The organism is Dyella sp. CR10, from assembly GCF_055814425.1.
Window position 1 is genome coordinate 5,055,776 of record NZ_CP185986.1, and the last position, 111,612, is coordinate 5,167,387.

At 67.5% G+C, this 111,612-nt stretch carries 102 protein-coding genes and 1 riboswitch (2 of these 103 only partly in view); of the genes, 39 read left to right on the top strand and 63 right to left on the bottom strand.

What is annotated here, in order from left to right; all coding sequences use genetic code 11:
* From ACNR9O_RS22600 to ACNR9O_RS22610, 3 genes are all read left to right on the top strand, one after another.
* Positions 1–400: the 3' portion of a TonB-dependent receptor plug domain-containing protein gene (locus ACNR9O_RS22600; protein WP_473684485.1), read on the top strand. The gene continues 2,375 nt to the left of window position 1, outside the view; 400 of the gene's 2,775 nt are visible here — the last part of the coding sequence; its start codon lies beyond the left edge, outside the window; its stop codon occupies positions 398–400.
* A gap of 120 nt (positions 401–520) precedes the next feature.
* Positions 521–1,399, top strand: a complete 879-nt coding sequence (locus tag ACNR9O_RS22605) for a methylglyoxal synthase (protein WP_473700687.1) — start codon at positions 521–523, stop codon at positions 1,397–1,399.
* On the top strand, positions 1,390–2,154 hold the full coding sequence (locus tag ACNR9O_RS22610) for an NRDE family protein (RefSeq protein WP_473684481.1): 765 nt from the start codon (positions 1,390–1,392) through the stop codon (positions 2,152–2,154). The genes ACNR9O_RS22605 and ACNR9O_RS22610 overlap by 10 nt, the downstream gene beginning before the upstream one ends.
* Before the next feature lie 8 nt (positions 2,155–2,162).
* Here ACNR9O_RS22610 and ACNR9O_RS22615 read toward each other — a convergent pair whose 3' ends face one another.
* From ACNR9O_RS22615 to ACNR9O_RS22675, 13 genes are all read right to left on the bottom strand, one after another.
* Positions 2,163–2,573 (bottom strand): YchJ family protein, encoded by a 411-nt coding sequence (locus tag ACNR9O_RS22615; protein ID WP_473700837.1) that lies wholly within the window; start codon positions 2,571–2,573, stop codon positions 2,163–2,165.
* A gap of 82 nt (positions 2,574–2,655) precedes the next feature.
* On the bottom strand, positions 2,656–3,246 hold the full coding sequence (locus tag ACNR9O_RS22620; protein ID WP_473684477.1) for a DUF938 domain-containing protein: 591 nt from the start codon (positions 3,244–3,246) through the stop codon (positions 2,656–2,658).
* A 3-nt stretch (positions 3,247–3,249) separates the two neighbouring features.
* The gene (locus ACNR9O_RS22625; RefSeq protein ID WP_473684475.1) at positions 3,250–3,447 is read right to left on the bottom strand and encodes a hypothetical protein; all 198 of its coding nucleotides are present in this window, start codon (positions 3,445–3,447) and stop codon (positions 3,250–3,252) included.
* A gap of 113 nt (positions 3,448–3,560) precedes the next feature.
* Positions 3,561–4,139: an NnrU family protein gene (locus ACNR9O_RS22630; protein WP_473684473.1), complete on the bottom strand. Its 579-nt coding sequence runs from the start codon at positions 4,137–4,139 to the stop codon at positions 3,561–3,563.
* A gap of 45 nt (positions 4,140–4,184) precedes the next feature.
* Positions 4,185–4,742 (bottom strand): HutD/Ves family protein, encoded by a 558-nt coding sequence (locus ACNR9O_RS22635; RefSeq protein WP_473684471.1) that lies wholly within the window; start codon positions 4,740–4,742, stop codon positions 4,185–4,187.
* Positions 4,739–6,841 carry an ATP-dependent DNA helicase DinG gene (gene dinG / locus ACNR9O_RS22640; protein WP_473684469.1) on the bottom strand — a complete coding sequence of 701 codons (2,103 nt, stop codon included), beginning with the start codon at positions 6,839–6,841 and terminating at the stop codon, positions 4,739–4,741. Before dinG ends, ACNR9O_RS22635 begins: the two co-directional genes overlap by 4 nt.
* 114 nt (positions 6,842–6,955) lie before the next feature.
* On the bottom strand, positions 6,956–7,612 hold the full coding sequence (locus ACNR9O_RS22645) for a DsbA family oxidoreductase (RefSeq protein ID WP_473684467.1): 657 nt from the start codon (positions 7,610–7,612) through the stop codon (positions 6,956–6,958).
* 133 nt (positions 7,613–7,745) lie between these two features.
* Positions 7,746–10,841 carry a TonB-dependent receptor gene (locus ACNR9O_RS22650; protein ID WP_473684466.1) on the bottom strand — a complete coding sequence of 1,032 codons (3,096 nt, stop codon included), beginning with the start codon at positions 10,839–10,841 and terminating at the stop codon, positions 7,746–7,748.
* Positions 10,842–11,176: 335 nt separating this feature from the next.
* A complete protein-coding gene (locus tag ACNR9O_RS22655) occupies positions 11,177–11,683 on the bottom strand; it encodes a DUF1993 domain-containing protein (protein ID WP_473684464.1) in 507 nt (168 codons plus the stop codon).
* Complete coding sequence (locus ACNR9O_RS22660) at positions 11,680–13,059, bottom strand: TCR/Tet family MFS transporter (RefSeq protein ID WP_473684462.1); 1,380 nt, start codon at positions 13,057–13,059, stop codon at positions 11,680–11,682. Before ACNR9O_RS22660 ends, ACNR9O_RS22655 begins: the two co-directional genes overlap by 4 nt.
* A 92-nt stretch (positions 13,060–13,151) precedes the next feature.
* Positions 13,152–13,487, bottom strand: a complete 336-nt coding sequence (locus ACNR9O_RS22665) for an EF-hand domain-containing protein (protein ID WP_473684460.1) — start codon at positions 13,485–13,487, stop codon at positions 13,152–13,154.
* Positions 13,487–14,086, bottom strand: coding sequence for a GTP cyclohydrolase I FolE (gene folE / locus ACNR9O_RS22670; RefSeq protein ID WP_473684458.1), 600 nt, complete (start codon positions 14,084–14,086; stop codon positions 13,487–13,489). Before folE ends, ACNR9O_RS22665 begins: the two co-directional genes overlap by 1 nt.
* Positions 14,087–14,156: 70 nt before the next feature.
* A complete protein-coding gene (locus ACNR9O_RS22675; RefSeq protein ID WP_473684456.1) occupies positions 14,157–14,930 on the bottom strand; it encodes a hypothetical protein in 774 nt (257 codons plus the stop codon).
* Between the two features lie 125 nt (positions 14,931–15,055).
* Between ACNR9O_RS22675 and ACNR9O_RS22680 the strand changes: the two genes are divergently transcribed.
* Positions 15,056–15,871 (top strand): shikimate 5-dehydrogenase, encoded by an 816-nt coding sequence (locus ACNR9O_RS22680; protein WP_473684454.1) that lies wholly within the window; start codon positions 15,056–15,058, stop codon positions 15,869–15,871.
* 176 nt (positions 15,872–16,047) lie between these two features.
* Here the strand turns inward: ACNR9O_RS22680 and ACNR9O_RS22685 are convergent, their stop codons facing one another.
* From ACNR9O_RS22685 to ACNR9O_RS22705, 5 genes are all read right to left on the bottom strand, one after another.
* On the bottom strand, positions 16,048–17,490 hold the full coding sequence (locus ACNR9O_RS22685; RefSeq protein WP_473684452.1) for a DNA recombination protein RmuC: 1,443 nt from the start codon (positions 17,488–17,490) through the stop codon (positions 16,048–16,050).
* Between the two features lie 75 nt (positions 17,491–17,565).
* A complete protein-coding gene (locus tag ACNR9O_RS22690; RefSeq protein ID WP_473684450.1) occupies positions 17,566–18,741 on the bottom strand; it encodes a class I SAM-dependent rRNA methyltransferase in 1,176 nt (391 codons plus the stop codon).
* A gap of 54 nt (positions 18,742–18,795) precedes the next feature.
* On the bottom strand, positions 18,796–19,233 hold the full coding sequence (locus ACNR9O_RS22695) for a hypothetical protein (protein ID WP_473684448.1): 438 nt from the start codon (positions 19,231–19,233) through the stop codon (positions 18,796–18,798).
* Positions 19,234–19,310: 77 nt separating this feature from the next.
* Positions 19,311–20,489, bottom strand: coding sequence for a glutathionylspermidine synthase family protein (locus ACNR9O_RS22700; protein ID WP_473684446.1), 1,179 nt, complete (start codon positions 20,487–20,489; stop codon positions 19,311–19,313).
* The gene (locus ACNR9O_RS22705) at positions 20,489–21,049 is read right to left on the bottom strand and encodes a DUF1190 domain-containing protein (RefSeq protein ID WP_473684444.1); all 561 of its coding nucleotides are present in this window, start codon (positions 21,047–21,049) and stop codon (positions 20,489–20,491) included. The genes ACNR9O_RS22700 and ACNR9O_RS22705 overlap by 1 nt, the downstream gene beginning before the upstream one ends.
* Positions 21,050–21,288: 239 nt before the next feature.
* Here ACNR9O_RS22705 and ACNR9O_RS22710 point away from each other — a divergent pair, with 239 nt between their 5' ends.
* Positions 21,289–24,252: a LysM peptidoglycan-binding domain-containing protein gene (locus tag ACNR9O_RS22710; protein WP_473684442.1), complete on the top strand. Its 2,964-nt coding sequence runs from the start codon at positions 21,289–21,291 to the stop codon at positions 24,250–24,252.
* A 19-nt stretch (positions 24,253–24,271) separates the two neighbouring features.
* On the opposite strand, the gene ACNR9O_RS22715 is transcribed toward ACNR9O_RS22710, so the two are convergent.
* Both ACNR9O_RS22715 and ACNR9O_RS22720 read right to left on the bottom strand, forming a co-directional pair.
* Positions 24,272–25,225: a serine/threonine protein kinase gene (locus ACNR9O_RS22715; protein ID WP_473684440.1), complete on the bottom strand. Its 954-nt coding sequence runs from the start codon at positions 25,223–25,225 to the stop codon at positions 24,272–24,274.
* A 199-nt stretch (positions 25,226–25,424) separates the two neighbouring features.
* Positions 25,425–25,865, bottom strand: coding sequence for a hotdog fold thioesterase (locus tag ACNR9O_RS22720; protein WP_473684438.1), 441 nt, complete (start codon positions 25,863–25,865; stop codon positions 25,425–25,427).
* A gap of 64 nt (positions 25,866–25,929) precedes the next feature.
* Here ACNR9O_RS22720 and ACNR9O_RS22725 point away from each other — a divergent pair, with 64 nt between their 5' ends.
* Complete coding sequence (locus ACNR9O_RS22725) at positions 25,930–26,988, top strand: 2Fe-2S iron-sulfur cluster-binding protein (RefSeq protein ID WP_473684436.1); 1,059 nt, start codon at positions 25,930–25,932, stop codon at positions 26,986–26,988.
* Between the two features lie 92 nt (positions 26,989–27,080).
* Here the strand turns inward: ACNR9O_RS22725 and ACNR9O_RS22730 are convergent, their stop codons facing one another.
* The 3 genes from ACNR9O_RS22730 to ACNR9O_RS22740 form a co-directional block, all read right to left on the bottom strand.
* Complete coding sequence (locus ACNR9O_RS22730; protein WP_473684434.1) at positions 27,081–27,527, bottom strand: rhodanese-like domain-containing protein; 447 nt, start codon at positions 27,525–27,527, stop codon at positions 27,081–27,083.
* Between the two features lie 87 nt (positions 27,528–27,614).
* Positions 27,615–28,037, bottom strand: a complete 423-nt coding sequence (locus tag ACNR9O_RS22735; protein ID WP_473684432.1) for a hypothetical protein — start codon at positions 28,035–28,037, stop codon at positions 27,615–27,617.
* Positions 28,038–28,107: 70 nt separating this feature from the next.
* Positions 28,108–28,575 carry a YiiD C-terminal domain-containing protein gene (locus ACNR9O_RS22740; protein WP_473684430.1) on the bottom strand — a complete coding sequence of 156 codons (468 nt, stop codon included), beginning with the start codon at positions 28,573–28,575 and terminating at the stop codon, positions 28,108–28,110.
* A 153-nt stretch (positions 28,576–28,728) separates the two neighbouring features.
* Here ACNR9O_RS22740 and ACNR9O_RS22745 point away from each other — a divergent pair, with 153 nt between their 5' ends.
* From ACNR9O_RS22745 to ACNR9O_RS22755, 3 genes are all read left to right on the top strand, one after another.
* Positions 28,729–29,490 (top strand): uroporphyrinogen-III synthase, encoded by a 762-nt coding sequence (locus tag ACNR9O_RS22745; RefSeq protein ID WP_473684428.1) that lies wholly within the window; start codon positions 28,729–28,731, stop codon positions 29,488–29,490.
* An 80-nt stretch (positions 29,491–29,570) separates the two neighbouring features.
* A complete protein-coding gene (locus ACNR9O_RS22750) occupies positions 29,571–30,659 on the top strand; it encodes a uroporphyrinogen-III C-methyltransferase (protein ID WP_473684426.1) in 1,089 nt (362 codons plus the stop codon).
* Positions 30,656–31,915 (top strand): heme biosynthesis HemY N-terminal domain-containing protein, encoded by a 1,260-nt coding sequence (locus ACNR9O_RS22755; RefSeq protein ID WP_473684424.1) that lies wholly within the window; start codon positions 30,656–30,658, stop codon positions 31,913–31,915. The genes ACNR9O_RS22750 and ACNR9O_RS22755 overlap by 4 nt, the downstream gene beginning before the upstream one ends.
* 9 nt (positions 31,916–31,924) lie before the next feature.
* Here ACNR9O_RS22755 and ACNR9O_RS22760 read toward each other — a convergent pair whose 3' ends face one another.
* Positions 31,925–32,260: a hypothetical protein gene (locus ACNR9O_RS22760; RefSeq protein WP_473684422.1), complete on the bottom strand. Its 336-nt coding sequence runs from the start codon at positions 32,258–32,260 to the stop codon at positions 31,925–31,927.
* A 192-nt stretch (positions 32,261–32,452) separates the two neighbouring features.
* Between ACNR9O_RS22760 and uvrD the strand changes: the two genes are divergently transcribed.
* Complete coding sequence (gene uvrD, locus ACNR9O_RS22765; protein WP_473684419.1) at positions 32,453–34,660, top strand: DNA helicase II; 2,208 nt, start codon at positions 32,453–32,455, stop codon at positions 34,658–34,660.
* Positions 34,661–34,891: 231 nt separating this feature from the next.
* Here the strand turns inward: uvrD and ACNR9O_RS22770 are convergent, their stop codons facing one another.
* Entirely contained in the window at positions 34,892–35,110 is a 219-nt protein-coding gene (locus ACNR9O_RS22770; RefSeq protein ID WP_473684417.1) for a hypothetical protein, read from the bottom strand.
* Positions 35,111–35,188: 78 nt separating this feature from the next.
* The gene (locus ACNR9O_RS22775; RefSeq protein ID WP_473684415.1) at positions 35,189–36,808 is read right to left on the bottom strand and encodes an alpha-glucosidase family protein; all 1,620 of its coding nucleotides are present in this window, start codon (positions 36,806–36,808) and stop codon (positions 35,189–35,191) included.
* Between the two features lie 348 nt (positions 36,809–37,156).
* Here ACNR9O_RS22775 and ACNR9O_RS22780 point away from each other — a divergent pair, with 348 nt between their 5' ends.
* The 6 genes from ACNR9O_RS22780 to ACNR9O_RS22805 all read left to right on the top strand — a co-directional run bounded on the left by ACNR9O_RS22780 (position 37,157) and on the right by ACNR9O_RS22805 (position 50,127).
* A complete protein-coding gene (locus tag ACNR9O_RS22780) occupies positions 37,157–40,150 on the top strand; it encodes a TonB-dependent receptor (protein WP_473684413.1) in 2,994 nt (997 codons plus the stop codon).
* A 169-nt stretch (positions 40,151–40,319) separates the two neighbouring features.
* Positions 40,320–41,894 carry an alpha-amylase family glycosyl hydrolase gene (locus ACNR9O_RS22785; RefSeq protein ID WP_473684411.1) on the top strand — a complete coding sequence of 525 codons (1,575 nt, stop codon included), beginning with the start codon at positions 40,320–40,322 and terminating at the stop codon, positions 41,892–41,894.
* Positions 41,895–41,911: 17 nt separating this feature from the next.
* Positions 41,912–44,239, top strand: a complete 2,328-nt coding sequence (locus ACNR9O_RS22790) for a TIM-barrel domain-containing protein (protein WP_473684409.1) — start codon at positions 41,912–41,914, stop codon at positions 44,237–44,239.
* A gap of 142 nt (positions 44,240–44,381) precedes the next feature.
* A complete protein-coding gene (locus ACNR9O_RS22795) occupies positions 44,382–46,403 on the top strand; it encodes a glycoside hydrolase family 13 protein (protein ID WP_473684407.1) in 2,022 nt (673 codons plus the stop codon).
* Positions 46,404–46,450: 47 nt separating this feature from the next.
* On the top strand, positions 46,451–48,646 hold the full coding sequence (locus tag ACNR9O_RS22800) for a glucosidase family protein (protein WP_473684405.1): 2,196 nt from the start codon (positions 46,451–46,453) through the stop codon (positions 48,644–48,646).
* A complete protein-coding gene (locus ACNR9O_RS22805; protein WP_473700838.1) occupies positions 48,646–50,127 on the top strand; it encodes an MFS transporter in 1,482 nt (493 codons plus the stop codon). Before ACNR9O_RS22800 ends, ACNR9O_RS22805 begins: the two co-directional genes overlap by 1 nt.
* A 34-nt stretch (positions 50,128–50,161) precedes the next feature.
* On the opposite strand, the gene ACNR9O_RS22810 is transcribed toward ACNR9O_RS22805, so the two are convergent.
* Together ACNR9O_RS22810 and polA are read right to left on the bottom strand one after the other, a co-directional pair.
* On the bottom strand, positions 50,162–51,202 hold the full coding sequence (locus ACNR9O_RS22810; RefSeq protein ID WP_473684401.1) for a LacI family DNA-binding transcriptional regulator: 1,041 nt from the start codon (positions 51,200–51,202) through the stop codon (positions 50,162–50,164).
* Positions 51,203–51,551: 349 nt separating this feature from the next.
* The gene (gene polA / locus ACNR9O_RS22815) at positions 51,552–54,278 is read right to left on the bottom strand and encodes a DNA polymerase I (protein WP_473684399.1); all 2,727 of its coding nucleotides are present in this window, start codon (positions 54,276–54,278) and stop codon (positions 51,552–51,554) included.
* A 146-nt stretch (positions 54,279–54,424) separates the two neighbouring features.
* Here polA and ACNR9O_RS22820 point away from each other — a divergent pair, with 146 nt between their 5' ends.
* Complete coding sequence (locus ACNR9O_RS22820) at positions 54,425–54,883, top strand: DUF2782 domain-containing protein (RefSeq protein ID WP_473684398.1); 459 nt, start codon at positions 54,425–54,427, stop codon at positions 54,881–54,883.
* 7 nt (positions 54,884–54,890) lie between these two features.
* Positions 54,891–55,322 carry an EamA family transporter gene (locus ACNR9O_RS22825; RefSeq protein ID WP_473684396.1) on the top strand — a complete coding sequence of 144 codons (432 nt, stop codon included), beginning with the start codon at positions 54,891–54,893 and terminating at the stop codon, positions 55,320–55,322.
* 30 nt (positions 55,323–55,352) lie between these two features.
* Here the strand turns inward: ACNR9O_RS22825 and ACNR9O_RS22830 are convergent, their stop codons facing one another.
* Positions 55,353–56,057 carry a glutathione S-transferase gene (locus tag ACNR9O_RS22830; protein ID WP_473684394.1) on the bottom strand — a complete coding sequence of 235 codons (705 nt, stop codon included), beginning with the start codon at positions 56,055–56,057 and terminating at the stop codon, positions 55,353–55,355.
* Between the two features lie 43 nt (positions 56,058–56,100).
* Positions 56,101–57,027 (bottom strand): LysR family transcriptional regulator, encoded by a 927-nt coding sequence (locus ACNR9O_RS22835; RefSeq protein ID WP_473684392.1) that lies wholly within the window; start codon positions 57,025–57,027, stop codon positions 56,101–56,103.
* Between the two features lie 98 nt (positions 57,028–57,125).
* On the opposite strand from ACNR9O_RS22835, the gene ACNR9O_RS22840 reads away from it, so the two are divergent.
* Positions 57,126–58,133 (top strand): bile acid:sodium symporter family protein, encoded by a 1,008-nt coding sequence (locus ACNR9O_RS22840; protein ID WP_473684390.1) that lies wholly within the window; start codon positions 57,126–57,128, stop codon positions 58,131–58,133.
* On the opposite strand, the gene ACNR9O_RS22845 is transcribed toward ACNR9O_RS22840, so the two are convergent.
* The 7 genes from ACNR9O_RS22845 to ACNR9O_RS22875 all read right to left on the bottom strand — a co-directional run bounded on the left by ACNR9O_RS22845 (position 58,134) and on the right by ACNR9O_RS22875 (position 65,452).
* Complete coding sequence (locus ACNR9O_RS22845; protein ID WP_473684388.1) at positions 58,134–59,219, bottom strand: dienelactone hydrolase family protein; 1,086 nt, start codon at positions 59,217–59,219, stop codon at positions 58,134–58,136.
* Entirely contained in the window at positions 59,216–60,349 is a 1,134-nt protein-coding gene (locus tag ACNR9O_RS22850; protein ID WP_473684386.1) for an SGNH/GDSL hydrolase family protein, read from the bottom strand. The genes ACNR9O_RS22845 and ACNR9O_RS22850 overlap by 4 nt, the downstream gene beginning before the upstream one ends.
* A gap of 2 nt (positions 60,350–60,351) precedes the next feature.
* Positions 60,352–61,767, bottom strand: coding sequence for an MBOAT family O-acyltransferase (locus ACNR9O_RS22855; protein ID WP_473684384.1), 1,416 nt, complete (start codon positions 61,765–61,767; stop codon positions 60,352–60,354).
* A 279-nt stretch (positions 61,768–62,046) separates the two neighbouring features.
* Positions 62,047–63,657 carry a bifunctional phosphoribosylaminoimidazolecarboxamide formyltransferase/IMP cyclohydrolase gene (purH, locus tag ACNR9O_RS22860; RefSeq protein ID WP_473684382.1) on the bottom strand — a complete coding sequence of 537 codons (1,611 nt, stop codon included), beginning with the start codon at positions 63,655–63,657 and terminating at the stop codon, positions 62,047–62,049.
* Between the two features lie 59 nt (positions 63,658–63,716).
* Complete coding sequence (locus ACNR9O_RS22865) at positions 63,717–64,163, bottom strand: GNAT family N-acetyltransferase (RefSeq protein WP_473684380.1); 447 nt, start codon at positions 64,161–64,163, stop codon at positions 63,717–63,719.
* A 45-nt stretch (positions 64,164–64,208) separates the two neighbouring features.
* A complete protein-coding gene (locus ACNR9O_RS22870) occupies positions 64,209–64,496 on the bottom strand; it encodes a helix-turn-helix domain-containing protein (RefSeq protein ID WP_473700839.1) in 288 nt (95 codons plus the stop codon).
* Positions 64,497–64,663: 167 nt separating this feature from the next.
* The gene (locus tag ACNR9O_RS22875; RefSeq protein ID WP_473684376.1) at positions 64,664–65,452 is read right to left on the bottom strand and encodes a zinc-ribbon and DUF3426 domain-containing protein; all 789 of its coding nucleotides are present in this window, start codon (positions 65,450–65,452) and stop codon (positions 64,664–64,666) included.
* Positions 65,453–65,653: 201 nt separating this feature from the next.
* On the opposite strand from ACNR9O_RS22875, the gene ACNR9O_RS22880 reads away from it, so the two are divergent.
* Complete coding sequence (locus ACNR9O_RS22880) at positions 65,654–66,190, top strand: hypothetical protein (protein ID WP_473684374.1); 537 nt, start codon at positions 65,654–65,656, stop codon at positions 66,188–66,190.
* A gap of 27 nt (positions 66,191–66,217) precedes the next feature.
* On the opposite strand, the gene prmA is transcribed toward ACNR9O_RS22880, so the two are convergent.
* The 10 genes from prmA to ACNR9O_RS22930 form a co-directional block, all read right to left on the bottom strand.
* Positions 66,218–67,120 (bottom strand): 50S ribosomal protein L11 methyltransferase, encoded by a 903-nt coding sequence (prmA, locus tag ACNR9O_RS22885; protein ID WP_473684372.1) that lies wholly within the window; start codon positions 67,118–67,120, stop codon positions 66,218–66,220.
* 63 nt (positions 67,121–67,183) lie between these two features.
* Positions 67,184–67,819, bottom strand: a complete 636-nt coding sequence (locus ACNR9O_RS22890) for a DUF7716 domain-containing protein (protein WP_473684370.1) — start codon at positions 67,817–67,819, stop codon at positions 67,184–67,186.
* 54 nt (positions 67,820–67,873) lie between these two features.
* Positions 67,874–68,311, bottom strand: a complete 438-nt coding sequence (locus ACNR9O_RS22895; protein ID WP_473684367.1) for a DUF7832 domain-containing protein — start codon at positions 68,309–68,311, stop codon at positions 67,874–67,876.
* 69 nt (positions 68,312–68,380) lie between these two features.
* Positions 68,381–69,748 (bottom strand): acetyl-CoA carboxylase biotin carboxylase subunit, encoded by a 1,368-nt coding sequence (accC, locus tag ACNR9O_RS22900; protein ID WP_473684365.1) that lies wholly within the window; start codon positions 69,746–69,748, stop codon positions 68,381–68,383.
* A 19-nt stretch (positions 69,749–69,767) separates the two neighbouring features.
* Positions 69,768–70,226 (bottom strand): acetyl-CoA carboxylase biotin carboxyl carrier protein, encoded by a 459-nt coding sequence (gene accB / locus ACNR9O_RS22905; RefSeq protein ID WP_473684363.1) that lies wholly within the window; start codon positions 70,224–70,226, stop codon positions 69,768–69,770.
* Positions 70,227–70,293: 67 nt separating this feature from the next.
* Positions 70,294–70,755, bottom strand: a complete 462-nt coding sequence (aroQ, locus tag ACNR9O_RS22910) for a type II 3-dehydroquinate dehydratase (RefSeq protein ID WP_473684361.1) — start codon at positions 70,753–70,755, stop codon at positions 70,294–70,296.
* A gap of 152 nt (positions 70,756–70,907) precedes the next feature.
* Positions 70,908–71,453 carry a peroxiredoxin family protein gene (locus ACNR9O_RS22915; protein WP_473684357.1) on the bottom strand — a complete coding sequence of 182 codons (546 nt, stop codon included), beginning with the start codon at positions 71,451–71,453 and terminating at the stop codon, positions 70,908–70,910.
* Positions 71,454–71,466: 13 nt separating this feature from the next.
* Entirely contained in the window at positions 71,467–73,674 is a 2,208-nt protein-coding gene (locus tag ACNR9O_RS22920; RefSeq protein WP_473684355.1) for a protein-disulfide reductase DsbD family protein, read from the bottom strand.
* Between the two features lie 97 nt (positions 73,675–73,771).
* The gene (locus tag ACNR9O_RS22925) at positions 73,772–74,674 is read right to left on the bottom strand and encodes a DMT family transporter (RefSeq protein ID WP_473684353.1); all 903 of its coding nucleotides are present in this window, start codon (positions 74,672–74,674) and stop codon (positions 73,772–73,774) included.
* Between the two features lie 78 nt (positions 74,675–74,752).
* Positions 74,753–75,454, bottom strand: a complete 702-nt coding sequence (locus ACNR9O_RS22930; RefSeq protein ID WP_473684351.1) for a glutathione S-transferase N-terminal domain-containing protein — start codon at positions 75,452–75,454, stop codon at positions 74,753–74,755.
* 132 nt (positions 75,455–75,586) lie between these two features.
* Between ACNR9O_RS22930 and pdxR the strand changes: the two genes are divergently transcribed.
* The 3 genes from pdxR to ACNR9O_RS22945 all read left to right on the top strand — a co-directional run bounded on the left by pdxR (position 75,587) and on the right by ACNR9O_RS22945 (position 78,569).
* Positions 75,587–77,020 carry a MocR-like pyridoxine biosynthesis transcription factor PdxR gene (gene pdxR / locus ACNR9O_RS22935; protein ID WP_473684349.1) on the top strand — a complete coding sequence of 478 codons (1,434 nt, stop codon included), beginning with the start codon at positions 75,587–75,589 and terminating at the stop codon, positions 77,018–77,020.
* 94 nt (positions 77,021–77,114) lie between these two features.
* On the top strand, positions 77,115–78,128 hold the full coding sequence (locus ACNR9O_RS22940; RefSeq protein ID WP_473684347.1) for a TlpA family protein disulfide reductase: 1,014 nt from the start codon (positions 77,115–77,117) through the stop codon (positions 78,126–78,128).
* Between the two features lie 21 nt (positions 78,129–78,149).
* Positions 78,150–78,569: a cupin domain-containing protein gene (locus ACNR9O_RS22945; RefSeq protein ID WP_473684345.1), complete on the top strand. Its 420-nt coding sequence runs from the start codon at positions 78,150–78,152 to the stop codon at positions 78,567–78,569.
* On the opposite strand, the gene cutA is transcribed toward ACNR9O_RS22945, so the two are convergent.
* Positions 78,533–78,856: a divalent-cation tolerance protein CutA gene (gene cutA, locus ACNR9O_RS22950; RefSeq protein WP_473684343.1), complete on the bottom strand. Its 324-nt coding sequence runs from the start codon at positions 78,854–78,856 to the stop codon at positions 78,533–78,535. The genes ACNR9O_RS22945 and cutA overlap by 37 nt on opposite strands.
* A gap of 232 nt (positions 78,857–79,088) precedes the next feature.
* Between cutA and groES the strand changes: the two genes are divergently transcribed.
* Together groES and groL are read left to right on the top strand one after the other, a co-directional pair.
* Entirely contained in the window at positions 79,089–79,382 is a 294-nt protein-coding gene (gene groES, locus ACNR9O_RS22955; protein ID WP_311840050.1) for a co-chaperone GroES, read from the top strand.
* A 54-nt stretch (positions 79,383–79,436) separates the two neighbouring features.
* The gene (gene groL, locus ACNR9O_RS22960) at positions 79,437–81,080 is read left to right on the top strand and encodes a chaperonin GroEL (RefSeq protein ID WP_473684340.1); all 1,644 of its coding nucleotides are present in this window, start codon (positions 79,437–79,439) and stop codon (positions 81,078–81,080) included.
* A gap of 151 nt (positions 81,081–81,231) precedes the next feature.
* On the opposite strand, the gene ACNR9O_RS22965 is transcribed toward groL, so the two are convergent.
* On the bottom strand, positions 81,232–81,618 hold the full coding sequence (locus ACNR9O_RS22965) for a hypothetical protein (RefSeq protein WP_473684338.1): 387 nt from the start codon (positions 81,616–81,618) through the stop codon (positions 81,232–81,234).
* 208 nt (positions 81,619–81,826) lie between these two features.
* On the bottom strand, positions 81,827–83,722 hold the full coding sequence (locus ACNR9O_RS22970) for an LTA synthase family protein (RefSeq protein ID WP_473684336.1): 1,896 nt from the start codon (positions 83,720–83,722) through the stop codon (positions 81,827–81,829).
* A gap of 213 nt (positions 83,723–83,935) precedes the next feature.
* Here ACNR9O_RS22970 and glnE point away from each other — a divergent pair, with 213 nt between their 5' ends.
* Positions 83,936–86,791 carry a bifunctional [glutamate--ammonia ligase]-adenylyl-L-tyrosine phosphorylase/[glutamate--ammonia-ligase] adenylyltransferase gene (gene glnE / locus ACNR9O_RS22975; RefSeq protein ID WP_473684334.1) on the top strand — a complete coding sequence of 952 codons (2,856 nt, stop codon included), beginning with the start codon at positions 83,936–83,938 and terminating at the stop codon, positions 86,789–86,791.
* Here glnE and ACNR9O_RS22980 read toward each other — a convergent pair.
* Positions 86,788–87,795, bottom strand: a complete 1,008-nt coding sequence (locus ACNR9O_RS22980) for a mitochondrial fission ELM1 family protein (protein WP_473684332.1) — start codon at positions 87,793–87,795, stop codon at positions 86,788–86,790. The genes glnE and ACNR9O_RS22980 overlap by 4 nt on opposite strands.
* A 135-nt stretch (positions 87,796–87,930) precedes the next feature.
* Here ACNR9O_RS22980 and ACNR9O_RS22985 point away from each other — a divergent pair, with 135 nt between their 5' ends.
* The gene (locus tag ACNR9O_RS22985) at positions 87,931–88,527 is read left to right on the top strand and encodes a malonic semialdehyde reductase (RefSeq protein WP_473684330.1); all 597 of its coding nucleotides are present in this window, start codon (positions 87,931–87,933) and stop codon (positions 88,525–88,527) included.
* Between the two features lie 62 nt (positions 88,528–88,589).
* The gene (locus ACNR9O_RS22990; protein ID WP_473684328.1) at positions 88,590–89,174 is read left to right on the top strand and encodes a YceI family protein; all 585 of its coding nucleotides are present in this window, start codon (positions 88,590–88,592) and stop codon (positions 89,172–89,174) included.
* A gap of 88 nt (positions 89,175–89,262) precedes the next feature.
* Here the strand turns inward: ACNR9O_RS22990 and ACNR9O_RS22995 are convergent, their stop codons facing one another.
* A complete protein-coding gene (locus ACNR9O_RS22995; protein WP_473684326.1) occupies positions 89,263–90,462 on the bottom strand; it encodes a Yip1 family protein in 1,200 nt (399 codons plus the stop codon).
* A gap of 193 nt (positions 90,463–90,655) precedes the next feature.
* On the opposite strand from ACNR9O_RS22995, the gene ACNR9O_RS23000 reads away from it, so the two are divergent.
* The 4 genes from ACNR9O_RS23000 (at position 90,656) to ACNR9O_RS23015 (ending at position 94,200) form a co-directional block, all read left to right on the top strand.
* Positions 90,656–90,865 (top strand): zinc-finger domain-containing protein, encoded by a 210-nt coding sequence (locus ACNR9O_RS23000; RefSeq protein ID WP_473684323.1) that lies wholly within the window; start codon positions 90,656–90,658, stop codon positions 90,863–90,865.
* A 96-nt stretch (positions 90,866–90,961) separates the two neighbouring features.
* Entirely contained in the window at positions 90,962–92,089 is a 1,128-nt protein-coding gene (locus ACNR9O_RS23005) for a glycosyltransferase (protein ID WP_473684321.1), read from the top strand.
* 67 nt (positions 92,090–92,156) lie between these two features.
* Complete coding sequence (locus ACNR9O_RS23010; RefSeq protein ID WP_473684319.1) at positions 92,157–93,413, top strand: O-antigen ligase family protein; 1,257 nt, start codon at positions 92,157–92,159, stop codon at positions 93,411–93,413.
* Positions 93,403–94,200, top strand: a complete 798-nt coding sequence (locus ACNR9O_RS23015) for a glycosyltransferase family 2 protein (protein WP_473684317.1) — start codon at positions 93,403–93,405, stop codon at positions 94,198–94,200. The genes ACNR9O_RS23010 and ACNR9O_RS23015 overlap by 11 nt, the downstream gene beginning before the upstream one ends.
* Here ACNR9O_RS23015 and ACNR9O_RS23020 read toward each other — a convergent pair.
* Positions 94,197–95,111: a VirK/YbjX family protein gene (locus ACNR9O_RS23020; protein WP_473684315.1), complete on the bottom strand. Its 915-nt coding sequence runs from the start codon at positions 95,109–95,111 to the stop codon at positions 94,197–94,199. The two genes, ACNR9O_RS23015 and ACNR9O_RS23020, sit on opposite strands and share 4 nt — an antisense overlap.
* Positions 95,112–95,178: 67 nt before the next feature.
* Positions 95,179–96,105 (bottom strand): LpxL/LpxP family Kdo(2)-lipid IV(A) lauroyl/palmitoleoyl acyltransferase, encoded by a 927-nt coding sequence (gene lpxL / locus ACNR9O_RS23025; RefSeq protein ID WP_473684313.1) that lies wholly within the window; start codon positions 96,103–96,105, stop codon positions 95,179–95,181.
* Between the two features lie 91 nt (positions 96,106–96,196).
* On the opposite strand from lpxL, the gene waaA reads away from it, so the two are divergent.
* On the top strand, positions 96,197–97,462 hold the full coding sequence (gene waaA, locus ACNR9O_RS23030) for a lipid IV(A) 3-deoxy-D-manno-octulosonic acid transferase (protein ID WP_473684311.1): 1,266 nt from the start codon (positions 96,197–96,199) through the stop codon (positions 97,460–97,462).
* Positions 97,463–97,535: 73 nt separating this feature from the next.
* Here the strand turns inward: waaA and ACNR9O_RS23035 are convergent, their stop codons facing one another.
* The 3 genes from ACNR9O_RS23035 to ACNR9O_RS23045 form a co-directional block, all read right to left on the bottom strand.
* Positions 97,536–98,852, bottom strand: coding sequence for a TolC family outer membrane protein (locus ACNR9O_RS23035; RefSeq protein ID WP_473684307.1), 1,317 nt, complete (start codon positions 98,850–98,852; stop codon positions 97,536–97,538).
* A gap of 32 nt (positions 98,853–98,884) precedes the next feature.
* On the bottom strand, positions 98,885–99,544 hold the full coding sequence (locus ACNR9O_RS23040; RefSeq protein WP_473684304.1) for a protein-L-isoaspartate O-methyltransferase family protein: 660 nt from the start codon (positions 99,542–99,544) through the stop codon (positions 98,885–98,887).
* 168 nt (positions 99,545–99,712) lie between these two features.
* On the bottom strand, positions 99,713–100,048 hold the full coding sequence (locus ACNR9O_RS23045; protein ID WP_473684302.1) for a hypothetical protein: 336 nt from the start codon (positions 100,046–100,048) through the stop codon (positions 99,713–99,715).
* An 89-nt stretch (positions 100,049–100,137) separates the two neighbouring features.
* Between ACNR9O_RS23045 and ACNR9O_RS23050 the strand changes: the two genes are divergently transcribed.
* The 3 genes from ACNR9O_RS23050 to ACNR9O_RS23060 all read left to right on the top strand — a co-directional run bounded on the left by ACNR9O_RS23050 (position 100,138) and on the right by ACNR9O_RS23060 (position 104,054).
* A complete protein-coding gene (locus tag ACNR9O_RS23050) occupies positions 100,138–100,788 on the top strand; it encodes a TetR/AcrR family transcriptional regulator (RefSeq protein ID WP_473684300.1) in 651 nt (216 codons plus the stop codon).
* Between the two features lie 61 nt (positions 100,789–100,849).
* A riboswitch (TPP riboswitch) is annotated at positions 100,850–100,944 on the top strand.
* Positions 100,945–101,009: 65 nt separating this feature from the next.
* Positions 101,010–102,890 carry a phosphomethylpyrimidine synthase ThiC gene (thiC, locus tag ACNR9O_RS23055; protein WP_473684298.1) on the top strand — a complete coding sequence of 627 codons (1,881 nt, stop codon included), beginning with the start codon at positions 101,010–101,012 and terminating at the stop codon, positions 102,888–102,890.
* 150 nt (positions 102,891–103,040) lie between these two features.
* On the top strand, positions 103,041–104,054 hold the full coding sequence (locus ACNR9O_RS23060; RefSeq protein ID WP_473684297.1) for a DUF2333 family protein: 1,014 nt from the start codon (positions 103,041–103,043) through the stop codon (positions 104,052–104,054).
* Between the two features lie 8 nt (positions 104,055–104,062).
* On the opposite strand, the gene ACNR9O_RS23065 is transcribed toward ACNR9O_RS23060, so the two are convergent.
* The 3 genes from ACNR9O_RS23065 to ACNR9O_RS23075 form a co-directional block, all read right to left on the bottom strand.
* Positions 104,063–104,956, bottom strand: a complete 894-nt coding sequence (locus ACNR9O_RS23065) for a LysR substrate-binding domain-containing protein (RefSeq protein WP_473684296.1) — start codon at positions 104,954–104,956, stop codon at positions 104,063–104,065.
* Between the two features lie 263 nt (positions 104,957–105,219).
* Positions 105,220–106,125, bottom strand: a complete 906-nt coding sequence (locus tag ACNR9O_RS23070) for an SDR family oxidoreductase (protein ID WP_473684294.1) — start codon at positions 106,123–106,125, stop codon at positions 105,220–105,222.
* 26 nt (positions 106,126–106,151) lie between these two features.
* Entirely contained in the window at positions 106,152–106,898 is a 747-nt protein-coding gene (locus tag ACNR9O_RS23075) for an SDR family oxidoreductase (RefSeq protein WP_473684292.1), read from the bottom strand.
* A gap of 133 nt (positions 106,899–107,031) precedes the next feature.
* Here ACNR9O_RS23075 and ACNR9O_RS23080 point away from each other — a divergent pair, with 133 nt between their 5' ends.
* The 3 genes from ACNR9O_RS23080 (at position 107,032) to ACNR9O_RS23090 (ending at position 109,748) form a co-directional block, all read left to right on the top strand.
* Positions 107,032–107,940 carry a LysR family transcriptional regulator gene (locus ACNR9O_RS23080; RefSeq protein WP_473684290.1) on the top strand — a complete coding sequence of 303 codons (909 nt, stop codon included), beginning with the start codon at positions 107,032–107,034 and terminating at the stop codon, positions 107,938–107,940.
* Positions 107,940–108,764 (top strand): hypothetical protein, encoded by an 825-nt coding sequence (locus ACNR9O_RS23085; RefSeq protein WP_473684288.1) that lies wholly within the window; start codon positions 107,940–107,942, stop codon positions 108,762–108,764. The genes ACNR9O_RS23080 and ACNR9O_RS23085 overlap by 1 nt, the downstream gene beginning before the upstream one ends.
* An 87-nt stretch (positions 108,765–108,851) precedes the next feature.
* Positions 108,852–109,748 carry a TolB family protein gene (locus ACNR9O_RS23090; RefSeq protein ID WP_473684286.1) on the top strand — a complete coding sequence of 299 codons (897 nt, stop codon included), beginning with the start codon at positions 108,852–108,854 and terminating at the stop codon, positions 109,746–109,748.
* Between the two features lie 4 nt (positions 109,749–109,752).
* Here ACNR9O_RS23090 and ACNR9O_RS23095 read toward each other — a convergent pair whose 3' ends face one another.
* From ACNR9O_RS23095 to ACNR9O_RS23105, 3 genes are all read right to left on the bottom strand, one after another.
* Entirely contained in the window at positions 109,753–110,340 is a 588-nt protein-coding gene (locus ACNR9O_RS23095) for a DedA family protein (RefSeq protein ID WP_473684283.1), read from the bottom strand.
* A gap of 9 nt (positions 110,341–110,349) precedes the next feature.
* Positions 110,350–110,946, bottom strand: a complete 597-nt coding sequence (locus ACNR9O_RS23100; protein WP_473684281.1) for a class I SAM-dependent methyltransferase — start codon at positions 110,944–110,946, stop codon at positions 110,350–110,352.
* A 76-nt stretch (positions 110,947–111,022) separates the two neighbouring features.
* Positions 111,023–111,612, bottom strand: partial view of a sensor histidine kinase gene (locus tag ACNR9O_RS23105; protein ID WP_473684279.1) — the 3' end only. The gene runs 796 nt beyond the window's last position; 590 of the gene's 1,386 nt are visible here — the last part of the coding sequence; its start codon lies off the right edge, out of view — the gene reads right to left on this strand; its stop codon occupies positions 111,023–111,025.

The following is a 111,612-nucleotide window of genomic DNA, read 5'->3' on the forward strand; positions in this document are numbered from 1 at the left end:
GCATGGTCCGTACCAGCTGTCGTCCGGTGCCGGTACACCGCGCCGGCGCATGTCGTGGGCCAACACCTTCGTGTGGGGCCCGGCCACGATTACCGGCACGCTGTACCACGTGAGCGGTATGGCCAATTACGCGCTGGATGCGGGTACCGATCCGAGCAACTGCCTGAGCGCGATTCCGGTCAGTTGCCACATCGGCTCGTTTACCTACATGGACCTGACCGGCAGTTACCAGATCAACGACCACATCGCGATCACCGGCTCGGTGATGAATCTGTTCGATCGCAAGGCACCGTTCGATCCGTCCAACTACGCCGGCGGCGGCGCCAACTACAACCCGACCTATGCGCAGGCGGGCCTGGTGGGGCGGTTCTACAACCTGGGCGTGAAGCTGAAGCTCTGATCCGCGTCTGAAGGGGAGTCCGGGCGGCGCGCCGGTGTTCCGGCGCGCCGCATTTTTTGGAGCCCCGGGGCGGCGCGCGCTGCGGTAGGCTTCCGTTCCACATCAGGGGAAACGAACGCCATGCGCATGGGCCTCGCCGCTAACCAAGTCCACCACGGCCACGCGGAGGCGGCGCTGTTCCGCTGGCTGCGCGCGAGCGGCGCGGGTATTCGCGAGCTGGGCATCGGCCTGCATGCGGTGGGGCGCACCTATGACGCGATCGTGCGCCAGAACGCGCTGGCCGGTTACGACGGCCTGGTGCGCTATCCCTATGGCCGCGAGGGTGGCCTGATGAAGCTGGTCGCCGAAGTGGTGGGCATGCCCCATCCCGGGCGGGTGCTGGACGGGGCGATCTACCTGATGCATCCGGTCGATCCGTCGTCGATCTTTCCTGAAGCGGTGGCGTTGAAACGCCAGTGCGTGATCCATCAGAAGCCTTTCATCTCCACCGTCGCCTCGGCGCGCGACTGGGTGGAAATGGAGCGCATCCTTGCCGGCCTGGCCCCCGATCCGGGCGCGAACGCGTTCCATGCGCTGGAGGGCCAGGCTCTCGCGTTGATCGCGCACGATGCGATGAAGCCGCAGATGATCGCCTACGCTGCCGAACACTTCGATGTGCTGGCGCGTTTCGCCTACCGCGTCGCCACCGGCACCACCGGCCAGCAGTTGAACGAACTGGCCTGGAGCCGCGGCTGGCCACAAGGCGAGCTGTGGGTACAGCGCTACCAGAGCGGCCCGATGGGTGGCGATGCGCAGATTGCCGACCTGGTGCTGGAGCGCCGCTGCCAGCGCGTGCTGTTCTTCGAGGATCCGCACGTGGCGCGCCAGCACGAGGCGGACATCCAGCTGCTGGAACGGGCGGTCACCACCGTCACCGACGATGCGGTGTGCATGACGTCGCCGGCCGTGGCTCGCCGCTGGGCCGAAGCCGTGCGGCGGCGGGCCGCGTCATGTGCCTGATCGCCTTCGCGTGGCAGGCGCACCCGCGCTGGCGGCTGGTGCTGGCCGGCAACCGCGACGAATTCCACGCGCGAGCGAGCGCGCCGCTGGCGCGCTGGGATGATGGAGCGGTGGTGGGCGGCCGCGACCTGGAAGCGGGCGGCACCTGGCTGGGCGTGACCGACGCGGGGCGTTGTTGCGTGGTCACCAACGTACGCGATCCGCGCGATCCGCAGCTGGGCGCGTCGCGCGGCCTGCTGGCGACGGATTATCTGCGCGGCGAAGCGCACGCCGCCGCGCATGCGCAGACCATGCTGGGCACCGCAGCGGAGTACCGCCCGTTCAACCTGCTCACCTTCGATGCGGCCGATGCGTTCTATCTGGGCAATCGCCCGTCGGCCAAGGCGCAGACGGTCGCGCCCGGTATCCATGGCCTGTCGAACGCGGACTTCAACACGCCCTGGCCCAAGACGCGCGCCTTGATGCAGCGCTTGCAGGCGTGGCTCGACGGTAAGGATAGCGAGGGCGACTTCGCGCCGCTGTTCGCCGCGCTCGCCGACGAACATCGCGCGCCGGACGAGCAGTTGCCCGATACCGGCGTCGGATTGGAACGCGAGCGCTGGTTGTCTTCCGCCTTCATCCGCGGCGACCTCTATGGCACGCGCGCCAGCACGATCGTCGCGCTGGGCCATGACGGGCGCGGGGTGATCGTGGAACGGCGCTTCGGGCCCAACGGGCGCGAGGAAGGCGAGACGGCGATGAGCTTCGGCGGGTAGCCGAGGTATCAGGTGTCGGGAAACGTTCCGTCGACGTAGTACCAGCGGCCGTCTTCGCGCACGAAGCGGCTGATCTCATGCATGCGCTGGGCCTTGCCGCCGCCGTAGCGTAGGCGCGCGACGAACTCGACGATGGCGTTGTCGCCGGTGCTTTCGTGACGCTTCACGGTAAGGCCGAGCCAGGTCGGCTCGGGTTGCTGCGCGCCGAGCTTCAGGGTGGCCGGCCGCGTGCTTGGATGCCATGTGGCGAGCAGGTAATCCTCGCGCTTGAGCACATAGGCGCTGTAGCGCGAACGCATCAGCGCTTCGGCGGTGGCAGCGGCGGCGCCGTCGTGCAGCGGGCCGCAGCAGCGCAGATAGCCGTCGGGATTGCCGCAGGGGCAGGGCGTGAGGGTATCGATGGCTTGCACGGAAGGCATGCGGCGCGTGGCGATGAACGACACGGGCATCATGCCACCCGGGGCGGGCCTTGGCACGGTCCGCGGGGAAAAGGACATCCGCTCAGCGGCGGCGCCAGACCAGGCAGCGATTGTTCGCCGGCATCGTGACGTCGGCCACAGGCTGGAAGCCGGCCCGCGCGGCCAGCGCATGGACCGCTTCGGCATCGCGGATGGCCATGTGCGCGCCGCGCTCTTTCAGCCACAGGTCGAAGGCGGCGTTGCTGTCGCTGGTGTAGCGGCCGCCATCGTTGAAGGGACCATAGATCGCGAGCACGGCGTCGACGGATGTCGCCTGCGGCAGCCGCGCGAACAGCGTTTCCACCTCCGGCCAGCTCATGATGTGCAGCGTGTTGGCGCTGAAGACCGCGTCGTAGCGATGCGGCGGCCACGCGCCGGCGACGTCCAATTCCAGCGGGGCGGCCGTGTTGGGCAGCGCGGTCTCATCCAGCCAGAAGCGGATGCCAGGCAGGTGCTCCGCGCGGTCCGAGCATTGCCAGCGCAGCCACGGCATCGACGCGGCGAAATGCACGGCGTGCTGGCCGGTGCCGCTGCCGATCTCGAGCACCTCGTGCCGGTCGGCGAAGTGTTGGCGCAATACCGCGAGAATCGGCTCGCGGTTGCGTTCGCAGGACGGTGCGTACGGTTTGTCCAATGCTCAGACGGGCCGGCCGCGCAGCACGCGCGCCGGCAGCATCAACAGCGCGCCGAGGAAGGCGAATACGGCGCCCACGGTGATGCCGACCAGCCGCAGCGGCAGGCACAGCAGCCATACGATGGGGTAGAGCACCAGCGCCAGCAGGGCGAGCGGCCAGCAGAACACCAGCAGCAACATCCAAAGCAGGAAAGCGGCCATGAAAAGTCCCTCGGCGGGAACGGAAACGTGTGATCACTCTAACGCGGCGTATCGCGGGCGGGGTAGATGACTCCCTACACCCCGGTCCGCGGCCGGACGCAAGAAAACGCGGCTCAGGACATCGGATTCACGCCGATCAGCCGCGTGTGCAGCGCGAACGCGAATACAGCCCAGCCGACCATGCCGGCGACGATCGTGATCAGGTCGCCGCGCAGGGTGCCGGCGGGATAGGTGACGCCGTTGGCGCGATCGCGACGGCGCGAGACCACGAAATCCAGCACGGCCCACAGCAGGAAGGCGCCGAACAGCACCACGTCGTGCAGCATGCCGGCGGCGAGCAGGTGGCCGAATGCCCAGATCTTCACGCCGGCCAGCATCGGGTGGCCGAGCTTCGCCTTGAAGTGGTTGCCCGGCACATAGGCGGCGGCGACCAGCACGAAGGCGACCAGAGTGAACAGCGCATTGAGATGACGCAGCCACAGCGGCGGCACGTATAGCAGTACCGGTTGCAGCCGGGCCTGGCCGAAACCATAGACCAGCAGTACGAAGCTGGCGATGGAGATCAGCGAATAGAGGCCTTTCCAGCCCTTGTCGCCCAGGCGGGCGATCTGCCGCGTGCGCCAGCCGTCAGCGAAGATGCGCACCGAATGCACACCAAGGAACAGCACCAGACCTACGATGAGCAGCAGCATGGTCACCCCTCCTCGTGGAATGGCGCGAGTATAGGATGCGGAGGCTCAGGCGTCCGTCACCCGGATATGCACGGCCAGTACGACGGTGTCGCCCGACAACACAAGGTGTCCACTTGCCGAGGCAGGTATGTGCCAGCTATCGCCTGGGTGCAGCAGACCTTCCGCCGTGGGCACCTCTCCGCGGGCGCAATACGCGAGCGCGACGCCATCGAGAGCATGCGTGCCGGTGCGCCAGGTTTCGATGCGTCCGGCCGCCGTGCCGCGGCGGAGCATGAGGTTGAAATCGCGTGTCGCGCCACCGGCCAGCATCACATCGACATGTGCTTCGCCTGGAAAGGCGAATGGCGCGAACGGTTCCAGCAGCCGATGCTCGCCACCGTCGCCGAAGCGCATGGTGAAGCCGGCGCCGTCGAGCAGAGCGATCTGCCGGTCCACGCCGGGAAAGGCGGAAAACGGCGCCGCGCTGTCGACCTCGGCGATGCTCACGCGCCACGCGAAATTGGTGAGGCCGGCGCCCGCCGGGTGGATGGCCAGCTCGCGCGTGCGGCCCATGCCGTTCTTCCACGGCATCGCGGGGATCGCCGCGGCGCGGACGATGCTCATGCCGCGCGTTCGATCACGCGCGCGAACGGCGGCAGGGCATTGAGCATGCGCTCGCCGTAGCGCTTGAGTACCACGCGCCGGTCGAGCAGCACGATGCGGCCGCGGTCGGTCTCGGTGCGGATCAGGCGGCCGCAGTACTGCGTGAGCAGGCGTGTCGCGTCCGGCACGGTGACTTCGATGAAGGGATTGCGGCCGCGCGATTCCAGCCATTCGGCGTAGGTGGCCCCGACCGGATCGGTGGGCACGGCAAACGGCAGCTGGGTGATCACCACGGTCTCGCACAGCTTGCCGGGCAGATCGAGGCCTTCGCCGAACGAGGCCAGGCCGAACAGGGTGCTGCCCTTGCCCGCTTCCACGTCGGCGATGTGCTCGGCGACCAATTGCGCCTTGCCGAGCGAGCCCTGCGCGCGCACTTTGCGCACGTGTTCGATCGGCAGTTTCTGCAGCACGCGATCGAGCTTTGCGCGCGAGGTGAACAGCACCAGATTGCCGGCGCCCCAGTCCAGGTTCGCGGCGAGCCAGTCGCTGATTTCCTGCGCGTGTTCTTCCCGTGCGTCGGGCAGCGCGCGCAGCGCGGGTACTTCCAGCCGCGCCTGTTCGGCCAGGTTGAACGGCGAGGGCAGGCTGAGCGTGACCGCGCTGTCGGGCAGGCCTACCGCGTCGGCGAAGCTGCGGAAATTGCCGCCCGCGCTGAGCGTGGCGGAGGTCATCACGGCGGCGCTCGCGTTTTCCCACAGCACGCTGCGCAGCAGCCCGCCGGCGGATACCGACGAGGCATGACACACCAGCTGGCGATCGCCCGTGAGCGTGACCCAGCGCGCCAGTGGCGGCGCGCCCTCGCGATCTTCGCTGGACCACGCGCGCCAGGTGCGCAGCTGGCGATCGATGCGCTCCAGCGCCATGCCCAGCTCGCGCGACAGCGCCTCATGGGTGGGGCCGCTCTCGGTCATCTCCAGTACCGCGCGCCGCACGGCGCCGACCCAGCGTTCGATCTCGCCGGTGAAGACGTAGAGCACGCGGGCGTGTTCCACCCACGATTCCGGCAGCTGGCCGAGCGAGCCGCGGTACATCGGTTCGTCGTCGTCGGGCGAAGGCAGCCAGTTGAGGCGGATGTCCTTCTCGAGCTCTTCGAGTGCGTCGCTGAGTTCCTGCAGCCTCTCGTCGCCGGCGTCGAGCGTGAGCTTGCCGATCACTTCCTTGTCGGCGAGCGAATACGCCGCGTGGATCTGCCGGCCCAGCCGACTGAGCTGGCGCACCGCCGCGTTCATGTACACCTCGGCGGCGCCGCGATCGATCGCCTTCGCCGGCACGTGATGGCCTTCATCGAAGATGTACAGCACCTCGTCGGGCTTCGGCAGGATAACGCCGCCGAAACCGTCTTCCTCGCGCGGCATCGTCAGGTCGGCCAGGACCAGGTCCTGGTTGGCGACGATGATTTCCGCATCGCCCACCGCGCGCCGCGCCGCGAAGAACGGGCAGGCCATGAACTGGCCGCATTTGCGGCCGGTGCAGCCGCCTGCGCTGGTGGTGATCATGGAGCGCAGCAGATCGCCGGGCTGTTCGGGTGCGTTGTCTATGTCGCCGTCCCATTCGTGACGATCGAAGGCGCCGGCGAGCTTGGACAGCACCTGCTTGTCGCGCTCGGCCGGCGGCTTGGACCACAGCGCGAGGTCCGCCTCGAAGCCCAGGCCCATCTGCGCGGTGTCCTGCACGCTGTTGCGCGCCATCGCGAGGTTGCGCGGGCACAGGTAGCGTCCGCGTCCTTTGGCCAGGGCCACCTTGGCCTCGCGGCCGTTGAGCTTGAGATACAGCGGGATGTCGCGCTGGACCAGCTGCTCCTGCAGCGCGACCGTGGCGGTGGCGATCAGCAGCTTCTTCTTCTGCGCGCGCGCCACTTCCACGCCGGCGATGAGGTACGCCATGGATTTGCCGGTACCGGTCGGCGCTTCGATCACCGCCGCGCCGCCCTGCACGGCCAGGGCCTTGGCCACCTCGGCGATCATCTTTCCCTGCGACGCGCGCGCGCGGAAGCCGGGCAGGCCTTCCTTCAGGCGCGCATAGGCGGCGCGGATGGATTCCTTGATGTCGTCGGTGAGCATGCGGCCGGCGGGGGCTGACGAAAGTGGGCGCGCCCGCCGCGTCGGCGGCAGGCAGTCGGGCCATTGTACGGGGAGCTGCTCCCGCGCGCCCGGCCGGCGCGCGGAAAGCGCGGATCAGGCCGAGGTTTCGGCGGCGATCCGGCGCAGGTTCTGCTCGAACACTTCCGGCGGCTGGCCGCCCTGGATCAGGTAGCGGCCGTTGACGATCACCGACGGTACCGCGCGCACGCCCTGACTCTGATAGAAGTGCTCCTGATGGCGAACGTCATCGGCATAGCGGCCTTCGTCCAGGACCTTGCGCGCTTCGCCGCCGTCGAGGCCGACCTGTTCGGCCGCGGCGACCAGCACGTCATGGTTGCTGACATTGCGGCCGTCGGTGAAATAGGCGCCGAGCAGCGCGCGCTTGAGTTCGCCCTGTCGGCCCTGCGTCTGGGCCCAGTGCAACAGGCGGTGCGCGTCGAAGGTGTTGTAGATGCGACTGCGCTTGTCCATGTTGAAGGTGAAGCCCACCTCCGCGCCGCGCTGGCGGATCGCCTCGCGGTTCTGCGCCATCTGCTCCGGCGTGCTGCCGTACTTGCGCGCCAGGTGCTCGCCAACGTCCTCGCCTTCCGGCGCCATCTGCGGATTGAGCTCGAACGGCTGGAAATGAATATCCGCCTCGACCTCGCCCTGCAGGTTGCGTAGCGCCTGTTCCAGCGAACCCAGGCCCACGGCGCACCAGGGGCAGACGACGTCGGAGACGAAATCGATTTGGAGGCGTTTGGCGGGCATGAGGCGGTTCCCCAGGGCAGAGTTCACGGTAAGTGGGGCCGCCGAGGGGAAAAGCAAGCAATCGCGCGGGGACACAAAAAAAGGCCGCTGATTGCGCAGCGGCCTTTGTTCTTGCCGGGTGATTACCTCGCGACTAGAAGTCGTACTGCGCCATCAAACGGAAGTACCGCGGCGTCTGATAGCTGGTCGGGATGCCGTACGTGGTGTTGTAGTAGGTGGTCGGATTGGCGCCCGGCTGGCGTTCGCCGACCTCGTTCACCACGACGGGCTTGGTGTTGTTGAAGGCGTTGATGACATCGAGCTTGAGCGTCAGCCCCTTGGCCCAGATCGGGGTGTAGACGACGTTGGGACTCAAGGTCCAGGTCCATGGCGTACGGCCGCGGCTGCCGCGCGGAGCGACGTCTCCTTCGCACCAGAAGTAGGCCGAGTCGTAGCTGGGGATGCCGTTGGCGATCGGTGCGCCGGCGCCGCCGCCGAAACAGTTCTTCGGCCGTCCCGACTGCACCAGCATGTTCAGGCCGACGGACCACTCGGACGAGAACTTGTAGGCGCCGTAGGCCTTGAAGCTATGACGGCGGTCATTGGGCAGGTAGCCGTTGGAGCCGATGCCGAGTTCCGGATAGTCGAAATCCTGCGTGGTGCCGGTATCGCTCTGGCCGTTGTCGGACTTCACCAGGCCTTCGGTATTCCCGTAGTTCTTCGACCAGGTGTAGGAGACGTTGGCGTACCAGCGGGCGTTGCCTTTCTCGGCGCTCAGCACGATGCCCTGGTAGCTGCGCTTGGCCTTGGTGCCGAACAGGTCGGCCGGGATGGTGACCGGGCGCAGCTGGCCGCTGCCGTCCAGATCGAGGTCCAGGGTCAGCGACTTGCCAGGGTTGTAGATGAAGCAGCCTGGCGTGTTCGGCGGCGGAGTGAACTGATCGCCATGGGCGTCCATGTCCAGGCCGATCGATTTGCCGTACTCGTAGAAGGGACGCCAGTCGCAGGTATCGTCGATTGCGTTGTTGAGCTTGCGATAGATGGCTTTGGCGCCGACGGTCCAGTTGTCGAGGAAGGGATGGTCGCTGCTGATCCTGTGCTGGAAGCCGAGAATGTATTCGTCCTGCGAGTAAGGACGGAGATTGCGGTCGGCTACCGAGCGGGGATCGGGCGTGGCGCCGCTTTCGCCGTTGACGATGACCGGCTCGCCGAGCTTGTCGCCGAGCACCGGCGCGCCGGTGACGGGGTCGACACCGCTATAGGTCCAGTCCTGGATGGTGTAGTAGGACGCGGTGGCGGCTCTGAGCGCGACATTGGCTGCGACGGGCAGGGAGTAGCGGCCGGCGGTACCGAAGACTTTCGTGCTCGAATCGCCGAACACATCCCAGGAGAAGCCCAGGCGCGGCTGCCAGATGTTGCGCTGCTTGACGAAGGTCTCGCCGGCGCCATTCATGTTGTTGAAGGAGTCGTTGCGCACGCCGATATAGGCGAGGAAGCGATCGCTGATCTGCCAGTTGTCCTGCAGGTACCACGATTTCTGGATGATCTTCACCGATCCGCCGGTGCGGAAGTTGTACACCGAGACGTAGTCATTGGCCGGATCCTCGTCCTCGCTCTGGTAGTAATAGAGCGCGCCGCCCGCATAGGTCTGGCCGGCATCCGACTTCCAGTCATCGCGGCTATAGCCGCCGGCGAGGCTGTGGCTTCCCAGCTTCCATTCCAGATCGACGCGCCAGTTCTTGCGCTGATCCTTGCCGCCGAAGATGTCGTTGTTCGTGGAGGTGTAGCAGGAGCGGTAGGGATCGTTCGTCACCGGTGTCCCGTTGGCGCCCGTGACCGACCATCGCCCATCGATGACGTAGGCGCAGCCTTGCGCCGGTGAACCGATGTCGCCGTCATACGTGGTGACCGTGCCATCCGGCGATATGTAGCGCGACGAATTGAGGCTGGTGAGCTTGCCGTACTGTGCGGAGAGCGTGAGGTTGTCGGCCAGGTAGCTGGTGTATTTGACGACATCCGTATTGCCGCCCAGCTTGACTTGCCGCTGGCCGAGATAATCCGTCGTGTAAGGCGTGCGGTCCTTGCCGTAGGCCGCGGTGAAATAGTTGTTGGTGGCGTGCTGGGTGTTGTTGAGGTGCGTGTACTCGATGATGTTGCTGTCGTCGATGTTCCAGTCCAGCTTGATCAGCGAGTACGGATTGTTGAACGTGTTGCGATTGGCGGAGTTGGGGGCGATGCCCTGGCCGGAACCGGAGGCGGCCGGGTACGCCGTCTGGGTCTGCCGCTGCGCCTGGAAGATGCCGAACAGGAACAGCTTGTCCTTGATCAGCGGCCCGCCGATCCACGCCGAGTAGACATTGTCGTTGGTCGCATTGCGCTCGAAGTTGCGGTACAGCGTGCCGTTCTTGCGGTAGGTGGTCGGCGCGCGTTCGCGAGCGAAATCCGGCGTATAGACCCAGCTGAGGCCACCCTTCCATTCGTTGGTGCCGCGCTTGGTCACTACGCTGGTGACGCCGCCGGTGGAGAAGCCGTACTGGGCGCCGTAGCCGCCGGTCTGCACGTCCAGCTGGTCGATGGCCTGGAACGGCACCTCGGTGAACGACAGGTTGTTGAACAGATTGGTGACGTTGAATCCGTTGACGTAATAGCTGTTCTCCGCCACCGACGAACCGCCGAACGAGGGCAGGTTGCCGAAGATCGGATCGCCCTTGATGGTCCCCGGCGTCAGCGCCGCCACATCCACGACATTGCGCGGCACGGGCAGGTTGTCGAGTTCGCTCGCGCTGAACGTGGTGCGGGATTCGACGCTGGCGACGTCGATCGCGGTCAGCGCATTGGCCGAGACGGTGACCGTGTCGAGGTTGCGCGCCGGTCCGGCGCCGCCGCCGTCGGCAAAGTTGAGCTGGGCGGACTGGCCTGCCACCACGTTGATCTCGCGGCTGCCCACGGTCTGTCCGTTGGCCTGGAGATTGACCTTGTAGCGGCCGATCGGCAGCGAACTGATGCGATAGCGGCCGTCCTTGTCGGCTTCGACCTGCCGGCTCGCGCCGGAACCCAGGTTCTGCACCTGGATGACCTGGGATGGCGCGGCGATGCCATAGATGTCGCCTACCGTGCTCTGCGCCGATGCGGCGCCGGCGAAAAGGCCGGCGCAGAGTGCGCAGGTCAGTGCGGTGCGCCGGAGGGCGGACGCACGCGAAAACGATGCTCGGCCATGCAGGGCATGGCCCGGATGTGGGATGGCTTTCAAGATGATTCTCCCCGTAAAGATCTTGGGTGACGCAGGGCGCCGGCGCGAGGCGCTTGGCCTCGATGAACGGGCTCAGTCGTGGCCCTGACGTTCGGTGAGCGAACGCTGAGCGGGTTGATAATCGGAGTGCCGGTACACGAACAATCGGACCGCTCCCAAAAGCGCAGCGTCATGCGCAAACCCGCGTGCGGGCGCCAAGCGCCGACATGCTTTGCGCATGTCGTGTCAGTTTTCCCCTTCAAGGCGGCTGGCGTTGAAGGTCATCCACGCGCGAAAAAAAACGGCGGCGCATGCGCGCCGCCGCCGTGTCGATCACCAAGAGCAGAGAATTTTTCTTAGAACTTGCCCATGAAATCCGCCTTCCCCAGCTCCGCGCCGGCGACGCGAAGAATCGCGTACGCCGTGGTGCAGTGAAAAAACAGATTCGGCAGCAAGTAATGCAGCAGGTAGGCCTGGCCTTCGAAGTGCTGTTCGCCGTTGCGCGTCTTGATGGTCACGGCGCGAGCTTCGCTGCCATCCACCTGCTCGGGCTTGAAGCCCTTGATGTATTCCACCGCGCGCTCGATGCGCGCATGCAACTGGTCGAAGCTGGTTTCGGTGTCTTCGAACTTGAGCGGCTCCACACCCGCCAGGCGGGCGGTGCCGTTCTTGGCCATGTCGGTGGCGATCTGCACTTGCCGCACCAGCGGCAGCATGTCGGGGATCAGGCGGGTCTGCAGCAGCACGTCGAGCGAGACGCCTTTGGCCTGCGCGTGTGCTTCGCCCTTCTTGAGTACATGGGTGAGGTTGCCCAGGGCGCGCAGGAACACGGGGACCGAGGCCTGGTACATGGAAAGCGTCATGGTGATGGCTCCGAGGAAGTGGCGGGACGGGAATCGACAGCATCGATGTCGACCGGCCGCGTGGTGGCGAGCGGCGACAGGTCTTCGGGCACGGCGGCAGCGCAAGGCGCCGGTCCCGCGGCATGCGTGGCGGCCAGGTCGGCGGTTCGGCGCGTGGTACGCGCGGCGATCAGCGTGCCAACCACCATCAGGCCAGCGGCCACGACGAAGGCGAGACCGGGCACGTGCAGCGGCGACGTGGGCGAGATCGAAAACGAAAAGACCTGCGCGAACAGCGTGGGGCCGAAGATGCCGGCGAAACTGCCGAGGCTGGCGATCGCGCCCTGCAGGCGGCCCTGTTCGGTGGGATCTACCTGATGCGTCATCAGCGCCTGGATCGGCGGACCGGACAGGCCCCACAGCGCCATCATCGGGATCCCCAGCAGGAACACCCAGCCCACGTTGGCCAGCCCCATCAGGAGGAAGGCGCCGACGCCGCACAGCATGCCGGCCAGCAGCACGCGGCGTTCGCCAAAGCGCGGCGTGAGCCGGCCGGTGAGAAAGGCCTGCACCGAGCCGTCGCAGGCGCCCACCAGCATCAGCACGAAGCCCACCGCCTGCACGCCCCAGCCATAGCGGTAATCGGCGTACAGCACGAAGGTGGTCTGCAGCACATAGTGCGCCAGATAGACCAGGAACATCACCACGCCCAGCCCGAGCAGCACCGGGTCGCGGCGCAGCAGCTTCAGCGCGCCCAGCGGGTGCGCGCTATGCAGTTCGAAGCGCGGCGTGCGCCGCTCTTTCGGCAGCGATTCGGGCAGCACGAACAGGCCGTAAAGGAAATTGCACATCGCCAGGCCCGCGGCCGCCCAGAACGGCATGCGCAGCGAGATATCGCCCAGCACGCCGCCCAGGCCCGGGCCCAGGATGAAACCCAGGCCGAAGGCGCCGCCCAGCATGCCGAACGCCGCGGCACGCTTCTCCTTGGGAGTGATGTCGGCGATGTAGGCATTGGCGGTGGTGAAGCTGGCCGCGGTCATGCCCAGCACGATGCGCGCGGCGAACAGCAGCCACAGCGTGGGCGCCACCGCGAGCACCACGAAATCCATCGCCAGGCCGAGATTGGAAATCAGGATGACCGGCCGCCGCCCGAACCGATCGGACAGCGCGCCCTGCACCGGCGAGAAGATGAACTGCACGAAGGCGAACACCGTGCTGAAGATGCCGACCCACGATGCCGCTTCGGCCACGCCGCCGCCAGCGAGCTGTTCGATCAGGTGCGGCAGCGTGGGGATCACGATGCCGAACGCCAGCATGTCCAGCAGCACCGTGACGAAGATGAAGGCGACCGCCGCGCGGCGCCGCGGCTCGGAGACTGGCGTGACAGGCTGGTCCATGGTCGGGCGGCAGGGGGAAAGCGCGCACGATAGCGCAATGCGGATGACGCGCGTTGTAGCGGCGCATCATGCGCATCGACCCGGCAGAAACCTCAGGCTGGCGGCGCCGCGAGTTCCTTCGCGTCGAGGTAGCCGTCGTGGTTGCGGTCCAGCTTGTGGAACTGCCGGCGCAGGTTGTCCTGGTGCTGGCGCAAGGTCACGGGCTTCCCGTGGCCGCCTGGCAGTTCCTCCGGCTCGAGCACGCCGTCGCCGTTGGTGTCCATGCGACGGAAGCCGGCGCTGAGATAGTCCACGTACTCCTGCTCGCTGACGCGGCCATCGCCGTCGGCATCCATCAGCTTGAGGTACTCCGCCGGGGTGCGCGGGTAGCCCTGCGCGGCGGCGAGCAGCGGCAACGCCGCGAGGGTTGCCGCCAGGGCGCGACGCATCAGCGCGCGCCGCCGCGGATGCCGATGAATTGCAGGAATTCGGCGCGGGTGCGCGCGTCCTCGCGGAAGGAACCAAGCATCTGGCTGGTGATCATCGATACGCCGCGCTTGTGCACGCCGCGGGTGGTCATGCACTCGTGGCTGGCGTCGATCACCACCGCCACGCCGGCCGGATGCAGGTTTTCCTGGATGCACTGCGCGATCTGCGCGGTGAGCTTTTCCTGCACCTGAAAGCGGCGCGCGTAGGCTTCCACCACGCGCGCCAGCTTGCTGATGCCGACCACGCGGTTGGTCGGCAGATAGCCGACGTGGGCACGGCCCACGATCGGCGCCATATGGTGTTCGCAGTGGCTTTCGAACTCGATGTCGCGCAACACCACCATCTCGTCGTAGCCGGCCACTTCCTCGAAGGTACGGCGCAGGTATTCGCCCGGATCGGTGAGGTAGCCGGAGAACCAGTCGCGATACGCCTTGACCACGCGCTTGGGCGTATCCAGCAGGCCTTCGCGCGACGGATCCTCGCCGGCCCAGCGCAACAGCACGCGTACCGCCTCCTCGGCCTGCTCGGGGGTGACGTCGGTCGGGTGCTGGTCGCTCATGGGGATTCCTTTGGATGTCGCAGGTGGACAAGTGTAGCGCCGGCGTCAAGCCAGGGCCCCGGCGATGCCCTCAGGGGTCGGGAACGAAGCGTCCCGGGAAGGGTTCCGGCTGGGTGGTCCGGGGACGCCCGATCGGCAGGATGCCCCGGGCCAGCAGGTTTTCCCGGGTGTCGTAGTACAGCGTGATCACTTCGTCGGGCGTATCGGAGGCGCGCTCGAACGCCACCTCGGTGACGACGGAGTGCTCGCGCTCCCCGTGGCCCGTGCCCAGCGGCGTGCCGGCTTCGGCCAACCGTTGCATCTTGGCGGCGGCCGGTGCGGGCAGTGCCTGGTTGGCGGCCACGCCGTCGGCGTCGTAGTCAGGCGGTGGCAGCGACTTGCGCCGGAACACGGCCACGCCGATCACGCCCACGTTGTCCGGGCGCCCGGTCTTTGCCGCATAGCTGTCGCCAAGATCGGTGAACACGAAATCGGCGACCTGGGTGAGGCTCTTGCGCCAGCCCAGCACGTCGGTATTTGCGCGCGGGTCGAGCACGTAGCCGGTCTGCGACCAGCCCGCGGTCTGGCCGGATACCGCGTTGACGCCGTCCACCGACAGCACTGCGAGCAGGTCGGCGTCGCTGCGGCTGCGCAAGCGGACCTGGTAGCGGTGGCCTGGTTCGCCGGCGACGTAATAGTGGCCCCGGGAGGCATAGACCGGCAGGCTGCGCCCGCTGGTGCGGTCGTACACGCTCAAGGTCAGCAGGCGGCCCACTGCCGGGTTCGGCAGATAGCCGACGGCGCAGGCGAGGGTGGCGTGCGCGAGGCCGGCGGCCAGCGCCAGCGCGATCATCAGGGTTTTCATGGACGGCTCCGGCGGGCATCGCGATCCGATGCATGGGCTGGAACGCCGCGCGGACGCCGTCGGGGTTGATGGTCATCGTCGGGCTGTCTATGGTCCCGTGTGACGATGGAAAAAAGAGCGAACCCATGACCCTGCGTATTTCCCGCGACACCAAGCTATGCATGTCGCTGTCCGGCCGTCCCGGCAATTTCGGCACGCGTTTCCAGAACTATCTCTACGACGCCCTGGGCCTCGACTACGTCTATAAGGCGTTCACTACGCGCGACCTGCCGGCGGCGATCGGCGGCATCCGCGCGCTGGGCATCCGCGGCTGCGCGATCTCGATGCCGTTCAAGGAGGCGAGTATTCCGCTGGTGGATTCGATGGATCCGTCCGCCGCGGCGATCGACTCGATCAACACCATCGTCAACGACGATGGCCATCTGCGCGGCTACAACACCGATTACATCGCGGTAGCCAGGCTGATCGAACAGCATCGCGTATCGCCCGATACTGCGCTCGCGCTGCGCGGCAGCGGCGGCATGGCCAAGGCAGTGGCGTGCGCCTTGCGCGACGCGGGGTTTCGTCGCGGCCACATCGTGGCGCGCAACGAAGCCACCGGCCGCGCGCTGGCGCAGACCACGGGTTATGACTGGGCGCCGGACATGCGCGGCATCGAGGCGGGATTGCTGGTCAACGTCACGCCGCTGGGCATGGAGGGGCCCGATGCGCAGGCGCTTGCGTTCACCGAGGCGGAGATCGAGCGCGCGTGCGTGATATTCGATGTGGTGGCGTTGCCGCCGGAGACGCCGCTGATCCGCCTGGCGCGCGCGAAGGGCAAGCCGGTGATTACCGGCGCGGAGGTGATCGTGCTGCAGGCGGTGGAGCAGTTCGTGCTCTATACGGGCGTGCGGCCGGAGGATGCGTTGATCGCGGAGGCGGCGGCGCACGCGCTGGCCTAAAGAACTCTTCTCCCTCCGGGGAGATGATGCCAGCAGGCAGATGAGGGGCCACTCTGGCGAGGGTCTTTCTACGGAGCGAAGAAAAGCTCTTAAGTTTTCTCGACCCTCAGCTCACTACTCCGCCCGGCCCCTCACCCCAACCCTCTCCCCGAAGGGGAGAGGGAGCAGGAGGGGGCTCACTCGCCCGCTTCGTCCTCTTCTTCAATCTCTCCGTTAGGCGACTCGCCCAGCAACTGCTGCACCTGTTCGCCCGGCAACGTTTCCACGTGTCGCAGCTTCCGTTCGATCGCGCGCGTACGCACGCCGGCCTGGTCGATCACGTTGCTCGCTTCGGTGAGCTTCTTGCGCGTCTTTTCCAGGACGCCGGCGAACTTGCCGAATTCGGTCTTCACGGCGGCGAGCAGCTGCCATACCTCGCTGCTGCGCTTCTCGATCGCCAGCGTGCGGAAGCCCATCTGCAGGCTGTTGAGCAGGGCCGTGAGCGTGGTGGGGCCGGCCAGGGTGATGCGGTAGTCACGCTGCAACAGGTCGGACAAGCCAGGGCGGCGAATCACTTCCGCATACAGGCCTTCGGTAGGCAGGAACAGGATGGCGAAGTCGGTGCTGTGCGGCGGCGCCACGTACTTGCTCTGGATGCGCCTGGCTTCCTCGCGCACGCGCACTTCCAGCGCGCGGCCCGCGGCCAGTGCGGCGTCGGCGTCGGCCGCTTCCTGCGCGTCGAGCAGGCGCTGGTAGTCCTCCACCGGAAACTTGGCGTCGATCGGCAGCCATACCGGCTGCTCGCCGTTGTTGCCGGGCAGGCGGATGGCGTACTCCACGCGCTCGGCCGAGCCGGGGATGGTGGCGACGTTGGATGCGTACTGGTCGGGGACCAGGATCTGCTCCAGCAGCGCGCCCAGCTGCACTTCGCCGAAGGTGCCGCGCGTCTTCACGTTGGTCAGCACGCGCTTGAGGTCGCCCACCCCGGTGGCCAGGCTCTGCATCTCGCCGAGGCCGCGCTGCACCGCCTCCAGGCGTTCGGAGACCAGCTGGAACGATTGGCCGAGGCGCGTTTCCAGCGTGTTCTGCAGCTTCTCGTCCACCGTGGCGCGCATCTGTTCGAGCTTCGCGGCGTTGTCATCCTGGATCGCCTTGAGCTTGTCTTCCAGGGTGGCGCGCACTTCGCCCAGCCGCTTCTCGTTGTCGGCGGTGAGCGCGGCCAGGCGCTGCTGCTGCTGTTCGCCGAAGCGGTTGAGCGCGAGCGTGAGTTCCTGGCGGCTGTGGCGCGCGTCCTCGGCCAGCCGCTGCGCCAGTGCCTGCAGGCCGGCGTCGGTGCGTTCGGTGAGCAGATTCAGGCGCTGGCCGAAGCCGTCGATGCGTTCGGCCTGATGCTGGTTCATGCCGCCGAGCTGTTCGCCCACGTGGCCGCGGAAACGGTCGAAGCCCTGCTGCAGTTCCTCGCGGCCCGCGCGCTGCTCCTCGCGCAGGACGCGCTGCAGGCGCTCGCCGTCGTCCTTGAGCGCATCCAGGCGCGCATGCGTGCCGCCGTCGTCCCGCCCGCGCAGCAGGATCACCTGCAGCGCCAGCACGGCGAGGGCGAGGATGGCCAGGACGATGAGCAGGATGTCGGTAAGGGGCATGGCGATTCCGGACGGCAATGCCCTAAGTGTACGCGTCGCCGTCTCAGGCGCTGGGACGCGGGTGTGCGGCGGTCCTCACCACACCCGGCAGAACACCGCCTTCAGATAACGCCCCTCCGGCACGTCGCTGCGCACGGGGTGATCCGGGCCGGCGCCGCGCGCCTCCAGCACCTGGATCTCGCGGCCGGCGTTGAGCGCCACGCGGCGCAGCATCTCCAGGAAATCCGCCTCGCTCACCAGGCCGGTGCACGAGCAGGTCAGCAGCAGGCCGCCGGGCGGGATCACGTCCAGCGCGAGGCGATTCATCGCGAAGTACTTCTTCAGCGCGTCGACCACGCGGTTGCGATCGCGGGTGAGCTTGGCCGGGTCCAGCACCACGGCGTCGTACTGCTCGCCGCGCGCGATCGCCGCGCGCAGCCAGTCGAAGATGTCGGCTTGTTCGAAGCGCGCGTCCTGGCCGTTGGCGGCGGCGTTGGCGCGCGCCACCTCGAGGATGCCCGCGTCCATGTCCACGCCGGTGGCCTCGCGCGCGCCGGCGGCGAGCGCATGCACGGCGAAGCCGCCGGCGTTGCAGCACAGGTCCAGCACGCGGCGGCCGCGCGCCAGTTCGGCGAAGCGGGCGCGGTTGTCGCGCTGGTCGGCGAAGAAGCCGGTCTTGTGGCCCAGGCCCGGCGCAGCGTGGAAGCGCAGGCCGTGCTCGTGCACTTCCACCGGCGCGGGCGCGTCGGCGGCACGGCAATCGAAGGATTCCTGCTTCTGCACGTGGCTCTCCGCGAACCAGTACAGGCGCGCGCCGGGAAAGTGCGAGAGCAGCGCGGCGTGGATCGCCTCGCGGAACTTCCACATGCCGGCGGCGAAGTATTCGATCACCAGGATGTCGGCATAGCGGTCCACGATCAGGCCGGACAGCCCGTCGCCTTCGCTGTGCACCACGCGCCAGGCGTCGGTGGCGCGGTCCAGCTGCAGCAGTTCGCGGCGCAGCTGCACGGCACGGGCGATGCGCGCGGCGATCCAGTCCGCGTCGATGCTCTCATCCGGATCGGCGGTCAGCAGGCGCAGCGCGATGCGCGCGTGGCCGTTCCAGAAGCCGCGGCCGACGAAGCGGTCCTTGGCGTCGATCACTTCCACCACGCTGCCCGGCGGCAGCCGCTGCTCAGGCTTGTGCACCTGCGCGGACCACACCCAGGGGTGGCCAGGCGTGCGATCGGACTTGAGGCGGATGACGGGCAGGGCGGGGGCGGGGCTATTCATCCGCCCATGATACCGGCTGCGCCCCGCCGGCCCGCTTTCTTCGCGCGAAAAAGCTCAGCGCAGGCGCAGCGCCAGCCAGGACAGCAGGGCCAGCAGATTGATGCCCAGGCGCGACACCGCCGGCCCGGCCACCGCCAGCACGAAGCCCTGCGAGCCCACGTGCCAGTCCAGGCCCAGGTGCGGCGAGGCCTGCAGTGTGGCGAAGATGTTGACGAAGGCGCCGCAGTGCAGGCCATAGCTGAGCATCGGCGTGGCGACCAGCGGCAGCTGCAACAGCTGCGCGATGCGCGAGAAGGTCACGCCGCGCTCGCTGTTGCCCAGCAGTTCGAAGCCGGCCACCAGCACGAAGGCGTACAGCACCAGGCCGATCACCGTGACGATGGAGTCGTGGGCGGAACCGAGCGGCAGCAGGCGGCGCAGCATGCTCACCAGGCCGTAGAAGCCGCCGGCGACTTCGAGAATGCCGATCAGGCGGAAGAGGAAACTGCGCACGCGGGTGGTCCGTCGACAAAAGAGCGGCAAGCTTAGCCGGACCGCATGGCCGAGCGTAGGCTGACGCCCGACCTCACCTACGCCATGAGTACGCCGCGCGGCTCGTCCAGGATCGCGTGCGGCACGAAGCGCGCCGAGTCCTGCGTCACCGGCGAGGCGTCCTCGCGGATGCCCATGCCGCAGGCGCGGTCGGCCACCACCCAGCTGCCGATCAGCGGATGCACGCCGCCCAGGTCCGGCAGCGGATGCCAGGCCTGGCGGATGCACGGGCCTTGATAGGGGCCGCCGGTTTCGACGCGGCGGCCATCGGGCAGGTGCATGGTCACGTTGGCGCCTTCGCGCGAATGGATCGGCTTGCGTACCCACCCGCGCGGCAGTTCGCCGCCATCGTCGAACGCGGCCGGCAACAGGTTGGGATGTCCCGGATGCTTCTCCCACAGCAGCGGGAGGATGCCCTTGTTGCTGAGCACGGCCTTCCACGGCGGCTCGATCAGCTGCAGGCCCGAGGCCGGCAAGTAGCGACCGAACTCCTCGCGCAGCATGTCCTCCAGCGGATACAGCTTGAACAGCGCGCCGATGACGCGGTCGTGCACGTCGGTGAAGCGTCCGTCCGCGCTGATGCCGATGTCCTCGATCGGCATCGTGCCGCTCTCGATGCCGGCCTGCAGCGCGCAGTCGCGCAAATAGGCGATGGTGCCCTGATCTTCGGCCGACGAGCTCAGCGCGGCGAACAGGAACGGCCGCGCGATATGGCCGGCGATCGCGCCGAAGGCTTCCACCAGCGCTTCCTGGATCGAGTTGAACTGGTCCGCGCCGGCGGGCAGGCCGTTGCGCGCGAGCTGGTCTTCCAGCCACTCCCACTGGAAGAACGCCGCTTCGAACAGCGAGGTAGGCGTGTCGTAGTTCAGTTCGTAGAGCTTGGCGGGACCGCGGCCGTCGTAGGCGAAATCCATGCGGCCGTACAGATGCGGCTGGCGTTCGCGCCAGCTGCGCGCGATCCAGTCCCAGTAGGCCTCGGGAATGGCCAGGCGGCGCAGCTGGCGTTCGCTGCCGACGATCTCGTCGACCAGGTCCAGCGCCATCGCGTGGAGCGTTTCGGTCGGCGCCTCGATGTCGTCTTCGATCTGGCGCAGGGAGAAGGCGTAATAGGCCGACTCGTCCCAGTACGGTTCGCCGTCGATGGTGTGGAACACGAAGCCGCAGTCGGCCGCGCGGGCGCGCCAGTCGGGGCGCTCGCGAATCGCGATGCGGCGCATCAGCTGCCGGCCCGGCCGCGGAAGGACGAACCGAAGCCGCCGCGGCTCACCGTCACGGCGCGGTCGGGCACCGCGCTCACCGGCACCATCGCGCGCGAGCCGCTGCCGCTGTAGCCGCCGTAGTAACCGCCGGCACCGCTGCCGCCGCGCCGGTCGTTCGGATCCGGCTGCTGCCACTGGCCGGCGCTGTTGCGGAAGGCCGGGCCGCCGGTGAAGCCCTGCATCGGGCTGCCGTTGCGCAGCATCTGCGACAGGAAGAAGCCGGTCATCATCGGCCCGAAGAAGGAATGGCCGGTGTTGTCGCGGCGTTCCTCGCAGCGGTCCCAGTCGTAGGTGGTGGCGCATTCCTCGCGGCTGGCGAAGCGCGGGCCGTTCTGCTCGGCGTCGGTCTTGGCCTTGGCGAACGCCTGCTCGCAGGTCGCACGGTCGCCGGTCTGCGCCGTGCAGGATGCCACCGAGGTGTACAGGCCTTCGCGAGTGGAGTCGTCGTCGCCGCAGGCGGTCAGGTAGAGAGGCAGGCTGCTCATCAGCAGCAGGGCGGCGGTCCTGGAGCGTTTCATCGCACCTTCCATTGCGTCATCGCGGGCGTCGAAGCGGCAAGCATGCCCGCGCCGCGCGCGGGAAGGAAGTTCCCGGGGCAAATTCTTTCGACACCAGGTGCCATGCGATCGTCACCATCCGGCGGTATTCATGACCGTTGCAAGACAAGCCGCAACCTAGGGTTAGCCCCAGTAGGCGCCCGCCTGCGGGGACCTTTCCAATAGCGCACCCTTGTCCCCATCCGCAAAGGCTTACGATCATGGCGATCCCGCGCGACCTCGGCATCCAGGCCTATACACCGCCGCCGCCCCCGCCGCCGCCGCCGGAGAAATACCGCGTCGAGCACGGCGATACGCTCGAGGGCATCGCCCAGAAATTCGGCACGACGGTGGAAGCGCTGCACCAGGCCAACCCGGCGGTATCGGGCTCTCGCATCATGCCGGGCGACGTATTGGCCATGCCGCCGGCGAATGCGCCGGCCGTCGCCGGCGCGCCGGCGCCCGCGCCCACGCCGCAGCAGATGGTGAACCGGGCGCTCAACAACTATCAGGAGGCCGTCACGGACAACCGCACCGGTGACCTGCCCGGCTTGCAGGACACGCTCGACAAGGCCGTCGACGCCGAAGTGCAGGCGCGCCTGAAGGAGCCGGTGAACGACGGCCTCACCCCGCAACAGCGCAAGCAGCTGGGCGAGCAGCTGCCGAGCCTTGCCGAGCGCGAGGCATCGGCGCGTAAGGACATCCTCGGCCGCTACCAGGGCGACACGGCGATCCAGCACGCGGTGGACAAGCAAGAGGCATCCAGCCTTCTGGCCAGCAACGCCAACGCCGGCTACAGCTCGCCGAAGGACAAGCTGCTGGCGCTCGACACGGCGCTGAAGAATGTCAGCTCCGACCAGGTGCGCACGCTGGCCGAGGCCGATCCGGCCTTCGCCAAGACCGTGCAGGACGCTGCCGACTGGGCCGCGCAGCCATATAAGGAAGAGCAGCTCACCAACAGCCGCCAGATCGAGCCGAAGGCACAGCAAGCCGAGCAGTCCGCCGGCCGCTACGCCGAGCTGATGGCGGGCCTGTCTTCGCCGGCCGCGCGTGCCGCCATCGCGTCGCAGGGGCGCACGCAGATGGAGCAGCTCACGCATTTCGCTTTCTTCTACGACAGCGAGCAGCGCCACTCCGGCAACATCCTCTCCGATCTCTCCACGGTGGTGGGTACGTTGCGCCAGAACGATCCGCAGGCGGCGCAGTCGCTTGCCAACGATCTGGCCATGCAGCTGCCGGATCCGCGCATCGTCGCCGATTCGATGAACACGCAATCGATGCTCACCTCGATGGCGCAGCAGTCCGGCGACCCGACGCTGGCGCTGACCTTCGTGGACAAGGTGCGCAGCAGCGGCAACGACCGCATCAACAACGCGTGGTGCGAACAGACCATGACGGAGCTGTTCAAGACCGTGCAGGACACGCACTACCGCGTGGACGGCGCCGTCGAGTCGTACGTCAAGCTCACCGGCGAGCTCAACAGCCTGATCGCCAAGGAAGGCAAGTCCATGACTGCCGATCAGCTCAAGGCGGCGATCGACAGCTACAAGGCAAAGAAGGGACCGGATTGGGAGCAGCAGGTCGCTGCCGCGCAGCAGCGCATTGCCGACGACGGCAAGCTGCTGCTCTCCCAGCAGGCCGCGCTGGGCGATTGGGCCGCCGCGCATCCGGGCGACCAGAAGGCGGTGAACGACACGCTGGGCAAGATCTTCGGCAGCGACAACAACCAGGCGGCGATGAAGCTGGCGGTGCAGAGCGATCCCACCGTGCTCAAGGGCGAGCAGGGCAAGACGCTCATCAACGTCTGGGCGCAGTACGGCAAGGTCGCCGACCAGGCCGGCCGCAAGCTCACCCAGGAGCTGGGCACCAACTACGTCAAAGGCAGGCTCAGCGACCTGCAGAAGCAGCTCGGCGAGACCGGCAAGGATCTGGCTGGCCGCACGCGCGTGATCCAGCAGCTGGACGAACTGGGCGACAACAAGCCATTGGCTGCGCTGCTCGGCGTGGACGGCGGCAAGGTGAGCGGGCTGAAGGAAGCCACCGACGTGCTCAAGGGCAACGTCAACGATTTCCGGGCGCTGGCCGACTCCGCCAAGACCAAGGAAGCGCTGGAAGCGGCCCTGCTGGATGGCGAAAAGGACACCAACGACAAGCTGGGCAAGATCAAGGCGTTCGACAGCGGCAGCGCGCTGGGCAAGCTGTTCCGCACCTTCAGCGTCGGCGCGGCCGGCCTGAGCCTGGCCAGCGCCACCGATAAGCTCGGCACCGGCAAGAACACCCTGGACGAAGTCCGCAACTGGATATCCGCCGGCGCGAGCGCGGTGGGCTTCAGCCAGAAGACCGCGGGCCTGCTCACCGGCCTGAAATGGGTGCCGGACGAAGGGGCGTGGAAATTCACCGCGAGCCGCCTGGTGGACCACTCCGTAAACCTGCTTTCCGGCGCCATCGATCTGTGGAAGTCCGGTGAGGCCTTCAACAACGGCAACTCCACCGAAGGCGCACTCTACGCCACCACCGGCGTCGGCTCGCTGATGTGGGTGGCCGGCAATGCGGCGGCGACGGGCGAGGGCCTCACCGGCGCCGCGGCGCTGGTCGGCGGTTCGGCGGAGCTGGGCGGCTGGGCCGGCCCGATCGGTATCGGTCTGGTCGCGCTGGGCACGGTGGGCCTGATGGCGTACCAGAGCAAGAAGGACAATGACCAGGCCGTGCCGGGCCGCGAGGCCTTCCTGCAAGGCCTGGGCTACAACGAAAGCGCATCCAAGGCGCTTGGCGCATGGCACAGCGACGACGACCAGCCGGCGGCGAACATGTTGATGCGCTACGGCGAGCTGCACGGCATGAACACGCAGCAGACCATGGATTGGTTCAACAAGCTCGGCGCCGACCAGCAGAAGACCTTTGCGGGTGCGCTGCTGTCCTCGCTCGATACAGTCGGTGGCGACCCCGCCAAGTTCGGCGCCACCAACCGCAGCGACGGCACCTGGGACGGCTGGGCCAAGGACAATGCGCTGATCGCGGGCAACGTGAACCATGGCGTGTTCGGCAGCGGCCCCGGCGTGCTGTTCCGCGCCACCGCGATCGCGGGCAATCCGTTCCCGCTCAACACCGAGCAGAGACCCGAATCGGCGCACCAGCTCGACGTGGTGCTGAAGAACGTGCTCGGCGTCGACCCGCCGACACCCTGAGAGAAAGGCGGGCTGGGCGCTAGCCGGCGCCCAGCTCGTCGGCGAGCTCGTGGAGATCTTCCACGTGCTGGTCCCACCAGCGCGATTCCGCGGCGAACGGGAACGCGGCGGGAAACGCCGGATCGTCCCAGCGCGCGGCGATCCAGCCGGCGTAATGCACCTGACGCATCGCGCGCAGCGCCGGGACCAGGGCCAGTTCGGTGCGGTCGAACTCGCGGAACTGCTCGTAGCCGGTCAGCAGCGCTTCCATCGCCTCGTCGTCGTTGGCCAGCATCCACAGATCCTGCACCGCCGGTCCCGTGCGTGCGTCATCGAGATCGACGAAATGCGGGCCATGGTCGGTCCACAGCACATTGCCCGGATGGCAATCGCCGTGGAGCCGCAGCTGGCGCACCGGGCCAACCGCGTCCAGGCGCAGCGCCACCATCTCGTCCACGCGTTGCGCGGCGACGCGGTAGCGCGATTGCAGCGGCGCCGGCAGCAGCGGCGAGGCGAGCACCGCCTGCATCGGCTGCTCGATCAGCGTGGCGCGGTCCACGCGGCCGCGATGCGCGAACGATGCGCGTGCGCCGATCAGATGCATGCGCGCGATCAGGCGTCCGAGCCATTCGAGCTGTTCGGCCGATTCCAGCGATGGCGCGCGGCCGCCGCGGCGCGGCGACAGTGCATAACGGAAGCCGGCGTGATGTAGCAGCGTGCGTCCGCCGAAGGCGAGCGGCGCGACCACGGGCAGTTCCGCCTCGGCCAGTTCCAGCGCGAAGGCGTGTTCTTCCAGGATGGCCGCATCGTTCCAGCGGCCAGGGCGATAGAACTTCGCGATCACCGGCGACGCATCGTCGATGCCGACCTGCCACACGCGATTTTCGTAGCTGTTGAGCGCGAGCAGACGGCCGTCGGGATAAAGGCCACAGGCGGCGACCGCGTCGAGCACGTGGTCGGGAGTGAGCGAGGCGTAGGGGGCTTCTTGAGACATCAGGGACACCGTGTTTTTTCTGCTCCCTCTCCCCTCCGGGGAGAGGGTTGGGGTGAGGGGCCGGGCGGAGCGTAGAAGCGGGAACGGAAAGCGTGCCTCGCGCCGTCGATGTTCTGCCACGAGCCCTGCCCCCTCGAAGGAAATCCCTGTAGGAGCGGCACCTTCTCCCGAAGATGGAGAAGGACTTCAGGGTGCGACGTTACTTCTTGGCCACCCGCGCCGGAATCACCGCCATCGTGATGCGCGAGATGCACACCAGTTCGCCCGCCTCGGTCTCGATGCGGATCTCCCACACCTGCGTGCTGCGCCCCACGTGCAGCTTGCGCGCCGTGCCGACCACGATGCCTTCGCGCACGCCGCGGATATGGTTGGCATTGATCTCCAGGCCCACTGCCGCTTCCTGCGCGGGATCGAGCGTGAGCATGGCGGCGGTACTGCCCAGGGTCTCGGCCAGCACCACCGAGGCGCCGCCGTGGAGCAGGCCATAAGGCTGGTGCGTGCGATGGTCCACCGGCATCGTGGCCTGAAGCCAGTCGTCGCCGACGGCGGTGAGGCGGATGCCCAGCGTCTCCATCATGGTGTTCGCGCTCCAGGCGTTGAGACGCGCCAGGTCGGTGTCCTGCTTCCAGATCGCTGCCATGGTTGATACTCCGGGAAAGAGCCCGCATTGTCGGGCCACCCCGCCCGCCGCGACAATCGCACCTGTGCTCACCGTCACCCTCAAGCAATCCGGCCGCCGTTTCCCGGTCGAGCCCGGGGAAACCGTGCTGGAAGCCGCGCAGCGGGCCGGCATCGCGCTGCCGTACTCATGCCGCGCGGGCGTGTGCGGCAGCTGCAAGGCCACCTTGCTGCAGGGCAGCTGCGACTATCCGCGCAATCCGCCGCTGGCGCTCTCCGGCACCTCGCCCGCGCAGCACGCCGTGCTGTTGTGCCAGGCGGTGCCGCGCGAAGACCTGCTGATCGCCGCGCGCGAGGTGACCTCGGTCGAGGACATCGCGCGGCGGCGGCTCGATGTGGAAGTGACGGAGAAAATTTCGCTGGCGCCGGACGTGATCGGCCTGTACCTGCGGCCCGTGCCGGGCGAGACACGACTGAACTGGTTGCCGGGACAATACCTGGACGTGCTGCTCGACGATGGACGTCGCCGTCCGTTCTCCATCGCCAGCGGCCCACGGGCGGACGGCACAATCGAGATGCACGTGCGCCATGTTGCCGGCGGTGGCTTTACCTCGTGGGTCGCCGACGGCTTGCGCGTCGGTGACCGCCTGCGCATCGAAGCGCCGCTGGGCACGTTCGTGCCGCGCGAGGATTCGGAGCGTCCGATGGTGTTCATGGCCGGCGGCACCGGTTTCGCGCCGGTGAAGGCGATCGTGGAGCACTTCATCGCGCTGGGCACGCGCCGGCCCATGCGGGTGTACTGGGGCGCGCGCAATGCGGCCGACCTGTATCTGCTCGAGTTGGCCCGCAGCTGGGAGCGCACGGCGCACGCACTGCGCTTCGAGCCGGTGCTGTCCGACCCCGAGCAGGCCGCCGCCAGCGGCCTGCGCATGGGCCTGGTGCATGAGGCCGTGCTGGAAGACCTGCCGGATCTCTCCGGCCACGACGTCTACATGAGCGGTCCGCCGGCGATGATCGATGCCGGCCGCAAGCTGTTCCTGGAGGCCGGTCTGCCCGAGGAGCGGCTCTATTACGACTCGTTCGACTACGCGCCCGACGTGCTGGCGCAGATCCTCGCCGGCCGCGCCGGCCTGGTCCACGCCTGATCCTTCCGCGCCTGGTTTTTCGGAGCCCCAAAACGCATCGCGCGCCCTGAAGGCGCGCGAGAGGCGGGCGAAGCGTTGGCGGCGGAGCGGGCTTACTTGGCGCCCTTGGCCACCGGCAGCTGCGCCTGCTGCCATGCGAACACGCCGCCGCCGAGGGTGTAGACCTTGGCGAAGCCGGCCTTGACCAGCCGCTGGGCGGCCTTGTCGGCGGCGCCGCGGCCGTCCTTGTCCATCAGCACCACGGGCAGTTCCTTGGCCTTGGCCAGATCCTTGTTTTCCGGGTCGAACTGGCTCATCGCCACGTGCCTGGCGCCCGGGACGTGCATCTTCTCGAAGTCCGCATAAGCGGAGAGATCGATCAGCAGCGGGCTCTCGCGGTTGATCAGCAGGGTGAGGCCGGCCGGGGTCAGTTCCTTGTACTTGCGCAGCAGGCGCATGACTTCCAGCACGACGATCGCCACCAGCAGGATGACGAACAGCGCCGAGAGCGCGAGGTGGTTGCCGATGAACTCGGGCAGCTTGTGCAGGACGTCATTCATTCGAAGGTTTCCGCGGGCGCGGAAGGTCCGCGCGATGAGGGCAATGAGATCGAACCGGCGATTATACGGGCTGCAGGCCCGCCGGGCTCACTGGGCGGAAATGCTGGGCAGGCCGGAGACCAGCCACCAGCGGTTGGCTTCCTGGTCGTAGCGCCAGGTCTGGCGGTCGATCACGGTGCGCTCGACCTGGGTGTTGTTGTTGACCAGGCTGATCGCGACGATCTGGCGCACCTCGTTGTCGCCATTGGGCGCGGGGCCCTGGCCGTCGTCGTAGCCGGTGACGCGGTACTGGTCGTAGCGGGACATCTCCAGCGGGCTGGGCGTCTTTTCGGCGCGGACCTTCGGATCGATGAACTGCAGCGCGTTGCCGAAGTCGCCCCAGCGGATCACGCCGCCATAGGCATTGAGCGTGCGGGTGAGCGATTCGTTGCGCCGGTCGGTGGCGCAGCCCGCGAGCAGCAGGGTGGACAACAGCACGAGCAGGGCGGCGAAGGCGTGCAGGCGGCGCATGGCGGATTTCCCCGGAGAAGACCCGCCCATTCTGCCGCAAGCGCCGGCCCGCCGGGGCCGTGCCGGGTCGTCAGTCCCGGCGTTTTGCGACGAAGCGCGCGCTCAGCGTGGCCGCCGGCTTGGCATCGCTCTCGCCCGGCACGCGGCACGCCACCTCGATCCGCGCGCGGCCGCGCGTGCGCAGCGTGTGGATGAAGGTGTCCCAGTCCGCGCCTTCGGCCAGGCGTGCTTCGCTCAGAAGGTCGTCCCACACCGGCTCCAGATACTTCACCGTCGAGGCGGCCACGAACACGTCGCAGTCGTAGCCGCGCCGGCGCAGTTCCAGCTCGACCAGGCCCCAGCCATTGAGCGTCATCAGGCTGACCAGGCTGCCGCCGAAGGCGCAGCCCTTGTCATTGATGTTGGGTCCCAGCGGCGCGGCGATGGCGAGGTGATCCTCGTCGTGGCTGTGCAGGCGCAGGTCCATGCTGTGCGCGAGAGGAATCGTGTCGCGGATGAACGCGATCAGGTGCTGGGCGGGCGAAGCGGCGGCGGTCATGTGGAGCGTAAGCAGGCGAGGGGGTGGGGAACCGGCAAGTCTAGCGGGAGGAATGCGGCCCCACATGGGTGGCGAGTCATGGAGACGGTGGCGCGGGTCACGACCCGTCGCGCAACCCTCGCTACACTCGCGCGGTCTCCCTCCGGGCATGCCATGAGTTCGATCCGCGCCAAGGTTTCCCTCCCGCTCGCCGATCGCGTGGTGGTGATCACGCGGCCGGCCGGCACCGCCGCGCCGCTGGCGCGCCAGGTGCGCCGGCTGGGCGGTGAGCCGCTGGCGCTGCCGGGCTTGTCGCTGCGCGGCCCCGACGATACGCGTGGCGCTGCCGCCATCCTGCGCGCGGCGTTGCGCGACGAACTGCTGGTGTTCACCAGCCCGGCCGCGGTGCGCTTCGCCGCACGGCTGGCGCCGCTGCGTACGCGCGCCGTGGTGCTGGCGGTGGGGCAGGGCACCGCGCGCGCGCTGCGCCGGCACGGCATCGACGCGCTGGCGCCGGAGCGTCAGGACAGCGAGGGCTTGCTCGCCCATCCGTCGCTGCGCGAGCTGCGCGGCGTGCGCGTGGCATTGATCGGCGCGCCGGGCGGACGTGGCCTGTTGCGCGAGGCGCTGACCGCGCGCGGTGCGGTGTTGCGTGAGCTGCATGTGTACCGTCGGGTGGCGCCGCGCCTGTCGCGCCGGCACATCGCCGCGGTGGAAGCGTTGTCGCGCTCGGCGCGGGTGCTGCTGTCGTCCGCCGAGGCGCTGGATAACCTGCATGCGCTGCTGCCGCCGCTGGCGTGGAAGAAACTGTGCGCGACCACGGCGATCGCCAGCAGCGAGCGCCTCGCCGAAGCGGCCCGCGCCGGCGGCTTCGCGCGCGTGCGCATCGCCGCGTCCGCGCTGGCCGTGGATCTGCTCGCCGAAGCCGCGCGCTGAGCGCGCCTCGGCATTGCGATAGCCCGTTTTCACGCCTGTTTGATGCGAACAGCCATACGCGGGCTGCTAGCATGGCGCGCATGAGCCAGGACACTGCCACGCCCGACAGCGCCTCGAAGGCGCCCGCCCCCCATGCCCATGCGCCGCGCCGCGGCAGCACGGTGGCCCTTGCCATGCTTGTCGCGCTGGCCGCCGCCGGCGGCACCGGCTACGTAGGCTGGCGCCAGTACGTGCAGGAGACCGGCGTGCGCGGCGCCACGCAGGCCACCGCCGGGCTGGAAACGCGCGTGGCCAACATGGAGCGCGCGCTGGAACAGATGGAAAGCGAACGTGGCCTGCTGCGCCAGCGCCTGGGCGATGCCGATCAGGTCAACCGTTCGCTGCGCGAGGAGCTGCTGGGCCAGTCCGAGCGTACGCGCAACCTCGAGGACGCGGTGGCCAAGCTGTCGGAGAAAACGCTCTCCGGCCATGACGGCATGCTGCTGGACGAAACCGAATCACTGCTGCGCATGGCCAAGGAACGCTATGTGCTGTTCCATGACGCACAAGGCGCCGCGGCGGCGTATGCGCTGGCCGACCAGACGCTCGCCGCGGTGAACGACGGTGCGTTCTCCGGTCTGCGCCAGAGCATCAATGCCGAGCGCGAGGCCCTGGCCAAGAGCCAGCCGGCCAGCCAGGCCGCGGCACTGGACGCGCTCACGCGCCTGCGCGCCGCCACGGCGACGCTGCCGCTGAAGCCGCTCGATCGCGCCGATGCAGTCGCCGCGCCGGAGACGGCGTGGACGCGCGTGCGCCACGCGGTGGTGGACGTGATCCGCGTGCAGCGCGTGAACGGCGCGCCGCTGGCGGTGGCCGACGCGCGTTTCGCGCGCGAGCTGGCCGGCCTCGAGCTGGCCCAGGCCCAGGCCGCGCTGCTCGCCTATGACGGCACCAGCTACGCCGATGCGCTGAAGCGTGCCGACACGAATCTGTCCACGCAATTCGACACCCAATCGCCGGACGTGCAGCAGGCGCGCGCGAAGCTGGCCGAGCTGGAGAAGCAGCTGCCCGCGAACGCCCCGGTGGAGCTGGGCGCCGCCTTGGCCGAGCTGCGCAACCTGCGTTCGGTGCATGCCTTGCGTCCGGCCGCCGAAGGCGCGACGAAGCCGGCGGACGGAGCCAAGCCATGAATCTGTGGCGCTGGATTCTCCTGCTCGTGGTCGTCGCCGCGCTGGCCGCCTTCGGCTGGCACTGGGTGGCCGAAGACCCGGGCTATGTGATGGTGCAACTGCGTGGCTGGCAGGCGGAGACCTCGGTAATCGCCGCGGTGGTCGTGCTGCTGGTGGCGTGGGGCCTGCTCACCGCACTGTGGCGCCTGGCGCGCTGGCCGTTCGGGGCGCTGTCGCGCCGCCATCGTCGGATCAGCCGGCAGCGCCTCGCCGATGGCCTGGTCGCGTTGATGGAGGGCCGGCACGGCGACGCCGAGCGCGACCTCAACCGGGCCTCGCGCCTGGACAGCCTGCGCGGTCCGGCGCTGCTTGCCTCCGCCGAGGCATCGTCGCGCCGTGGCGAACATGGCCGCGCGCTGGAGGCGCTGGCCGAAGCCGGCCAGTCCGCGCCGCGCGCCGCGCGCGTGCTGCGCGCGCGGGTACTGCGCCGCGACGGCAAACCGGCCGAGGCGCTGGCCTTGCTGGCGCCGGAAGCCGATGCCGGCACGCTCAGCCCGGGCGGCTGGCGCGAGCTGGCGATCGCCGCGCTGGAAGCGGGCGATTTCCGCCGCGCGCGCGAAGCGCTGGAGCCGTTGCAGAAAAGCGGCGCGCTCGGGACGAAGGGCTACGTCGCGCTCGAAGCGAAGGTGCTGGGCGCGTCGCTGCGCGCCGCGCCCGATGGCGCCGCACTGAATCAGCTGTGGTCGCAGCTGCCGAAGACACAGCGCCGCGCGCCCGCTGCCGTGGATGCCTATGCGCGTACCGCCGCCGGCTTCGGCATGGTGCTGGCGGCGATGGACGAAGTGGAATCCGCGCTGCGCCGCGAATGGTCGCCGCTGCTGATCGAAACCTACGGCGTGCTCGGCGACGACAATCTCGAGGCGCGCCTGCGCCGCGCGGAAACCTGGCTCGACACGCATCCCAACGATGCCGGCCTGCTGCTCACCCTGGGCCGCATGTGCGTGCGCCTGAAGCTGTGGGGCAAGGCGCACCAGTTCCTGGAACGGTCGCTCGCGCTCAAGCCTTCCGCCGCCGCGTGGGAGGCGCTGGGCGATGCCTGCGCCGGCCAGGGCGACGCGGTCCTCGCGCAGCTGTGCTATCGCAACGCACTGGCGTTCGGCCGCGGCGGCAAGACCGAGCCGCTGCCGGCGGACGGCAGCCGCGGCTCGCGCCTGGACACGCGTCCGGTCGCGGTGGAAGAACGCAGCGAGCACGGCGTCCCGCGCCTGCGCGAGTGACCCCGCCGCTCAGCCCTTCGAGACCGCCCAGGTGAGGAACGCGGCGTTGACCGTGGTCAGCGTCAGGGCGAGCAGGAACAGCGCATCCGATATCCGCTCCAGCCGATGGTTCCGGCTGAGGCTGCGCGTGCGCAGCGCCCAGTACGACAGCAGGCAGGCGAGCAGATAGAGGATGGTGTTGAGCGCCAGCAGGTCGTTGCCGATCAGGTCGACCTTCCGCATCGCCACCGCCACGCGCAGGATGCCGATGACCGTGATGCACACGCCGACCATCGCCGCCGAGGCGGTGAAGATGTGCACGCAGATGTCGTGATCCAGGGGCTTCGTCTTGGGCGACCAGTTCATGGCGGAGTGTTGCCTGCGGAAATAAGCAAGATGGAGACCGACGCTTCGCGCCGGCGGTTCGCGGACAGGTTCTTGCGTTCAGCGGGAAACAGGAAAAGCGGGCCAGCCGCTCGATGCCGGTTCGCGGCTCGCGGCGCCTTTCCCGTCGCTTCGGTTCCCATCCCTGAGACCCGCCCCGGCTACAATCTCCCGATGGATGTCTCGCATTTGATCGACAAGCTCAATGACGCGCAGCGCGAAGCCGTCTGCGCGCCGCCCGGCCACTACCTCGTGCTGGCGGGCGCCGGGTCCGGCAAGACCCGCGTGCTGACCCATCGCATCGGCTGGCTCACCCAGGTGGAACAGGTGCCGCCGTGGGCGGTCCTGGCGGTGACCTTCACCAACAAGGCCGCCGGCGAGATGCGCGCGCGCCTGGAGCAGCTGATCGGCGCCGGCACGCAGGGCCTTACCGTCGGCACCTTCCATGGCATCGCCCATCGCCTGCTGCGCCGGCACTGGCGCGAGGCCGGCCTGCCGGAGAGTTTCCAGATCCTCGACGCCGACGACCAGCAGCGCATCATCAAGCGCGTGGTCGCGGGTCTGGGCCTGGACGAGGCGAAGTTCCCGCCGCGCCAGGCCACCTGGCAGATCAACAACTGGAAGGACGAAGGCAAGCGTCCGCAGAACATCGAGCACCGCGACCATCCGGTCACGCGCACTTTCGTGCAGATCTACCAGGCCTACGAAGACGCCTGCCGCCGCGCCGGCCTGGTGGATTTCGCCGAGCTGCTGCTGCGCGCGCATGAGCTTTGGCTGCAGCACCCGGCGGTGCTGCAGCATTACCAGCAGCGCTGGCGCTACCTGCTGATCGACGAATTCCAGGACACCAACACGTTGCAGTACGCGTGGATCCGCGTGCTGGCCGGGCAGACCGGCCAGGTCTTCGTGGTGGGCGACGACGACCAGGCGATCTACGGCTGGCGCGGCGCCAAGGTGGAGAACGTGCAGCAGTTCCTGCGCGATTTTCCCGGCGCCAAGACCATCAAGCTGGAACAGAACTACCGTTCGACGTCGACCATCCTCAAGGCGGCCAACGCGGTGATCGCGCGCAATGCCGGCCGCCTGGGCAAGCAGCTGTGGACGTCCGGCGAAGACGGCGAACGCATCGCGCTGTACGCCGCTTACAACGAGCAGGACGAGGCGCGCTACGTCATCGAGCGCATCCGCGAGTACATCGCCGAGCATGGCGATGCGCGCGATTGCGCCATTCTGTACCGCTCCAACGCGCAGTCGCGCAATTTCGAAGAGCAGTTGATCCAGCGCGATATTCCCTATCGCGTATACGGCGGTCTGCGCTTCTTCGAGCGCGCGGAGATCAAGGATGCGCTCGCCTATCTTCGCCTGTGTTCCAACCGCCACGACGATGCCGCTTTCGAGCGCGCGGTGAACACCCCGCCGCGCGGTATCGGCGATCGCACCCTTGACGCGCTGCGCAAGCGCGCGCGCGGCGAAGGCACATCGTTGTGGGAGGCCTCGTTGAACGAGCTTGGCGGCGGCCATGAACTGGCCGGTCGCGCGAAGAATGCGGTCAAGGCGTTCCTCGCCATGATCGACGAGATGGCGCGCACGTTCGCCGGCAAGGCCGACGGCGATGTCGAGGCGACGGCGCTCGCGCTGGCCGAGCAGATCGAACACGCCATCATCCACACCGGCCTGCGCGACTTCTACGAGAAGGACAGCCGCGGCAACGCCGAATCGCGCGTGGAAAACCTGGACGAGCTGGTCAACGTCGCGAGCCGCTTCGAGCCGACCCAGGACGATATCGAAGCGGGGCTGAGCGAGCTGTCGGCTTTCCTCTCGCACGCCGCGCTGGAGGCGGGCGAAGGCCAGGGCGAGTCCTGGGACGATTGCGTACAGCTGATGACGCTGCATTCGGCCAAGGGCCTGGAGTTCCCGGTGGTGTTCCTGGTCGGCATGGAAGAGGGTCTGTTCCCCAGCCAGCGCTCGGTCGAGGACGAAGGTCGCCTGGAAGAAGAGCGCCGCCTCGCCTACGTGGGCATCACCCGCGCCCGCGCGAAACTGGTGATCACTTATGCCGAATCGCGCCGCCTGCACGGCGTGGAGATGCTGGCGCGGCCGTCGCGCTTCCTGGCGGAAATCCCGCCGGACCTGATCGACGAAGTGCGCCCGCGCGTGCAGGTGTCGCGCCCGCTGTATGCCGGCCGCTTCGCCGAGCCGGCGCCGTCGCTGCAGGAAGATCTGCCGGTGAAGCTGGGCCAGCGCGTGAGCCACCCGAGCTTCGGCGAAGGCGTGGTGGTGAGCGCCGAAGGCAGCGGTGCGCACACGCGTTTGCAGGTGAACTTCGAGGGTGCGGGAAGCAAGTGGCTGGTGGCGGCGTACGCCAACCTCACGCCGCTCTAGCTCTAGCTCTTGCCCTTGTTCTAGCCCCCTCTCCCCTTCGGGGAGAGGGTTGGGGTGAGGGGAACCTACGAAGCGTAGAAGCAGGAAGCTAAAAACTAAAAACTAAAAACATGCCGTGCCCCGTCGAGCTTCTCCCGCGAGCACCCGCCCCTCATCCGGATGCGACCGAAGGGAGTCCCGTGGGGCCGCCACCTTCTTCCCGGAGAGGAGAAGGGTTCTAACTCGTGGTTTTCAGCCCTTGCGGACGAAACCACCAATCGCCAGCAACGCACCCACCACGATCCCCGCGATCCCCGTCCACGTCGGCACCGCCTTGTCATGCGTCGCGGTGATCTTGGCCGAACCCAGCTGCACCAGCGTATCGGTCTGCTGGTAAGTGGCCTGGCCGGCGAGTACCCAGATGCCGGCGCCGACGAGGATGAGGCCGAGCACGATCAAGACGGCACGCATGGGCGAATCTCCTTTCGATGAAGTGCGCCGATCATAGGCGCGGCCGCGCGCGGGCAAAAGCCAGGCGTGCCGCGCCAGTCAGCCGGCGGTCGAAAGGCGGGCGAACAGCAGGCCGTGCGGCGGCAGGCGCAGGCGATGGCCATCCAGGCTGCCTTCGGCCAAGTGGTGGCCATCGATGCGTGTGCCGCTCATCGGCAGGGTCAGCTCGATCGACTCGATGCCGAGATTGAATGCAGCGAGCACGGTCTCGCCTGCATGGGTGCGGGTGAAGGCCAGCACCGGTTCGGGCGTGTCGAGGAAACGGATATCGCCCCAGCGCAGCGCCGGCTGCGTGCGCCGCCATTGCATGAAGTCGCGGAAGCCGTGCAGCGCCGACGCGGGGTCGAGTTCCTGGCGTGACACCGCGCGGGCGCGATGATCGTCCGGCACCGGCAGCCATGGCGTGCCGGTGCTGAAGCCCGCGTGCTCGGCTTCGTTCCAGGGCATCGGCGTGCGGCAGCCGTCGCGGCCCTTGAAGTTGGGCCAGAAGGTGATGCCATACGGATCTTGCAGGGACTCGTACGGCACCTCGGCCTCGGTCAATCCCAGCTCTTCGCCCTGGTACACGCACACCGAGCCGCGCAGCGAGCACACCATCGCGGTGAGCAGATTGGCCAGACGCACCGAGGCGTGGCCATTGCCCCAGCGGCTGAGCACGCGCTCCACGTCGTGGTTGGAAATGGCCCAGCACGGCCAGCCTTCCGTCATCTGCGCTTCGAGCCGTTCCACCGTGCCGCGGATGTAGCTCGCGCTGAAATCGTTGGTGAGCAGTTCGAAGCTGTAGCCCATGTGCAAACGGTGGCCGCGCGTGTACTCGGCCATGGTCGCCAGCGAGTCCTCGGAAGAGATCTCGCCCAGCGCGGCGGCGCCGGGAAAGCGGTCGAGCAGGCGACGCAGCTCTTCGAGGAACAAGAGATTCTCCGGCTGCGTGTTGTTGTAGTAGTGGTACTGGAAGGCGTACGGATTGTCGGGGCTGAAGCCGCGGCCCACGCGCATCGCTGCCGGCTTGGGCGGGTTGTCGCGCAGCTGCCGGTCGTGGAAGCAGAAGTTGATCGCGTCCAGGCGCAGACCGTCCACGCCCTTGTCGAGCCAGAACGTCACGTTGTCCAGCACGGCGCGCTGCACTTGCGGATGATGGAAGTTCAGATCCGGCTGCGAGGTCAGGAAGTTGTGCAGGTAGTACTGGCCGCGTCGCGGTTCCCACTGCCAGGCCACGCCGCCGAACAGCGACATCCAGTTGTTGGGCGGCGTGCCGTCATCCTTCGGGTCGGCCCACACGTACCAGTCGGCCTTGGGGTTGTCGCGGCTGGTGCGGCTTTCTTTGAACCATGCATGCTGATCGGAGGTGTGGCTGAGCACCTGGTCGATCATCACCTTCAGGCCGAGCGCATGCGCCTTGGCGAGCAGGCGATCGAAATCCTCGATGGTGCCGAATAGCGGATCCACCGCGCGGTAGTCGGCGATGTCGTAGCCGAAGTCCGCCATCGGCGAGCGAAAGAACGGCGCGATCCAGATCGCATCGACGCCCAGGCCTGCCACGTAGTCGAGACGATCGACGATGCCCGGCAGATCGCCCACGCCGTCGCCGTTGGTGTCCAGGAAGCTGCGCGGGTAGATCTGGTAGATGACGGCTCCGCGCCACCAGGGTGTTTCACTCATATCCCATCGTTCCCCAGGCTTTTTCGCGCGCACAGTCTTAGGCGTGGCGCAGGTTGCGGGGCAGCTTAAACGGAGCCCGCGACAGCGAAGGCTTTCATGCATACGTATTCAGAAAATGCGGATTTTGCAGCGCAGCAGCGCGCGCGATGTCGCGAATGCGTCGCTCGGCGGGCACGCCTTGGATCGTGGCAAGTCACGCGCTGCGCGCAACGGATCGAACGCAGGTGATGGTTTTTTGCGATGCGTGCATCGCGCATGCCGTGCGCTGTTTTTGTCACAACCGCACAAAAAAAGCGGGGGATGAATACGTATGCATAACTGCATCCCCCTTCGAAAGCCGGTCCTACCATGGCCGCCACGCGAAAGCGCAACCCACACACAAGCCAGCTGCCGTACCTGGAGCAGATCAACTGGCGCCGTAGTAACAGCAAGCCCTGGGGAGGGGACAAGGTGATCCTGAAACGCAACGTATTGGCCATGGCGCTGGCGTCGGCCGGCTTGTGCTTCACCGTCGGCATCCATGCGGCTCCGGCCGGCACGGATACCTCCGCCACGGCTCCGGCTCCTGCCCAGGATGCGCAATCCGGCCAGGCGTCGTCGTCCGATCAGCAGGACGGCCGCAAGAAGAGTAGCGACGATCAGCTCGCCAAGAGCCTCGCCGGCATCACCGTGACCGGCTACAGCAACAGCGTGCAGAAGTCGATCGACTACCAGCGCTACGCCGACACGATCCAGAACGTGATCACCTCGGCCGACATCGGCGGCCTGCCGGACCAGTCGATCGCCGACGCACTGACGCGCCTGCCGGGCGTGTCCGCCGAGCGCATCGCCGGCCAGGCGTCGCAGGTAAACATCCGCGGCCTGTCGGGCAACTTCATCCAGACCACGTTGAATGGTCGCGAGCAGCCGTCCACCAGCGGCAGCAATTACATCCAGTTCGACCAGTACCCGTCCGAGCTGATCAACATGGCCACGGTGTACAAGTCGTCGCAAGCCTCGCTGGTCACCGGCGGCGTCGGCGGCACCATCGGTCTGCAGACGGCCAATCCGCTGGAAGCGCCCAAGCAGCAGAACCTCAACGTCGATGCGCGCGGCAGCTACAACAGCCAGGCCAGCGACGTGGCCGGCGCCAGTTCCAAGGGTTACCGCATCAGCGCGGCCTACCAGGGCAAGTTCCTCGACAACACGCTGGGCGTGGGCGTCGGCGTGGCGCAGATGTACCAGCCGCATGTGTCCGAGCAGTTCGTGGGCGAAGAGAGCGACGGCAACCAGGTCACCCTGGCCGACGGCCGCAAGGCGTACCTGACGCGCGGCTTCCAGATGCAGCAGAACGGCGGCAACGAGCGCCGCACCGGCGAGATGGCCACCGTGGTGTGGAAGCCCACCAGCGAGCTGCAGATCTCCGGCGACGCGTTCTACTCCAAGTTCAAGAACACCTCGTTCGGCTACGGCTATCGCACGCAGTCCATCTACGGCAACAACACCCAGATCGGCAATGCGGTGCTCGGCCCCCTGGGCACGATGACCGGCGGCACGGTCAGCGGCGACGGCACCACGCAGTTCTCCAATGAGACCACCGCGGACAACTACACGACCAAGACCAGCGTGTTCTCCAGCGGCATCAACCTGAAGTGGAACCACGACCGCTGGCACATCGACTCGGACATCTCGCTGTCGCGCGCTTCCAGCAACGAGATCAACGTGGACACCACGGCCGATCCGTACAGCGGCCTGGGCACGTCCGCCCAGCAGCTGGCCGCGCAGTCGGCCACCTACCAGCTGCGCGGCCGCGATATCGGCACGGTGTCGTACGCCAACCCGAACCAGTACACCGACCTGAGCAAGATGGGTCTGTCGCGCTACGGTGTGTATCCCTACATCTATCACGACAAGATGAAGGCGTTCCGCACCAGCGTGAAGTACGACCTGCCCAACAGTTCGTGGCTGTCGGCACTGGAAGCTGGCGTGTACATGAACAACCACACCTACAACGCCGACCGCGAGGTGTACGTCTACGGTTCGGAGTGGGGCACCGATTACAACAGCAAGGGTTCGTCCGGCTACCAGCAGCCCGCGCTCACGATCCCGTCGGGCGCCGCCAAGGTGCGTTGCTGGAAGGGTGACTTCGCTGGCCTGCCGTGCTTCCTGCAGCTCAACGGGCCGGCGATCCTCGCTGCGCACGGCATCACCGCAAACCCGGTGAAGGACATCCACAACAACAGCTGGTCGATGATCCAGAGCGGCCAGGTCGACGAGAAGACCCGCGACCTGTTCTTCATGGCCGACATCGACGCGCAGGTGGGCGGCCACGAGCTGACCGGCAACATCGGCGTGCGCTATTCGCACCAGTCGCAGTACAGCCATGGCCTGCAGCAGGTGGGTAACGGCGCCGGCGTGCCGATCACCGACGGCAACGGCTACACCAGCCTCGACTACGCGCCGCTCACCGTCGGCAAGACGTACTCCGACTGGCTGCCGTCGATGAACCTGATCTACCACCTGACCGACGACGACCAGGTGCGCTTCTCCGCCGCCAAGGTGCTGGCCCGTCCGCCGATCAACCAGATGCTCGCCGGCTCCGGCTCGTGGTTCTCCAGCGGCCATTACAACGTGTGGGGCGGCACCAGCCCGCTGCTCGATCCGTTGCGCGCGAACCAGTACGACCTTGGCTACGAGCACTACTTCGACGACTCCAGCGGCGTGATCAGCGCCGGCGTGTTCTACAAGGACATCAAGTCGTTCGTGCAGTCGGTGACGTTGCACAACTTCGACTTCGCCTCGGTCGGCATTCCGGTGCCCACCGATCCGGACACCGGCAAGCCGTATCTCAACGGCGACTACCAGACGGCGTACAACGCCAAGGGCGGCAAGGTGCGTGGCCTGGAAGTGGCCTTCTCCAAGACCGGCTTCCTGCCGGGCCTGTGGAAGGGACTGGGCGTGCAGGGCAACTTCGCGCTGACCTCCAGCACGGTGAACAACCCGACCACGCTGGGCGGACCGACCTCGTACATCGGCCTGCCGGGCCTGTCCAAGCGCGTCGCCAGCCTGGCGGTGTTCTACGACAACGGTCCGTTCTCGGCGCGCATCTCCGGCAACTACCGCTCGAAGTTCGCCTCCGACACGCAGATCGCGGTGACCAACCAGCTGGTGACGTTCGCTGCCGAGACGGTGTACGACTTCCAGGCGTCCTACGACGTCAGCAAGCAGTGGCGCGTGGTCTACCAGATGCTCAACATCAGCAACCAGCCGACGCGCACCTACTTCGGCAGCGATCCCTCGCAGACCGGTACCATCCAGTACTTCGGCCGCACCAGCTACCTGGGCGTCGAGTTCAAGCTGTAAGCGACGAACGCGCCGGCGCCTCCGCCAGGAGCGCCGGCGCGGTATCCGGCGATGTCCCGCCCGCGTGGCGGGCGTCGCTACCCGCGGAGCCCGGCGTGGCGGACACCAGCCCCGGAGAGCCCGGCGCATCGTTCCATCGAGGGCCCGCGACCATCGAATGGAGCAACGCATGTCCCCGTCCCGCCGCTTCCGTCCACTCGCCCTCCTGCTGGCCGCCGCGCTCGCGCTGCCCGCGCATGCCGCCGATTCCACGCCACTGGCCGCGCCGCCCGCCACCTGGAAGAGCCAGGGCTCCGGCGTGTGGTACGAGATCTTCGTGCGCGCCTGGTACGACACCAACGGCGACGGCATCGGCGACCTCAACGGCGTCACCGCCAAGCTCGATTACCTGCAATCGCTGGGCGTCAGCGGCATCTGGCTGATGCCGATCAACCCCTCGCCGAGCTACCACGGTTACGACGTGACCGACTACGAGGCGATCAACCCGCAGTACGGCAGCATGGCCGACTTCGAGCGCCTGGTGAGCGAGGCGCACAAGCGCGGCATCCAGGTGATCGTCGATCTGGTGATCAACCACACCAGCGACCAGCATCCCTGGTTCAAGTCGGCGCTCGATCCGCAGAGCAGCTACCGCCACTGGTACACCTGGGCCGGTCCCGGTACGGACCTGAAGGCCGTCAGTGCGGTCGACAGCCCGGCCTGGCATGCCAGCGGCAAGCAGCATTACCTGGGCGACTTCACCGGCGCGATGCCCGACCTCAATTACGACGAGCCGGCAGTGCGCCGCGAGATGATCTCGATCGGCAAGTTCTGGCTGGACAAGGGCGCCGATGGTTTCCGTCTCGATGCCGCGCGCCACATCTACGACGATCTGCAAAGCGACAACGGCAAGCCGGACGTCATCCGCAAGAACACTCAGTGGTGGAGCGAATTCCGCCAGGGGCTGCTGCAGACGCGTCCGGACGTCTATCTGGTCGGCGAAGTGTCGGCCAAGGCGCCGGGCGAGCTCGCGCCTTATCTGCCGGCGCTGGGTTCGGTGTTCGATTTTCCGCTGGCCGAACAGCTGATCGCCAGCGCAAAACAGGAGAAGGCCGGCAAGTTGCCGGCGCTGCTCACCGATACCTATGCCGCCTTCCATGCCGCGGCGGGCGACGATTACGCCGATGCGCCGTTCCTCTCCAACCACGACCAGGAGCGCGTGCTCAGCCAGCTCGGCGGCGATCTGCGCCACATGCGTACGGCGGCGGCATTGCTGCTGACACTGCCGGGCCGCCCCTACATCTACTACGGCGAAGAGATCGGCATGCTCGGCCGCAAGCCGGACGAGAACCTGCGCGAACCCATGCGCTGGCAGCGCACGGCGGCGTCGGGCGACAGCCGCTGGAAGACCTACAGCGTGAAGCAGGGCGGTGGCGTCTCGGTGCAGGCCGAGCAGGATCAGGCCGATTCGCTGCTCAACCTGTATCGCACGCTGATTCATTGGCGCCTGGAAATCCCGGCGCTGCGCGATGGCGGCCTGCGCGTGGTGGCCACCGCAAAGCCCTCGCTGGTGGCCTATGAGCGCGCCACGGCCGACAGCCGTGCGCTGGTGGTGCACAACCTGTCGGGCAAGCCGGCCCGCTTCAAGCTGGACGCGGACATCGCCAAGGCATTCACCGCCATCCGCCTGCATACCGTGGCTGGAGCGACGCTGGCCAAGGGCGAATTGAACGTGCCGGCGTACGCTACCGTGGTGCTGCAGTGAAGGCGTGGCGGCGGGCCTTGCTGGCTTGCATCGCCGCGTTCTCGTTACCCGCGGCGGCGCAGACGGACGCGGAAAGAGCCGACTGGCCGGGGCCGCCCGTCGAATACCCGGTTGCCGGCGGTACGGTCACGCTGCGCCATCTGTCGTCGGATATCGTCAAGCTCTCCTTCGTTCCGAAGGGCGGTGCGGCAGCGCCGCACACCGTGGTGATCGATCCGGCACTTGATGCCCGCATCACGGAGAAAGCGGCCGGACAGCAGGCGGGCGCCGCCAACGTGGAAATCCGCTGGGCCGTACTCAACGGCGGCCTGGTGGCGATCAATGGCGGTCGCCAGGTCCTGAGCGTGGACTTTGCCGCGCTGGGCCGCGGTGAGGTGCTGGCGCGCCACGACCCTGCCGACGCGCTGTACGGCATCCATGGTTACGGCGCTTTCGAGCGTGCCGATGGCGGCCTGCGGCGCACGGGCAGGCAGGTGGCCAAGGCCGGCGAGCAGGGCTATGCCGGCGCGCCATTCGTATGGAGCACGACCGGCTATGGCCTGCTGGCTGACACGGAGGGCGCAGATGTCGAGCTGGACGGCGGCAACATCCGCGTGCGTGGCCGCAAAGGGCACACCATCCATGATGTGTATGTGCTGCTGGGGCCGCCGAAGAGGTTTTTCGCCGCGCTGGCCCAAGTGAGTGGCGAGACGCCGCTGTTCCCGAAATGGGCGATGGGCTTCACCAACAGCCAATGGGGCATCGACCAGCGCGAGCTGCTGCAGCTGGTCGATGACTATCGGGCCAAGCACATCCCGATCGACAACTTCACGCTGGACTTCGACTGGAAGGCCTGGGGTGAGGACGACTACGGCGAGTTCCGCTGGAACACGGACAAATTTCCCGGCGGCCCGGACGGCAGCCTGAAAACCGCGCTGGATGCCGAGGGTGTGCATCTGACCGGCATCATGAAGCCGCGTCTGCATGTGGACACGGTCGAAGGGCGCTACGCCAGCGAACATGGCCTGTGGGCGGCGGCGAGCAAACCGGCACCGGATTACTTCTCGCACAAGACCGTGCGCGATGTGGACTTCGACAAGCCGGAAACGCGCGCGTGGTTCTTCAACGCCGCGCTGCAGCGTTCCTTCGCGACCGGCATGGCCGGCTGGTGGAACGACGAGGCGGACAACATCGACAGCGACACGCAGTTCCTCAACATGCAGCGTGCGTTGTACGAGGGACAGCGCGCCCGCGGCGACCAACGCGTGTGGTCGATCAATCGCAATTTCTACCTGGGTTCGCAGCGCTACGCCTATGGCTTGTGGTCGGGCGATATCGACACGGGCTTCGCCAGCATGAAGGCGCAGCGGCAGCGCATGCTGAGCGCGATCAATGTCGGCGCGATGCAGTGGGGCATGGATGGCGGCGGATTCAAGAAGAGCGGCGCGAAGGCCGACCCGGTCACCGGCGGACTGACGCCGGAGAATTACGCGCGCTGGATCCAGTTCGGCGCATTCACGCCGATCTTCCGCGTGCACGGGGAACTCGGCATCAAGCGCCAACCGTGGGTGTACGGACCGGTGGCGGAGAAGGCGGCCACCGATGCCATCCGCCTGCGCTACGCGCTGATTCCCTACATCTACGCGTACGAGTATCAGCGCCGCGTTACCGGCGTGGGCCTGGTGCGCCCGCTGCTGTTCGACTGGCCGGAAGATCCGAACGTCCGCGAAGACGTCGATGCCTGGATGTTCGGCGACGGGTTGCTGGTCTCGCCGGTGGTCGACGAAGGTCAGACCTCGAAAGCGATCTACCTGCCCGCTGGACGCTGGTTCGGCTACGCCAGCGGCCAGGCCTACGAAGGCGGACAGACCGTGCGCGTCCCGGTGGATGCGAAGGCGTGGTCGGATATACCGCTGTTTGTGCGCGAGGGCGCGATCGTGCCCATGCAGCCGGCGATGGACTACGTGGGACAGAAGCCGTTGCGCCAGGTCGAGGTGGATGTCTTTCCCGCCGCGAAGCGCACGAGCTTTCCTTACTACGACGATGACGGCGAAACCTATGCTTATGAGCGGGGCGGCTATTTCCTGCAGACCCTTGCCGCGCAGCAGACCGCCCAAGGCGTGACTTTCGAGACCGCCGCGCCGGCGGGGAGCTTCCGGCCGGCGCTGGCCTGGTATCTGCTGAAAGTGCACGGCGTCGCCGCGAAGGCGATCGCCGGCGACAAGGCCTTGCCGGAGGCGGCGAACCTGGAGGCGTTGCAGGCGCGCGACGGCGAAGGCTGGGCGCGCGGCAGCGATCGCTTCGGGCCGGTGACGTGGGTGCGGATCGCGGCGGGGCAGGCGAGGCGTGTCGCGCTGACGCCGTGAGCGTCCGTTTCTCGATGTCGATGCCATCCCCAGGCCGCCGTGCCGGCTGCGTGGGGAGGAGAGAGAGGGTTGGCCGAACGCCCGGAACGGGCACGGCCCATGGTGAAAGGGGGTTGTTCCATCCACCGATGAGAGGGGCAACATGATGCGTTCGATCGAACCGATGCACCGTTCCATGCGCGCCGCCCGCGGCGCCGCGCTCACCGCGCTGGCCTGTGCCGTCCTTGCGCTGCCTTGGGCAGCCCGGGCGGCCAGCAACGATAACAACGTCGAATGGAACGGCCTGTTCCACGACCAGGGGCCGCTGTTCGACAGCGCGCCGGAACCCGGCGCCAGTCAGGCCGTCACGCTCACCTTCCGCACCTTCAAGGGCGACATCACCAGCGCCAACATCAAGTATTACGACAGCGCCGACGGCGCCTTCCACTGGGTGGCGATGCATTGGGCGTCGAACGATCCGACCGGTACGTTCGATTACTGGCAGGGCACGGTACCGGCCAGCAGTTCCAAGAAGTACTACCGCTTCCAGATCAACGATGGCACCGCCACCGCCTGGTACAACGCGGCAGGCGCTTCCGCCAGCGAACCGTCCGCCGGCGACTTCTACATCATCCCCGGATTCAAGACGCCGGACTGGATGAAGAACGGCGTGGTCTACCAGATCTTCCCGGACCGCTTCTACAACGGCGACACCAGCAACGACGTGCAGACCGGCCAGTACAGCTATGGCGGCCAGTCCACGCAGAAAGTCGCCTGGGGCGGCAGCCCGTTCGCCACCGGTGGCGGGTCCAACAACCTGGTGTTCTTCGGTGGCGATCTGGCCGGAGTGGACCAGAAGCTGGGCTATATCAAGCAGACGCTGGGCGCGAACATCGTCTATCTCAATCCGGTGTTCACCTCGCCTACCAACCACAAGTACGACACCGAGGACTACTACCACGTCGATCCGGCGTTCGGCAGCAACGCCACGCTGCAGCAGCTGATCGCCGACGTGCACGCCAGCACCAACGGGCCCAAGGGGTATGTGATCCTCGACGGTGTGTTCAACCACACGGGCGATACCAGCCAGTGGTTCGACCGCTACAACTGGTGGAGCACGCAGGGCGCGTACGAATCGCAATCCAGCCAGTGGTACGGCTATTACACGTTCCAGCAGTGGCCCGGCAGCTACTCCAGCTTCTACGGTTACTCGAGCATGCCCAAGCTGGACTATGGCGCCAGCGGTTCGGCGGTGCGCAACCAGATCTACGGCAGCACCGGTTCGGTGGTGAAGACCTGGCTGTCCTCGCCGTACGGCATCGATGGCTGGCGCCTGGATGCGCCGCAGTACATCGACGCCGGCGGCAACAACGGCAGCGACGCCACCAATCACCAGATCATGGCGGAGCTGCGCACGGCGGTGAAATCCGTCAACGCCAACGCCGAGATCCTGGGCGAGTTCTGGGGCAACGCCAATCCGTGGACCGCCAACGGCCAGGAGTGGGACAGCGCGCTCAACTACGACGGCTTCACCCAGCCGGTGTCCGAATGGATCACCGGCGTCGACTACAGCGGCAATGCCGCGACGATTCCGGCCAGCCAGTTCGACAGCTGGCTGCGCGGCACGCGGGCGAATTACCCGGTCAACGTGCAGCAGACCATGGCCAATTTCCTGAGCAGCCACGATATCCAGCGCTTCGCTCAGCGTGCCGGGGGCGATATCTGGAAGACCTACCTGGCGCTGATCTTCCAGATGACCTACGTGGGAACGCCGACGATCTACTACGGCGACGAATACGGGATGCAGGGCGGCAACGATCCGGACAATCGCCGCAGCTTCGACTGGAATCAGGGCACCACGACCAACGCGGCTGTGGCGCTGACGCAGAAGCTGATCGCCATCCGCAACCAGTACGCGGCGCTGCGCACCGGCTCGTTCCTGAGCCTGCTCACCGACGACGGCAACAAGTTGTACGCGTATGGCCGTTTCGACGCGAGCCACCGTATCGCGGTGGCGCTCAACAACGACAGCACCTCGCACACGGTGACCGTGCCGGTATGGCAGCTGAGCATGACCAACGGCAGTACCGTGACTGACCTGCTCAGCGGTAACACCTATACGGTGAGCGGGGGTAATGTGACGGTCGCGGTGAATGGACACTACGGCGCGATCCTCGCGCAATGAGGGGAAAAGCAGCACATGACGATGCAAGGTGAACGCGCGGTGCGCGCATGCTGACCGCGCTGGTCCTGACCGGCATGCTTGCCGCCGCTCCGGCCGCTGCCGACGATTGGCACGGCGGACTGGTCTGGCAAGGCAAGGAGGCGGCCATGACGGCCGCCTCCGACGGCGGTTTCGTGTTGCGCTATCCGGGCGGCGAACGCCGCGTGGGCGCGCAGAAACGCCAGGCCCATACCGCCAGCGTCTTGTTCGATGGCCTGTTCGCGCTGGCGCAGGACGATCTGCGGCTGGATTCGGTGTCGGCGATCCGCGATGACGCGTTCGACCACGGCCAGGCCATTCCGTGCGCCTGCTTCGAGACGGGCGAGAAATGGCACTACGTGTGGACGCGCGATCTCTCGTATGCGGTGGATCTGGCGCTGTGGCGGCTGGATGCCGCGCGCTCGCGCGCCTCGCTGCGCTTCAAGCGCTCCGACGTGCGCGCGCCGGGCGTGCCGGCCGGCTCGTACGCGATGCAGGACACCGGTTCGGGCGGCAGCTGGCCGATCAGCACGGATCGTATCGTGTGGTTCCTTGGTGCGCGCCACCTGCTCGACGATCGCGCCTTCGCCGACGAAACCTGGCGGGCGCTCGTCGATACGCTGGCGCAGGATCGCCGGTATGCGTTCGACGAGACGATCGGTTTGTATCGGGGCGAAACGTCCTTTCTCGATTGGCGCGAACAGACCTATCCGGGCTGGACCAGGGACAACGTGGTTTTCATCGGCCAGTCGTTCGCGCTGTCCACCAACGTGCTGCACTACCAGGCATTGCGGCTGGCCGCGGAGCTGGCGTCGCGCCATGGCGCATCCGCGGGCACGTACCAGGCGCAGGCCGATGCGCTGAAGCAGGCGATCAATGCGCGTTTCTGGCGCGCCGACCGCGGCACCTACATGAGCTACATCGGCGGCGCCGATCATCCGGTGCCGTATGAAGCCTACGACCTGCTCGGCATCGCGCTGGCGGTGACCAGCGGCGTGGCCGAGCCGGCGCGTGCGCGCCAGGCGCTGGCGGCGTATCCGACGTGGGCGTCCGGCAGCCCGGTGATCTGGCCCGAGCGTGCCGAGGTGCCGATCTATCACAACCGCGCGATCTGGCCCTTCGTCAGCGCCTATGCGTTGCGCGCCGCGCGCGCGGTGGACGATCCGCAGCGCATCGCGCACGAGCTGCGTTCGTTGATGCGCGGCGCCGCGCTGGCCGGTTCCAACATGGAGAACTTCGAGCTGGCCACCCAGGCGGTGCACGTCGACGACGGCGCCCTGAGCGGGCCGGTAGTCGATTCGCCGCGGCAGCTGTGGTCGGTGGCCGGCTACCTGGACATGGTGATCCAGGGCGTGTTCGGACTGGAGGATGACGGCAGTCTCGCGCCCAAGCTGCCGGTGTCGCTGGTGCCGATGCTGTTCGGCGAGCGCCAGCGCATCAGCCTGGATCTGGGCGATCGCGAGATCGTGCTGGTACGGCCGGCGACGATGGACGGCGATCTGCTGGTGGCGAGCGGCGAGAAGCGTGAGGGCAAGCGCATCGAAGTGGCGCTCAAGGCGGTGAAAGTCCAGGCGGCGCCGCTGCGCACCGACGCGCCGATGTACGCGCCGCCCACGCCTGCCGCGCCGGTGGTGAGCGAGGATGGCCAGCGCTGGCGTCTGGCGGGCGAGGGCGAGCTGGTGCTGTATGTCAACGGCGAACGGCGCGGGCCGCTGCGCGGCGAAACCCGGGTGGAACGTACCGCCGCGCAGCAGTGCTTCAGCGTCACGCGCGTCGGTGCGAGCGGCATCGAATCGCTGCATAGCCCCACCGTGTGCAAGAGCGCCGAGTCGCGGGTCGGCGGCACCTGGCCACGCGCATGGACGGCGCCAGCGGATGGCCGGTTCCAGCTCGCCGTGGAGTACGCCAACGATCACGGACCGATCAACACCGGCATCACCGCGGCCGTGCAGGTCGCCACCGTGCGTTGCGATGGCGCGGCCCCGCAGCCGGTGGTGCTGGTGCTGCCGCACAGTGTGGGGCGGCAGCGCTCGACCAGCGGCCTTTTCGCGGCGAAGGCCGGGCAGCATTGCAACGTCGCGCTGGCGCCGGGCTTCAACATGTCGTATCTCAGCCATTTCGCGCACTACACCGGCGGCCAGGGCGGCGCCGGCGGCCCGCTCAATCAGGCCGATGTGGGCGATATGCTGATCGCGCCTCTGGGTACCGGAACCAAGTCACCATGATGAGCAGGAAACCCGCGCTGTCGTTCTGGCAGATCTGGAACATGTGCTTCGGCTTCCTGGGCATCCAATTCGGGTTCGCCTTGCAGAACGCCAACGTCAGCCGCATCTTCCAGACGCTCGGCGCCGACGTGAACGACATCCCCATGCTGTGGGTGGCCGCGCCGCTGTCGGGGCTGATCGTGCAGCCGATCGTGGGTTATCTGTCGGATCGCACCTGGACGCGGCTGGGCCGGCGGCGTCCGTACTTCCTGGTCGGCGCGGTGCTGGCCACGCTGGGCCTGCTGTGGATGCCCAACTCGCCCGCGCTGTGGGTGGCGGCAGGGCTGCTGTGGATCATGGACGCGTCGATCAACGTATCGATGGAACCGTTCCGCGCCTTCGTCGGTGATCAGCTGCCGCCGCGCCAGCGGCCGCTGGGTTATGCCATGCAGAGCTTCTTCATCGGGCTGGGTGCGGTGGTGGCTTCGGCGCTGCCATGGATCCTGGCGCGGCTGGGCGTGAGCAATGCGCCGGGCGCGAGTGGCATCCCGGATACCGTGCGCTATGCGTTCTACGCCGGCGGCGGCGTGTTGCTGGGTTCGGTGCTGTGGACCGTCGTGAGCACGCGCGAATATCCGCCGGAAACGCTGGAGGCTTTCGACACCGCGCCGGCGGCGTCGGAACAGCCGGTGGACCGCGCCGCGGCGCGGCGCTGGGGCTGGCTGTGGCTGGCCGCCGGTATCGTGCTGACCGTGCCGGTGGCATGGCTGAAGCTGGAGAAGGAGCTGTACTTGCTGACCGGCGGCATCACCGCGTTCGGCCTTGCCCTGATGTGGCTCAGCGCCACCACTGGACGCAGCGGCGCGGCGCAGGTGCTGGGCGATCTGTTCGGCATGCCCGAGGCAATGCGCCAGCTGGCCTGGGTGCAGCTGTTCTCGTGGTTTGCGCTGTTCGCCATGTGGATCTACACCACCGCCGGCGTGACTGCGGTGCATTTCGGCAGCAGCGACACGCATTCGGCCGCATACAACGAAGGCGCCAACTGGGTGGGCGTGCTGTTTGCCGCCTACAACGGCTTTGCCGCGCTGGCGGCGATCGTGATCCCGTGGATGGTGCGGCGCTGGGGTTTGCGTCTGAGCCACCTGGTCAACGTGTGGCTGGGCGGCGCGGGGCTGCTATCGTTCCTGCTGATCCGCGATCCGCGCTGGCTGATCGTCTCGATGGTGGGCGTGGGCTTCGCCTGGGCCTCGATCCTGTCGCTGCCGTATGCGCTGCTGTCGGACAACCTGCCCGCGCGCAAGATGGGCGTGTACATGGGCATCTTCAATTTCTTCATTGTCATCCCGCAGCTGCTTGCGGCCAGCGTGCTGGGCCTGCTGCTGCGCGCGTTCTTCCAGGGGCAGGCCATCTATGCGCTGGTCCTGGGCGGCGTCAGCCTGTTCGTCTCCGGCCTATGCGTGCTGCGTGTGCGCGAGCCGGCATTGGTTCGCGCGACGGCGTGACATCGGCTCCTCTCCCCTGCGGGGGAGAGGGCACTCACTGTTTGATGCCTCGCAAGCTCGACTTGCGCACCACCAGCCTCACCGGCAGCATCGCGCTCTCGGCTGGCTCGCCGCGGATCAGGCGCAGCAAGTTGTCGACCAGCGCCTCGCCCGCCTGGCGGGTGTCCTGGCGTACGGTGGTCAACTGCGGATTGATGAAGCTGGCCATCGGAATGTCGTCGAAACCGGCGACGGCCACGTCGCCGGGGACGTTCATGCCATGGTCGGCCAGCGCGCGCATCGCGCCGATGGCGATCAGGTCGCTGGCGGCGAACACGGCGTCGAACTCGGCGCCGCGGGCCAGCAAGGTCTCCAGCGCGGTATAGCCGGACTGCTCGGTGCTTTCGCCGTTGACCTGCAGCGCCGGATCGGCGGTGAGGCCCGCCTGCCCGAGCACGTCGGCATAGCCGCGGTAGCGTTCGAAGAACTCCGGATAATGGCTCGAGGCGTCGCCGAGAAAGGCGATGCGTCGACAGCCTTGCGCCAGCAGGTGGGTGGTGATGTCCTGCCCGCCGCGGAAGTTGTCGCAGCCGATGGAGACGTCCGGCTGGTCGGGCAGCACGGCGCCCCAGCGTACGCAGTGCGTGCCCTGGGCGACGAGTTTCTCCAGCTTGTCGCGGTAGGCCAGGTAGTCGCCGTAGCCGAGCAGGATGATGCCGTCGGCTTTGCGGGTGTCGGCGTAGTCCGCATGCCAGTCGTGCGAGAGCTGCTGGAACGACACCAGCAGGTCGTAGCCGCGCTGGGCGCAGGCGCGGGTGATCGAGCCGAGCATCGACAGGAAGAACGGATTGATGTGCGAGTCATCCGCGGTCGGGTCTTCGAACAGCAGCAGGGCCAGCGTGCCCGAATGGCGGGTTCGCAGGTTGGAGGCGTTCTTGTCGACCTTGTACTTGAGCTGCTCGGCCGCCTCCTGGATGCGCACGCGCGTCTCCTCGCTCACCAGCGGGCTGCCGCGCAGCGCGCGGGACACGGTGGACTGGGAGACGCCCGCCAGGTGGGCGATGTCGAAGGAAGTGACTTTGCCCTTTCTCTGCACGTGGCGCGGCCTTCTGCATCATCCGGCGCGGATGGCTGGGCCGGGTCAGGCGGGGATGCTAGCGGCTTTGGCCGTCAGTCGTCTTTCCCCCGGGCACATTTCCGCGGGCGGCGAGTCCAAACCGTGGCGAGCAGGCAAAAGAAAGGCCCCGAGGGTTTAGGGGGGAACCCTCGGGGCCGGGCTGCGGATCCCAGGGGAAGGTCCGCCTTACCGATGGCTCATCCAGGGAGGTGGTGAGCCGCGGACGCCGTTGCGTGCGTCCGTGTACATAGAACGTCCGAGGGCCGAAAAGTTGCAGCAAGGTTCCGGAAAAAATTCATTGTCGGTTCATTTGGAAATTCCAAATGCCTCAATGCGCTTCGTCCCAGTTCTTGCCCACGCCCGCTTCCACCAGCAGCGGCACGCGCAGCTCGGCCGCGCCGGACATGCGGGCCACGACGCCCGCGCGCACTTCGTCCACCGCATCGGCCCGTACTTCGAAGACGAGTTCGTCGTGTACCTGCATCAGCATGTGGGCGTCGTCATCACGCGTCTTCAACCATGCGGCCACCGAGATCATGGCGCGCTTGATGATGTCGGCAGCGCTGCCTTGCATCGGCGCATTCACCGCGGCGCGCTCGGCACCCGCGCGCAGGGCCTGGTTGCGGGCCTTGAGATTCTCCAGGTACAGGCGGCGACCGAAGATGGTTTCGACGTAGCCGTCGCGATGCGCCTGTTCGCGCGTGGCCTCCATGAAGGCGTGCACGCCCGGATAGCGCGCGAAATAGCGCGCCATGTAGTCGCTGGCCTCGCCGCGATCCACGCCCAGCTGGCGGGCCAGGCCGAACGCGCTCATGCCGTACATCAGGCCGAAGTTGATGGCCTTGGCGGCGCGGCGCTGGTTGGCGCTGACTTCTTCCGGCGGCAGGCCGAACACCTCGGCGGCGGTGGCGCGATGCACGTCGCCGCCTTCCTGGAACGCGCGCAGCAGCCCTTCGTCGCCCGACAGGTGGGCCATGATGCGCAGCTCGATCTGCGAGTAGTCGGCGGCCATCACCAGCCAGCCTTCCGGCGCGATGAAAGCCTGGCGGATGCGCCGGCCTTCCTCGGTGCGCACCGGGATGTTCTGCAGGTTGGGATCGGAGGACGAGACGCGTCCGGTCGCCACCGCACCCTGGTGATAGCTGGTGTGCACGCGGCCGGTGCGCGGGTTGACGATCTCGGCGAGCTTCTCGGTATAGGTGGAGCGCAGCTTGGCCAGGCCGCGGTAGTCCAGGATCAGACGGGGCAGCGGATGGTCGTCGGCGATCGCCTCCAGCGCTTCCTCGTTGGTCGAGGGCTGGCCGGTGGGCGTGCGCAGCTTGGCCGGCAGCCCCAGTTCGTCGAACAGCACGCTCTGCAGCTGCTTGGGCGAATCCAGGCTGAAATCGTGGCCGGCGGCTTTCCATGCCTGCTGCTGCAGCTCGAGCATGCGTTTGCCCAGCTGCTGGCTCTGCAGGCGCAGGCTGGCCACGTCGATCAGCACGCCGCGCTGCTCCATGCCGGCCAGCACCGGCACCAGCGGGATCTCGATGTCTTCGTACACGCTGCGCAGCTTCGGCTCGCTCTCCAGCAGCGGCCACAGCGCGCGATGCAGGCGCAGGGTGACGTCGGCGTCTTCGGCGGCATAGCGGCAGGCGGTGTCCAGATCGACCTGCGAGAAGGAAATCTGCTTGGCGCCCTTGCCGGCCACTTCCTCGTACTTGACCGTTTCGTAGCCGAGGTATTTGCGCGCCAGCGAGTCCATGTCATGGCGCGTGGCGGTGGCGTTCCACACGTACGATTCCAGCATCGAGTCGTGCTTGAGGCCCTGCACCGCGATGCCATAGTGCGACAGGATGTTGATGTCGTACTTGGCGTGCTGGCCGAGCTTGGGCCGCGCGGGATCTTCGAAGATGGGCTTGAGCCGGGCCAGCACTTGGTCGCGCGGGAGCTGGGCCGGAGCGCCCGGGTAGTCGTGGGCCAGCGGCACGTAGCACGCTTCGCCGACGTCCACCGACAGGCTCAGGCCGACGATGTCCGCCTGCATCGCGTCGATGCTGGTGGTTTCGGTATCGAAGGCGATCAGTTCGGCCTTGCGCAGCTTGTCCACCCACGCGTCGAGCTGCGCCTGGGTGGTGACCAGTTCGTAGCGGCCAGGCGCACTGAGGTCGCCGGCGGGCACGGGCGTCGCGATGGCGGCCGGCGCGGGCGCTGCCGCGGGCGCGGGTTGTTCGCCGCCTTCCAGTTCCTTCAGCGCGGCCTTGAATTCGTAACGGATGAACAGCTCGCGCAGCTGTTCGACGTGGCGATCGCGCAGGATCAGATCCGTCACTCCCACGTCCAGCGGCACATCCAGCTTGATCGATACCAGCTCGCGCGACAGCGGCAGCTGCGGTAGTGCCGCGCGCAGGTATTCGCCGATCTTGCCGCCGATCTTGTCCGCGCTGGCGATCACGCCATCGAGCGAGCCGTATTCGGCCAGCCACTTGGCGGCGGTCTTGGGGCCGCACTTGGGCACGCCCGGTACGTTGTCCACCGCATCGCCGACCAGGGTGAGGTAGTCGATGATCTGGTCCGGGCGCACGCCGAATTTCTCCATCACGCCGGCGTCGTCCATGGTGGTGCTGGTCATGGTGTTGACCAGGGTGATGCCTGGACGCACCAGCTGGGCGAGGTCCTTGTCGCCAGTGGAGATCTCCACCTCGATGCCTTGCGCGTGCGCCTGCGTGGTCAGCGTGCCGATCACGTCGTCCGCTTCCACGCCGGTCACGCGCAGGATGGGAAAGCCCAGCGCCGACACGATCGCCAGCATCGGCTCGACCTGTGCGCGCAGGTCGTCCGGCATCGGCGGACGGTGGGCCTTGTACTGGTCGTAGAGGGCATCGCGGAAGGTGGGGCCCGGCGCGTCGCTGACGAAGGCCACGTAGTCGGGCTTCGCCTTCAGCGTGGCGCGCAGCATGTTGACCACGCCGAACAGCGCGCCGGTCGGCTCGCCCTGCGAATTGGTCAGCGGGGGCAGCGCGTGGAAGGCGCGGTAGAGATACGAGGAGCCGTCGATCAGGATGAGCTTGGACATGGACGCCACGGGACGAAGGCACGGCCGCGCAACGGCCGCAGGGCGGAAGGGAAGGGGCGAGTGTACCGCCGATGCGCCGTGTTGCCGCGCTTCACGGCACCGCGCGGCAGCGCTGCTATGCTCGTGGCTTCGCGAGGAGATCCGATATGAAACCTGCCGCCTTCGTCGTCGTCCTGGGTGTGCTGGCCGCCGCGCCGGTGTTCGCGCAGTCGGCCCAGTCGTTGCCGCCGGCCCCGCCGCCGCCGGGCATGAACGATCCGGGCGTGAAGGCCACCCAGCCGTCTCGGCCCGCTCCCGCGCAAAGCTCGCCGAAGATGCCGGCCAAGGCGCCGGCCGCGACGAGCCAGCCGGCCACGTCGCCGGACATCACCGAATGCCTGAAGGACGACAACACCATCCAGGAGTACCGCCGCAGCGGCGTGTTGTACCAGGTCGTGGTGAAACCCAAGGTCGGGCCCGAGCAGATCTATCTGGTCGACCCCAAGGGCAATTACAGCCAGGTCAGCCAGAGCGGTCCGCGCGAACCGGTCAAACCGGTGATGTACAAGGTGCTGGAGTGGGGCAAGAGCCGCCCGGCCGAGGGCGAGCCGTCCTGCAGCAAGTAAGCGCGCCGTGAACCTGCGCGAGAGCTGGTTGTTGTTCGCGCTCGGCTCGGCGTTCTTCGCCGCGCTGACCGCGCTATTCGGCAAGCTCGGCGTCGCCGGCCTCAATTCCAACCTGGCCACTTTCATTCGCACCGTGGTGATCCTTGCGGTCACCGCGGGCATCCTCAGCCTGCGCGGCGAGTGGGCGCGGCCGGCAGGCCTGCCCTGGCAGTCGTGGCTGTTCCTGGTGTTGTCGGGTATCGCCACGGGGTTGTCGTGGCTGTGCTACTACCGTGCGCTGCAATTGGGCCCGGTGAGCAAGGTGGCGCCGATCGACAAGCTCAGCGTGGCTTTCGTGATCGTGCTTGGCTTCCTGGTGCTGGGCGAGCGGCCGACCTTGCCGGTGCTGGTGGGCGGCGCGCTGATTCTCGCCGGCGCGCTGGTGATCGCGGTGTTCTGATGCATCCGTTGCGCGCGCTCGCCGACGCGCTTACGTGTCGAGTTCGGGGTAGTGCCGGAAGATGCCCATCTCGTTGAACGGGATGCGCCGCGGCGAATCCAGATAGGCGGCCAGGCGCGGGCGTTCGGCGACGCGTGCGGCCAGCGCGGCCAATAGCGGGACTCTCCTGCGCATGCGCTTCATGGCTGCGGGGAACGCGTAGGAAAGGCCGCTCATCACCTGGAACAGCGACAAGTCGACGTACGAATGGCGGCCCAGAACATGGCGGCCGCCGGCCTTGTCCAGCACGTCCTCGAAATAGCCCAGGAATTTGGGGATGCGATGCTTGCGGAAGTCTTCGGCGCGCTGCTTCGCCGCTGGCCGCTGGTCTTCGTAATAGAGGCCGCTGGCGATGGGATGGTGCGTATCGTGTGCCTCCACGACCAGGTCGGAGATGGTCAGCTCCAGCTGGTGCGCGTACAGGCGCGCCGCTTCGCTTTTCGGCACCAGGCCGTGGCGCGGTCCCAGGTAGGCCAGGATCTCCGCGGTCTGCGCGATCACCAGGCGGCCGGCCTTGAGAAAGGGCGGTGCGAACGGTCGCGCGCCCGGCTTCTCGCCGCGCAGGAACGGCATGATCGCCTCATCACCTTGTTCGCGTGCGACGTCGACGTAGTCGGCGCCGGCATCTTCCAGTGCGAGCCGAACGAATTCGCCGCGGCCCTGGATGCCGGTCCAGTAATAGAGCTGATAACGCATGGCGGTCTCCCGGGGAAACGCGTTGACGCTATGCGTGTGCGCCTCAACGCGGCGTGATGCGCTTTCTTCCCGCGGCGCTGGCCGATGTCATGCCCGTCGCGGTCATGCGGATGACGTTCCATACCAGCTCGGCCACGGGCGACAACGAGCGGTGGCGGCGCCTCACCAAGGTGACCGCGCGATACGCGACGGGTACGAGCGGACGGACGACCAACGCCGTGGGCACCGGCAGCGACAGCTGTGGCGTGATGCTCAGGCCCAGGCCGGCCTCCACCATGCGGAATGCGGTGAGCGTGTGGCCGGCCTGCTGCGCGACGTCGGCCTCGATGCGTTGTGAAGCGAGCTGGCGATCGATCAGGCGGCGGCTGCCGGATGTCTGGTCGAGCAGCACCAGCGGCTGGCCACGCAGTTTCTTCCACGGGACTTCGTTCAATGCGGCGAGCGGATGGTCGGCGCGGCACACCAGTACGAACGGATCGCGCAGGATGGTTTCGGTGTCGAACGATTCCTTGTCCGCCGGCTCGATGGCGAGGCCGAAATCCACTTCGCCGCTGCGCACGCTGTCCAGCACGAGGGTCTGTGCCTGGTCGTGCAATTGCACGGTGAGCTGCGGGTAGTCGCGCGCGCAGGCGGCGATGCTGGCAGGCATCAGCCCCGCGGAAAGCGTAGGCACCGACGCCACGCGCACCTTGCCGTGCTGCCGCTCGCTCTCCGAATGCACGTGCGCGAGCACGCCTTCGAGTTCGTCCAGCAAGCGTTCCACCGCGCCCTGCAGATAGCGCCCGGCCTCGGTGGGGACGACCTCGCGGGTATTGCGGTCGAACAGGCGCACGTCCAGTTCGGCTTCCAAGTCTGCGATATGGCGGCTGATCGCCGGCTGGGTGAGGTGCAGGCTCTCGGCAGCGCGCCGGAAATGCCGCAGGCGGGCCACGGCGAGGAAGGCGCGGAGCTGGCGGAGGCTGACGTTCATGCGTAAATCGTATCAGTGAATAAGATAAAACGATTTGATTTATCAATGATCCGCCGCTGCAATAACGGGCATTCGCTCTCATGCCCTCGGCCCCTGCCATGTCCCTGCGCCGCTTTCTCCCCGACCGCTTCACCTGCGCGCTGATCGTCACCGTGATTCTCGCCAGCGTGTTGCCCTGCCGCGGCGCAGCGGCGCAGGTGTTCGAGGTGCTGACCGATGTGGCGATCGCACTGTTGTTCTTCCTGCATGGCGCCAAGCTGTCGCGCGAGGCGGTGGTGGCGGGCGCGACGCACTGGCGTCTGCATCTGTGCGTGCTGGCCAGTACGTTCGTGCTGTTTCCGCTGCTGGGGCTGCTGCTGCGTCCACTGCTGGCGCCGCTGGTGACGCCGGATCTTTACCTGGGCGTGCTGTTCCTGTGTGCCTTGCCGTCGACGGTGCAATCGTCCATCGCCTTCACGTCGATCGCGCGCGGCAACGTGGCCGCGGCGATCTGCTCGGCGTCGGCGTCGAGCCTGCTCGGCATCTTCCTTACGCCGCTGCTGGTCGGCCTGATGCTGGAGTCGCACGGTCAGGGCGGCATGTCGTGGGATGCGATCGGCTCGATCGTGCTGCAGCTGCTGGTGCCGTTCGTGGCCGGCCAGGTGGCGCAGCGCTGGATCGGCGGCTGGGTGGCCAGGCACCGCGGCCTGATCGCCTATGTGGATCAGGGTTCGATCCTGCTGGTGGTGTATACCGCCTTCAGCGCGGCCGTGTTGCAGGGCCTGTGGAAACAAGTGCCGTTGCCCGTGCTGGGCGGGCTGCTGCTGGTGAACGCGGTGCTGCTGGTGATCGCGCTGCTGGTCACGCGTTACGGCGCGCGCGCACTGGGCTTCGATCGCGCGGACGAGATCACCATCGTGTTCTGCGGCTCCAAGAAGAGCCTCGCCAGCGGCGTGCCGATGGCCAAGGTGCTGTTCGCCGGCCATCCGTTGGGCACGATCGTGCTGCCGATCATGTTGTTCCACCAGATCCAGTTGATGACCTGCGCGGTGCTGGCCCGGCGCTACGCGGCGCGGCCGGTGGAAGTGCGTGCCGGCGCTCCCGTCGCGGCCTCGCCGCGGCGCTGATCAGCGGCAGGGCTGCTCCACCTGCGCCGGCGCATAGCGGGTGCCGTCGGGCCAGGTGCCCAGATAGCGCTGGCGATCCGTACCCGCACCGAACACCGCGTCCGACAGCTCGTCATGCGCCAGGCCGTCGATCAGCGCATCGATGACTTTCCAGTAGCCGTAGACGTCGAGCTGGTTGAACGAAGGCGAAGCCTCGAACTCGTCGCGGCCAGCGATGTGCGTGGGGATGGCGCGGCTCTTGAGCGCGAAGTCATAGCGGCTGTCCGGCGCACCCGGTGAGCCATGCGCCGCATGGACGCGGGTGCCGCCGTGCTCGTCGCCGGGCAGCACCATCAACACGCGCCGGTCGGCGCGAATGCCGCACAGCCGCGCGGCCAGCGCACGTGCCGTGGGCAGGCCGATGGAGGTGTCTTCCACGCCGGTCAGCAGCGCCACCGGCAGGTCGGCGGGCAACTGCTCGACGGGGCCGATGATGCTGCGTCCTTCGTCGCCATGGACCACGTGGTAGGCGTCGCCCGGCGCCACCAGCATCAGCGCGCGCGGCGCCGGCAGGCCGTGGTGCTTCGGGTCGAGCGCGAGGTTGAGCGAGATCGCGGCGCCCATCGAATAGCCGTAGTACAGCACGCGTCGCGGATCCGGCCGCAGACCGCGACGCTCGGCCAGGGCGTCCAGCGCGCGGCGGTCGGCCAGTGCCGCTTGCGCGGTGACGGTCTGCGGTGAGGTTTCGGCCGACTCCTGGTAGACCGGATAGATCACGACCTGGCCGCTGCGCACGAGATGATCGATCAGCCCGCCGAAGTTCTTCGGGTTCATGCCCTGCCAGCCATGGTGGAACAGCACGACCGGCGCTTCGCCGCGTGGCAGTGCCGGTGCCGATGGGGTGAACACATAGACGCGCTGGGCGCCCTCGCCGAGCGTCATCACATCCACGGCGGCGTGCGTCTGCCGCTGCTGGAGCGCGGCGGGGCCGAATTCGCGTTCGAGCGTGTCGGAGGACTGCGCCCAGGCTGGCGCGCCGGTCAACAGGAGGACGAGGCCGAGGGCACGAAGGTGGCGAGGCATGGAGCGCAGCGGAAGTCGGGTCATGGGGAGATGGGCGTGGCGTGTTCGTGGATGGCGGCGAGAGGCGCTTCGGCCGGCGGCGGATTGAGCCACGCCAGCAGCATGGGGGTGAGCAGGCTGGCACCTTCGTCGGAGAGATGGATGCCGTCGCCGGCGCGGATGCGCGTGGTGCCGCCGTCCGGCGTCTGCACGTATTCGCGGTACTGGCCATCCGCATCGGCGATGTATGGCGAGGTGTTCCACCAGCTCGCATGCGGATGGTGGCTGACCACGCGGTAGGCGATGCGGTTGATCTCGGCCATGCGCTGGTTGTACTTGGCCAGGCGCATCGGCGGCAGGCCCATCCACACGACCTGGGCGCCGTCCTGGGTCAGCAGATCGAGGAAGCGCGTCAGGCGCTGCTCGTAGGCCTGGGTCCAGGCTGCGCTGCCGAAGTCCAGCACCTTGCCGTCCTCGACGAAATTCTGGCCGTCGTTGGCGCCGATGGCGACGATCACCGTATCGGGCCTGGCGGCGCCGAGCATGGCCGGATATTCATTCATCCAGTCGAATACGTCGGGCCGGCTCAGCCCCGTGCCGGAGCGGAACGCGCGCACCGCACGCAGCTGCGGATGTCCCGCGATACCGCGCAGCAGGCTGCCGCTGAGGCCTACGGCCATCATCGAGTCGCCGACCAGGGCGACGGTGCGCGGCTCTGCGGCGGCCGGCTGCAGTGGGGGCAACGGCGTCGCCCTTGGCAGATCGGCGGTATCGGGGGCGATGTCGGCCAAGGCTTGCGGCGGCGGTGCGGTGCTCGACGCAATGGCGATCTGCGGCGCGGCTGGCAGGGTCTGGCATTGCGCCAGTGCGATGGGCGCCGGCGCCACGGGAGCGGGTGTCGGCGTCGGCTTGGGCGTGACCGGTTCCGGCGCCTGGAGCTTGCGCAGATCGGCTAGCGCGCCTTCGCGCAGTCGGGTGATGCCCAGGGGATGCAGATGGTCGTGCAACGCGCTGGCCGCGGGCAGCGCGACGCGGCGCAAGGGGCCGATCTCCAGCCGCTGCGCCCAGGTCAGCAGGCCACCCGATTCGAGCAGCACGGCGACGAGCAGGCAGGTGGCCAGCAGCCAGGCGAGGCTGCGGGTGGAATCCAGGCCGGGCGAGGTGGGCGCAGACATGGCTAGAACTGGAAGTAGATGAAAGGAGCGACCCCGCTGGGGCCGAGGATCTCGACGGCGAACAGCGCGCCGGCCAGTGCCGCGCCGCGCAGCGGCGCCGCCCAGCGGGCGAATTCCGCGCGTGCGCTCTGGCCCCAGCGCGCCGGCGCGTACTGGCCGGCCAGGCCCAGCAGCAGGCAGGCGACCACGCCGGTGCTGGCCAGCGTCAGGGCGCCGGGCACCGTCAGGCGGGCGAAAACATCCAGGGCCAGCGGCAGAGTGGGCGCGCGGAAGAACACCCAGGCCGCGCACACAGCATGGAACAGCAGCAGGCGCGCCAGCCAGCGCCACGCGACCGAGCTGCGCAGCGACGCCGTCCAGGGCTGCGCGGCCCAGACGCGATGGCCGATCAGATAGAGCCCGTGCAGGCCGCCCCAGATCACGAAGTTCCAGGACGCGCCATGCCAGAGGCCGCCGAGGAGCATCGTGATCATCAGGTTGCGCGCCGTGTGCCAGCGGCCATCGCGCGAACCACCCAGCGGGATGTACAGGTAATCGCGCAGCCAGCTGGACAGCGAGATGTGCCAGCGCCGCCAGAAATCCTGCGGATCCGTGGCGGTATAGGGGCGATCGAAGTTCAGCGGGAAGCGATAGCCCAGCAGCAGCGCGCAGCCGATCGCCATGTCGGTGTAGCCGGAGAAGTCGCAGTAGATCTGCACGGCGTAGCCGTAGATCGCCAGCAGCATGTCCGGCCCCGACAACGCCGCGGGCGCCGCGAAGGCCGGATCGACCAGCGACACGGCCAGCGTGTTGGAAAGGATCACCTTCTTCACCAGCCCCAGGACGATCAGCATCACGCCGCGGTTGGCGTCGATGGCGCGCGGATCGGGCGAGGCCGCCAGCTGCGGCATGAAGTCAGAAGCGCGCAGGATCGGCCCGGCGATCAGCTGCGGGAAGAACGCCACGTAGAGCAGCGCATCGCCGATCAGCACCGGCTGCTTGAGCTTGCCGCGATAGACGTCGCCCAGCAGGGAAATGGCGTGGAACACGAAGAACGAAATGCCCAGCGGCAGCAGCGGGCTTTCCCAGCGCAGCGGCGGGGGCGTGCCGAAGTGCCGCCAGGCGCCGAGCAGGTTTTCCAGCAGGAAGCCGGTGTACTTGTAGTAGGCCAGGGTGGTCAGGCAGACGACCACTCCAAGCAACAGCCAGCCTTTGCGCGCCGCAGGGCTGGCGCTGCGCTGGATGCGCTGCGCGAGAAACCCCGCGAAGAGCGACACGCCGAACAACAGCAGCACGTAGCCCCAGTTCCAGAAGCCGTAGAAGACATAGCTGGCCAGCAGCAGAAAGCCTTTGTGCCAGGCCGGCCAGCGCGCGAGGTTCCAGGCGACGACCAGCGTCAGCAGGAAGAACAGGGCGAATTCGACGGTGGGGAACAGCATGGCCGCTCAGCCCCGGATTGCGCGCGGGAGAGGGCGGCAGGGGACGCGCGGCGGCGCTGCGTGTCGGGAAGTCGGAATCCGTTCCAAGCCAGGCTCCATGCCGGAAAGCTTCAGCGGCGGCCTGCACCCCAGGCCGAAAGGCGGTGTTCGATGGCGCGCAAGTCTAGCGGCGCCGGAGCCGTCCGGGCAGGGGAGGGGCAGCGAAAAAGACCACGCCCGACGCCTTGCCCGGATTTTTCCATGGCCGGGGCCGTTCCCTGCCCCGGCGACGGCCGCCGATCAGTGGCGGAAGTGACGCATGCCGGTGAATACCATCGCCATGCCGTGCTCGTCGGCCGCGGCGATCACCTCGGCATCGCGCATCGAGCCGCCCGGCTGGATCACGGCGGTGATGCCGGCCTGCGCCGCCGCGTCGATGCCGTCGCGAAACGGAAAGAACGCGTCGGAGGCCATCACCGAGCCGCGCACTTCCAGCTTCTCGTCCGCAGCCTTGATGCCGGCGATGCGGGCGCTGTACACGCGGCTCATCTGGCCGGCGCCGATGCCGATGGTCTGGCGGTTGCGCGCGTAGACGATGGCATTGCTCTTGACGTACTTGGCCACTTTCCAAGCGAAGATCAGGTCGTGGATCTCCGCTTCGGTCGGCGCGCGCCTGGTCACCACCTTGAGCTCCTCGGCCGTGACCATGCCGCGGTCGGCGGTCTGGATCAGCAGGCCCGAACCCACGCGACGCACGTCGTTGCCCGGGTGTGCGCGGGACAGGTCGCCGTCGGCCGGCGGCGGGATCAGCAGCACGCGCACATTGGCCTTCTTGGCGAACGCCAGCAGCGCGTCTTCCGCATAGCCGGGCGCGAGCACTACTTCGACGAACTGCCGCTCGACGATGGCGCGCGCGGTGGCACCGTCCAGTTCGCGGTTGAAGGCGATGATGCCGCCGAAGGCCGAGGTCGGGTCGGTCTGGTAAGCCAGGTCGTAGGCGCGGCCCACACCTTCCAGGCTCACCGCGACGCCGCAGGGATTGGCGTGCTTGACGATGACGCAGGCCGGCTTGGTGAAGCTGCGCACGCATTCCCACGCCGCATCGGCGTCGGCGATGTTGTTGAACGACAGCTCCTTGCCCTGGATCTGGCGGAACGTGGCCAGCGTGCCCGGTGCCGGATACAGGTCGCGATAGAACGCGGCGTGCTGGTGCGGGTTCTCGCCGTAGCGCAGGTCCATCAGCTTGACGAAGCGACTGTTGGCCTGACCGGGGAACAGATCCTGGCTGGCGACCGCATCCTGCGTCTCGTTGAGATGGATGGAGGAGAGATAGTCGCTGATCGCGCCGTCGTAATTGGACACGCGGTTGAACGCCGCCACCGCCAGCTTGAAGCGCGTGGCGCGCGACAGACCGCCGTGCGCTTCGATTTCCTTGAGCGCGTCTTCGTACTGGTCGGGCGAGGTGAGCACGCCGACGTCGTTCCAGTTCTTCGCCGCGGAACGCAGCATGGCCGGGCCGCCGATATCGATGTTCTCGATGGCCTGCTCCAGCGTGCAGGCCGCGCGCGCCACGGTCGCTTCGAACGGATACAGATTCAGCACCAGCAGATCGATCGGCGCGATCGCCAGTTCGGCCATCACCGCATCGTCGGTGCCGCGTCGGCCGAGCAGGCCGCCGTGCACTTTCGGATGCAGCGTCTTCACGCGGCCGTCCATGATTTCGGGAAAGCCGGTCAGCTCGCTGACATCCTTCACCGCGATACCCGCTTCGCGGATCGCCTTGGCGCTGCCGCCGGTGGAAAGCAGTTCGATGCCCTTGGCGGACAGGCGGCGGGCCAGATCGATGAGCCCGTGTTTGTCGGAGACGCTGAGCAAGGCGCGGCGGATCGGCGCCGTGGAGGCTGCGGACATGAGGCTAATCCTGCGGAGAAAGGCCGCAATTATAGCCTCTTAGCCGCCTGCGGCGGCGTTCAGCGGCGCAGGGCCAGATGCAACAGGGGGAACGGACGTCCGCTCGCATCCAGCTCCGAGCGGCCCACCTGCACGAAGCCGACATGCTCGTAGAAGCGCGTGGCGCCGGGATTCTGCTCGTTCACGTCGACCGTCCAGGCCGTGCTGGGATCGTGCGCGATCACATGGTCCAGCAACCGGCGGCCCAGGCCTTGGCCGTGCAGCTCGGGGGCGACGAACAGGGCCTCGACATGGCGTTCGGCGATGGCGATGAAACCCGCCACGACGCCGTCGCGTTCGGCGACCGAGACGTTTAGACGTCCAAACACTTCGGGCAGGAAGCCGCGGAAGAATTGGATGTCGTCTTCGGAGAGGAAATCGTGGGTCGCGCGCACGGCGGCTTCCCACACATCGGACATGCGTGACCAGTCCGCGATGGCGGCCGGCCGGATGATGTCGTTGGACATGTTGCGTTCCGTTCTGGGGCGTCCTGCCGCTGGCACGCGACGCCGTCAGAGCAGGCCGTGGACGGCCAGCTTCTTGCGCAGGGTGGCGCGATTGATACCCAGCGCGGCCGCGGCGCGGCTCTGATTGCCGTCGTGCCAGGCCAGCACTTCGCGCAGCAGAGGGCCTTCGACTTCGCGGATGACGAGCGCGTGTAGGCCTTCAGCGCACTCCGTGTCGCCGATATCGGCGAGATAGCGACGGACAGTGCGGGTAACGCATTCGCTCAACGCGCTCTGCGACGAGGTCTCCTTGGCGGCCTCGGAAGCAGGCAGTCTGACGGCGTTCACGGGCATCTCCCTCACGTTCTGCGCGGCGACTGCATGGGTCACCGCATGTTGCTTTGGCTGGTACCGCGGGCGGCGGCTCGCATGGAACGCCGGGTGCAGCAGACGAAGGGAGGGAGTTTACCCGTGCGTCGGGAGAATTTTAAGTACTGGCTTTCTTAGAAAGTCATGAGTCGTCATTCGAAGCCGATCTCGAAGGCCACCGCCTTGTTGCCCGGGTCTTCCACTTCCAGCACCAGGGCCGCATTGCCGCCGGCCGGCAGGCCGCGCTCCTGGGCGGTGCCGTCGCCGAGGTATTCGGCGGGACGCAGGCGGCGCATCGCCAGGCGCTTGCCGTCGACATCGGAGAGCGTCACTGAGACGACCGGCCACGGCTGGTCGAAGCCGGCGTCGTTACGCACGGTCGCGCTGATCAGCAGCGCACCGGGCACCGACGGATGAGCCTGCACGTCGCGCGCCAGCAGGCGCAGCCGGTGCACATCCTGTACCAGTGGCAGGCGGCAGCCCAGGCCGCCGCACAGTTGCCGCAGCCAGGGGCCGGTAGTGGCGTCCGCCACGAGCGCGTCACGCTTGGCCCAGGCCAATTGCGCGCAAAGCAACAGCAAGAGCACCAGGCAGGCGAGCAGCCACGGCCAGCGGCGGCTGGCCGGTTGCCGGGCTTCGCGCGCGAAGCGCGGGGAGAAGGTCAGGCGCGTGAAGTCTTCGCCGTCCGTCGTCGCGGAGACTTCAGCGAAGACCGGTTCGGGACGCGGGCGGTAGACGGCCGACTCGACGCGTGGTGGCCGCCCTGACGCTTCGCGCGCGGGAAGATGCTGGAACGGCTCGGGCGGCAGCTGGCTGCTCAGATTGACCAGCGCATCGAACTGCGCCTGGCAATGCCCGCATACGACATGCCCGCGCGCCTGCGCTAGCAGTTCCGCATCCATCGAGAACACGGTGAGGCAATCGGGGCACTGGGCGTACATGCGGCAAGTAAAGTCGTTCGCGCGGCGGCATGCAAAGGGTAAGCGCAAAGCAGGGGCGAATGTGGAACGCCGTCGCGCTTTGACCGCTGCGCAACCGGCAGGTGGCGTTATCATCCCGTGGCCGGGCTCCTGAGCCTGGTCGCGGTTAAGGTGCTGCCCGCCCCAGGAGAAAGCGGCGCCATGGATAAGGATCACTTTCTCATGACGAATGTTCTTCGCGCCGCCGGCCTCGGTCTGGCCTGTATGGCGGGCTTCGCTGCCGCCTCCCCGGCGTTCGCCGCCGACGCCCGCATCGCCTCGGTGGCCAATGCGATCACCTGCAAGGGCGTGAGCGCGATGGCGGACACCAATCGCGCGGTCGACGACAAGAGCTTCATGCCGTTCCTCAAGGAGCCGCAGAAGGCCGGATTGGACAGCGGCTTCATTCGCGAATCCGCCGAACCGGTGGAGGCGTTCGGCCTGCGCTCGAAGTACGTCTACTTCTACGCGCGCAACGAAATCTATCTGGTGGTGAAGAGCGACAAGCCATTGGAAGACATGGCCGCTTTCGCTGCCAGGCAGGGCTGGCAGAAGGACGACAGCCTCGGCGCCGAATGGCCGATGTACGGCAAGCAGGCCGGCGACGGCGCGCTGACGGCGATGCCGGGCGAATCCGGCGCCAAGAGCGGTTACTACCTGGTCGGCTGCAAGTACGAGCTGGACGCCGTGCAGCAGAAGTACTTCGGCAAAGCTCAGTAAGGCGGAATACTTGCGGCGAGCGGTGCCTCAGCCTGCGCGGCGCCGCCCGCTGATGCGCACCCAGTCCTCGAGAGTGTCCACGCGCAGCTCGTCGAACCACTCGGCGTAGCACTTCAGCAGTTCGTCTTCCTGGCCTTTGAGAATGCCGGAGATGGCGAAGGGCGCTCCCGGTTTCGCGGCCGCCGCGAAGCTGGGGGCGAGCTCTTCCAGCGGGCCGGCGAGAATGTTGGCGATGAATACGTCCGCGGGTTCCGCGTCGAGGTCCTCCGGCAGGAAGAGTGCCAGCCGTTCCGCCACGTTATTGCGATCGGCATTGTCGGCCGAGGCCGTGAGCGCCTGGGGGTCGTTGTCCACGCCCACTGCGCTGGCCGCGCCGAGCTTCAATGCGGCGATGGCGAGGATGCCCGAGCCGCAGCCGTAGTCGACCACGCTCTTGCCCTTGAGATCCTGCGCGTCGAGCCAGGCCAGGCACAGCGCCGTGGTCGGATGCGTGCCGCTGCCGAAGGCCAGGCCCGGATCGAGGCGCACTACCACGCTGTCGGCGTCCGCGGGCGGCTCGATGTTCCACGGGTAGATCCACAGGCGCCGGCCGAATTGCATCGGCTTGAACTGGTCCATCCACGCGCGCTCCCAGTCTTCGTCGGCAACATCGCGGTAGAACAGCTGATCAGGCTCCAGCCACGGAAGCAGCTCGCCGAGCGCTTCGGTGAGCCCGCGACGGTCGGTGTCGGCATCGAACAGCGCGTTGAGCGTGATCGTCGGCCACAGCGGCAGCTCGCCCACACCCGGCTCGAAGATGGCCTGCTCGTCGGGCGTTTCCGCGTCGGCATCCTGCAGGGTGACCGACAAGGCGCCGAGGTCGTCCAGCGCTTCTTCCACGCGGGGCTGTTGCTCGGAGCGGATGGTCAGCGACAGTTCGAGCCAGGGCATGGGCGCATGGGTCCGGTGGAAAGAAAGGGATTGTCGCCGATTGGCCCGGCGCAGGGTACGCGGCTACAGCCAGGGCAGTGCCTTGTAGGTATGCCGCAGCAAGGGCAACGACAGCGCCGAAAAGCGCCGCTCGATGCGCGCGCAGGTTTGTGCATCGATGCGCTGGCCGAGGCTGGCCGGCACCTGGCGGCAAAGTGCCAGGGCCTCGGGCAGTGGCAGGTCGAACAAGGCGCTCAGCGCGCGCGCCGCATCGCCGACACGCTCGGCCGGGCAATCGGCCAGGATGAGGTCGTACTCGGTATGCAGATCGCGGGAGATGCCGGGGAGCGGAAGTGCGTCGCTTTCGCCGGACTGGAAGCGGCCCAGGTCGAGAAAAGCATCGTGGTGGGCGTAATGCGTCAGCGCACGCGCGTAGTCGTCGACGCCGGATAAAGGGTGCTGGCGTTTCTGCACGCTGAGCACATCGGCGAAGGTGGCTGCTTCCAAAAAGTGGTAGAGACCGTGCTCGGCCGCGAACGCCGGCACGCCTTCGCCAGTCTCGTCGACGAGGTGGTTCTCCTCGTCCTCGGCCGATGACAGGTAAAAGCGGCTTGCGGTCAGCGGGCTGTCGCCGTCGGCGTAGACCCAGGCGTAGCGATCCCACACGTCGCCGTCGTCGCGGCAGGCGGCGATGGCTTCGATGGTTTTGCGCAGGGACATCAGGGTGGACATGCGATGTTAGAAAGCACAGCCAGGTGCTGCGCCAAGCGTGGCCTAAGGCTGTGTGGTCTTCCAGTGTCGATAGGCGCTATCGATGGCTGGGGCAAGGCGGTCGTAATTTTCCCAGGTGTCCTGCACGTGGTAGGCGGAAGGCAGCGCAAACGCGAGCATACGCTCGTAGTCTCGGCTATATCCGGCTAATGATTTGTCCTCGCCTACGTAGTAGGCCCTCGTAAACCGCAGGCCTTCATCGTTGAGGTCGCTATCCCAGAACTTCTCGTCACACTGCTGGACGAGGAAATCCCGCCCGGTCATGCGCCGTTCGCGAACCGCCACCAGCTCTTCAATGCTATCGGTCAAGTGTTCTTCACCGATTAGGTTATGAAGAATGATCCAGGCCAGGAACATGCCGATGTGCGTGCCCCCACAGAGGCTATCTAGCCCTCTGGGAAACTGGCCGCCGTAATGCCAATCCATGCGATCGATCGCCACGTGTACCTATCCTTGGCTGGTGGTCCGGATGCCGGCGGAACCTTGCACCGCCGGCATCCGCAAGCAGCCTCAGTGACCGGAGGCTGTGGTTTCCTTCTGCTCTGCCATGCGCTTTTCCAGGTAGTGGATGTTCTGTCCACCCTGCTGGAAGCCGACGTCGGCCATGATGCGCTGCTGCAGCGGAATGTTGCACTTGACGCCTTCGATCACCGTCTCGGCGAGCGCCAGGCGCATGCGCGCGATGGCGGTTTCGCGATCGGGGCCGTGCACGATCAGCTTGCCGATCATCGAGTCGTAGTTCGGCGGGATGCGGTAGCCGTCGTACAGATGCGTATCCACGCGCACGCCGGGGCCGCCCGGGGCCTCGAAGCGCTTTACCGTGCCGGGCGACGGCAGGAAGTTGTCCGGATCCTCGGCGTTGATGCGGCATTCGATCGCGTGGCCGTGGATCTTGATGTCTTCCTGACGGATCGACAGCTTCTCGCCGCCGGCGATCAGCAGCTGCTCGCGCACCAGATCGATGCCGGTGATCAGCTCGGTCACCGGATGCTCCACCTGGATGCGGGTATTCATCTCGATGAAGTAGAAGCGGCCGTTCTCGAACAGGAACTCGAACGTACCGGCGCCGCGGTAGCCGATGCGCAGGCAGGCATCCACGCAGACCTTGCCGATCTGCTCGCGCAGTTCCGGCGTGATGCCCGGCGCGGGGGCCTCCTCGACCACCTTCTGGTGGCGGCGCTGCATGGAGCAGTCGCGCTCGCCCAGGTGGATGGCGTGGCCCTGGCCGTCGGCGAGCACCTGGATTTCCACGTGGCGCGGATTTTCCAGGAACTTCTCCATGTACACCTGATCGTTGCCGAAAGCCGCCTTGGCCTCCTGCTTGGTCATGGTGATGGCGTTGGCCAGGTGCGCCTCGGTGCGCACCACGCGCATGCCGCGGCCGCCGCCACCACCGGCCGCCTTGATGATCACCGGGTAGCCGATGTCGCGCGCGATGCGGATGTTTTCGTCCACGTCGTCGCCCAGCGGGCCGCCGGAGCCGGGCACGCAGGGCACGCCGGCGGCCTTCATGGCGCGGATCGCTTCGACCTTGTCGCCCATCAGGCGGATCACGTCCGCGGTCGGGCCGATGAAGATGAAGCCCGACTGCTCGACCTGTTCGGCGAAATCGGCGCGCTCGGACAGGAAGCCGTAGCCCGGGTGGATCGCCTGGGCGTCGGTGATTTCCGCCGCGGCGATGATGCGCGGGATGTTGAGATAGCTGTCGGCCGAGGGGGCCGGACCGATGCAGATCGATTCGTCGGCCAGGCCGACGTGCTTGAGGTTGCGGTCTGCGGTGGAATGCACCGCGACCGTCTTGATGCCGAGGCTATGGCACGCGCGCAGGACGCGCAGCGCGATTTCCCCTCGGTTGGCGATGACGACTTTCTCCAGCATGGGCATGGTCGTCGGCCGCTCAGGCGATCACGAACATCGGCTGGTCGAACTCCACCGGCTGGCCGTTCTCGATCAGGATGGCCTGCACGGTACCGGCGACGTCGGCTTCGATCTGGTTGAACATCTTCATCGCTTCGATGATGCCCAGCGTCTCGCCGGCCTTGACCTGCTGGCCGACCTTGACGAACGCCGCGGCACCCGGGCTGGCCGAGGCGTAGAAGGTGCCGACCATTGGCGCCTTCACCACGTGGCCGGCCGGCAGCGCATTGGCGGGGGCGGCCTCGGCGGCGGGCGCCGGGGCGGCGACGGGCGCGGCGGCCTGCATCACCGGCGCGACGACCGGCGCGGCGGCCACGGTCACGCCGCCCTTGGGCACGCGCGACAGGCGTACGACTTCCTCGCCTTCCTTGATCTCGAGCTCGGCGAGGTTGGATTCCTCGAGCAGGTCGATCAGCTTCTTGATCTTGCGCAGGTCCATCGGTCAAACCTTTTCGTGAATGCCGCCGCGGCGGCAGGAATGGAAAATTCGGAGGCCAGGAGGCCGGTCAGGACGCGTCGGCCGCGTCGGACCGGCCCAGGCGGGCCAGTGCCGCTTCCAGCGCCAGCCGATAGCTGTCGGGGCCGAAGCCGCAGATCACGCCCACGGCGATGTCGGCCAGGTAGGAGTGGCGGCGAAAGGGTTCGCGTGCATGCACGTTGGACAGATGCACTTCCACGAATGGGATCGCCACCGCCGCCAGCGCGTCGCGCAGCGCGATGCTGGTATGGGTGAACGCGCCGGGATTGAACAGAATCATCGCCACCTGCTCGTCGCGGGCCTGGTGGATGCGTCCGATCAGTTCGTGCTCGGCGTTGTGCTGGAACCAGGTCAGCTCATGGCCGGCGGCCTGGGCGTGAGCGGCGAGCGCGGCGTTGATGTCGGCCAGGGTGGCGCGGCCGTAGATGTCCGGTTCGCGCGCGCCCAGCAGATTGAGATTGGGTCCGTGCAGGACCAGGATCTTCGCCACGCCGAAACCTTCAACGGGGCCGGGCTCCGCCCGGCGACCGGCGGGAGTGTGCGCGCAGTCGGCAATGTTGTCCAGTTCGGCGCAGTTCGGCGATGTTCGGCGGAGAAGTTCGTGTTAAACCGTGCGGGGGCGTATTGCGTGGAAGAATCGCGTCACGGCGCGCCCGGCGGTGCCAGCCATCGTTCCAGCGCGGCTTCGTCCAGTGCGCCGCGCCGGGCATCGAGGATGCGGCCGTCCGCGTCCAGCAGCACGCTGTACGGCAGCACTTCGCCGACGTTGCCCAGGCGCAGCGAGGTGCTGGGGCTGTCGAGACGGCCGAGCAGGATGGGGTAGTCGACCGGGTGGGCGGCCAGGAAGGCGCGCGCGTGTGCCGGTTCGTCCATCGCGATGCCGACCACGATCGCCCCCTGTTCGCCGAACTTCGCCTGCGCTTTGGCCAGCGCAGGCATTTCGTCCAGGCAGGGGCCGCACCAGCTGGCCCAGAAGTTGACGAGCACGCGGCGGCCACGGAAGTCGGACAGGCGGTGCTCCTTCCCGTCCAGCCCGGGAAGGGCCAGGTCTGGCCGCAGGTCGCCGATCTTCGCCACCTGCACGCCGGCCGGCGCGTGTGCCTGCCGGCTGGCGTGCTGCAGCCAGCCGCCCAGCGCGGCGGCCAATACCGCCGCGCCGAGGATCAGCCAGTTGGCGCGGCTCAGCATCGGCGTGCCCGCATTACTTCGCCGCCTCGGTGAGGGCTTCCTCGACCAGCGAGGACGTCAGCACGGTAGGCAGCTTGCGACCTTCGCCGCCGTTCTTCGGGAACACCACGTACAGCGGCACGCCCGGCGTGTGGTACTGCTGCAGGAAGGCGGTGATGGCCGGATCTTCATTGGTCCAGTCTCCTTTCATGTAGACCGCGCCGGTACGCTTGAGCAGGTCGCGGAAGGCATCGGTGCTGAGCACGGCATGCTCGTTGGCCTTGCACGTGATGCACCAGTCGGCGGTCATGTCCACGAAGACAGGGGTGCCGGCCTTGCGCAGTTCGGCGAGCTTCTCCGGCGTGAAGGCGACAGTGCCTTCCGCGGCGGTGGCGGCCGCGAGCGGGGCGGGCAGGTGAGCCAGGTAGTACAGCGGCGCCAGCGCGAGCAGCAGCGGCAGCACGGCCAGCGTGCGGGCGCCCGCGCTGCGGTAGCGGCTGCGCTCGAACCACCACAGCGCCATCGCCAGCATCACGCCGGCCACCAGCAGCAGGCCGATGGCATCGGCACCACGCTGATTGGCCAGCACCCAGGCCAGCCAGACGGCGGCCAGATACATGGGGAAGGCCAGCACCTGCTTGAGTGTTTCCATCCACGCGCCAGGGCGAGGCAGCAGGCGCGCCAGCGCCGGTACGAAACCCACCGCCAGGAACGGCAGGGCCAGTCCCAGGCCGAGCATCGCGAACACCAGCAGCGCCTGCGCGGTCGGCGCGGCGAGCGCGTAGGCCAGCGCGGTACCCATGAAGGGCGCGGTGCAGGGGCTGGCCACCACCACGGCGAGCACGCCAGTAAAGAAGTCGCCGGCCAGGCCGCTGCGGCTGGCCAGACGGCTGCCGGTATTGCCGAGCGAGGCGCCGAACTGCACTACCCCGGACATCGACAGCGCCACTGCCAGCATCACCAGCGCCAGCACGGCGACCACCAGCGGCCGCTGCAGCTGTGCGCCCCAGGCCGCCTTGAGCGAGAGGATCACCAGGCCCAGCACCATGAAGCTCGCCAGCACGCCGGCGGTATAGGCCAGCGCATGCGTGCGCCGGCGCGCCGGGCTCTCGCCGCTTTCGATCAGGCTCACCGCCTTGATCGACAGCACCGGCAGCACGCAGGGCATCAGGTTCAGCACCAGGCCGCCGCCCAGCGCGAGCAGCAGTGCGGACCACAGGCTCACGTCCAGCGTCGCCGACGGCGCCGGCGGCATCTCCGGTGCCGGGCCGGCCACCGTTTCGCCGGTGGCCGTGGCGCCGTTGCCGAGGTCGAGCGTGAGCGCGCGCGTCATCAGCGGATAGCACAGACCGCCGTCCTGGCAACCCTGGAAGCTGGCTTCCAGGGCGAGCTGCTTGTGCTGTGCGGTATCGCCCTCGATCGCGACCGGCAGTTCGACCTGATCGAAGAACACCGTCACGTTGCCGAAGTGCGGATCCTGCTTGGCCGCGCCCTGGGGCCAAGCAGGCTTGCCCAGGCTCAGCCCGTTCGCGTCCTTGAGGCGCAGCGTGGTCTGGTCGCGGTAGAGGTAATAGCCCTTGGGCATGGTCCAGCGCAGCAGCAGTTGATGCGGCGAGCTGGCCAGCGCCTCGAAGCGGAACGCCTGCTCGGCCGGCAACGGCGCCGTTTCGGTACCGGGCGTGTCGGAGGCGGGCGTCTGGCCGCCGAGCTGGGCCAGGGCGGCGCCGAGGCTCTGCGGTGTGCCGGTCGTCGCTTGCGACGGTGCGCCCGCGGGCAGGGGCAGATCGAGCTGCTCCGTATGCGGCGGATAGCAGATCTTCGGTTCCACCTCGTGGCAGCCCTGATAGCGCACGGCGAGCTTCAGGCGCTGGGTGCCGGGCGTGATCGTGTAGGGAACGGTGGCGTCCACCGCGTGGTGATAGATCTCCACGTCGCCGAGATATTCGTCGTGATGCTTCTCGCCGTCGGGCAGGGTCGCTGCGCCGGCGGTGACACCGTCGGCGCCGGTGAACTTCATGCGGCCGCGGTAGAGGTAGTAGTCCGGCGCGATGTCCCAGTGCAGCTTCAGCACGCCCGGCGTGGAAGCATCGGCGTGCAGCTTGTAGGCCTCGGTTACGGGAAGGATGCCGTCGTCGGCGTCCTGCGCTGCGGCCGGCGTGGCGCCGGCCAGCAAGGTCAGCAGCAACAGCCAGGAAAGCGCGACGGCGCGCGCCGCCAGGCGGATCGAGCGGTTCGGGTGCATTGCAGCTCCAGCAAAGGAGGCCGGCGTCGGGACGCAGGCGATCTTGGATTATGGCGCAGCCGGCCGGGGACAGCCGGCTGCATGGACAACCCCGCGCTCAGGCTTGTTCCGGCGCGGGTACGGACGACGCGGTGCGCGGGCGGAGCATGCCGGTGGTCAACGCCACGCCGAGCAGGATCACCACGCAGCCGCCAGCCATCGACAGGGTGACCGGCTCGCCCAGGAACATCAGGCCCCACAGCGCGCCGAACACGGGAATCAGATAGAGCACCGCCAGAGTGCGGGTGGAACCGATGCGTGCCATCAGGCGGTAGAACAATACGTAGGCGAGCGAGGTGCAGGCGGCGGCCAGGCCGAACAGCGCGAACCAGGCTTGAGCGGTCGGCATCTTCGCCGGCCACAGCCACACGGTGAGCGGCAGCAGCGCCGCCGCGGCCGCGAGCTGGCTGCCGGTGGCCACCGCCAGCGGCGACACGCCGCGCAGGCGGCGCTGACCGTAATGCGCGCCGAAGGCATAACAGACGTTGGCGCCGACGCAGGCCGCCATGGCCCAGGCCGAGCCGGCGCCGTGGCCGAAGCCGACGCTGCCGGCGATCAGCCAGACCACGCCCGCGAAGCCCACCAGCAGACCGGCGCTGCGGGCGCCGTCCAGTTTCTCGCCCAGCCACAACCAGCCGGAGGCGGCCACCAGCAGCGGCCCGATCGCATCGGAGATCGCCGATACCCCTGCCGGCAGGCTCTGCGCGGCATATGAGAACAGCACGAACGGCAACGCCGAATTGCTCATGCCCACGATGGCGATCGGTCGCCAGTGCCTGCGCATCTCCGCCAGCCGCTCGCGAGAGGCCAGCAGCGGCAGCGAGCACAGCGCCGCGCCGATGGCGCGCAATCCGGCCAGCGCCATGCCGCCGAACTGGTCCGCGCCCATGCGCATGAACAGGAACGACGCGCCCCACAGGGCACCCAGCAACAGCAACGCAGCGAGATCGGACTTCTTCATGGCGGCAGACCGAAAAGGAAATGGACGTCCAAAACTAGAGAGAGGCAGTGCCGGAACCTGTCAGCAGTCTTTGGCCGCTCAGGCGGTGGTCGACGGCTTGCCTTGGCCGAAAAGTACGCGCCGCTCTTCGTCCGACAGGCTCTGCTTCGGCGCGTAGGCGTTCTCCACGCCCTCATAGGCGCGCTGTGTAGCCGGTCGCGAGGCCATGGCGAGGAACCAGCGCTCGAGATGCGGGAACTCGGCCAGATCCTGGCCGTGCGCCGCGTGCGGCACGATCCACGGATAGCAGGCGATGTCGGCGATGGAGAAGGCCCCGGCGATGAACTGGCGATCGGCCAGGCGGCGGTCCAGCACGCCGTAAAGGCGATGGACCTCGCGTGTGTAGCGGTCAATGGCGTACGGCACTTTCTCCGGCGCGTAGACATTGAAGTGGCCGATCTGTCCGGCCATCGGCCCCAGGCCGGCCATCTGCCAGAACAGCCACTGCAGCACCTCGGTGCGGCCGCGCAGGTCGGCCGGAATCAGATGGCCGATCTTTTCGGCCAGATAGAGCAGGATCGCGCCCGATTCGAACAGACTCACCGGCGCGCCGCCGTCCGCGGGCGCGCGGTCGACGATGGCGGGGATCTTGTTGTTCGGCGAAATGGCCAGGAATTCGGGCTTGAACTGCTCGCCCTTGCTCAGGCTCACCGGGATCACGCGGTGCGGCAGGCCTGTTTCCTCGAGAAACAGCTTGATCTTCAGACCATTGGGCGTAGCGGCGAAATAGAAGTCGATCATGACGGGGATTCCTTATGAGGGCGGTGACATGCCGGAGGCGGCACGTCGATGAGTGCAGGCTAGGGCGATGGCTGGTCTGGCAAAAGGACCACGATACGGCAAAGATTGGGGTCCAATTTTCGGAGGCCGGGTATGGACCATCCTTTCGAGTTCCCGCTGGAGCTGCCGGCCAAGGGCTCGCGCCAGCGCCTGGCGGCGCTGCATGCGCAACTGCGCGCGGCGATCCTGGACGGACGCCTCAAGGCGGGTCTGCGCCTGCCCGCCACCCGCGAGCTGGCCCTGGCGCTGAAGCTGTCGCGCAATACCGTGGTAGCCGCCTACGACCTGCTGCTGAGCGAAGGCTACGTGGTGGCGCGCCGCGGCGCCGGGAATTACGTGGCCGATCTGCTGGAGCGGCGCGGGCGCATGCGTGCCACCGCCGGCCACGATGGCGGTGATCGTCGCCTGGCGCCGTACTGGCGCCAGGCCCGGCCATCGGCTGCGCCGGCGCCGCGCAGCTTCGATTTCGATTTCCGCGTGGGCTCGCCGGACCATCGATTGTTTCCATTCGAGGTGTGGCGCCGCTTGTCGGCGCGGGCGCTGCGCGGTCTTTCCAAGGGGCCGCCGATGTATCGGCATCCGTCCGGGCGGCCGGCATTGCGCGGCGCCATCGCCCGGCATGTGTCGTTTGCGCGGGCGGTGGCCTGCGAAGCGGACGACGTCGTCGTGACCAGCGGCGCGCAACAGGCGTTCGACCTGCTGGCTCGGGTGCTGGTAGTGCCGGGCAGGACGGTGGTGGCGGTGGAAGATCCGGGTTATCCACCGATGCGTGCCGCCTTTGCTGCCGCTGGCGCGAAAGTCGTTGCGGTGCCGGTGGATGCCGAGGGCATCGTGGTGGAACGGATTCCCGCCGAGGCGCGGGTGGTCTACGTAACGCCGTCGCACCAGTTTCCGCTGGGCATGTCGATGTCGCCGCGCCGTCGCGCTGCACTGCTGACGTTCGCCGCGGCCAGGCAGGCGCTGGTGGTCGAGGACGACTACGACAGCGAATTCCGTTTCGGCGCGCGCCCGCTGGATGCGCTGCAGACGCTCGATCGCAGCGGCTCGGTCTGCTACGTCGGTACGTTCTCCAAGTGCCTGTTTCCTGCGTTGCGGCTGGGCTACCTGGTTGCGCCGCCCTGGCTGCTGCCGGCGCTGGCCCGGGCCAAGGAGCTGGCCGACTGGCATTGCGACGTGCCGGCGCAGGACACGCTGGCGGCCTTCATCGCCGAAGGGCATCTGGCGCGCCACGTGCGCAAGATGCGCAAGATCTATGCGGATCGGCGCGAAGCCTTGCTGACGGCGCTGGCGCGGCATGGCCTGGAAACCTGGCCATCGGATGCGGGCCTGCACCTGTCCGCGCGCCTGCCGCGCCAGGTGCGGCCCGATGCACTGGTCGAGCGGGCTGCCGTCGAGGGCATCCGCCTGGAGGCGCTAGGCGGCTACACCCTGGGCCGCGGCGGGCCAAACGGATTGGTCTTCGGCTATGGCCTGATCGAAGCGGCGCGCATCGGGGAGGCCATGGAGCGGATCGTGCGGATGCTGTAGCGCCAGGTGGCTCCATGGTTTTGCGGGAAAGTGGTCCTTACAACAGGTCCACATCGGCGCGAGGATGCCGGCTCCTTTCCCCATGGATTCCCTCATGTATCGCTTGCTTCTTTGCTGTTGTCTTCTGCTTGCGGCGCTCGCCGCGCCGGCCTGGGCCCAGTCCGGCCAGCAGCGCGCCGAAGCTGCCGGCAAGAGCCTGATCGGCACGCCCGCGCCGCGCGTCACCGTGAAGACCATCGATGGCCAGACCATCGACCTGGGCCGCCTGTACGGCAAGCAGGCCGTCTACCTGAAATTCTGGGCCACCTGGTGCGTGCCCTGCCGCGAGCAGATGCCGCACCTCAAGCAGACCTTCGCCGAGGCAGGGCCGGACCTGGCGGTGATCGCGATCAGCGTCGGCTTCGACGAGACCGTCCAGGACGTGCGCAAGTATCGCGAGGAGATGGGCCTGAAGATGCCGATCGTGTTCGACGACGGCTCGCTGGGCGAGGCCTTCCACTTGCGCGTGACGCCGCAGCATGTGGTGATCGGGCGCGACGGCCGCATTCTCTATATCGGCCACGAGGCGAATAAGGCGCTGGATGCTGCGCTGCTGGCCGCGCGCACCACGCCGGGTAACGTCGGGCCGGCCGCGGCTGGCGTGAAGGAAGAAGCGCACTACGACATGGGCGACCGCGTGCCTGCGTTCGAGGCCGCCATGCTGGACGGCACGCATCTCTCGCTGCCGCAGGCGGGTCGCCCGACGGCGCTGGTGTTCCTGTCGCCGTGGTGCGAGAGCTACCTGGCCACCAGCCGTCCGGGCCTGGCGCAGAGCTGCCGCGCGATGCGCGAGCAAGCTGCTGCGCTGGCGTCGCCCGGTGCCAAGGTCCGCTGGGTGGGCGTGGCCTCCGGCCTGTGGGCCAATCGCGAGGAGCTGACCAAGTACCGCGACGAGCACCGCATCGGCATGCCGCTGACGCTGGACGATTCTGGCGCACTGTTCCGCCGCTTCCGCGTGACGCATGTGCCGACCGTGCTGCTGATCGATGCGCAGGGGCACATCACGAGCCGCATCGAGGACGCGGGTCCGAAACTCGAGCAGGCCGTGCGGGCCTTGTCCGCGCGCTGATCCCTTACTTTGGAGACGCTCATGAAGACGTTCGCGTTCGTGCTCCTCGCTCTTGGCATCGCCGTTGCCACGCCGGCCTTGCGCGCCGCGGAAGAGCATCCCCTGCTGTCGGCGCCGCTGACGCAGGCGCCCGGCCGGCAGCTCACCGCGCTGACCGTGACCTTCGCGCCGGGCCAGCAGTCCAAGCCGCATCACCATGAGGCCGATGCCTATGTGTACATGCTGTCCGGCCGGGTCCGCAGCCAGGTGGAAGGCGAGCCCGCCAAAGAGTACGGACCGGGCGAGAGCTGGTTCGAGCCGGCGGGTGCGCATCACGTCGGCACCGCCAATGTCAGCGACACGGAGCCGGCGACTTTCCTGGTGGTGTTCGTGGCGAAGCCGGGCGCGCGGCTGAGCGTGCCCGATCAGGCCGTCACGCCGGCCCGGACCCAATCCAGATAGGCGGTGTGTCCGCGGTCCACCGGCACGGCGATCAGCTCCGGCAGTTCGTAGGGATGCAGTGCCAGGAGGCGCGTCTTCAAGGCCTCGAAGCGCGCCGCGGTGGTTTTGATGAGGAGCAATTCCTCGACATCCGTGGTGACCTCGCCCTTCCAGCGATAGGTCGAGGTCACCCCGGGCAAGCGGTTGACGCAGGCTGCCAGCCCTTCCCCTACCAGGGCTTCGGCCAGCCGGCCGGCGCTGGCGGCGTCGGGACAGGTGCAATAGCAGAGCAGGACGGGCTCGGTCATCCGTCGAGCTTAGGGCAACACGGCCGGCGGTATCGCCGGCATGTTCCTTGCGCCCCTTGAAAGCCCGCCGCAGCTTCCCCATTAGCCCTTGCAGCCTCGGGGCGGATGCCTCTTGCAGGGGATTCCTGCGTCGCTAGAATTGGCACTCATCTACCGGGAGTGCTAACAGCGGCGCCAGGCGCCGTTCCGGGGACCACTTTTTTTCGTCCACACCAACTAGCTGGAGCCCACCATGAGCAAACTGCGTCCGCTGCACGATCGCGTCATCGTCAAGCGCCTGGAGGAAGAGCGCGTTTCCGCTGGCGGCATCGTCATCCCCGACAGCGCCACCGAGAAGCCGACCCGCGGCAAGGTCATCGCCGCCGGTGCCGGCCGCATCCTGGAAGACGGCAAGGTCCGTCCGATGTCGGTGAAGGAAGGCGACGTGGTGCTGTTCGGCAAGTACGCCGGCCAGGAAATCAAGATCGACGGTGAAGAGCTGGTCTTCCTGAAGGAAGACGACATCGTCGCGGTGATCGAAGGCTGATAAGCCTCTCCCGCTTCTCTTCCCTCCCATTTACGCATTCAAAGGAATAAAGACATGGCTGCAAAAGAAGTACGTTTCGGCGAAGACGTCCGCGCCCGCATGCTCAAGGGCGTGAACACCCTGGCCAACGCGGTCAAGGTCACGCTGGGTCCGAAGGGCCGCAACGTGGTGCTCGAGAAGAGCTTCGGCGCCCCGACCGTGACCAAGGACGGCGTGTCCGTGGCCAAGGAAATCGAGCTGGCCGACAAGTACGAGAACATCGGCGCGCAGATCGTCAAGGAAGCCGCTTCCAAGACCTCCGACGTGGCCGGCGACGGCACCACCACCGCCACCGTGCTGGCCCAGGCGTTCATCCAGGAAGGCCTCAAGGCCGTTGCCGCCGGCATGAACCCGATGGACCTCAAGCGCGGCATCGACCAGGCCGTGGTCGCGGCCGTCGAAGAGCTCAAGAAGCTCTCCAAGCCCACCTCCGACGACAAGGCGATCGCCCAGGTCGGCACCATCTCCGCCAACTCCGACTCGGCCATCGGCGAGATCATCGCTACGGCGATGAAGAAGGTCGGCAAGGAAGGCGTGATCACCGTCGAGGAAGGCTCGGGCCTGGACAACGAGCTGGACGTGGTGGAGGGCATGCAGTTCGACCGCGGCTACCTGTCGCCGTACTTCATCAACAACCAGCAGTCGCAGCAGGTCGAGCTGGATGATCCCTTCATCCTGCTGTACGACAAGAAGATCTCCAATGTGCGCGAGCTGCTGCCGGTGCTCGAGGGCGTGGCCAAGGCGGGCAAGCCGCTGCTGATCGTCGCTGAGGAAGTCGAAGGCGAGGCGCTGGCCACCCTGGTGGTCAACACCATCCGCGGCATCGTGAAGGTCGCCGCCGTGAAGGCGCCGGGCTTCGGCGACCGCCGCAAGGCGATGCTGGAAGACATGGCCATCCTCACCAACGGCCAGGTCATCTCCGAGGAAGTGGGCCTGCAGCTGGAGAAGGCCACCGTGCAGGATCTGGGCCGCGCCAAGAAGGTCGTGGTCACCAAGGAGAACACCACGATCATCGACGGCGCCGGCGAAGCCGAGCGCATCCAGTCGCGCATCGGCCAGATCAAGGCGCAGATCGAGGAGACCTCCTCCGACTACGACCGCGAGAAGCTGCAGGAGCGCGTGGCGAAGCTGGCCGGCGGCGTGGCCGTCATCAAGGTCGGCGCGGCCACCGAAGTCGAGATGAAGGAAAAGAAGGCCCGCGTCGAAGACGCTCTGCACGCTACCCGTGCGGCCGTCGAGGAAGGCGTGGTGCCGGGCGGCGGCGTGGCGCTGCTGCGCTCGCTGAAGGCCGTACAGGGCCTGAAGGGTGCCAATGCCGACCAGAAGCACGGCATCGACATCACCCTGCGAGCCCTGGAAGCGCCGCTGCGCGCGATCGTGGCCAACGCTGGCGAAGAACCGTCGGTCATCGCCAACAAGGTGAAGGAAGGCGAAGGCAACTTCGGCTACAACGCTGCTACGGGCGAGTTCGGCGACATGATCGCTTTCGGCATCCTGGATCCGACCAAGGTGACCCGTTCGGCCCTGCAGTACGCCGCCTCGGTGGCCGGCTCGATCATCACGACCGAAGCGGCCGTGACCGAAGTGCCGAAGAAGGAAGAAGCCCACGCGCACGGCCCGGCCGGCGGCATGGGTGGCATGGGCGGCATGGATTTCTGATCCTTCCGTTCGCGCTGTCGTTTCGAGAAGAACCCCGCTTCGGCGGGGTTTTTCTTTGAGCGCGATACAAACAAAAAAGAAAACCCCGGGAGTCCGCCTCCCAGGGTTCGTCGAAACGCGGCGCGCCCATGGCGCCGCGCTGTGTCACGACTTACTTGCCGCCGGCTTCCGCCTTGGCATCGGTCTTGGCACCGGCTTCGACGCCGCCGACCGGCGTGTCGACCTTCGCGCCGGCCTTCACCGCGGCGGCACCTTCGGCACCGGTCGCGGCGTCACCCGCGGCCGATTCGGTCGCTTTGGCGGCCTTATGGCCGGCGTGCTTGGCCTTATGCGCAGCCTTGTGCACGGTGTCGCCCGTCTTGGTGACCACCGTGTCGGCGGTCTTGGTCGCACCGTCGGCGACCTTGGTCGCGTCCTGCACCGCAGCGCCGGCATTGACGCTCGCGTCGGCCTTGGCCGCGGCCTGGGCCTGAGCGAAGGCGGGGGCGGTCAGCACGCTGGCCGAGAGAACGAGAGCAGCAAGCAGGGTCTTACGCATGGGGTAAACCTCCGATGTGAGTGCCGCGACGCAACGTGTCGCGGTGGAATCACGCTAGAGGCTATTTGCCTGCTGATTCCTGAATTTTCAGAGGCGTCTTAAGCCGGCGGACATCTCGCTGAATCGCCGGTATGTGCTTGCGCGAAGCGCATCCGCCGCATGCTTGTTTTTCTTCGCGGTGCTAGTCGGATCGCGCTTTGCGCGTCGATTACTGATGCACACCAGCCGCCGCGGCGGCGCCGGGTTGCGTTTGTTCGCTGACGAACCCGGCGCTGGCCGGCAGTGCGTCCGGATGCGGCAGCAGGCGATCCAGTTTGCCCTTCAGACGCAGCAGAGCCACGTTTTCCATCGCCTGATCGGTGTGCTGTTCCGTTGTGTCCTGCGCCTCCGGTGGCGCACCTGGTGCGCGTGTGAGCGCGGCCAGCCGTGGCGCCAATACCTGGGTCAGCGCGAAGTATGCATCGTCATGGATACCGGCCTGTTCGAGCAGCTTGCCCGGCAGCATCCATGAGGCGAGATCCTCATGTTGTGCCTTGCCGCCGCCGCGCGGATCGACCAGCAGCCACGCGCCGGGCTGGCTGAGCATGTCCTTGCCATCGACGAAGCCCAGCGTCTCGAACGCGCCGCTGAGGCCGGGCAGGTGGTCACCGTAGAACAGCAGCAGCGTCGGACGGTCGCGCTTGGCGAGCAGATCGGCAAGGCGTCCCAGTTCTTCGTCGGCGTGCTGCATGTGATAGAGGTAGTTCTGCAGCTCCGTCTTGTCCTCACCCGTCACGCTTTCGGGCACGGGGATCGCGTCGCGCCGGGCGGCATCCGCGGGCGATACGTCGTACGGACCATGCGCCTCGATACTGATCGCGAACAGGAATTGCGGCGGACCCGCGTCCTTGAGCTGCGTCATGATCTCGTCGGTCATCGCGCGGTCGGCCATGTACTGGCCATCCAGGTCGCTAGCGTTGGCGAAGGCGTTCTGCGATACGAAGCGATCGAAGCCGATCGCCTTGAAGGCCGTATTGCGGTTCCAGAATGCGGGGTTGTTGCCATGGATGGCCACGGTTTCATAGCCATGCGCTCGCAGCGTACGCACCATGCCAGGTACCACCTTGGCGTTGAGCTGCAGATAAGGGAACTGCAGGTCGTCGAAATAACGCAGGGAGAGGCCAGTCAGCACTTCGAACTCGGTGCGGATCGTGCCGCCGCCGAACGTGGGTACGTGCAGCGGACCGCTGGCGCCCTGCCGGGCGAGGCGGTGCAGGTTGGGCGTGAGGTCGTGATGCTCGAAACCCTTGAGAATCGTCGGGTCGAAGAAGGACTCGCTCTGCACCACCACGATGTCAGGCATCGCGCCCGGATCTTCCGGCGGCGCACGCAGGCGCTCGCGCAGCGCGCCATCCGCTTCGCCGATCAACTGCATCGCCGCATCCGGATCGGCCTTCTTGCGCTGCTGGCCGAAATGCAGGTGGAACATCATCAGCGAGCTGACCAAGCCAGAATGCTGCGCGGTGGATGACGCCGACCACGGTTCCATCCACAGCGTCTCGCCGTCGTAGAGCTTGCCCCAGGCCGGCATGCCGGCGAGCAGCGAACCCAGCGCCAGCGTGATCGAGGCGCCAGCGAGCAATCGCTTGCCGTGCGTGCGACGGGCGAACAGCGCCGGTTCCTTGCGCCAGGCCAGCACGATCAGCGCGATACCGATGGCGAGTGCGAGATACGGCCAGGGCGTCGCCGGGAGATAACCGCCCAGCAGATGCATGCCGCCCTTGCGCAGCTGGCCCACCATGCGGAAGTCCGCAGGCATCAGCGGAGTGCTCAATTGCCGCAGCTTGAGTGCGTTGACGCCGTACAGCACGCCCTGCAGCAGGAAGGCCAGGCCGAACGAAAGCAGCGGACGCCGGGTCAGTACCAGCAGCAGCGAAGCCAGCAACAGGCCCGGCAAGGCATTGGCGAAGAGGTACAGCGGTTGCTGGAACAACTGCAGCGGTGCCACCCCTTCGCCGCCGTCCATCCAACTGGTGAGCAGGATGAACATCGCGGCCAGTGCCAGCGGCAGGAGCGCGTGGCGGGCGGGTATCGAACCGTTGTGCGTGGGTGAAGGCTGGGGCATGGCAGTTCCGAAAGCGCGCTGTCATGGCATGGACATGAGAATGTAACGATGCCGGTCTGAATCAGATGTTCGGTATTCGTACCCGAGGAGTCTTTTTCGAATCGTCTCAACGTGATGGGCGCGCAGCACGTGGACGGCGAGCGCTGGCGCAGGCTTTCGTGGTCATCTGGTGGTCATGTTCGGGCGACGCCTTCTCTGGGGCACAATGGCCCGATGGCTAAGGAATCCCCGGCGCTGCGCGCCCTGATCGACGACCGCTATGGCGAACTGGTGGCACGCTGCCGTCTGGCCGGTGTTGCGCTGCACGATGACGCGGGCGTCGCCGAACGCATCCGCCGCACCTTGTTGTGCAGCGATTTCGCCTACGACATCTGGTTCCGCCAGCCGGCGCTGCTCTCGCCGCAGGGCCTCGAGCGCCTGCGCGCCGGCGGCGATGCCGGCACGCGCATCGAGGCGCTGAAGCTGGACGAGGACGAGGCCGCATGCATGGCCACGTTGCGCCGCTTCCGTCACGCCGAAGCGCTGCGGCTGGTGTTCCGCGACGTCAACGGGCTGGACGAACTGCCTGAAACGCTGTCCGCCACCAGCGTGCTGTATGAAGCATTGCTCGGCGCCGCGCTGGGCTGGTCGGAACGCGCGATGGCCGCGCGCTATGGGCACAGCCGTGGCCACGATGGCGCGGTGCAGCGCATGGTGGTGGTCGGGTTCGGCAAGCTCGGCGGCAGCGAACTGAATTTTTCGTCGGATATCGACCTGGTGCTCGCCTATCCTGGCGGCGGCCAGAGTGATGGCGCGCGTCCATTGGACAACAGCGAGTACTTCGTGCGCCTCGGCCGGCAGCTGGTGCGCCTGCTGCATGAGCCGACGGTGGACGGTATCTGCGCGCGCGTGGACTTGCGCCTGCGCCCGTTCGGCAACGCCGGTCGGCTGGCGTTGCCGTTCAGCGCGATGGAGCAGTACTACCAGAGCGAAGGCCGCGACTGGGAACGCTATGCCTGGATCAAGGCGCGTCCGGTGGCGGGCGACCGCAACGCTGGCAAGCAGCTGCAGGAATTGCTGCGACCGTTCGTGTATCGCCGCTATCTCGATTACACCGCTTTCGCCGGACTGCGCGAGATGAAAGCCTTGATCGACGCGGAAGTGGCGCGCAAGGACCTGGCCGACAACCTCAAGCTCGGTCCTGGCGGCATCCGCGAAGTCGAATTCATCGTGCAGCTGACTCAGCTGATCCGAGGCGGCCGCGAGCCCAGCCTGCGCGTGCGTGGCCTGCTGCCCGCGCTGACCGCCTGCGAAGCGCGCGGCCATATCGGCGCTGCGCGTGCGAAGGCACTGCGCGATGCCTATGTGCTGTTGCGCCGCGTGGAGAACCGCGTGCAGATGTTGCGTGACGCGCAGACGCACGATATTCCTGAAGATGCATTGAGCCGCGAGCGCATTGCGCTCGGCCTGGGCCGTGCATCGTGGGAGGAACTCGCCGAGGAGCTGGCGCGTCATCGCGCGGTGGTCAGCGAGGAGTTCGCCGAGGTGCTGGTGCCACAGGGCGGGCGCACCGCGAGCGCGCCGGTGGAGGATGTCACGCTGTGGCAGCGCGTCTGCGCGGAGGAAATCGATCCCGGCACGCTGGAGGCCGCCGGTTTCGTGCCGGGCGCGGACGCCGCCGAGGCGCTGCTGAAGCTGCCGCAGGCCGCTGCCGTACGGGCAATGTCCGCACGTTCACGCGAGCAGCTGGATCGCCTGATGCCGCAGCTGCTGGCGCTGGCGCGCGACAGCTCCGCGCCGGTGCCTTGCCTGTTGCGTCTATGCCGACTGGTGCAGGCGGTGGCACGGCGCTCTTCATATCTGGCGCTGCTGGAAGAGCAGCCGGCGGCGCGCCGTCGTCTTGCCGACCTGTTCGCGCGAAGCGCCTTCCTGGCCGAGCGTGTCATCGCCCAGCCGCTGCTATTGGACGACGTACTGGACCCGCGTATCGATCAATTGCCGCTCAAGCGCGCCGACATTAGCGCGGAGATCAGCCGCGTGCTCGCCACGCTGGACGAACGCGAGGCGGAGGCGGAGCTCGAACGCATCAACGAGTTCAAGGCCAGTACGGCGTTCCGCCTGGGTCTGGCGTTCAACGACGGCCGCGCCGACGCGGTGGCTACCGCGCGCCGTCTCGGCGCGCTGGCGGAATCGGTGGTAATCGCCGTCACTGCGCTGGCCGAGCGCGAGCTGGTCGAACAGCATGGCCGGCTACCCGGCGAGGGCACCGGCTTCGCGGTGCTCGGCTACGGCAGTCTTGGCGGCGAAGAGCTGGGCTTCGCCTCGGATCTGGATCTGGTGTTCGTCTACGACACGCGCCGCGCGCATGCGATGAGCGATGGGGCGCGGCCGATCGAAGGGTCGCGCTGGTATCAGCGCCTGGCGCAGCGCGCGATGAACTGGCTCACCGTACTCACCCGCGCCGGTCGCTTGTATGACGTGGACACGCGCCTGCGTCCCGACGGTTCCAAAGGGCTGTTGGTCAGCAGCCTCGAAGCGTTCACCGAGTACCAGAAGAGCCGCGCCTGGACCTGGGAGCATCAGGCCCTGCTGCGCGCCCGTCCGGTGGCCGGCGATACCCTGCTCAACGCCGAGCTGCTGGAGGTGCGGAGGCAGATCCTCGCGGTGCCGCGGGATCGCGTCGCCGTGCTGGCCGAAGTGAGCGACATGCGGCGGCGCTGGCGCGCCGAGCGCGATCGCTCCGACGAGCGCCAGCTCGATCTCAAGCAAGGCCATGGCGGCCTGCTCGATATCGAGTTTGCCTTGCAGGGGCTGGTGCTGGCGCACGCGGCCGAACACCCATCGTTGCTTGCGGCGACCGCCAATGCGGCGCTGATCGAGGCCTGCCGCACGGCGGGTCTGTTGCAGCCGGCTCAGGCCGAGCAGCTTGCCCGCGCGCACGGCGAACTGCTGCGCCGTGCGCTGGCGTGCACGCTGGATCTGCGGTCGCGCATCGCGCCGCGAGAAGCGGAACTGGAAGCCTTGTGCGCGGAGGTGCGTGTCGTCACGGCCGCGCTGGGTTTCGACTTTGAAGCGAAAGCGACCGCCTAGACGGGGCGGTCCGCCGCCGCAGACGAGGAGGCGAGGGTCTGCCGCTGCGCTATGCGGCGTCTTACCGCTTCGGCGATCGCTCGTGTTTCGCGCAGTGGCGGCTGCCGCTCCGGTGCGGGGTCGTCGAGGCCGTACAGGAGGCCCGCTTCGCGCAGCGCGCGATGGAATCGCTCGAACTTCTCCGGCAGGGGAGCGACCACCAGCGTCTGCACAGGACAGCCGACGGCGCAGGCTTCGGAGAGCATGTTGATCGAGTCGGGCGTCACTACGATGCGGTCCGCCCAGCCCATCGCGGCGGGATAGGGGTTGGTGCCGTCCTCGGTACTGCTCCAGATCACGCCGGGCACGCCGGCAAGGCGCTGGCGCAGCACGTTCACGACGGACACCGGCGTGCGCCGCGAAGCCAGCACCAGCAGGCTGCCGCCGTCGCGCCGCTGCCGTTCGAGCAGGCGGTCGGCGAGGGCGCCTGCATAGGCCGCATCGAGCGGGATGCCCTTGCGCGGGCCCCCGACCAGCACGGCGACGCGCGGTTGCGGCAGGTCGCCGAATGCCGGACAGACGTCGCGACCTTCTTCAAGCCAGGTCTCGTCCACCGGATTGAGCGAGCCGAGCGGATCGAGCACGTTCGGCCCCTGCAGGCCGTCGTGGCGTGGCGCGATCACAGTGTCCCAGTGTGTCGGGTCGATGCGCGGGTCGAGGATCTGCACGGTATAGGTGCCACCCTCCGACAACCGGCGCAGCAGACGCGTGTAGTAGGCCGCGGCGCGGCCGCAGCCGATCGCCACGGCCGGCCAGGGCGGCACCACGACGCCGCGGCGCTGAGGCGCCGGCAAGGCCAGCCGGCCGCCGGGCAGCAGGCGGGGCGCGAACCATGACCATGGAGCGCGCAGGCCCAGCACCAGGTGGCGGAAAGGCAGGCCGAGCTGCTCGGCCAGGGCCAGCGCCTGGCGGTCGTTGCCGGCGCGGCCATCGGTGATGACCCAGCAATCGCCGCGCAACTTCATGCGCGGCTCGGGCCCGGGATTGTTTCGATAATCGCCACAGTACGTTCTCGTCCAGCGGAGTCCTGTTCGCGTCCGCGTGCCCGTACACTTCCGGGTCACGGCGCCGAGCCCGGCGCGTTTTGACGAAGGATACCCATGAGCGAGTTGCTTTCCGAGGCCGCCCTCGACCAGCTGTTCCGCGAGGCTCGTACCTACAATGCCTTCCTGGACAAGCCGGTCAGCGACGAACTGCTGCACCGGGTCTACGACCTGGCCAAGTTCGGCCCGACCAGCGCCAACTCGTCGCCGGCGCGCATCGTGTTCGTGAAGTCGAAGGAAGCGAAGGCGAAGCTCGAACCGTTCCTGTCCGAAGGCAATCGCGCCAAGACCATGGCCGCGCCGGTCACCGCCATCGTGGCGACCGACCATGAGTTCTACGAGAACCTGCCCAAGCTGTTCCCGCATGCCGATGCGCGCAGCTGGTTCGTCGGCAACCAGCCGATGATCGATACCACGGCATTCCGCAACGGCACCCTGCAGGGCGCCTACCTGATCATGGCGGCGCGCGCGCTGGGCCTGGACTGCGGTCCGATGTCCGGCTTCGACAACGCCGGCGTGGACAAGGCGTTCTTCGCCGGCACCCCTTCGGTGAAGTCCAATTTCCTGATCAATCTCGGTTACGGCGACGCCAGCCGCAACCTGTTCCCGCGCAATCCGCGCCTGTCGTTCGACGAGGTCTGCCGGATCGCCTGACGGCGGCCGTCGCGCCTCGCCTGTCCTTAAGTCCGAACTCTCTCTTCCACGGAGGAATACTCATGCGTGCACTTCGTTATCTCGTTCTCGCCGGCCTGATCGGCGCCGCTGTTTCCGCCCAGGCCGAGCCGATCACCTACAAGCTCGACCCGACCCATACCAACGTGCTTTTCAGCTGGAACCACTTCGGCTTCTCCAACCCGACCGCCAACCTGGGCCTGGGCGAGGGCACCCTGGTGTTCGATGAAAAGGATGCCGCCAAGTCGTCGGTCGAAGTGACCCTGCCGCTGGCCAACCTGGACACGCACGTGACCAAGCTGGACGAGCACCTGAAGAAGCCGGACTTCTTCGACGCCGACAAATTCCCGACCGTGACCTTCAAGAGCACCAAGGTGCAGTCCCTGGGCGGCGGCAAGTACAAGATCACCGGCGATCTCACCGTGCATGGCGTGACCAAGCCGGTCGTGCTGGATGCCAAGCTCAACAAGAGCGGCGTGCATCCGATGCTGAAGGTGCAGACCGTGGGCTTCGACGCTTCCACCACCGTGAAGCGCTCGGACTTCGGCATGGGCGCCTACGTGCCGAACGTCAGCGACGACATCAAGATCCACATCACGACCGAAGCCTCCGTGCCGAAGTCGGAGTAAGGCGCGACCGGCGGCTGCCGCCGGCCAGTGCCAAAAAAAGCCCGCGCCGTCATCGGCGCGGGCTTTTTCATGCGCGGATCGCGCGGTATCAGTTGCCGGCGACGCCTTCGTTCTTCAGCGCTTCGAGCTTGCCAAGGTCCACGCTCTTCACCGCATCCTTGAGCGCATCGATATCGCTGGTATTGCCGCTGGCCTTCACCGAGAAGCGCTGACCGACGATGACGCCGTACTCGCCGCTCTTGCTGGTCTTGTCCCAGCTTTCGTGCACCAGGCGGCCGTTCTCGCTGTAGGTCTTCTCGTAGCCGGTGTCGGTCTGCCGCTCCGCTTCCGGCGCGAAGGAGGTGGCCATGGCCATCATGCCCTTCATGCTGCCGGTGTCGGAGATTTCCAGATCGATGCGGCGATCGCCGTCGACGTACTCGCCGTGCGCCACGGTCACCTGCACGCCTGCGCCGCTGCGTTCGGCGGACAGGCTCTCGCGCTTGAAGCTGCCCACCTTGTCCGGCAGGAAGCCCTTGATCTGGTCGGCCGGGAGCGACTGCACGGCGCCGGATTTCTGCGCGGCTTCCAGTTCCTTGCTGGCCTGCTCGGCGCGGTCGCCCATGGCGGCAAGCTTGCCCACGGCGCTGTTCGGATCCACGGTGACGCTGCCGTCGGCGCTGCCGAGGGTGACGCGGCTGCCGCTGACTGCCGCGCCGGTGAGCGCCGCGGTGCCGATCACGCCGGCTACCACCATGCCGATGATCCACGACAGCACGATGCCGATCACCACAGTGACGGCGGTATAGCCGGCCGTCTTCTCCGGCGGGCATTTCATCGTGGCCGGCAGGCCCAGATAGAGCAGGTAGATCGCATAGACGCCGCCGGCGATCGCGACCAGCACGCCGATCCACGGCAGGATCACGGCGATGCCGGCTACCCAGCTGGCGGTCCAGGCGTAGGCGATGGCCTTCACGGCTTGCACCTGGTCCTTCTGGCCTTCGAAGGTCGGTGCCAGCGCGTTGACGATCAGGGCCATGACATAGACCAGGACCAGCGACAGCAGGTACTGCAGCACCATGCCGGCGAGGCCCGAGCCCACCGGCGTGCGCACGGTGACGCCCAGCAGACTGAAGCCGATCAGGCTGTTCTTGATGAAGCCGGCAATGGCCGGCAGGGCGGCAACGACCAGGATGTAGTTGACGTATAGCCCCTGCACCGTGGCGGGCTCGGCCGCGACTACCGGCCATTCGGTCTTGGGCGTGGTGAGGATGGCCCGCGCGCGGGCGATGATCTTTCCGAAATCCATGGTGCTCCCTCAGGCTGGTTGATCCGGCGGAGCGGGCCGCCGGCGAGGCGGATGATCGGGCCGCTCCGTGACAATCTGCGTGGGCCGGGCGGCTGGCCCGGACATGGTTCTTTTCCCCTGCCTCGACGCGCTGGCCGGGCGTCGCAGCCTGCTACCATAAGCGGCCCGCTGTCCAGTCTGGAGCCTTGTCCCCATGCCGCGTTCCCCCGCCGAGCCCGTACGGCAGATTCCGGCGAATGCCGAAAATCGTTATGAAGTGACGCGCCAGGACCTTCCGCTGTCCTGCCCCCTGCCGGGCATGTCGTTGTGGAACTCCCATCCGAAGGTCTACCTGCCGATCGTCGAAGACGGCGGCGAGTCGACCTGTCCCTACTGCGGCGCGCACTACGTGCTGCGCGACTAGCAAGGCCGGGGCCGCGCGGCCCTGCTCATAAAAAAGGGCGGCATTCGGCACGATTGCTGCTTGTCCGCAGGGATGAAGGCATTTATCGAACCGTCCATGTCCGCCGTCGCCGCACCAGCCCGGTCGTTGACCGTCGTCCAGCTGATCCCGGCCCTGCAGTCCGGCGGGGCCGAGCGGTCGGCCTTGGAGGTTGCGCGCGCGCTGGTGCAGGCAGGCCATCGCTCGATCGTGATTTCGGCAGGTGGTCGGCTTGTCCCGCAGCTGGAAGCGGAAGGTAGCGAGCACATCGCCCTCGATATCGGCCGCAAGTCGCTGCGCACCGTGCTGCGCGTGGGCGCCCTGCGCCGCGTGCTGGACGGTATCCAGCCGGACATCGTGCATGCCCGCTCGCGCCTGCCGGCCTGGCTGGGCTGGTGGGCCATCCGTGGCATGAAGCGCCGCCCGCATTTCGTAACCACCGTGCACGGGCTCAATTCGCCCGGCCGCTACAGCTCGATCCTGCTGCGGGGCGAGCGGGTGATCGCGGTCTCCCAGACCCTGCGCGACTACGTGCTCAGCCACTATCGCTGGCTGGAGCCCTCGCGCGTGCGGGTGATCCCGCGTGGCATCGACCCGGAAGCGTTTCCCTATGGACACCGCCCCGACGACGCCTGGCAGAAAGCGTTTTTCGCCGAATTCCCGCGCCTGGCCGGCGCGCCGCTGCTGACACTGCCTGGCCGCGGCACGCGCCTGAAGGGCCATCACGACGCGGTCGAGCTGATCGCCGAGCTCAAGCGCCGCGGTATCGATGCGCGCCTGCTCCTGCTGGGCGTGATCGAGCCGGGACGCGAAGCCTACGTGGCGGAGCTGCGTGAGCTGATCCGCGCACGCGGCATCGAGTCCCAGGTGGTGCTGACACCGCCGCGCAACGACGTGCGGGACATCTACGCGATCTCGGCCCTGGTGCTGCAGCTGTCCAACAAGCCGGAGTCCTTCGGCCGCACGGTGATCGAGGCGCTGTCGCTGTGCCGCCCCGTGCTGGGCTATGCGCATGGCGGCGTCGGTGAGCTGCTGGCCGAGCTGTACCCGGCCGGCCGCGTGCCGGTAGGCGATCGCGAGAGGCTGGTCGAGCGTGCGGCCGAGCTGCTGCGCGTGGCGCCGGCCATCCCCATGCTGCAGAGCTATCGCCTCACGGACATGCAGCAGGCGACCCTGGCGCTGTACGAGGAAGTGATCGCCGGCTGAGGCGTCGCCCGCCGCATGACCGGCACGCTCGCCTACAATGCGCGGGCTTTTCTCGCCGGGACCATGCATGTCCGTTCTTTCCGCGCTCAAGGCGGCGCTGCGCTCGCCGCTGTTGCCGTTCTGGCTGGTGATCGCGCTGCTGCCGTTCGGGCGCAGCGCGGAGCTGGGCACGTTCCTGTGCCTGCTGGGCGTGCTGTTGCTGTTCGCGCGGCATCCCCGAGCCCTGGCGGATCACGCAGGCGCCAGGCTGCTGCTGTGGCTGCTGGGCGCCTACGTCGGCGCGGCGCTGTTGTCGTGCTTCGGCGCAATCGCTCCCGGCAAGAGCTGGTCCACCGTGGCGGCGCTGCTGCGCTACGTGCCTTTGGGGCTGTACGCGTGCTTCGCGATCCGTCGCCCGGGCAAGCTCGAAGCGCTGTACACCGCGGTGGGTGCGGTGCTTGCGCTGTGGGTGCTGGACGCCTGGGTGCAGGCATTGACCGGTTGGAGCCTGGGTGGGCATGCCGAGGCGGAGCGGATCTCCGGCATCTTCGGCACCAATCTCAAGCTTGGTCCGACGTTAGCGGTACTGGCGCCTTTCGCGTTGTGGGCAGCGCGTCGGCGCTGGGGCCGCACCGGGCTTGTTCTCGCCGGACTGCTCCTGCTCGGGCCGGTGCTGCTGTCAGGCTCGCGCGCTTCCTGGCTCACTTATGCGCTGGTAGCGGCGGCGTTTGCCTGGCGCGAAACCGCATCGCCCAAGCGCTTCCTGCTGCTGTGCGGCGCCGGTGCGCTGGTGGCGGTAGCCGCCGGCGGGGTGGCCTGGAAAACCTCCGAGCGTTTCCATGCGCGCATGGAGAAGACGTTGACGGCGCTGCAAGGCTCCAGCCAGGCACTGGATACGGCGCTCAGCGGGCGCCTGGACATCTGGCGCACCAGCCTGCGTATGGTTCAGGCGCACCCGCTCAACGGCGTCGGCGTGCGCGGCTACCGCTATGCCTACCCGCAGGTGGCGCCGCCTAACGACCATTTCGTGGTGACCGGTGAAGCCTGTGGCGTGGGCGAAGGGGCCTGTCATGCGCACCAATGGTTGCTGGAGGTGCTGACCGAGACCGGTGTCGTCGGTCTGTTGCTATGGCTGGCAGCAGCCGGACTGGCGTTGTATCGCTGGCGCGGTGTCGGTCCGGCCGCGCGTGCACGCGCCTTTCCGGCCACCGTCGCCTTGGGCGTCATGATGTTTCCACTGAATACCCATCTGGCCTTCTATTCGGCGTGGTGGGGTTTGCTGTTCGCGTGGGTGCTCGGGCTGTGGTGCGCGGCGTTGTACGTGGAGGATGCGGATGGCGCGTGAACCCCTGTCCGTCGTAGTCACCAGCTACAACAGTGCGGCCACGCTCGATGCCTGCCTGGCCAGCGTGCGCTGGGCCGACGAGATCGTGGTGCTGGACTCGGGGTCGACCGACGCCTCGCGCGCTATCGCCGTTCATTACGGTGCTCGCGTTGAAGTGCAGCCGTTCGCCGGCTACAGCGCACAGAAGCAGGCGGCGATCGATCTGGCCCGGCACGATTGGGTACTGCTGCTGGACTCGGACGAAGCCATGCCTGCCGGCTCGTGCGAGGCGATCGGCCAGGTATTAGCGGAGCCCGCGCATGCTGGTTATCTGCTGTGGCGACGCGAATGGATCTTCTGGCAATGGCAGTCACCGCGCAGTCGCTTGAATCACTATGTGCGTCTGTTCGACCGCCGGCGCGCGCATATGAGCGGCCACCAGGTGCACGAGGAAGTAGCAGTGGACGGCAGCGTCGGCGTGCTGGACCTGGTGATGGATCATTACGGCGAGCGCGATATCGCGGGCCGCGTGGACAAAGCCAACCGCTACTCGAGCATGCAGGTGGCCGATCTGGCTGGGCGTGGCGCCACGGGCCTGCGTCTACGCATGCTGACCAACGCTACCGCGGCGTTTGTCCGCTATTACCTGCTGCGCGGGCATTACCGGTCCGGATGGGCCGGCTTCATCGCTGCGCGCATCCACGCGTTCTATGCCTTTCTCAAGTACGCCAAGCTCTACGAGGCGACCCGCGCCGAGATGCGCGAGACGCGTGTGCCGGAAGGGTCCCGCAAGGACCCGCAGGCTTAGGCGGCGCGTTCCAGCGGCAGCGATGTACCGCGTAGCGCGGTCACCAGCAGCACGCAGGCGTCGTGTCGCAGCGCTTCGCGCTTGCGAAATGCGGAGCGGTGCTTGCTCTCCACCTGCGTTTCGTCGCGCACGGGTTCGCGCGCGGGCAGGGCGTAGAAGCCGTCGCTCAGCGGCTCGGCCTGGCACTCCTGCCAGAAGGCGTCGTAGTCCGCCTTGATCTTGTCCGCCTCGCCGGCAAAGGGATGGGCGAGGTTGGCAACACCTCGCACCTGCGCGATGCCGTAGGCGTCGGCAAAGGCCAGCAGCAGCGAGAACAGCAGGTTCTTCGGACGCAGCCCATGACACTGCTTGGTCAGCTCGCGCACGGCCTCGCGGCCCAGGTCGGCGGCGGCGCCCTGCATGCAGCCGATCAGCAGCGAGCGCCCTTCGTCGGCGACAGTGAAGATGGCTGACGACAGGATCTGGTCCTGGCTGTTGGCCAGGCACAGCGCCAGCTCGCCTTCGCGGCTGCGGCCGGTAGGCCGGCGCAGTTCGATGCGCAGCTCGCTGCCGTCCTTCAGCACAAGCGTGCCGACGAGATGATTCCCGCGCAGATAGACATCGTCGGCGAGTATCGCCGGCAGGTGTGTGAAGACGAAGCGGAAGTGCTCGTCCATCACCGCCATGCGGCGAGCGCGCCCGAACTGGCGATTGATGTAGTGGTGGTGCCAGCGCTCCAGCAGGCGCGGGTCGTGCTCGACGATCGCGGCCAGCCGCGGCGAGCCGTACACCGTGCGCAACCATGCCGCCTGCCGCGGCGCCATGCGGACGCTGCGAAGCAGGTATTTCAGCCCGGAGGCAATACGTTTGGATGGCGAGCCGCGCCAATCATGCCGACGGCGCAGCGAGCGCAGGAACAAACGAAGAGACATGGCACGCGTATGTGGGGATGAGCCGCGTGCCTTGTACGCGATCTATCTGTCGTCTGCCTGTCGCGGCCTAGTAGACGTCCGGGCTGCCCGGCGGCCGGGTCTTGAAGCGCTTGTGCACCCAGAGATATTGCTCGGGCGCTTCGCGCACCATCTGCTCGATGCAAGTATTCACGCGAGCCGTATCGACCGCGGCATCCGGCCCGGGGAAATCCTGCAGGGGAGCACCGAGGCGCAGCGCATAGCCACTGTCGTCGGGCAGGCGGCGATGGAAGAAAGGAATGACCAGCGCGCCGGACAACCGTGCAAGATGATGCGTCGCGGTAATGGTGGCCGCGGGCACGCCGAAGAACGGCACAAAGACGTTGTCCTTGCTGCGCATGTCCTGGTCGGGCGCGTACCACAGGGTGCCACCGCCGCGCAGGTACTTCACCGTGCCGCGGATGTCGTCCTTGTCGAACATCGCATCGGCGTAATCCAGGCGGGCACGCAGTACCGCCCATTCGAATACGTCCGAGTCCATGCGCCGGTACATGCCGGCGATGCGGATGTGCCGCGATACCAGACGCGCGCACAATTCCAGGTGCGAGAAGTGGCCGCCGACCAGCAGCACGCCTTTGCCTTGAGCGCGCGCGGCCTCGAGATGCTCGAGGCCTTCCAGCGTCACCGGCGTGCGCGCGATGGCGCGGTCGCTGCCCATCCAGCCGAGCGCGAACTCCACCATCATCAGGCCGATATCGCGCAGGTGTGCGTCGACCAGCGCGGCCTGCGCCGGCTTCGACAGCTCGGGAAAGCACAGCGCGATGTTGACCTCGGCGATATGCCGGCGGCGCGACGGAAAATGCTGGATCAGGAGACCGAGGCCGCGCCCCACCGCCATCAGCGCTCGCCGAGGCAGGCACGCGATCAGCCGGAGCACGCCCACGCCGAGCCACGCCGGCCAATGAATGGGCGAGAGCAGCTTGGTGGTGAAGGAGGGACGCGGTGTGCCGGGCATGGGCGGTCGATTGTAGCAAGCACGAGCCAGGCCCGGCCTGCCGCAGGAGGGCCACCGGCTATACTGCCGCGCCGGATCCGAGAGCCCACCGTTGCGCTACCTCTACACCCTCGCGATGTACCTGGTGACGCCGCTGATCATGATGCGGCTGCTGGCGCGTGGCGTGCGCTATCGCGACTACCATCGGCGCTGGCGCGAGCGCTTCGGCTTCTACCAGGGGCCTCGGGTGAAGGGTAGCATCTGGGTGCATGCGGTATCAGTGGGCGAGGTCAATGCCGCCGAGCCGCTGATCAAGGCGCTGCGCGAGGCCTACGTCAACGCGCCGCTGGTGATCACCACGGTGACGCCGACCGGTTCGGAGCGCGTGCGCCAGTTGTTCGGCGACAGCGTCTACCACGTCTATCTGCCGTACGACCTGCCGTTCGCCGTGTCGCGTTTCATGAAGCGGGTCCGGCCGCGCCTGGCGATCATCGTCGAGACGGAGATCTGGCCGAATCTCTATTTCGCCTGCAAGAAGCGCGGTATCCCGCTGATGATCGTCAACGCGCGGCTGTCCGAGCGTTCGCTGCGCGGCTACCGGCCGCTGCAGGGGCTGGTGCGTTCGGCGCTGGGTTGCGTGCGGCAGATCGCGGCGCAATCACGGACGGATGCCGCGCGTTACCGGCTGCTCGGCGTGGATCCGGCGCGCATCGTGGTCAGCGGCAACCTGAAGTTCGACATGCCGGTGCCCTATGCGGCGGTACAGGCGGGCGAAGAACTGCGCCGGCAATGGGGGCATCTGCGGCCGGTGTGGATCGCCGGCAGCACGCACGAGGGTGAGGAACTGCCGGTGCTCGAAGCGCATCTGCAGGTGCTCAAGCGCTTGCCGGATGCACTGCTGCTGATCGCGCCGCGCCACCCCGAGCGTTTCAAGCTGGTGGAAAGCTCGGTGCGCAGCCTGGGCTTCACCTCGGCCACGCGCAGTGCGGATCGTGTGCCTTCTCCTTCTCATCAGGTCTTCGTGATCGACGCGATGGGTGAACTGATGCAGTTCTACGCGGCGGCGGATCTGGCTTTCGTCGGCGGCAGCCTGGTGCCGATCGGTGGGCACAACGTGCTCGAGCCGGCAGCGCTGTCGACGCCCGTGCTGGTGGGGCCGCATACCTTCAATTTCGAAGAGATTACGCTCACGCTGATCCGCGATGGCGCGGCCATGCGCATCGACGAGGCCGGCGAACTGGGCGGAGCGGTGCTGCAGCTGCTGCGCGACAAGGAGCGGCGCAAGACCATGGGTACGCAGGCGCGCATCGTGTTCGATAGCGAACGCGGCGCCGTGCAGCGCGTGATGGAGCTGATTGACAAGCAGCTGCAGGAATGAGGCTGGGAGCCAGAGGCATGAAAAAGGCCGGGCATGCCCGGCCTTTTTCGTAGACGCAAGCGGAGCGCGATGTTTACTGCAGCAACGAGTTCACCGCCTCCAGGTCGGGCATGTCGATGGTGCCTGCGGCCTGCTTCAGCTGAAGCTTGTTGAGGATGAAGGCATGGCGGGCCTGCGAGTAGCTGCTCTGCGCCTGGGTCAGCGTCTGAATCGCGTTGAGCACGTTGAGCATGGTCTGCGTACCCACGTCGAAACCGGCGCGGGTGGCTTCCAGTGCCTTCTGGCCCGATTCCACCGAAGCACGGTTCGCCTGCACCTGCAGGATGCCTGCGCCCACCGAGCGGTAGTAGTTCAGCGTGTCGCGGGAGACCTGGCGGCGGGTGGATTCGAGCGAATCCTTGGCCGAATCGCGCTCATAGATCGTCTGGCGCACGCGCGACTGCGTGCCGCCGCCGGCGAAGATCGGCACCGACAGAGTCAGACCCGCGGTGGTACCCCAGCGGCCGTTGCCGGCGATGCCGACGCCGCCATTCTCCGTCCAGGCGCTGGTCTTGCCGCGAGTGACGGTGGCGTCGATGGTCGGCAGATGCCCGGCGCGGGCGGCGCTGATGCTGTGCTCGGCGGCTTCGACGGAGTATTCCTGCGACAGCACGTTCGGGTTGTGCTTCAGCGCTTCTTCCACCCAGGCGTTCGGATCGTTCGGCGAGGGGGCGTCCATCGGCAGGTCGTCGCGCAGCTTCTTCAGCTCGCCGACCGGCTGGCCGGTGATCTGGCGCAGCGCTTCCTTGGCGTCGTTGAGCGAATTCTCGGCAGCGATGGTCTGCGCCTTGGCCAGCTCGTAGTACGACTTGGCCTGGTACACGTCGGTGACCGCGGCCAGGCCGACCTTGAAGCGCTGGTCCGCCTGTTCGTAGGACTGACGGTAGGCTTCTTCGTTGGCCTTATTGAAGGTCAGCGAATCCTGCGCGGTCAGCACGCCGAAATAGGCCTGGGTCACGCGCACGTAGAGGTTCTGCAGCGCGGCCTGGTAGAGCTGATCCTGCGCGTCGGACTGCGAGCGCGCGGTCTTGAGGCTGGCCCACTTGCTCAGGTCGAGCACGCTCTGGTTGAGCGTGGCGCTCTCGCCACGGCTGCGCGAATGGCCGCCTGACGTGTCCCTGCTGTTGGAGCCGCTCAGCTGGTTGAACTGCACCTGCCCGTTCACCTGCGGCAGCAGCAGCGCACGTGCCTGCGTCACGCCCTCGCCGGTGGCCAAGCGGGTCGCGTCGGACTGCGCCAGCACCGGATCGTTAGCGCGGGCTTCTCGGTATGCATCCAGCAAATCCTCACTGTGGCCGGACAACGGGAGCGCCGTCAGGGCCAGGGCGAGGGTCAGAAGCTTCAAACGCATGGGTTGCCTCTCGGGGAATGGAGAATTCGGGGTCAGAAAACGAACTTGCGAGGCGGCTCGGCGTGGATCAGGTAGGGCAGATCGGTCTCGAGGATGCTCTCCTCGCGATACCGGCCTTCGCCCTCGTGAGTCAGCAGCACCATCTGCTGCGCCGGCGACTCGCCGCGCACCGCCAGCAGACGGCCGCCCGGCTTGAGCCAGGCGAGGAAACGCTGGGGGATCTCGTAGACGGCGCCAGTGACCACGACCGCGTCGAACTGGCCAGTCGGCTGCCAGGCATTGACCGCCTCGCCGGTTTCCAGCTTCACGTTGCCGATGCCGGCCTGGGCCAGGCGCTCGCCAGCGCTGGCAACGAAGTCGGCGTGAACGTCGACGCTGGTGACGTGGCCGGCCAGGCTCGCCAGACAGGCGGTGAGGTAGCCCGAGCCGGTGCCGATTTCCAGCACCTGGTCGTCGCTCTTCAGTTCCAGCGCCTGGAGCACGCGGCCTTCCAGCACCGGCTTCATCATTACTTCGCCGTGGCCGATCGGCAGGCCCACGTCGGCATAGGCGAGCGCACGATGCGCCGGAGCGACGAACTGATCGCGATGCAGGCGGCCGAGCACGTCGAGCACGCGCGCGTCCAGCACCTCCCAGGGGCGCACCTGGTTTTCCACCATGTTCTGACGCGCCTGTTCCAAGTTCATCGCCATGATCAGCCTTATGTCCCGTGCAAAGTCGAAAAAGGTCAGAAAGGATAAGCGCTTAGACCAGTCCCGACAATGTTCAAAAGCCTGGAGCTTGCATGCTTTCCCACGAAGTGCCGGAAGTCACCGCGGCGAGCTGACGGAAGTCATGCGCGGCGCCGTGTCCGCGGACACTCACGCTGTCAGACGCTGGTTATCCGCCGGCTTGGATGCCTTGTCCACCGGCAGCCGTGCGAAGACGTCTTCGGCAGCCTGGCCGAGCGTGGCATCCAGCAGCCGGATGCGCGGCAGCAGCGGCGGCTGCCGGCGGCTTTCCGCGGCCACCGCCAGCCACGCGAGCCAGCGCGCGAGGCGATGCCGTTCGGGCGCGTTGAGCGCAGCCAGGGCGACACGCACGGCGAACGAGCGGCGCCTGGCCAGGGCCTGTCCTTGTTCGAGCCACGCCGCCAGGATGCGCTGCGCGTGGCGATAGGGGCCGCTTAGGGCGAGTTCTGCGATAGTAGAGGTCATGGGTCGGCCGTTCAGGACGGCGGTGGAAAATAAGTAAACCGGCGCGTATACTAAACCTCGGTTATCCCTTTGTGAAGGTGTAGAACGGCATGAACACGATCGCGCAGACCAAGCCCCAGGGTCCTGGCCGCCCGAAGGACATGGAAAAGCGCGCGGCGATCCTCGAGGCCGCGAAGGCCCTGTTCGTGCGTAACGCCTTCGCCGGCACCAGCATGGACGCCGTGGCCGCCGAGGCCGGCGTGTCCAAGCTCACCGTCTACAGCCATTTCGGCGACAAGGACAACCTGTTCCGCGAAGTCATCCGCGCACACATTCAGGACGTCCTGCCCGAAGACACCTACCAGTACGACTCGACGGCGGACATTCGCGACGTGCTGATGCACGTGGCCATGACCCACGCCCACATCGACTGCGACCCCAAGAATGTCGGCACCTTCCGCGCCATCCTCAGCGACTGCCGCCAGGGCAATCCGCGTTACGGCAAGCTGCTGTGGGAGGAAGGTCCCACCCGCACGCACAAGCTGATGGAACGCCTGCTGCAACAGGCGGTTGACGACGGCAAGCTGGAGATCGAGAACGTCGCCCAGGCCAGTGTCCAGTTCCTCGCCTTGATCAAGGGCGACCTCGTCCTGCGCCGCATGTTCGGCTGCGACGGCTGCCAGGAAGCCTTCGCCAGCGAGATGGAAGCCAACGCCCGCGCCGGCGTGTCCACCTTCCTGCGTGCCTACCTGCCGCGCTGATCCGCACGCCTTCACGCCGCGTACTCGCCCGTATCCGGCGATTCGTGCTTGAATACCTGCCTTCTGGAAGCGGGGGTGCCGACCACAGTCGGCTGAGAGAGTCCCTTCGAACCTGATCCGGTTAGCACCGGTGTAGGGAGCTTCGCCGCACGATCCGTCACTGTTCGTGCATCCGGCGCCGCCGCTTCGTGTTCCCCCGCCTCACGAAGGACGCCACGCCGATGAATGCCCAGCCCAACGATCTCGCGCGCGCCGCGCAGGAACTCTCCGAGGCCGTCACCCGGCCGATACCCGGTTCGCGCAAGATCTATGTGCAGGGCAGTCGCCCGGATCTGCGCGTGCCGCTGCGCGAAATCTGCCAGGCGAAGACGCCGACCCTGTTCGGTGGCGAAGACAACCCGCCCGTCACCGTCTACGACACCTCCGGCCCGTACACCGACCCGGGCTACCAGGTCGACCTGGCGGCTGGCCTGCCGGCCCTGCGCGCAGCGTGGATCGAAGAGCGCGGCGATGTCGAGCGCCTGACCGGCCTCAGCTCCGACTTCGGCCGCCAGCGTGCCGCCGATGCCAAGCTCGACCCGATCCGCTTCCGTCACCATCTGCGCCAGCCGCTGCGCGCCAAGGCCGGCGCCAACGTCACGCAGATGCACTACGCGCGTCGCGGCATCGTTACGCCGGAGATGGAATACATCGCCATCCGCGAGAACCAGAAGCTGGAAGCCCTGGCTGAAAGCGCGCTGCGCAACCAGCATCCCGGCCAATCCTTCGGCGCCTCGCTGCCCAAGCTGATCACACCGGAATTCGTGCGCGACGAAGTCGCCCGTGGCCGCGCCATTATTCCGGCCAACATCAACCATCCCGAAAGCGAGCCGATGATCATCGGCCGCAACTTCCTCACCAAGATCAACGCCAACATCGGCAACAGCGCCGTGTCCTCCGGCATCGCCGAAGAGGTGGAGAAGCTGGTGTGGTCGATCCGCTGGGGCGGCGACACGGTGATGGACCTGTCCACCGGCAAGAACATCCACGAGACGCGCGAGTGGATCATCCGCAACTCGCCCGTGCCGATCGGTACCGTGCCGATCTACCAGGCGCTGGAGAAGGTCGGCGGCGTCGCCGAGGAGCTGACCTGGGAGCTGTTCCGCGACACCCTGGTCGAGCAGGCCGAACAGGGTGTGGACTACTTCACCATCCATGCCGGCGTGCTGCTGCGCTTCGTGCCGCTGACGGCCCGGCGCGTCACCGGCATCGTCTCGCGCGGCGGCTCGATCATGGCCAAGTGGTGCCTGGCGCATCACAAGGAGAATTTCCTCTACACGCACTTCGAGGAAATCTGCGAAATCATGAAGGCCTACGACGTGTCCTTCAGTTTGGGCGACGGCCTGCGTCCGGGTTGCGTGGCCGACGCCAACGACGCCGCGCAGTTCGGCGAACTGGACACGCTGGGCGAACTGACCCAGATCGCCTGGAAGCACGACGTGCAGACCATGATCGAAGGCCCCGGCCACGTGCCGATGCAGCTGATCAAGGAGAACATGGAGCGCCAGCTGGAGAAGTGCCACGAGGCGCCGTTCTACACGCTGGGGCCGCTGACCACCGACATCGCGCCGGGCTACGACCACATCACCTCTGCCATCGGCGCGGCGATGATCGGCTGGTTCGGCACCGCCATGCTCTGCTATGTCACACCGAAGGAGCACCTGGGCTTGCCGAACAAGCAGGACGTGCGCGACGGCATCATCGCCTACAAGATCGCCGCGCACGCGGCGGACCTGGCCAAGGGCCATCCGGGCGCGCAGGTACGCGACAACGCGCTCAGCAAGGCGCGCTTCGAGTTCCGCTGGGACGATCAGTTCAACCTGGGCCTGGATCCGGAAAAGGCCAAGGAATTCCATGACGAGACCTTGCCCAAGGACGCGCACAAGTCCGCGCACTTCTGCTCGATGTGCGGCCCGAAGTTCTGCTCGATGAAGATCACCCAGGACGTGCGCGACTACGCCGCCGAGCACGGCGTGGACGAGTCGTCCGCGCTGGACGAGGGCATGGCCGAGAAGGCCGCCGAGTTCCGCGAGCAGGGTTCGGAGGTCTACCACCGGGCCTGATGCGCGCTTTCTTTCGCCGCACCGCCGGGCCGCGCGTTCGTGACGCGCGGCCTTTTTCTTGAGGCCTGCCCGGCACACGCACGTTCTCGCCGCGTCATCCGGGTTACCTTACGCGCGTTTCCGCCAAGACCGGAGTCGAAGGAATTCCCGATGCAAGCGACGGACCCGACCGCCAGACCGAACCACGCCCTGCTGCGCGTGGCGCTGGTCGTGCTGGCCCTCCCTCTGCTGATCGCCTGCGTCGCCCTGTGGTGGTGGGATCGCGAGCCCACGATCGCCAATCCCTCCGTGCCGCCCCGCACCGAGCAGGTGGCGATGCGCCGACCGGTCACGCCGGGCGCCGCCACCACCGTTACCGTGATCCATGCCCTGCAAGGCCTGGCCAGCCGGCACGGCGGCCACGCCCCGCGAGGCCATCACCATCCCACCGGCGCGGCGATCGAAGGCACGCCGGGCTGGGAACGCGGCACCCTGGTCGCCTCGCGCGACCTGCTGCACGCCTTGCGCGTCGACTTCGCCCGGCCACGGGCGCCCCTGGTCGAAGACAGGGACCTTGCCGCCGCCGACGTCCTGTTGTCCGGGCATGTCGGCCGGCTGCCCCTGCGCAGCGCCGAGAGCCAGTACCGCAAGGCGGGCGATCACCTGATGGGTTATCTCGAACGCCTCACCGACGACGATCCGGACAACGCGCATTTCTATGTCAGTGCCGCCAGCCTGGCCGACTACCTGGAAGTCGTCACCGATCGCCTCGATGCCCTGCAGGATCGCCTGGCCGCCGGCATGATCCCGCCGCACCAGAGCGAGCTGACGCCGCCGCGATGGCCGATCGTCGCGTCGGCCATGGCGTTGCGGCGGGGCGGGCTGCCGTGGCGCCGCGCCGACGAGACCCTCTACGAAGCACGCGGCTACACGGCCACGCTGCTCGTGCAGATGAAAGCCTTCCAGCACGACTTCGGCCCGGTGCTCAAGAGCGATCAGGCCAAGGCCGACCTGCGCACGGCCATCGACGAACTCGAGGCGATGCAGTCGGGTCCGGCCAACCCGCTGGCGCTGGATGGCGCGCCGTTCGTGCGCCTGCCCGAACACGCGCTTGCCCTCGCCGCTGCGGTATCGCGCATCGACGATGCAGTGCTCGATCTTTGCGAGGAACTGCGCAAGAGCTGAGGGGCTGGCTACTTGACGGCTTCCATCACCTCGGCGACGTAATCGAGAAAGCAGCGTATGCGCGACGCCAGTTGCGTGTTGCGGTAGTACACCGCATGGATCGGCTGGCGCACGTCCAGCGTATCGCGCGCCAGCACCTGCACCAGCCGCCCTTCGGCCTGGTCCTTGACGGTGAGGTAGTCGGCCAGGCAGGCGATGCCTTCACCGGCGATCGCAAGCTGGCGTAGCGTTTCGCCGCTCGAGGCCAGCAGATTGGGCACGATGCGCAGCGCATCGCCCTGCGCATGGCGCAGCGGCCAATCGTTGAGCGTTTCGGTGAAGGCGAAGCCCAACAGGCTGTGCCGCGACAGATCGCGCACGTGGCGCGGCTGGCCGCGCGCTTTGAGGTAAGCGGGGCTGGCAAGCACGCGTAGCCGGCTCAGGCCCAGCGGCCGTGCATGCAGGGTGGAATCGCGCAGCGCCCCGATGCGGATCGCCACGTCGGTGCGCTGCTCCAGCAAGTCGATGATCTGGTCGCTGGTGTTCAATTCCAGCTCGATCTCCGGAAAGCGCGCGCGGAACCCGCCGACCAGCGGCACGATCACATGCAGCATGAAGGGCGACGCGGCGTTCACGCGCAGACGTCCGGCAGGCTTCTGCCGACGTGCCGTCATTTCGTCTTCGGTGTCTTCTACCGCGCCCACGATCTGCCGCGCGCGGTCGAGAAAGAAGCGGCCCTCTTCGGTCAGTTCCAGCCGCCGCGTGGTGCGGCGGAGCAGCGTGGTATCGAGCTTGCCCTCCAGCCGGCTCAGCGCGCGGCTGATGCCCGACACGGTCTGGCCCAGTTGCTCGGCCGCGGCGGTGATCGAACCGGTGTCCACCACGGTCACGAAGGTCTGCAGTTCGTCCAGGCTCGTCTTCATGCGAGGCGCGTCCTCATTGTTGCTTCCCGGGCAAGACTCCTTCGCTGTTTAGCAGGTTCTTGTGAAAGAGTCGCGTGCCGGCACCGTGCGCATCCTTTGCCAGCATGGAGCGCAGCCATGTCTCTCGCTCTGCTGGTGATGGCCATCGGCGCCTCCGTACATCGGCCCGGCCTGCGCTCGGCCGATCCCGCCAGCCTCGCGCCGGTTCGGAATTGAACGGCGAAGGCCCGGCCGCGCGATGCGGCCGGGCCTTCGCTTTTCTTTCAGGCCGAGGCCGGGGCGCGCGGCGACAGCAGCGCTTCCTGACCGATCCGGCGCAGGAACTCGATGCGGATGCGGTCGGCCACCGCAGCCACCACAGCCGCGCCATCGTCCGCCGGATCCACGTGCACGCGGAACGGACGCTTGCCGAAGGGCAGGTTCACGATCTCCACCATGGCGTCAGCGACGGTGGCGACGTCCGCATCCGGCGGCTCGCCGGCGGCCAGTCCGCGCAGGATCTCGTCCTCGAAACCCTTGTATGGACCTTCCGCGTACTCCTGCACGCGCGCTTTGTCGGCGGGCGTGCCGGAGTGGGCGAAGTGGTTGGTGCCCTTGGTGAATGCGCCGGGCACCACGATGGAGGTCTCGATACCCCAGCGCGCCAGCTCGCCCGCGTAGCTCACCGCCAGCGAATCCATCGCTGCCTTGGCGGCGAAGTAGGGCGCCAGGTAAGGCGGCGTGCCGCCGCGCGTACTGCTGCTGGAGACCCACAGCAGTAGACCTTTGCGCTGCCTGCGCAGCTGCGGCAGCGCGGCGCGGTTCACGCGTTGCGTGCCCAGCACGTTCACGTCGTAAAGCTGCGCGAACTGTTCCGGCGTGAAAGCTTCCGCCGGGCCGAACACCATGTGACCGGCGTTGTGCACCACCACGTCGAGGCGGCCGTCGGCGGCGACGATCCGCGCCACCGCCGCATCGGCGGATGCCTGCGACTGGACGTCCAGTTCGAGCGTGCGCAGATCCACGCCGTGTTCCTTCGCATAGGCTTCGGCCGCTTCGACTTGCGGTGCGTTGCGCCCCTGCGTGTCGCGCATGCTGGCGTAGACGGTGTGGCCGGCGCGGGCCAGCGCGCGGGCGGCGAGGGCGCCGAAACCGCTGGAGGCGCCGGTGATGAGAATGACCTGGTTCATGCGAGTGCTCCTTCCGATGGGTGGGTTCAGACCATGCCGCCGTTCACGCGCAGCACCTGGCCGTTGACCCACAGGCCATCGGGGCCGGCCAGGAAGGCGACTGCGCCGGCGACGTCCTCGGGCGTGCCGAGGCGCTCCATCGGCGCGAACCTGGCGATCTCCGCGATCCGTTCGTCGCTCTTGCCCTGGAAGAACAGGTCGGTACCCACCGGGCCGGGCGCGACCGCGTTCACCGCGACGTTGCGGCCGCGCATTTCGTTCGCCAGCACGCGGACCAGCCCTTCCACGCCGGCCTTGGAGGCGATGTACGGACCATAGGTGGGAAAGGAGCGGCCGATCGTGCTGGTGGACAGCGCAATGATGCGGCCACCCGACGGCACGCGCTGCGCCGCTTCGCTCAGCACCACGAACGCGCCGCGGAGATTGATGCGGATCATGCGATCGAACGCGGCCAGGTCGCCGCCGGCGATGGGCAGGTTGCTCATGACGCCGGCGCTGTGCACGACCACGTCGAGCGCGCCGGTCAGCTGCGCCGCCGCATCGAACACGCGGCGCATGTCTTCCGGTTCCGCCACGTCGCCCTGCATGGCTGCGGCGCGGCCGCCGGTCTGTTCGATCTCCCGCACCACGCGGTCGGCAGTGTCGGGGTTGCCGGCGTAGTGCACGGCGACCGCGAAGCCGTCCGCCGCCAGGCGCAGGGCGATCGCGCGGCCGATGCCGCCCGAGGCGCCGGTGACCAGGGCCGTTTTCGAGTTCTGCTGCTGCTGAGTCATGGGAATGCGCTCCTTGGGATATGGCCCGCGATGGGCCGGTGATTGGGTCGGGAGCCATTCTTTTGTTTTGATGGGCGTTGATAAATCGCCCTGATCTGGCATATCTATTCAATCCCATTGAATAATGGCTGCCATGGATCGCCTGGACGCCATGCGCCTGTTCACCCGAATCGTCGAACTCGGCAGCTTCTCGCGCGCCGCGGACGAGCGCGGCCTGCCGCGCGCGACGGCCACCTACGCGATCAAGGAGATGGAAGCCCGCCTGGGTTCGCGCCTGCTCGAGCGCACCACGCGGCAGGTACGTCCCACCCTGGACGGGCAGGCCTATTATGAGCGTTGCGTACATTTGCTGGCGGAGCTGGACGACGCCGAATCGGCGCTGGGCCAGGGCGCGACCAACCCTGGCGGCATGCTTCGGGTGGACCTGCATGGCGCGCACGCCACCCACATCGTGCTGCCGCGGATCGATGAATTCCACGCGCGCTACCCGCGCATCGAACTGAAGATCAGCAGCGGCGACCGGCTCGTCGACCTGGTGCGCGAAGGGATCGATTGCGTGATCCGAGCCGGCAACCCGAAGGATTCCAGCCTGGTCGCGCGTCGTATCGCCGTGATGCCGGAAGTGATCTGCGCCAGCCCCGGTTACCTCGCCCGCTTCGGCACGCCGCGGCATCCCGATGAGCTGTCGCGGCACCAGGCCGTCGGCTTCTTCGCCAGCGGGCGCGATAGTGCCTATCCCTTCGAACTGATCGTGGACGGACAGCTGCGCGAGTACACCCTCGCCTGCTGGCTGTCCGTCAATGACGCCGCCGGCTATCTCGTCGCCGGGGTGCAGGGCTGCGGCCTCATCCAGCTGCCGCGCTATCGCGCGCAGGAACATCTCGACGATGGCCGCCTGGTGGAAGTTCTCTCCGCATGGCGTTCGCCGGGGCTGCCGGTCGCCGCGATGTATCCCTACCACCGGCAACTCTCACCGCGCGTGCGCGTGTTCGTCGATTGGGCGGCCACGCTGTATCGCGAGACGTTCGGAGACATGACTTGATGCCCAACACCTTGCCCGAATGGCTCGCCCGCATGGAAGACGATGGAGCGCTGCGGGAACCGATGAATCTGCGCGAGCGGCTCGATGCGCTGGATCGCCTGGAGCTTCATGCGGAAGCATTCAGCGATCCGGCGTGGCTGGCGCGAGCCGAGTCGCTTCGCTCGACGCTGGAGGCGTTTAACCAGCAGCTTTACGCGCAGGTGCGCCAGGACATGCGCGCAGGCAGGCAAGCATTCGCGCCCTGGATCGACGCGCTGGAAGCCGCGCCCGCGGGCGACGGCTACGACTACCGCGATGATCTGGTCAGCGGCGTGCTCGCGTTCGACGAGCCGGGCGAAGCCGCTCCATTGCCGCCGGAGATGGTGTTCTACCAGCCCACGCCCGCGCGGCATGTGTTCGATCTGATCCGGCGGACGCCATTGAATGAGCATGACGTGCTTATGGATCTCGGCTCCGGCATGGGCATCGTGCCTATGCTCGTTGCGACATCGACCGGCGCGCGCGCGATCGGCATCGAGCGCGAGCCGGCCTATGCGGATGCCGCGCGCCGGTGCGCCCGGAGCCTGGGCCAGGCTCGTGCGTCGTTCGTCTGCCAGGACGCACGGGAGGCTGACATGTCGGCGGGTACCGTGTTCTATCTCTACACGCCCTTCACTGGCGAAGTGATGCGGACGGTGCTGGCGATGCTTCGCGACGAAGCGGCACGGCGTCCTCTGCGGGTGGCGACATTCGGGCCGTGCACGCCGGTGGTGGCGGCGGAGGCTTGGCTGCGCACGGACATGGAACGAAGCACGGAGCGGCTGGTGTTGTTCAGCACGGACTGACGCGCCCGCGTAGGTCGTCAGTCCCGAGGCAGGCGCGTCCGCTACCGCGTACCATCCCGCTACCCTGGGAGCTAACGGTGCCATGCCATGAAGCGTCCGCTGTTCGCCTTGCTTGCAGTCGTGATGCCTGCCTGCGCGCTGGCGAAGGAGGCGCCGCCCACCGTGCATCCCTGGACGCCGGTCGGCGTCTCCAGCGAACTGTTCGAATCGCATCCGGCCTTCGATCCGCGTACCGGCGAGCTCTACTTCGTGCGCAGCTCGAAGGCGTTCAAGGGGTGGCGCATCCTCACTTCCCATTGCGACGGCAAGACCTGGACGCCACCGGTGCCGGCGCCTTTCGCGGGGCCGGGCGCGGAAGCCGATCCCTGGTTCACCCCGGATGGCCGCAGCGTGTACTTCATCTCCACGCGCGCCACCGGCAGCCTGAAGAGCAAGGATCTGGACATCTGGCGCGCCGACCGCGCCGCGGACGGCACGTGGCAGGCGCCGGTGCGCTTGCCGGAGCCGGTGAATTCCGCGGAAGCAGAGTGGTTCCCGCGCATGGCGCCGGACGGCTGGCTGTATTTCGGTTCCAACCGTCCTGGCGGCCTCGGCAAGAACGACATCTGGCGCGCGAAGGAAACCCATCCAGGTCAATGGACTGTCGAAAACGCCGGGCCTGCGATCAATACGGCCGGCGACGAATACGAGCCGCTGCCGTCGCCGGACGGCAAGCGCATGATCGTGATGGCCGACGGCGGGTTGTACGAATCGCATTGGGATGGCCGACAGTGGTCGACCAAGGTGAAGCTCGGCCCCGAGGTGAACGTCAACGGTAGCGAGATCGGCGCGCTGTTCTCGCCCAGCGGCAAGTCGCTGCTTTTCGCGCGCGATACCGGCGAGCCGAAATCGGGCGAATTCTTCGTGTGGCAACCGCAAGGTCCGGAACACTGGCCGCCGGCGTGCGGCGAGGTTGCGCGCGCGGCTGGCGCCGCGTCGAGGTGATCGCCTAGCCGCCGGCATGCCGACGATGACGCCACGCGATCGCCAGCAAGGTTTCCAGCAACAGCAGCGCGGCGACGACTCCGATGCCGATCGGTGCGGGATTGCTGACGTGCCGCTGCAAGGCAAAGCCCACGCCGAGGAAGGTGCCGTTCCACAAGGCATTGCCCAGTGCGGTCGCGCCCAGAAAGGTAGCGGAGCGTACTTCCAGTACGCCCGCGATCAACGGCACGCACAGGCGCACTACGGGGATCACCTGGCCGAACAGCACCAGCGCGAATGGCCGGCGGCGACAGCGCTCGACCAGCATCGCGTAGCGCGCGCCGTCGAGGCCGGCGCGATGGCCGAAACGAACCACCATCGCTTCGGTGTGCCGCTGTCCCAGCGCACGGCCGAGTGCGTACCAGCAGGCCGCCGCCAGCGTCGAACCCGTCGTGGCCGCCAGTACGGCCACGCCAAGCCGTCCCACGCCGGCGGTGTGCATGCCGATGCCCATGTAGAGCACATAGGACGGAAAGATCGGCACCAGCTTTTCCGCGAACGCGGCGATGACGATATGGACGAGCGCGTCGGCGGAGAGCCAGCCTAACCACATGGCCGCACCTCAGGCGAATGCCGCCGCGCCGACGGTCTGGCGGCGCTGGATGCGGTACACGGTGGCCGGAGGCAGGTTGCGCAGCACGTAGCCGACCCGGCTCGCTTCGAGTTGCAGGCGCTCCAGCAACGCCGCCGGCACGGGGCAGGCCAGACCATAGGTGAATTGGTACAACGCGCCATCGCCGCACAAGCTGGCGAACGCACCGGCCAGGATATGGCGCCGGCTGTCGTGCGCGAAGTTGCGCAGCGGCAAGCCGCTGACGATCGCGCCCGCCGCGAAGCGCTCCACGCGTGCCCATTCGCCGAAACGCTCGGCATCCATCGCGAGCACATGCGCGCGGGGGAAGCGCTCGCGCAGGCGTTCGGCGAACGCCTCGTCGCGCTCGATCAATACCAGGTTGCCTTCGCGCACGCCGCGTTTGAGCAGGGCATGCGTGAATACGCCGGTGCCCGCGCCGAACTCGGCGATGCGACCGCTGCGCGCGTGGATCTGGCGCGTGATCAGGTCGGCCAGCGCACGGCCGGACGGCGCGATCGCACCGATGTGATGCGGATCGGCGAGCCAGCGGCGGAGGAAATGCACGGCATCTTGAACCATCGCCATAAACGCTCTTCGCGTGGGGAGGTAGTCGTCATCATCCGGACGAAGCTGGCGGCTACATGGCGTACCCGCCGGCGCTTCAACCGGCCGGTGGTGGATACGGCGCGGCCGACAGTGGCGGGAAATCAATGCGGAAGCAGGCGCCGCCGCCGGGCTCGTCGCGCACCGTGACGCGCGCGCCATGGCGCTGCACGATTTCCTGCACCAGATGCAGGCCGAGGCCGGCGCCGCCGGCCTGCGGGCGCAGGCGGTGGAAGGGTTCGAAGATCCGCTCGCGATCGGCCGCGGCGATGCCGTCGCCCTGGTCGGCCACTTCCATGCTGCGCGGCGGGAGCACGCGCAGCGCGATCGTGCCGCGCCGGCCGCCGTGCTGGATGGCGTTCTGTACCAGGTTGGCGAGCACGCGCTCCAGCGCGGCGCGGTCGCCGTCCACGAAGATCGGCGCGGCGCTCGCGTCTTCCAGCGCGAGTTCGTAGCCGGCAGCGATGGCCAGCGGTGCCAAGTCGGCGGCTGCGCGGCGGGCGAGCGCGCCGAGATCCAGCGGGACGAAGGCGCTGTCCTGCTGGCGCAGGCGCTGCGCATCGAGCATCTGCTCAGCCAGCGTGGCCAGGCGCGCCACATCCTCGAGCAACTGCGTGCGGGCGCTGATGTCGGGCAGGCCTTCCAGGC

Bases quoted from the DNA above. Each gene is read 5' to 3' on its own strand.
- ACNR9O_RS22605 (WP_473700687.1), top strand. From the start codon at position 521: ATGCGCATGGGCCTCGCCGCTAACCAAGTCCACCACGGCCACGCGGAG.
- ACNR9O_RS22610 (WP_473684481.1), top strand. From the start codon at position 1,390: ATGTGCCTGATCGCCTTCGCGTGGCAGGCGCACCCGCGCTGGCGGCTG.
- ACNR9O_RS22615 (WP_473700837.1), bottom strand. From the start codon at position 2,573: ATGCCTTCCGTGCAAGCCATCGATACCCTCACGCCCTGCCCCTGCGGC.
- ACNR9O_RS22625 (WP_473684475.1), bottom strand. From the start codon at position 3,447: ATGGCCGCTTTCCTGCTTTGGATGTTGCTGCTGGTGTTCTGCTGGCCG.
- ACNR9O_RS22630 (WP_473684473.1), bottom strand. From the start codon at position 4,139: ATGCTGCTGCTCATCGTAGGTCTGGTGCTGTTCCTTGGTGTGCATTCG.
- ACNR9O_RS22635 (WP_473684471.1), bottom strand. From the start codon at position 4,742: ATGAGCATCGTCCGCGCCGCGGCGATCCCCGCGATGCCGTGGAAGAAC.
- dinG (WP_473684469.1), bottom strand. From the start codon at position 6,841: ATGCTCACCGACGACATCAAGGAATCCATCCGCGCCGCCTATGCGCGC.
- ACNR9O_RS22645 (WP_473684467.1), bottom strand. From the start codon at position 7,612: ATGCCCGCCAAACGCCTCCAAATCGATTTCGTCTCCGACGTCGTCTGC.
- ACNR9O_RS22655 (WP_473684464.1), bottom strand. From the start codon at position 11,683: ATGACGCTTTCCATGTACCAGGCCTCGGTCCCCGTGTTCCTGCGCGCC.
- ACNR9O_RS22660 (WP_473684462.1), bottom strand. From the start codon at position 13,059: ATGGACCAGCCTGTCACGCCAGTCTCCGAGCCGCGGCGCCGCGCGGCG.
- ACNR9O_RS22665 (WP_473684460.1), bottom strand. From the start codon at position 13,487: ATGCGTCGCGCCCTGGCGGCAACCCTCGCGGCGTTGCCGCTGCTCGCC.
- folE (WP_473684458.1), bottom strand. From the start codon at position 14,086: ATGAGCGACCAGCACCCGACCGACGTCACCCCCGAGCAGGCCGAGGAG.
- ACNR9O_RS22675 (WP_473684456.1), bottom strand. From the start codon at position 14,930: ATGAAAACCCTGATGATCGCGCTGGCGCTGGCCGCCGGCCTCGCGCAC.
- ACNR9O_RS22680 (WP_473684454.1), top strand. From the start codon at position 15,056: ATGACCCTGCGTATTTCCCGCGACACCAAGCTATGCATGTCGCTGTCC.
- ACNR9O_RS22685 (WP_473684452.1), bottom strand. From the start codon at position 17,490: ATGCCCCTTACCGACATCCTGCTCATCGTCCTGGCCATCCTCGCCCTC.
- ACNR9O_RS22690 (WP_473684450.1), bottom strand. From the start codon at position 18,741: ATGAATAGCCCCGCCCCCGCCCTGCCCGTCATCCGCCTCAAGTCCGAT.
- ACNR9O_RS22700 (WP_473684446.1), bottom strand. From the start codon at position 20,489: ATGCGCCGCATCGCGATTCGCGAGCGCCCCGACTGGCGCGCCCGCGCG.
- ACNR9O_RS22705 (WP_473684444.1), bottom strand. From the start codon at position 21,049: ATGAAACGCTCCAGGACCGCCGCCCTGCTGCTGATGAGCAGCCTGCCT.
- ACNR9O_RS22710 (WP_473684442.1), top strand. From the start codon at position 21,289: ATGGCGATCCCGCGCGACCTCGGCATCCAGGCCTATACACCGCCGCCG.
- ACNR9O_RS22715 (WP_473684440.1), bottom strand. From the start codon at position 25,225: ATGTCTCAAGAAGCCCCCTACGCCTCGCTCACTCCCGACCACGTGCTC.
- ACNR9O_RS22720 (WP_473684438.1), bottom strand. From the start codon at position 25,865: ATGGCAGCGATCTGGAAGCAGGACACCGACCTGGCGCGTCTCAACGCC.
- ACNR9O_RS22730 (WP_473684434.1), bottom strand. From the start codon at position 27,527: ATGAATGACGTCCTGCACAAGCTGCCCGAGTTCATCGGCAACCACCTC.
- ACNR9O_RS22735 (WP_473684432.1), bottom strand. From the start codon at position 28,037: ATGCGCCGCCTGCACGCCTTCGCCGCCCTGCTCGTGCTGTTGTCCACC.
- ACNR9O_RS22740 (WP_473684430.1), bottom strand. From the start codon at position 28,575: ATGACCGCCGCCGCTTCGCCCGCCCAGCACCTGATCGCGTTCATCCGC.
- ACNR9O_RS22745 (WP_473684428.1), top strand. From the start codon at position 28,729: ATGAGTTCGATCCGCGCCAAGGTTTCCCTCCCGCTCGCCGATCGCGTG.
- ACNR9O_RS22750 (WP_473684426.1), top strand. From the start codon at position 29,571: ATGAGCCAGGACACTGCCACGCCCGACAGCGCCTCGAAGGCGCCCGCC.
- ACNR9O_RS22755 (WP_473684424.1), top strand. From the start codon at position 30,656: ATGAATCTGTGGCGCTGGATTCTCCTGCTCGTGGTCGTCGCCGCGCTG.
- ACNR9O_RS22760 (WP_473684422.1), bottom strand. From the start codon at position 32,260: ATGAACTGGTCGCCCAAGACGAAGCCCCTGGATCACGACATCTGCGTG.
- uvrD (WP_473684419.1), top strand. From the start codon at position 32,453: ATGGATGTCTCGCATTTGATCGACAAGCTCAATGACGCGCAGCGCGAA.
- ACNR9O_RS22770 (WP_473684417.1), bottom strand. From the start codon at position 35,110: ATGCGTGCCGTCTTGATCGTGCTCGGCCTCATCCTCGTCGGCGCCGGC.
- ACNR9O_RS22775 (WP_473684415.1), bottom strand. From the start codon at position 36,808: ATGAGTGAAACACCCTGGTGGCGCGGAGCCGTCATCTACCAGATCTAC.
- ACNR9O_RS22780 (WP_473684413.1), top strand. From the start codon at position 37,157: ATGGCCGCCACGCGAAAGCGCAACCCACACACAAGCCAGCTGCCGTAC.
- ACNR9O_RS22785 (WP_473684411.1), top strand. From the start codon at position 40,320: ATGTCCCCGTCCCGCCGCTTCCGTCCACTCGCCCTCCTGCTGGCCGCC.
- ACNR9O_RS22795 (WP_473684407.1), top strand. From the start codon at position 44,382: ATGATGCGTTCGATCGAACCGATGCACCGTTCCATGCGCGCCGCCCGC.
- ACNR9O_RS22800 (WP_473684405.1), top strand. From the start codon at position 46,451: ATGCTGACCGCGCTGGTCCTGACCGGCATGCTTGCCGCCGCTCCGGCC.
- ACNR9O_RS22805 (WP_473700838.1), top strand. From the start codon at position 48,646: ATGAGCAGGAAACCCGCGCTGTCGTTCTGGCAGATCTGGAACATGTGC.
- polA (WP_473684399.1), bottom strand. From the start codon at position 54,278: ATGTCCAAGCTCATCCTGATCGACGGCTCCTCGTATCTCTACCGCGCC.
- ACNR9O_RS22820 (WP_473684398.1), top strand. From the start codon at position 54,425: ATGAAACCTGCCGCCTTCGTCGTCGTCCTGGGTGTGCTGGCCGCCGCG.
- ACNR9O_RS22830 (WP_473684394.1), bottom strand. From the start codon at position 56,057: ATGCGTTATCAGCTCTATTACTGGACCGGCATCCAGGGCCGCGGCGAA.
- ACNR9O_RS22835 (WP_473684392.1), bottom strand. From the start codon at position 57,027: ATGAACGTCAGCCTCCGCCAGCTCCGCGCCTTCCTCGCCGTGGCCCGC.
- ACNR9O_RS22840 (WP_473684390.1), top strand. From the start codon at position 57,126: ATGTCCCTGCGCCGCTTTCTCCCCGACCGCTTCACCTGCGCGCTGATC.
- ACNR9O_RS22845 (WP_473684388.1), bottom strand. From the start codon at position 59,219: ATGACCCGACTTCCGCTGCGCTCCATGCCTCGCCACCTTCGTGCCCTC.
- ACNR9O_RS22850 (WP_473684386.1), bottom strand. From the start codon at position 60,349: ATGTCTGCGCCCACCTCGCCCGGCCTGGATTCCACCCGCAGCCTCGCC.
- ACNR9O_RS22855 (WP_473684384.1), bottom strand. From the start codon at position 61,767: ATGCTGTTCCCCACCGTCGAATTCGCCCTGTTCTTCCTGCTGACGCTG.
- purH (WP_473684382.1), bottom strand. From the start codon at position 63,657: ATGTCCGCAGCCTCCACGGCGCCGATCCGCCGCGCCTTGCTCAGCGTC.
- ACNR9O_RS22865 (WP_473684380.1), bottom strand. From the start codon at position 64,163: ATGTCCAACGACATCATCCGGCCGGCCGCCATCGCGGACTGGTCACGC.
- ACNR9O_RS22870 (WP_473700839.1), bottom strand. From the start codon at position 64,496: ATGCCCGTGAACGCCGTCAGACTGCCTGCTTCCGAGGCCGCCAAGGAG.
- ACNR9O_RS22875 (WP_473684376.1), bottom strand. From the start codon at position 65,452: ATGTACGCCCAGTGCCCCGATTGCCTCACCGTGTTCTCGATGGATGCG.
- ACNR9O_RS22880 (WP_473684374.1), top strand. From the start codon at position 65,654: ATGACGAATGTTCTTCGCGCCGCCGGCCTCGGTCTGGCCTGTATGGCG.
- prmA (WP_473684372.1), bottom strand. From the start codon at position 67,120: ATGCCCTGGCTCGAACTGTCGCTGACCATCCGCTCCGAGCAACAGCCC.
- ACNR9O_RS22890 (WP_473684370.1), bottom strand. From the start codon at position 67,819: ATGTCCCTGCGCAAAACCATCGAAGCCATCGCCGCCTGCCGCGACGAC.
- accC (WP_473684365.1), bottom strand. From the start codon at position 69,748: ATGCTGGAGAAAGTCGTCATCGCCAACCGAGGGGAAATCGCGCTGCGC.
- accB (WP_473684363.1), bottom strand. From the start codon at position 70,226: ATGGACCTGCGCAAGATCAAGAAGCTGATCGACCTGCTCGAGGAATCC.
- ACNR9O_RS22915 (WP_473684357.1), bottom strand. From the start codon at position 71,453: ATGCTGAGCCGCGCCAACTGGCTGATCCTCGGCGCGGCGGTATTGGCC.
- ACNR9O_RS22920 (WP_473684355.1), bottom strand. From the start codon at position 73,674: ATGCACCCGAACCGCTCGATCCGCCTGGCGGCGCGCGCCGTCGCGCTT.
- ACNR9O_RS22925 (WP_473684353.1), bottom strand. From the start codon at position 74,674: ATGAAGAAGTCCGATCTCGCTGCGTTGCTGTTGCTGGGTGCCCTGTGG.
- ACNR9O_RS22930 (WP_473684351.1), bottom strand. From the start codon at position 75,454: ATGATCGACTTCTATTTCGCCGCTACGCCCAATGGTCTGAAGATCAAG.
- pdxR (WP_473684349.1), top strand. From the start codon at position 75,587: ATGGACCATCCTTTCGAGTTCCCGCTGGAGCTGCCGGCCAAGGGCTCG.
- ACNR9O_RS22940 (WP_473684347.1), top strand. From the start codon at position 77,115: ATGTATCGCTTGCTTCTTTGCTGTTGTCTTCTGCTTGCGGCGCTCGCC.
- ACNR9O_RS22945 (WP_473684345.1), top strand. From the start codon at position 78,150: ATGAAGACGTTCGCGTTCGTGCTCCTCGCTCTTGGCATCGCCGTTGCC.
- cutA (WP_473684343.1), bottom strand. From the start codon at position 78,856: ATGACCGAGCCCGTCCTGCTCTGCTATTGCACCTGTCCCGACGCCGCC.
- groES (WP_311840050.1), top strand. From the start codon at position 79,089: ATGAGCAAACTGCGTCCGCTGCACGATCGCGTCATCGTCAAGCGCCTG.
- groL (WP_473684340.1), top strand. From the start codon at position 79,437: ATGGCTGCAAAAGAAGTACGTTTCGGCGAAGACGTCCGCGCCCGCATG.
- ACNR9O_RS22965 (WP_473684338.1), bottom strand. From the start codon at position 81,618: ATGCGTAAGACCCTGCTTGCTGCTCTCGTTCTCTCGGCCAGCGTGCTG.
- ACNR9O_RS22970 (WP_473684336.1), bottom strand. From the start codon at position 83,722: ATGCCCCAGCCTTCACCCACGCACAACGGTTCGATACCCGCCCGCCAC.
- glnE (WP_473684334.1), top strand. From the start codon at position 83,936: ATGGCTAAGGAATCCCCGGCGCTGCGCGCCCTGATCGACGACCGCTAT.
- ACNR9O_RS22980 (WP_473684332.1), bottom strand. From the start codon at position 87,795: ATGAAGTTGCGCGGCGATTGCTGGGTCATCACCGATGGCCGCGCCGGC.
- ACNR9O_RS22985 (WP_473684330.1), top strand. From the start codon at position 87,931: ATGAGCGAGTTGCTTTCCGAGGCCGCCCTCGACCAGCTGTTCCGCGAG.
- ACNR9O_RS22990 (WP_473684328.1), top strand. From the start codon at position 88,590: ATGCGTGCACTTCGTTATCTCGTTCTCGCCGGCCTGATCGGCGCCGCT.
- ACNR9O_RS22995 (WP_473684326.1), bottom strand. From the start codon at position 90,462: ATGGATTTCGGAAAGATCATCGCCCGCGCGCGGGCCATCCTCACCACG.
- ACNR9O_RS23000 (WP_473684323.1), top strand. From the start codon at position 90,656: ATGCCGCGTTCCCCCGCCGAGCCCGTACGGCAGATTCCGGCGAATGCC.
- ACNR9O_RS23005 (WP_473684321.1), top strand. From the start codon at position 90,962: ATGTCCGCCGTCGCCGCACCAGCCCGGTCGTTGACCGTCGTCCAGCTG.
- ACNR9O_RS23010 (WP_473684319.1), top strand. From the start codon at position 92,157: ATGTCCGTTCTTTCCGCGCTCAAGGCGGCGCTGCGCTCGCCGCTGTTG.
- ACNR9O_RS23015 (WP_473684317.1), top strand. From the start codon at position 93,403: ATGGCGCGTGAACCCCTGTCCGTCGTAGTCACCAGCTACAACAGTGCG.
- ACNR9O_RS23020 (WP_473684315.1), bottom strand. From the start codon at position 95,111: ATGTCTCTTCGTTTGTTCCTGCGCTCGCTGCGCCGTCGGCATGATTGG.
- lpxL (WP_473684313.1), bottom strand. From the start codon at position 96,105: ATGCCCGGCACACCGCGTCCCTCCTTCACCACCAAGCTGCTCTCGCCC.
- ACNR9O_RS23035 (WP_473684307.1), bottom strand. From the start codon at position 98,852: ATGCGTTTGAAGCTTCTGACCCTCGCCCTGGCCCTGACGGCGCTCCCG.
- ACNR9O_RS23040 (WP_473684304.1), bottom strand. From the start codon at position 99,544: ATGGCGATGAACTTGGAACAGGCGCGTCAGAACATGGTGGAAAACCAG.
- ACNR9O_RS23045 (WP_473684302.1), bottom strand. From the start codon at position 100,048: ATGACCTCTACTATCGCAGAACTCGCCCTAAGCGGCCCCTATCGCCAC.
- ACNR9O_RS23050 (WP_473684300.1), top strand. From the start codon at position 100,138: ATGAACACGATCGCGCAGACCAAGCCCCAGGGTCCTGGCCGCCCGAAG.
- thiC (WP_473684298.1), top strand. From the start codon at position 101,010: ATGAATGCCCAGCCCAACGATCTCGCGCGCGCCGCGCAGGAACTCTCC.
- ACNR9O_RS23060 (WP_473684297.1), top strand. From the start codon at position 103,041: ATGCAAGCGACGGACCCGACCGCCAGACCGAACCACGCCCTGCTGCGC.
- ACNR9O_RS23065 (WP_473684296.1), bottom strand. From the start codon at position 104,956: ATGAAGACGAGCCTGGACGAACTGCAGACCTTCGTGACCGTGGTGGAC.
- ACNR9O_RS23070 (WP_473684294.1), bottom strand. From the start codon at position 106,125: ATGAACCAGGTCATTCTCATCACCGGCGCCTCCAGCGGTTTCGGCGCC.
- ACNR9O_RS23075 (WP_473684292.1), bottom strand. From the start codon at position 106,898: ATGACTCAGCAGCAGCAGAACTCGAAAACGGCCCTGGTCACCGGCGCC.
- ACNR9O_RS23080 (WP_473684290.1), top strand. From the start codon at position 107,032: ATGGATCGCCTGGACGCCATGCGCCTGTTCACCCGAATCGTCGAACTC.
- ACNR9O_RS23085 (WP_473684288.1), top strand. From the start codon at position 107,940: ATGCCCAACACCTTGCCCGAATGGCTCGCCCGCATGGAAGACGATGGA.
- ACNR9O_RS23090 (WP_473684286.1), top strand. From the start codon at position 108,852: ATGAAGCGTCCGCTGTTCGCCTTGCTTGCAGTCGTGATGCCTGCCTGC.
- ACNR9O_RS23095 (WP_473684283.1), bottom strand. From the start codon at position 110,340: ATGTGGTTAGGCTGGCTCTCCGCCGACGCGCTCGTCCATATCGTCATC.
- ACNR9O_RS23100 (WP_473684281.1), bottom strand. From the start codon at position 110,946: ATGGCGATGGTTCAAGATGCCGTGCATTTCCTCCGCCGCTGGCTCGCC.